Source organism: Photobacterium kagoshimensis, from assembly GCF_050337045.1.
GTDB lineage: Bacteria > Pseudomonadota > Gammaproteobacteria > Enterobacterales > Vibrionaceae > Photobacterium > Photobacterium kagoshimensis.
On the sequence record NZ_JAKJSO010000008.1, the window covers coordinates 173,015 to 288,357 of the forward strand.

Consider the following 115,343-nt stretch of genomic DNA (forward strand, 5'->3'; position numbering starts at 1 on the left):
AATCCAATAAGTGGTGGTATTCTTTCAGTACCTTACCCACTTCTGCTAAGCCTTCAGCAACATAATCAAATACATTGCCTTCTGCATTACGCGGTGGATCTTGCTCTAAACGCGAGATTTTAAGTTCAGTCTGACGCTGGATGCTACCGTCATCAAGCAGTACATCGCCGGTTACTACTTTCATAAAGGTCGATTTACCGGCGCCATTTCGGCCCACTAAACACACACGCTCATTTGGCTGAAGAACAAACTCCGCCTTATCCAATAACGCGTGATCACCATACGCCAGTTGCGCATTACTAATATTAATTAAAGCCATTATTTTTTAACCATACTGCAAGGTCGGCACGATCAAACGGCCAGCCAAGTTCAGAAATTGAAAGTGTAGAATCATCAGATGCCTCTGCCATCGCAGTGGATGCATCTGATGAGATTGATACAACAGGTATCGTGACGCCGTAACGTAAAAAGAGCACGTCATCAAAGGCAATATCAACTACCTTAACGTGCTCTTCTACTCCGGCCTCTACGAGCAAGCAATAAGCCTGCTCGCAAAGGTGGCATCCTTCCGTGCTATAAAGCGTGATTAGCACTTACGCTTCCTTGTGTTTAATAACCCAACAGTTGTGGATCTGTTTATTACGTGCGAAATCCATTGGCAACGTTTTATCCGAAATATTACTTGCTTCAAGGCCTAGTTTATCTAGGGCTTCGAAGTCCATCTTGAAGTGACGTTTGTTGTTAGAGAAAACAATCTGACCTTCAGGACGTAGCATACGCTTCAAGTTTTCAAGCAACATCATATGGTCGCGCTGAACATCAAAGCTCTGCTTCATACGCTTAGAGTTTGAGAACGTTGGCGGATCGATAAAGATCAGGTCAAACGTATCATCAACTTCTTGTAGCCACTGCAAACAATCCGCTTGAATAAACTCATGTTGTTCACCAACTTGGTTATTCAGCTCCATGTTTTCTTGTGCCCACGTTAGGTAAGTGTTCGACATATCAACCGTAGTTGTTGATTTCGCGCCACCTACAGCCGCATGGACACTTGCAGAACCGGTATAAGCAAATAAGTTAAGGAAATCTTTCCCTGCCGCCATTTCGCCTAACTTGCGACGAGTAATACGGTGATCCAGGAACAAGCCCGTATCAAGGTAATCGTAAAGGTTCACTTTAAGCTGAACACCATACTCAGAAACATTCATGTGACGCTCTGCACTTGATAGCTTCTGGTATTGGCTCTTACCTTTTTGGCGCTCACGCACTTTCAAGATAACTTTGCTGTTATCAACGCCTGTTACTTGAATCGTTGCACGCAAGATATCCATGATACGACGACGTGCAGTCTCTTCAGGTACCGTTTTAGGTGCTGCGTATTCTTGAATGATCAAGTAATCTTGATAGCGGTCAATCGCTGCGTTGTAGTTAGGCAAGTCAGCATCATAAATGCGGTAGCACTCAATGCCTTCTTTTTTCGCCCATTTACCGAGTTTTGCAATGTTCTTTTTAAGACGGTTCGCAAAATCTGGTGCAACATCTTTTTGTTCGATGTGTCCTTCTGCTTCCCCTTCTTCTTTTTTAACACCACCAGCCGTAATCAAATAAGTTTTAAGCACACAATCAAGTGCACCGTTCGCTAGTTTGAATTGCTTGTCAGCACGCATGCGAATACAGCTAAGTAGTTCATTAGAACCCGAGTAAAGTGCCGCCGTTGAGCCAGCAAAAGCTAACTTAAGACGATTACCTAACTCTGTATATAGGCTGATTAGCTCTGGCGTTGTACCTAGACGTTCACCGTATGGTGGGTTACAAATAACCGTACCCGCTTCAAACCCTTCAGGGGCTTTTAGCTCTGTTGCATCGCCCTGTTGGAAATTGATTAACGATTTAACACCAGCACGGCCCGCATTATCACGAGCAATCGCTAATACGCGATGTTCAAGTTCAAAACCAAAGAACTTAGTCTCAACTTTTGCTACACCGCGACGTGCTTTAACCGTCGCTTCTGCATGAATCTCAAGCCAAGCTTCTTTATCGAAATCTTTAATTGACTCAAAGCCCCAGCGTTTACGTTTAAGGCCAGGTGCTATGTCTGCCGCCATCATTGCAGCTTCAATTAGCAAAGTACCTGAACCACACATAGGATCGAGTAATGGTTGTTCTGGTGTCCAGCCACTCTTAATCACAAGCGCAGCAGCGTGCGTTTCACGTAATGGAGCACGACCAGCTTCGGTACGGTAACCACGCTGGTGAAGGCCGCTACCTGCCATATCAAGGCCTAACACGCCTTTCTCACCAGATAAACGCATGTGAATACGTAGGTCTGGCTGATCACGGTCGATATTTGGACGACGTAAGTCTGCTTTGGTGAAGCTATCTACGATGGCATCTTTAACTTTCATCGCACCGTATTGGCTATTACGGATTTCACGGTTAGTACCGTTAAAGTCAACAACAATACGTGTTGAGTTACTGAAATAATTTGTCCAATTGATCGCCGCAGCGCCAAGGTACAAGTCCATATCGTCGCGAACATTAAATTCGCTCAATACTTGGATGATACGCGATGAAATACGCGTCCATAGACAACAACGGTAAGCTGTTTCTTGATTTGCTTTAAAGCGTACGCCCGCATGGACGACTTGAACGCTTTGTGCGCCGAGTTCATTAAGTTCTTCGGCTAGGAGGTTCTCAAGACCTCGAGACGTGATTGCTAGATATTGATTCATGGAGTTCTTTTCGCACTTTAGTTGCTCGGAATTATAACCGAAAACCCCGAAAATACCTCGCGAATCAACGAATGCTTTTGATATTTACTTAAAAAATATCCAGTTAATGTGCAGATAGAACAAAACCATCATGAAAAATCGGTCAACTAGGTTACTTACCGTAGCAATCCCCTTAATTGCATTATCGCAATTAAGGGATTACGAAAGGCAAATGCGCGCAAAGCAGTTACACCGTAACCAGCGGTGTAAAACAAGTATCTGACCAGAAGAAAAACATCACCTTTCCTGCTGCCTTCAAGTAAAGCACCGCAACGACTCATAGACCTTTCCAACACCGCTTCCTATGACAACAGTTAACTAAACCCGCCTAATGCCTACCAACACACTGTTCACACCTGAAGACAATCATGCTTAATTCAAGTTCTTTCAGGTACAGTAAGCACTTACAACACCAACGCAGCCATTGTTCACCCTAAGAAACATCAACTACAAGTCATTGATTCACAAGTTACTTATCCTGCCGCCCACTTTAAGGTAACAAGAAGAAAGTTCATTCATTGGTGCAAGCACTTACTCTAGCGCTCTCTCTTTCCCAATCAGACACAGTCAACACTTTCCCACTGGGAATTAATTGAAATTGCGCATGTAGCTTACTTTCATAAAGAAGGAAAAAGAGGAACTTTACACTTCTGTGCACAGTCAACACATGATTATGAATGGTATTTTTTTGCGTTTAAATCACAAAAAGAGGCACAAAAAAATTATAATTAATCGTAATTTTTCTGCGTTATATCACTAATGACGAGCAATAGTTGACCACCCCGCCGATTAAAAAACACACTAGTAAGGTGTTCATTTACTGGTTTATGAGAGAAAACTGCTACTTATTAATGACGACCTCAATGAGCCTTACGACTTATTTAGTTAATAATGCGATTTTCATCAGAAGGGATGATTAGGTGGAAAATGCTGCTTTCGACTGAGCAACGTATATGTTGTACAAACGCATATAGAGAATTAGACAAACAAGAGGAACAAGCTAGACGCGTTTTTGCACCAACAAGCTTTTAAGGTGCAGTGGGTTATTGTTTATTGCCATGAACTGACATGAGGTAAGCGTATATGGCCTGTTGGCGAGAATGTAGTAAGACTAGAGCCCCTATCCTAGCTTTAGCTCCACAGTAAGCGCTTAAAAGCACAGATCAGATTTGATAAGACGGGCTAATTTTAAGCGGAGCGCTGAAATAGTTATAAATATTGGGATCTATAGCTAACCCATTAGTAGATAATGAATTACGCAACGATGTTGAGCAGTCATTGACTCAAGGTTAACCTACCAATGCAAGCCCCTGGTGCAACTCTTCGACAAACGGTGGGATACGGTCGTTCATTACTTTAATAGTGTCGCAGTAATGCATGTTCTTGGTACTAGTTAGCGCCAATGAATCTTGCTCTGCCATCATGCACAGGCTCGCACTACCACTGTTTTCTATGACGATGAACTTACTCTGCCCTGTTTCTGTCGCTAACGTGACAATTTCACCAAGCTCAGGTTCATAACCATGAGACTGCGTTTGGAAAAACCAGCTCTTAGGCATCATAGGTTTGTGAAAACGGCCAGCAGCAACGGCATTTAGTGCAAGTTCCGCTTTACGTGGCTTAGGAAGGTCCAGATGCTCGATACTACTTTTAAACGTTTCAAAAGCAGTCGCATCCTCAACGGTGAAGGTGTTTTCTTGCATAGCACAAGTGATTAAGAATTTAGCTGGAATTGCCGTACGAAAAACCATGTCCTTTCCCAAACTTAGCATTAGGGAATTATGTTGTTGGTCAAAATACCACTTCCATGAGTTATTTGGCTTTAGCACGTGAACACTCCAGTTTTAGTTCTTTATACTGTTTATCCAACGACTTACAGAAAACTTTAGAATAATTTTACTTTCATAAAGACAAAAAAAAAGGGGAAATAAATCCCCTTTTCATTGTTCGTCAGTATGTAATTTTGACAATCACAGCGCTAAATTCACTTCTAATCAAGCTATTTAGCTAGCGAATCGTTAAATGTTGGTCGCAATATCTTTGACTAACTTTGGACCGTGGTAAATGAAACCAGAATAGATTTGAACAAGCTGAGCGCCCGCTTCCATCTTCTCTCGTGCAGAAATTGCAGAATCAATACCACCCACACCAATGATAGGTAATTTGCCATCTAGCTCTTCAGCTAAACGACGAATTACTTCTGTGCTTTTGTTTTGTAGTGGACGACCACTCAAACCACCCATTTCATCGCAATGCGGTAAGTCTTTTACCAAAGTACGATCAAGTGTGGTGTTAGTACCAATAACGCCATCGATTTCATTTTTGATCAACGACGCGGCAATTTGTACAATTTCATGATCTTCAAGATCTGGCGCGATCTTTAATGCAAGCGGTACATACTTACCGTGTTTCTCCGCTAGTTCTTTCTGCTTCTCTTTTAATTGAGAAAGTAGATCGTCTAGCGCTTCACCGTACTGAAGGCTACGAAGCCCCGGCGTGTTAGGTGAAGAAATATTAACAGCAATGTATCCCGCGTACTGATATACCTTTTCCATACAGATAAGGTAATCTTCAGCACCCTTTTCTACTGGTGTATCTTTGTTCTTACCAATGTTGATACCAATAACGCCGTCATAAGTTGATTTTTTTACATTCTCAACTAGGTTATCAACACCCAAGTTATTAAAACCAAAACGGTTAATAATACCTTCAGCAGGGATAACGCGGAACAAACGAGGCTTATCATTACCTGACTGTGGTCGTGGTGTTACTGTACCCACTTCAACAAAGCCAAAACCCATTGCGCCAAATGCATCAATACATTCGCCGTTTTTGTCTAGGCCAGCCGCAAGACCAACAGGATTTTTAAAGGTAATTCCCATTACTTCAACAGGACGATCAGGAACGCGTTGACGATAGAATAGATCTAGAGGAGTGCCGGTGAAGCGAGAGAAGTTCTGAATAGCAAGATCATGTGCTTTTTCAGCGTCTAGCTTGAAAATAACAGATCGTGCGAGGCGGTATAACATAGTACCTCCGAATAAAAGCCCCGTATAAACGGGATGACATTATTCACACATTCTTCGCTAACATCAATCAGAATTTTAAGAAAATCATACCTAAAACAGTTAGTTATAATTAACCTTATTATTTACAATGAGTTAGTTAACATTGAAAAACACCTTTATTTTTCTTTATAAGCAATCGTTTACGTGCTTAGGCTATTTTTGTGTCTTTTTAGGCAAATAAAAACCGATAACAACAGCAATCTATCCCTCTCCTTTATTAAACAATTAACACTGTCTATCACTCAAACCATTCAAATAACGAATAAATGGATGAGTAGCTCTTTTAAAACATATGTTTTAAAGGTAAGTTAAACTATCAAAAAGTAAAACTATGCTTCATTAGAAGCTGGTTTGGCCAATCAATCATTTCAATAAGGCCGCTTATGACATTAAATAAACTCCGTTTTGAACATGGTGATGATGAGCTCTTGGATTTTTATCGTCGCCAACACATCCTCAAATTTGTTACTGCGGTAACCCTCTTCACTTTTATACCACTTGGTATTAAAAATTTACTGATTGGTGAAACCTTATTAGGTCTTTCTCTTCTTGCTTTCGAGATCAGCTTCGCCATTGAAATGTTTGGTCTACTCTATGCTGAGCGCAAAATTATAGGCAATGGTATCCCACTTTCTTTACTGGTCATTTCTATTACGCTAAGCCTTTACAAACTCGGAATGGTCGCTAGCTACTGGGTATATCCTATTGTTGTTACACTTGTTTTTATCATTCCTCGTCGTCAGGCACTCATCACAAATTCATGCCTAGTTGCAGGATGCGGCATCGTGTCTTTTCACCTAGTCGACTGGCAGCTTGCCGTAAGATTCATTTCTTCTCTGATTGCCTGTGCCAGCATTGCCCATGTGGCCGTTGAAGCCATCCATCGGCTCCAAATTGAATTACGATATTTATCAACCCGCGATGCTTTAACGGGGGCACTGAATCGTCATCAACTTGATGCCTTTTTAAATCGTTCCATTTCACAGAAAAAGCGAGGGTTCTCAGCCAGTGTTGCCTTAATCGACATCGATCATTTTAAGCAAGTGAATGATCTTTATGGCCATGATGTAGGTGATATTGTCATCAAAAAAATAGTCGAAGTCATCAATGAACATACGCGTGATTTAGATATTTTATTTCGACTTGGCGGCGATGAATTCTTACTCTTATTGGATAATACCAATATAAGCGAAGCGTATAAGCTGCTTGATAAGCTCTGTAAGCAGATTCGAACACAACACTATCCTTATCATGCAGAAATCACTATGAGTGTCGGTATTAGCCCAGCTTTTAATACTGATGATGCGGTGAGTTGGATTAAACGAGCAGATATCGCCCTGTATCAATCTAAAGAAAACGGCCGAGATCAAATTACAATCAACGTGAAAAGTGACGCTGTAACTGATGATCTCGAATTAGATCAAAAGGTTATTTAGTGTTATAGATATAGAAGATCTAAATGCTGATCCAGCACGATAACTATAAATAGATAGATGGATCCATTATCAAAACATACTCGACAGCATTCTCAATAAAAAAGCCAACCTACTCGGTTGGCTTTTTGTTTAGCTTAGTTACTGCTGTAACTAAATACTAGAACGACAATTCAAATTAAGTAGCATCAGCTCTCGTAATGCGACGGAGAACTTCGCAAATTCGTGAACATTACCCACTTTAAATTCAGCCAATACGCTTTCCCAACGCAAGATAGCTTTATCGTGTTCTTGCATCCAGGCCTCGATCCCCTGCTCTGCCGTTGCATCATCAGCCATGGTTGTAATAACAGCCGAGGTTAATTGACGCTGCTGCCAATCAAGATCTTCTCGGAACGATGCTCTTGCTAGTGCTTGCCAATGGTTATCGACAGATTGGTTGTTCACTTGTTGTAAGAACCAGTGCAATGACAACTCTGCCCCAACAACAAAGTACACACGAGAAATTTGATCAATTTCTTGTTTAAGTTCTTTGGCTATCTGCGCAATATCCATTGCTGAATATAAGCTGCTCAGACGAGCAATACTATCGGCCAGTGATTGTGGTACACCTTGCGCCACCATTACTGCAGCTTGATCATGATGCTCTTGAACCTCTTCTGTTACAAGGTAACTTTCTAAGTTCTCGTTCAAAGTGTTCACAACAGGCTGATAGAAGCTAATTTGCTGTTCGATGCCGAGTTTGCGATCACGGTTGCGCAAAATCCAGCGTGTTGCACGGCGCAACATACGGCGACAGCGGTAAAGCATGTCGTATTGCGTTTCTGCTGAAACCGTATTGTCTAGCGCACGAATTTGATCAAAGAACTTATCGAAATTAAATACGCTACGCCCTACTGCATACGCAGAAGAGACTTCAGCGACTGTCGCGCCAGTCTCTTCTTGTAAGCGAGTCACGAAGTTACAGCCCATCTCATTCGACATCTGATTCGCAAGCGATGTCGCAATCAGCTCTTTACGCAGTGGGTGATTGTCCATTTGCGCACGGTATTTTTCTTTAAGCTGCGCTGGGAAATACGCAGGTAATAAGCGAGCATGATATGGATCACTTGAGATCTCATCTGTCACAAGTTGCTCTTTTAACACCATTTTTCCGTAAGCAACCAATACCGCAAGCTCTGGACGTGTGAGGCCAATGCCTGATTTCTCACGTTCCGCTAATGTTTCATCATCCGGTAGGTTTTCAAGGGCACGATCCAGCTTACCTTCACGCTCCAAGTGGTGAATAAAGCGGATTTGCTCTTTAAGAAGCTGTACTTGCTGCTGTTGAGTCACTGAAATGGACTCACTTTGGCAGTAGGCATCATCAAGAACAATCTCTCCAACTTCATCTTCCATGCTTTCAAGCAGTTGATTACGTTGCTTGTATGTGAGATCGCCACCAGCCACTAAGCTATTAAGTAAGATCTTAATGTTCACTTCGTTATCTGAACAATCCACACCACCGACGTTATCGATAAAGTCGGTGTTAACTAAACCACCGCGCTTAGCAAACTCGACACGGCCCAGTTGGGTCATACCTAAGTTACCGCCCTCACCAACAACTTTGGCACGCAGTTCGTTACCGTTGATACGAAGTGCATCATTGGCACGGTCACCCACATCGGTATGGGTTTCAGACTCTGCTTTAACGTAAGTACCGATACCACCATTCCATAGTAGATCGACTTCCATCTGAAGAATCAGGCGGATCAACTCGTTAGGTGGCATGGTTTGTTTGCGTGTACCCAATAGTTTTTGGATCTGAGGTGTGAGTTTGATCGACTTACTGCGGCGCGAGAAGATACCACCACCTTCAGAGATCAAGCTTTGATCATAATCTTCCCAACTTGATCGTGGCAGATTAAATAAACGCTCACGTTCTGGCCATGTTTTCGCTGAATCTGGATTAGGATCAATGAAGATGTGCATGTGGTTAAAGGCTGCGACTAACCGAATGTGTTTCGATAGCAGCATACCATTACCAAATACATCCCCTGCCATGTCACCCACACCTGCACAGGTGAAATCTGTGGTTTGGCAATCTGTACCTAGCTCGCGGAAATGACGTTTAACCGATTCCCATGCACCTTTCGCAGTGATACCCATCTTTTTATGGTCGTAACCATTTGAGCCACCTGATGCGAATGCATCACCAAGCCAGAAGTTGTAATCATCCGATACCGAGTTAGCTAAATCAGAGAAGGTTGCGGTTCCTTTATCTGCAGCCACAACCAAATACGGATCATCTTCATCATGGCGTACTACATTCGCTGGTGGGATCAAATCGCCATCAATAATGTTATCTGTTACATCAAGCAAGGCGCGTATAAAACGCTTGTAACAACGTTGCCCTTCCGCCCAAATCTCTTCGCGGGTAGTCATTTGTGGTTGGCGTTTACAGACGAAGCCACCTTTTGCGCCAACAGGTACAATGACGGTGTTCTTTACTTGTTGCGCTTTCACTAAGCCCAAGATCTCAGTACGAAAATCTTCCTGACGATCCGACCAACGTAAACCACCACGTGCTACTTTACCGCCACGTAAATGCACACCTTCAATATCGGGTGCATACACAAAGATCTCGAAGAACGGCACAGGCTGCGGAATTTCAGGAATATCAGACGGGCGCAGTTTCAGCGATAGCCAAGGCTTATTCTTACCATTGTCATCAAGCTGATAATAGTTAGTACGTTGTGTCGCAAGGATCATTTCCATGTAACGACGAATGATACGGTCGTCATCTAAGCTTTCTACATGATCCAACTTCTCGTTCAACTTACTAATCAGTGTTTGTTCTGCCTTCTCCGAATGTTTCTTTTTCGGATCAAAACGCAGCTTAAACAAGGCCACAAGATCACGAGCAAGATCGTTATGGCTTGACAGTGTTTCTTCAATGTAATGTTGACTGAATGGGAAGCCAACTTGGCGCATGTAACGCGCATAACTACGTAAAATCGTAATTTCACGCCCAGTTAAGCCCGCACATAACACTAAACGGTTAAAACCATCGCTTTCTAACGTGCCGTGCCAAATAGCTGAAAAGGCTTCTTGGAAACGATCGCGTGCTTCGCGAAGATCAATGCCAGTACACGCATTGTGTAACATCGCAAAATCGAGGATCCAGAATACGGTCCCTTTGCTGGTGGTGATCTGATATGGTGATTCCCCGATCACACGCAAGCCAAGGTTTTCGAGCATTGGCATCACATCAGACAAGTGGATCGGCTCGTCACGGTGGAACAATTTAAGTTTCACGAAGTGCGAGTCTGCCGCTTCTTCTTGAGGACGGTAGAACAACATACCCAGCTTGTTTTCTTCGCTTAAACTTTCAAGTTGCTCTATATCAGCAACCGCAGAGCCAGGCAGCATCTCTTCTTTATAAGAACGTGGGAATGCGCGCGAATAGTTCTTCGCCAGTGAGGTACCACGACTTTCACCAAAGTTAGCCACTAATGCATTGCTAATACGATCTTCCCAAGATGCAGCTGCTTCAACTAAGTTATGTTCGATGGCTTTCACATCGATATTGAAGTTATTATTTTCTACCCTCACGATGTAATGCGTCCTCGCTAGTGGGCTTTCAGAGAAGAAGGTGGTGAACTCGACGTTCTGTTCCGATCCGAAATAGTCTTTTAGGATCGCCTGCGTTTTACTTCGAAGTTCCGTGTTATAACGCTCTTTGGTGACATAAACCATACAAGAGAAGAAACGCCCGAATGGGTCACGGCGAACAAACAAACGTAGTAGATCGCGGTCTTGCATTTGGACCACACCACAACCCACTTCCAACATATCTTTTTCAGTCGCTTGGAATAGCTCATCACGTGGATACGTTTCAAGTAAGTTGTTGAGGGCTTTCCAAGAATGTGATCCCTCGGAATAACCGGAGGACTCCAGAATACGCGCCATTTTATTACGAATAAGCGGGATATTCGTTGCTGTTTGATGATAAGCGGTAGAGGCATACAAACCGACAAAGCGATGTTCGCCGATCACACTACCATCTTCCGCAAAACGTTTGATCCCGATGTAATCAATATAAGCGGGGCGATGGATCTTCGACTGACCGTTACTTTTGGTCAGGATCATAATTTCAGGTTTACGAGCTTCAAAACGAGCCGATTCTGGTAAGTCGGAAAGCATCAAACAGCGCGCTTTATCTGGCTTGCTTAATAAACCAAGCCCTGCTTCTTCTGTCGGACAAAGCTGGTAGTCACCTTCTACAGCTTTTAAGTCGTAGTTGTGGTAACCCATGAAAGTAAAGTTATGGCGCGTGACCCAATCAAGTAACTCTAAGGCTTCTTCACGGCTTGATTCATCTACTGGCAACGGCGCTGTTTTCAGCTCTTTCGCGATAGACCGCATCTTATCTTGCATCGCTTGCCAGTCAGTAACGACCAGATCCACATCAACTAGCATTTGCTCTAGTTCACGCTTCAAGGTTTCCATCTCAGACTTATCTGTCAGGCGATCAACTTCTATGTGGAACAGCGTTTGAAAATCACCTTCTGTACCACATGCTTCGACTATTGCGCCGTTTTCATTTCGTTTGAAGTAATAAGGGCCATTCAACATGAGGTGACTTGTAATGCCTAAGCGGTTCAGTGTCATACGTACTGAATCGACTAAGAAGGGAGAATCAGGCACAACAATCTCAACCACGGTATGTGTTGACTGCCAGCCGTAGCGACTTAATGTTGGGTTATAAACACGAACAGAGGTAGTTGTAGGATCAGTTTTTAATAGGTGATGCCATAAGCTCAGTACAGCACCATATAAATCAGATTCGTTTCGTTGCAATAGATCGTCATCTGCTAGCTGTCCTAATAACCGCTGAGCAAATACTTCGACTAATGACTGCTGGGGAATTTCAATTTTGTCTTGGATTAAGCCATACACTTTTTCAAGCAATACCGGCACGATTGGGTCAGGTGCGGTCATCGTGATGCTCCATCGTTTATGTTTTTATAAATTTAGTATAAACGCATAATGCGTGGAGCTATTGTAGAGCTTTTTGTTGCGATTTAGTTACGTTAATTACTCTAAAAAACAGACAAAAAATCGAATATGTGACTAAGGTTAAGATTTAGTGGTTTATAAAAGCCACACTCCATTCCAATGCGGGCAGAATAAGGCTTCAAGCGGTCAATTGGTCTAACCAATTATTTATACTATCAATTTTTCTAATGGCTAGCGGCTGTTTTTCTCAGGATGAATAACAAGCATGTTGGCACAGAAATAATATTTCCGACTTTCTGCAATAACCTTACAAATAAAATTGTTAATTGTTAGTTACCTAATATCTACGTAATCGTCTTAGTTTATTTGGTAGATATTCTCGATTTTATTCTGGGCATTCACCTCAACTCGAAATCGCCCTTTTACACCAATTTGGCTTAAAAAAGGACGAAAACGTGATGCTGGCAGTTGCAGCCGTAAACCATTATCGGTAACCACTACGACCGTACTCGCTGCACCAGAATAATGGTTAAGGAAAGATTGGTAACTAATGCTGACTGAGAATGTAAATGAATTCATGGCCTTTCTTCATATTGTTCGACTTACATAAACAAATGCCAACCATTACTGGCTGGCATTATTTTCTACTTGTTGTTCAGTAGTATAGCCTTTGAGCTAAGCGCTGCTACTGCGCTAACGCCTTCTCTACTTTCTCAAACAAGTCTTTCGCTAGATTCTCAAGACCCGCTAATTTTTCAAGCTCTGCACGCATTAACGCTTGGCGTGCATCATCGTACTGACGGTATTTCAGGAATGGTTCGATCAAGCGAGAGGCAACTTGTGGGTTCGATGTATTCAGTGCTGTTAGAATTTCAGTTAAGAATACATAACCAGAGCCATCCTTCGCATGGAAACGTACTGGGTTATTGCCACAGAAATTGGCCACCAAGTTACGAGTACGGTTCGGGTTTTTCAGATCAAATGCTGGGTGGTTCATGGTTTCACGCACATTTGCCAATGCGTTGTCAGCAGGATTACTCCCTTGCAGCGCAAACCATTTGTCCATGACTAAACCATCATGTGTCCATTTATCACTAAAATCTTGCATCTGCTCTGCACGACAATCCAGTTCTGAATTGTTCGCTGCCGCCATCGCTGCCATCGTATCTGTCATGTTGTCTGATACTTGGTACTGTGCAGCAACAAGCTCGTTACCCTTTTCAGTACATGCAAGGTAAGACAAACAACGGTTACGTAGTGCACGTTTCGCCATTGCATCATGTTCGATAGTGTAACTTGCTTGTGCCAGCGAATGATAAATAGCCGTTAGCTCATCTTCCATTTCTGTTGCTAGGATTGCTTTGATTTCACCAACCACTTTATTAATGGCATCAACATCCACACACTTGTACCAACCTGCGATTTCGTTCTCGCTTGGTAGCGTCAGCATTTCTGCAATAAAGGCTGGATCAAGATCATCTGCCAATAATGCACCACGGAATGCATCGACCACACTTGCTGGGAATTCAACCGCTTTGCCATTCTGTACATTTGTGACATTGTCACGGATGTACTTCGCCAATAGCATTTGGCCTGCATCCCAACGTGCAAACTCATTACGCGCATGCACCATCAAGAACACAAGTTCGTCATCGCTGTAATCGTATTCCAGCACAACAGGTGCAGAGAACTCGCGCAACAGAGAAATAACAGGCAGCTCTGATACGTTATCAAACTCGAATACCTGCTCTTCTTGCTTCACATCAAGGATGTGATGAACCGCCTCACCGTTACGTTGTAACTCAATAACATTGCCCTTGCTATCGTATAGTTCGATATCAAGCGGAATGTGCAGCGCGACTTTTTCTTCTTGGCCTGGTGTTGGGGCCGTTGCTTGCTTAACCGTTACACGGTAACTCTTGCTTTCTGCATCATAATCCGTGGATACATTCACAACTGGTGTACCTGCTTGGCTATACCAACGACGGAATGCAACTAAATCAACACCTGATGCATCTTCCATTGCTTGAACGAAATCATCACATGTCGCAGCAGTACCGTCATGACGTTCAAAGTAAAGCTTAATGCCTGCTTGGAACTTCTCTTCACCCAGTAAGGTGTGCATCATGCGGATCACTTCGCTACCCTTTTCATAAACAGTCAGGGTGTAGAAGTTATTCATCTCGATCACTTGCTCAGGACGAATTGGGTGTGACATTGGGCCACGATCTTCAGCAAACTGTGGACCACGAACAATGCGTACATTATTAATACGGTTTACAGCACGAGAACCCAGATCAGAAGAGAACTCTTGATCACGGAAAACCGTTAAACCTTCTTTCAAACTTAGTTGGAACCAGTCACGACAAGTAACGCGGTTACCCGTCCAGTTATGGAAGTATTCATGGCCGATGACAGCCTCAATACCTTGGTAATCAACATCCGTTGCAGTTTGTGGGTTTGCTAATACGAATTTCGAGTTAAAAACATTTAAGCCTTTGTTTTCCATTGCGCCCATGTTGAAGAAATCAACCGCCACAATCATATAAATGTCTAAATCGTACTCAAGGCCAAAACGCTCTTCGTCCCACTTCATCGAGTTGATTAGCGAAGTCATCGCGTAATCAGCACGATCTAAGTTACCTTTGTCGACAAAAATTTCGAGTTCGACCTCACGACCACTCATGGTCGTGTACTTATCACGAAGCACATCGAAGTCACCCGCAACAAGCGCAAATAAGTAACTTGGTTTTGGGAATGGGTCTTCCCACTGCACCCAGTGACGGCCGTTTTCTAAATCACCTTGAGCAATGCGGTTACCGTTACTCAGTAGGAATGGGAAGCTTGCTTTGTCTGCTGTCACTTTAGTGGTGAAGCGAGCAAGTACATCTGGACGATCCAGGTAGTAAGTAATACGACGGAAACCTTCAGCTTCACACTGAGTACAGAAGCCACCACCCGACTTATATAAGCCTTCTAGCAGCGTATTCGCTTCTGGGTTCACTTCTGTTTCTATAGTTAACTCAAACGCTGCAGGTAAGCCTGTTAGGGTTAGGCCTGAAGATGTCTCTTCATACTGACTCCAGGCTTCGCCATTCACTTCTACGCGAATGAGCTTAAGTGCATCACCATCCAATTTTAGCGCGGCATCCTGCTCTGCTAGACGTTGAACTTGGCTTACAGCAACAATACGTGCGGCTGTATCGTGTAAGTCAAAGTCTAGGGCGATATCGGTAATGGTATATTCAGGCGCTTGATAGTCAGCACGGTATTTTGCTTGGGGTTGATCCGCCATTATGTCTTCCTTTTATTACGCAAACACTCATCGGGGCATTTAACGCGCCAATAAGATAACGAGAAGTTGTTTTATCTTGCTAGAATCGTTTTAACACAGGTATTTATATCGCTCTCAACCATAAAAACAAGAATTGTTTACAACTATACGTAAGGAAATCGATTATTTCTGTGTATCACCAGCCAATAGTCGAACATTTAATCAGCTGAAAGCGGTCTTCCTTGTTGTTTGATGGATTTAGGCGTATCGTACGCCCCCTAATTTTGTCGCATTTAGCCAAGAATGCGGGCAAAATCATATAAATTATCTAATGGCGTACAAACACAGCTTTTAATATGAATCATACTGGAACACATAGAGTTATCGACTCACTGCTGGATACAGATGCATATAAACTGCACATGCACCAAGCAATTTTCCATCAATACCCTGAAACAGAGGTGGTTGCTGAATTCCATTGCCGCAGCAAAGAGGACCTACGCCCTTACTTTGAGGCTATTCAAGCACAAATAGCTCAGTTTGATTCGCTGTCGTTTACACAAGACGAGCTAACTTACCTTTCTACTTTGGGCTTTTTCCAACAAGATTACCTGACATTCCTAGAATCCTTCTCACTGAATAGTCAACAAGTTGAGATTGACGCATCCGGTGAACAGCTTGCTATCAAAATTACCGGCAAATGGTTAGATGTTATTTTCTGGGAAGTCCCTCTGCTTGCGATCATCTGTGAGGTTCGCTGCGCTGCACGCTATCCTGAAGCGAGTGCTGACGACGCTATCGAGCAACTTAAAGAAAAAATTGCGCGTTTTTATGCTAGCGCCCAAGGTACAGATTTAACGGAATTTGCATTGGTTGATTTCGGAACCCGACGTCGCTTCTCTAAAGCAGTACAGCATCAAGTTGTCGATTACCTAGCTGAGCACTTTCCTTACTTCAAAGGAACCTCGAACTATCATCTTGCTCGCACGCGTGGGTTAACCCCGATGGGCACGCAAGCACATGAGTGGTTTCAAGCCCACCAGCAGCTCACAGGCGAACTGGCGGACTCTCAGCAACTCGCGCTTAACCGTTGGCTGCAAGAGTACCCTGACAGCCTAGGGATTGCCCTTACAGACTGCATCAACATGGATGCTTTCTTACGTGATTTCGATCTTCGTCTTTCCAATCGCTTTGTCGGATTACGTCATGACAGTGGTGACCCTATTGCTTGGGGTGAAAAAGCCATTGCGCATTATGAGTCACTGGGGATAGATCCAACCACAAAATCGCTGGTTTTCTCAGATAGCCTAACGCTCGATAAAGCATTAGCGATTTACAAACATTTCTACGGTCGCATCAATGTCAGTTTTGGTATTGGTACCCAACTAAGTTGTGACCTACCAAATGTTGATACGCTAAATATCGTCCTGAAGCTGACTCAGTGTGAAGGCCGTCCTGTTGCCAAAATTTCTGATGAGCCAGGAAAGAGTATGTGTCGTGATGAAGGTTATTTATCTCAGTTACGTCAAGCTTTTGATATTGCACAGTAGGTTCAATAATCAGTAATACAATAAAAAAGCCGAGCACTTTTACAAGGGCTCGGCTTTTTGTTGTCTGTATGTTTAATACTAAACGAAATCAGTAAAGAGCGCCCAATAAGCACCGCCCTTTACTCAAACATTAAAAATCAAACTGTAAGTAAACCGTATTGTAATTACTGCCGCCTTTAATACGACCAAACTGTGAAGCTTGCTCAAAAATAGCAGAACGGTGGTGCATGCTGTAGCCAAGCCATACATTGTCTAAAGCACGTTGATTAAATAAATCACCAATATTTACATCTAACGATAAGTCGATGTAGTTTAACAGCTTACTTGGCTCGTAGCCTTTATCTGCTAATTCAGTGCGCTCAATGTAAGTTACATTACTCACATACGATAAGCCTTCAGCTACACCCAAGCGCCACTTCACTGGCCAATTGACGGTATAGTATGCTTTTATTGCCATCACTAGCTCTGCAGATAAATCTTGCACCTCAGATTGCCAATGCGTCACGAAACCTGGGGTCAAATAAATATCCAGTGGTATACCAAATAAGTTATCCGTTAGCGGGTGGCCATAAAATACTGAGGTTAACTGGTTATTATATTCATCTTTAACCGTCTCTCCTGCTAAGATATCCCCCATATTAGAAGGCGTTGCCCAACCGTGTGCTACCCGTAAATACGGTTTAGTCGAGATGGACGATCTCTCAGTTTTCGAGGAATCATTAAAGAAACCAAAACCAGCATAGAATTCAGATTGCCAATTGTTATCAACGGTATCGGAATGGCGAACATTGCGATCAAAACGCGTTGCGTATGCCCCACCAAGCAAGTACAAATTCGATGTTACGTGGTAACGAAGCTTACCACCTACTTTAATATCTGAACCACCGCCAATATGTTCCTGATTAAAGCCGTAGTAATGCGTATTATAATCTGATGTTTTATTAATCAAGGTTGCTGAAGGATGAAAATACCAGTCCCCAACTTCATACTTGGCACCAACTTCTAAATTGGCTTGAAAATGTGCATCAGGATCTGTTACCACTTCAGCAAAGCTGTATACATTATCGTCCCATTGATACCTTAGCTGTATACCACCCATACCGGTATCGCCACCAATCGAATTTTGGTAGATCGCAGGAATGTCGATGAAGTGCATTCGTAAGACAGCATTAGCTGAAAACTCATCTTTTTTATAGAGCTGGTAACCTGTTTCAGTCCCATTAATATAAAACTTATCGCCTCGATAAAACATCATAGGCACAAAAGACATGACGGATGAATCGTCAACACCAGCGCCTTGCGAATAGGGAATACTCGCCTGACGAACAACGGCAGCGAGACCCCACCTCTTTTCTTGTTCGCGATGCTCTCGCAACGCCTCAACACTGGCCGTTTCGGATAGTTGTTCATTTGTATCGGCAAAAGATGCCACCGGTAACACTGCGGATAAAGCCAGTGTTAAGCCAAGCCAATGTTTCAAGTAGGATTCCTCAGGTAAACAGTTGTATTAATGACAGCATAGTGCTTTCAGTCATTAGTACCGCACATATATACATCGAAGTCCGATTTTATCAGATAAAACTGCGAGGTTTATCAAATTCTTGTCATTAAGACATAAAAAAACCTGATATTTCTATCAGGTCTTATTCATTCAGTTTATTAGCAATCGTTATTACTGTTTAGCGGCAATCTCGACACGCTTAAGTTCTTTAACTGCTTTGCTTACTTCGCGACGTTCTTTAGATAGTTCCGCACTTACAATGATATGATCATCAACGCGGTCTTCATAATCGCCTTTCATGTTTTCAACGATTTCAACGATTTCGTCGTGGCTCATACCAGGGCGGATGTATTCCATTAGGTTTTCTAACAGCTCAACACGCTTACGGTTGTCGCGGATTTTACGATCGTTGTCTAAGATTTCACGCTTAAGTTTATTCTTACGACGTGCTTGACGAACCAACTCTAGGATATTGTTCATTATTTGTCCTTATTTAAATCTACTAAACCCTTGCTGCAAAACGTTATATCAGAAAGTACTACCCAAGCTCAAGCAACCAAGTCGCTTCACCCCTTTTATTTCATCTGCCATGATTTTAAACATACAAATGCTTGGCTTAGTATAATTAGCAATTATGACAAAATGGTATAACTTCAAAGTTCATTGAATTTAACACTTATTGATGTGAATTAGCCCACAATTTAACCGCTCAAACATTTGCTTTTTTAGCCACAGTGCCTAGTCTTTTGGTGACCGATAGTTTTTTCGATGTCGGTAACTAGCTGCAACGCTTCAAAATACACCGCTAGGTATGTTGTCTGAAGGTATCCGGTTTTAGTTATCACTGTTGTTATAAGGACTATTGGCAATTTGTTGAAGTAAGGAATTCAGGAGACAACATGTCTAAAGCAACAGGTACCGTTAAGTGGTTTAACGAAGAGAAAGGTTTTGGTTTTATCACTCAAGATAATGGCGGTGCTGATGTATTCGTTCATTTCCGCGCAATCACTGGCGATGGCTTTAAAACACTAGCAGAAGGCCAAAAAGTTTCGTACGAAACTGAGCAAGGTCCAAAGGGCTTGCAAGCTGCTAACGTTGAAGCAATGTAATTGTTCTGAATACAAGATAATTCAGATAAAAGGGCTGTGTCATCACAGCCCTTTTTTTCGACATAAATGTAGCAATAATGGGTTAAACCTCCCCCACAAATACAGCTTTAACCCCTTCAAACCAAACACTTTTTTGCTTGATTAATGCGTCATCTATCACAGTTTGTTTTTCCACTGATGAATATTTAAAATATTATCTTGCCCAACCCTGAGCTCTGTGGCTTAATACTTCACGGCCTGTAATGCAGTCCTATTTATGCAAGTATTGAAAGACCCTTCGTTCTACCGCTTACAACTAAGCTATTGTCCTGAAGAGCTTCTCATTCTTTTGTCCATAAGTAATTCATTATGTTGGCTTAAGTACGCAATAGTGCGTGTTTTATATTTTTTTCAGGAGACATGTCATGTCTAAAGCAACTGGTATCGTTAAGTGGTTTAACGACGAGAAAGGTTTCGGTTTCATCACTCAAGACAACGGCGGCGCTGACGTATTCGTTCACTTCCGTGCTATCGCTGGCGAAGGTTTCAAATCTCTTGCTGAAGGTCAAAAAGTTTCTTTTGACATCGAGCAAGGTCAAAAAGGCCCTCAAGCTGCTAACGTTGAGCGTGCATAATTCTGATTTAGTCAGATTATAAAATTTCAAAAGGGTGTCTTCGGACGCCCTTTTTTACATCTAAAATTTATTCTGTTTTCTCTTTCTCTACTCATAACCTTCGCATCTCACCCAGATAGAGCGCTAAGCCAGCCCAAAAAGAACAAATACCCCGTTTGAACGGCATAATACCTTAGTTGATACTCTATTCTTTGCTACTATGAGGGCAGTAAAGTAATTCATCCCTGTAGGGAAAAATAATGAGTAATAACAATCATCAACCGACCATGCTTTGGTTAGATTATGAAACCTTTGGTGCTACACCATCGGTTGATCGCCCTTCTCAGTTTGCCGCTATTCGCACCGATATGGATCTCAATATCATTGGCGAGCCATTGGTTATCTACTGCAAACCGCCTAGTGATTACCTTCCATCACCTGAAGCATGCCTAATCACAGGCATCACGCCACAAGAAGCGATGGAGAAAGGTTTACCAGAACATGAGTTTATTGCCAAAATTCATGATGAGCTGTCCAAACCAAACACATGTGTCATTGGTTACAACAACGTGCGCTTTGATGATGAGGTGAGCCGTTATACTCTTTATCGTAACTTCTTTGACCCATACGCGTGGAGTTGGAAAAACGGTAACTCACGCTGGGATCTGCTCGATATCATGCGCACCTGCTACGCCCTTCGTCCAGAAGGCGTAAACTGGCCAACCAATGAAGAAGGCTTCCCTAGCTTTAAATTGGAGCACCTTTCTGTTGCGAACGGCATTGAACACGCCAATGCACACGATGCAATGGCCGATGTGTACGCCACGATTGAGTTGGCGAAGATCCTCAAGAAAAACCAGCCTAAACTGTTTAGCTACCTGTTTGATCTTCGTAACAAGCGTAAGCTACAAGAACTTATCGACATTATTAATTTAACGCCGTTAGTGCATGTGTCGGGGATGTTTGGCTCTGAGTGCGGTAATACCAGTTGGATTGTTCCAATGGAGTGGCACCCTGATAATAAAAACGCAGTGATCACGGTTAACTTAGCCAAAGATCCAACACCATTGATTGAGCTTGATGCCGACACGCTACGCGAACGTCTTTACACCAAACGCAGTGAGCTTGGCCCAGATGAGCTACCTGTACCAGTCAAACTTGTACATATCAATAAATGCCCAGTGCTTGCGCCAGCCAAAACACTGAAGGCTGACGATGCAGAACGCCTAGGCATTGATCGTGAACTTTGCCTTAAACATCTTCAAATGCTTAAAGCACACCCTGAAGTGCGTGAGAAATTAGTTGAAATATTCAGTGTCGACCGTGAATTTGAACCACATGATAACGTCGATGCCAAACTGTACGATGGCTTCTTCTCTCATGCTGACCGTACCGCGATGGATATTATCCGTGAAATGGATCCGCTAGAACTTGTCGACTTTGAACCGCAAGTTGCGGATGCCCGTATTAAGCCTTTGCTATTTCGCTATCGTGCGCGCAACTTCCCACTCACACTGACTCAGCAGGAACAGATCCGTTGGAAGCACCATTGCCAAGATTACTTTGAAAGCCACTTACCCGCTTACATTGAAAATCTTGATAACGTTGCGATGGAACACCAAAGTGACGAGAAGAAGATGGCTATTCTGAAAAAAGTGTATGACTACGTTATCCAGCTAGCCTAATTTAACGGCACATCAGAAAAACAGCTTAAACTCTTAAGTTATTTAAAAGAAAGGCTTTCTTATACACCCTGATAACCTTCGTTTTCAGGGTGTTTTTAATAAGACAGTTTCCACTCATCAAAAGTTGAAGGAACAGCCGTAGCCAGTCACACTTAATCTACTGAACATAAATAGCACAAGCTAGGTTCAACCCATGGATAGCATTAAGTGGTAGCTATGACGACAAAAGCCCTGACACGCTGTTATCGTTTCCCCAGCGTTGATTTTGAACCCGATCTACGGGTATTAGTTTGGCAAGATGGTTCTGAGACCATGTTAACTGTGCATGAATCACGCTTGCTTGAAGCGCTGTGCTACAGCGCAGGTGAGGTTATTAACCCTCAAGCACTGTACGATAAGACATTTATCCAACTCGAATCCTACGACGAAAATGGCCACACTAATTTCGACCTTAATGCACTTTTAGTATCGCTCAATCGCAAACTAAACCCCCAACAAGATCAGCCTGCAATTACGATAGAGATCGTTGCACATTATGGCTTTCGCGTTCCCCTTCCCTGTAAAACATGTCGACTTGTACATGCATTTAAAGAGTCGAAGTTTACCCAGTTTACTAACGACAAAACCGACAAGAGTAAGCCTTCAGAATCAGCCACTGAGCATATTGTAAAGCACAGTATGTTGCACAAGATTTCTGTCTTTTTGCTTGCCGCTGCGGGCATCGCATTGTTCTTTCTTGCCGACAACATCTTACTGTGATTTATCTAAAGACATCGCCAGATAGGCTAAAGATTCATCACAACGCCTGTGTTTACTACTTAACAATATGCACGAAATAAGTGTGGCGTAGGTCACACTTATTTTGTATGATGAATGCACCACACAAAAGCACCACCACTGGCATCACATAAAAGCATGAGTTATCTACGCTCCTTCAGCATTATTCTCGTCTGCCTTTTCTTGGGTAAAGGCATACAAGCATTACTCGGTCTCGCTATACCCGGTAGCATTCTAGGCATGCTTATTCTCTTTGGTTTACTTTCTGCTGGCCTTATACGTTCCCATTGGGTGCAATCAGGTTGCCATTTCTTAATTCGTTACATGGCATTGTTATTTGTTCCTGTGGGTGTTGGCCTTATGGATCACTTTGCTTTACTAAGCGCCAATAGTCTTCCTATTTTACTCAGCACCATCGGCAGTAGCTTAGTCGTCTTTCTTGTTATCGGTATTGCAGCGCACCATAAGGAAAAATAATGATCTGGTTAATCACAACCTTAGTCGTTTTCTATATCGCTCGTCTTATTTCAAAACGACTTCAGCATCCTATCGTCAACCCTTTGCTTATTTGTCTCATCATTATTATCCCTTTGCTTATGTGGCTAAACGTACCTTATGAGACTTATTTTGAACAAAACAAATGGTTAAATGCCTTATTAGAACCCGCCGTTGTTGCCCTTGCATTCCCGCTTTATGAGCAACTGTCACAAATCCGTGCAAAGTGGAAAACCATTTTTACTGTTTGCTTTATTGGCAGTGTTCTTTCTATGGTAACGGGGGCTGGTATTGCGTTTGCGCTTGGTGCAAATGTCGAGTTAGTAGCCAGCATCTTACCTAAATCTGTAACGACACCCATTGCGATGGCTGTGGCAGAGCAAATTGGGGGCGTACCCGCTATTGCAGCCATTATGGTGATCATTGCAGGGTTATTCGGTGCCGTACTGGGCTATCCACTCTTTAAGCTGGCTGGTATTCAAGCACCAATAGCAAAAGGGTTAACAATGGGGACAGTTTCACATGCACTTGGTACCGCAAAAGCGGCTGAAGAAAACTATCAGGAAGGTGCTTTTAGTTCACTGGCTTTAGTGATTTGTGGAGTGATGACCTCAATACTTGCCCCTGTACTTTTTCCATTGATTGCATCTTTGTTTGGTTACTAATTATGTGCAAGTAATCGAATATAAAACTAATTCATTGAAAAATAAGGATATCAATTTTCGACCTTTGTGTGACCTCACTCTCAGATATGTAATGGGTGAAACAAGATAAATGACAACGTGATCAGGATCACACTATTATTCTATTGACCTGTCTACAATATTTCTCCATACACAAGACGGAGAAATCCACCATGCACACTAAAGTAATGGATGCTTTAGGTTCTTTACCGGCTGATCTTGCAACTGCAATTAAGCCTATGCTGGAAGATGGCAATTTCGATGCTACCATCAGTGCGGAGCAATTCGACAACTTACTCAGCCAAACTCATATGACTGACAGCGAATTGCGCGTTGCGTTGCTTCCTCTTGCAGCCACGTATTCTGTGTCTCCCCTTTCTCATTTTTGTGTAGGTGCTGTGGTTAGAGGTAACTCCGGTCGCCTATACTTCGGCGGCAATATGGAATTTGTCGGCGCTGCACTTTCGCAAACGGTCCACGCAGAACAATCTGCGATTAGCCACGCTTGGGTTAAAGGCGAAACGGGTGTTAAAGATATCACCATTAACTACAGCCCTTGTGGTCACTGTCGCCAATTCATGAATGAACTGAGCACAGCAGACACCATTAAAGTTCAGTTACCTGAGCGTGAAGAAAAAACACTACAACAGTATTTACCAGAATCATTCGGCCCAAATGATTTAGGCATCACCGAAAGACTGTTAACCGAAATCAACCATGGCCTTGGTGTTGATGAAGAAAGCGAGCTTGTTCAGGCAGCTTGCCAAGCCGCTAACCGCGCTCATGCGCCTTATACCAAGAACTTCAGTGGTGTTGCTTTAAAAGCTGATGACGGTCGTATTTTCGTTGGTATGTACGCTGAAAATGCCGCATTCAACCCAAGCCTACCACCGCTGCAAGTGGCACTGATCAACATGAACATGGCCGGTTACGAGTTAAACCGTATTGCTGAAGCCGCACTTGTTGAGCAAAGTAGCAGTATTAGTCACCTTGCTGATACAAAAAATACACTCGAAGCACTCAACCCAGATATTCCATTAACTTATAGCGCTCTGTAAGTTATACGATATCTGTAAAAGACAGTTTTAGTACCTGTAGAAAAAGCGATGTTCATTTATTGGCATCGCTTTTTTCATTTATGCTTGGTGATATAAGTTCACAGGCGTATGATTCTGCAAATTATTAATACTATTCATCAGACAGTGCCTCTTACTCATGTCTCAACACCATAATCCAATCCAAGGCGCGAGCTGGATGCTCACCGCAGGCCTAGCGTTTGCCATTGTTAATAGCCTAGCTCAAGTACTGAGCGTGAAGCTTCACCTACCTTCCACTACCGTTGCGTTTATTCAATACTTTATTGCCTTAATTGCAATGCTGCCTTGGCTTAGATCGTTAGGACTACGCCAAGCACTGCGCACCCAGCACTTCGGCTTACATTGCTTTCGGGTGTTTCTTTCTGTTATTGGTATTCAGCTGTGGTTATGGGCGTTAGCTTATCCCGTTCCTATTTGGCAAGGTATTGCCCTTCTCATGACTTCACCGTTATTCGCGACCATAGGCTCCGGCTTATTCTTGCGTGAACGTGTAGGTGCCGCGCGCTGGTTTGCTACCTTGGCTGGCTTTGTCGGGGCAATGATCATTCTAGAACCTTGGAGTGACGATTTTAGCTGGGCAACGCTACTGCCCGTTGGTGCCGCTTTCTTCTGGGCCAGCTATTCATTAATGGTGAAGAAAATGTCAGCGCACGATTCACCAACCACCATGGTGGTGTATCTGTTACTGCTGATAACACCTTTCAATATTTTGCTGGCGTTACCTGATTTTACAATGCCAACGTCTGTCGAAACTTGGGGACTATTAGTAGGTGCGGGCCTATTAACAGGGTTAGCACAATGGGCCATTGCTAAAGCTTATGCGGTTGCCGATGCATCGTTTGTTCAGCCTTTCGACCATGCCAAATTACCACTCAATGTATTAGCAGGCTGGGTTGTGTTTGGCTGGGCACCTCCAGGTCGATTATGGCTGGGGGCGGCAATCATTATTGCTTCTGTTGCCTTCATTACCCATTGGGAAAGTAGAAAACGAGTTTAGCGCTAAATAAACCTGATGCAGGATCTCTTATCACCCTGCATCAGGTTATATTCCCATCTCGCTATGCACTTTAGTTGTTAAAAATAAAAAGTAATTATCCAATCTCACTTTCAATAACCGTCTCTTCTTAGATAACTCTGAAATAACAAACAAATACATTTCTATCAGTCCAGTTATTGTCAGTTTACTTTACACAACGCCCCCATGAACATATGCCAAGCTCTCATAACATTCTAATAATTAAGAATAATTTTTATTGGCATTATAGTTGCTTAGTTGAATATGAATCTATGAATGGAGGCGACTATCATGAAACGTTCGACCACAAAATCAGTACTATCTTCACTTGCCCTAAGCTCTACCCTGTTTTTTTCACAAGTAGCCAATGCTCAATATATTGACTTGTTCGCATTTAGCGGTTTTTTGTCATCAGATGAAACAGGTATCGTCCAAGACGACTCTTTTGATATAGCAAACGTTGGTTTTTCAACGTTCCCAAGTAATATACACACGTCATTTAGTGCATCTCTGGATGCAAACAATTTTGGAACATTGAACTGGAAAGTAATTAATAATACTGGGTCTACACTGTCAAACTCACAGTTCGTCACTATGCTTGATGCGGCTATATTTGATGATGAGTTCGATTGGGATGTTTCTGATGATATGGCATCACCTTATACAGGGACTACAGCAGATTCATGGGAGGTCGCTGAGGGCTTCGACCTAGCTTTAAATCTTCCTTTTGATTTAGCACTCCTAAATACAATTACTTTACCTAGCTTTTTTTCTACTGGTCTAGCTCTCGGTTTTGACTTGGGTAATTTATCACAAGGCGCTGTTGTTGACTTTAACCTATCAATATCACCTAACGGCCCAGGCCTTCGTTTATTTGATGATATGAATTCAGGCTTTTATTTCGATGGCACTGTATCTGTACCTGAACCACACACTGTACCTTTATTCTTATCTTTCCTTTCAGGGCTCATTTTATTCCGTCATAAATTCTCATTTCTAAAACATAAAGCTAAATAGCTATCGCTTACATTTAAACATCATCCAAATTTTGCACCTTGAGCTATCTATGCTCCCTCAGGAGGAAATAATGGAACCAAGCACCTCACCTACTATTTATAAGCGATTATTATACGGTTCGATTGCTTGTGCTTTTATTTCATTAAGTGGTATTGCTATCGCTGAAGTAGAAGATGACCAATTAGTTGAGCCGCCAGAAACACCAGAGAGCTTAATTCCGATTGCATTAACCAATTTAAAACCTCCACTACCCAATTTAGACAACATTATTCAAGACAAAAGTTGGGCGATTAAACTGGGAAAATCTTTATTTTGGGATCAACAAGCAGGGAGTGATGGACAAGCATGTGCCAGTTGTCACTTTAAAGCAGGGGCCGACAATCGAATAACCAATGTACTAAGTCCGGGCTTAAGACGGGTTGATGACAACGAAAATCCAGACCCAGATATGACCTTCGGTGGTTCGCCTCCCCTTTCTCCAAATGCGACCGCTGGCTTGACAGCAAGTGGAGCAATTGCGGAACCCAATATAACGTTGACGCCCGACGATTTTCCATTTCATCAATTACAAAACCCTTTGAAGCGGAAGTCCAACGTACTGTATTCAACAAATGATGTCGCTTCCTCACCAGGTACATTCGACGGTTCATTTGGTACGACAATTCCACGCGACCTAGATGAGTACTGTGGTGACCCAAGTGGCGATCTATTTCATACCTTATCCCACTACCCGACACGAAAAGTAGAACCGCGCAATACACCTACAGTGATTAATTCGGCTTACAACTTCCGCAACTTTTGGGATGGGCGAGCAAATAATGTTTTTAATGGTGTAGATCCATTTGGCCGCCGTAATCAGGATGCGCGTATAGTGGTTCTATCAGGGCGTACACCACAACTTGCAGAACTCGATTTACGTAATGCATCACTTGCGTCACAAGCCGTTGGCCCAACTCTAAGCGACTTTGAAATGTCATGTGCTGGACGTACGTTTGCTGATGTAGGGCGCCGTATGATGAGCTTACGCCCATTGGCAACTCAAGATGTTGCGCCAGATGATAGTCAACTAGGCAGTTTGGTTCACCCTAGTGGGCAAGGTTTGACGCTTAGCTATGCACGTATGATCCGCATGGCATTTAAGCCTCAATATTGGGCTGGACGCGGTACCTATAGCATTGATACAAGTTCAAGCTCCCCAACACTTGTCATGGACGCTAATGGGCATACCCAGGCAGAACTTAACTTTTCAATGTTCTGGGGAATCGCCATCATGCTATACGAGGCAGAACTCTTATCCGATCAATCGCCTTTCGACAAATTCCGAGGTTGTAAATCTCCTCACTGTACCCCTGAAATCCCAGAAGACGATAGTGCGTTAACTGACATTGAGAAAGATGGATTAATGGTCTTTGTTGATAAAGGGAAATGTGTCAATTGTCATAATGGGCCTGAATTCAGCTCAGCTGCAACACATTTACAAGCTGAAAATGAGGAAGAAGGCTTAGTTGAACGCATGCTAATGGCTGATAATCGAGTCGCGTTATATGACAATGGTTTCTATAACATAGGTGTAACCCCAACCAAAGAAGACTTGGGAGTCGGCGCAGAAGATCAATGGGGTAACCCGTTGTCGTTTACTCGTCAATTTATCCAAATACTACTTGGAAATAATGTACCTGACCCATTCGAAGTCGATCCATGTACCTTTGAAGTGCTAGCTATCAATAATCTTCCTTGTGATAAGGATAAGCAACTGAATAAGCTAACTAAACGAGTCCTCGCAGGTAAGGAAAATGATGCTGTCGACGGTGCATTTAAAACCTCAACGCTACGTAATATCGCACTAACGGCGCCATACTTCCATAGCGGAGGTTATGCCACCTTAGAGCAAGTCGTAGAGTTCTATAACCGTGGTGCGAACCACCGTGGAACAAAGAAAAATAACACTACGGGGTATGGAAAACATAAATCAAATCTCGACCCTGATATTCAAGAACTAGGGTTGACTGAATATGAACAAGAAGCACTTGTTGCTTTCCTAAAAACCCTCACCGATGATCGTGTTAGCTGTGAAAAAGCACCTTTTGATCACCCAAGCATAACGGTTTCTGTCGGGCACTTTGATGCCGATTCTGACGGTAATAATCGTGCTGATGATAAATGGGAAACTTTCGCTGCGGTTGGCGCAGGAGGCTTAACGCCGGATAAATGTTGGAAAAATTCAGGTAACCTCTTTGATCAAGGAGGCCCTATTTAAAACTGGCTTACTTCTCTTCCAACAACAAAGCACCACCCTCTGCCTCTGGGTGGTGCTTTACAATAAATAACTGCACCTTTCTAGAAACGAATACGAAAGCCCAATGCAGCTTCAAGATCCAAATCGACTTCTTCAACCACATACAAAGATGGCCCTAACTCGCCATAAAGCTCAAAGTTGTTCACTGGTAGCTCAAAACCCACCCCCGATCGTACACCGACTTTCTTATTATGATGATCGACATACTGCGCACCCACAAAGGTGTATAAGCTATCCAGCTTACGGTTATCCGCTAATGTACCAAGGTTGAAGGTTTTATCGAATGCCACACCAAATTTTTCGACACCTAACGAAAAACGTAAGTCATCGTGTTTATACTGAATGCCAGACATCGGGCTACCAAGAAATACACCGATCCCTTTAGATGCATGTGCCGAGAAAGGTACTGCAGCAATCAATGCTAAACCTACTAACAACTTTTTCATTGGTTATTTACCTATTTATGACGCTCAAAACAAAACAAGAGCACTGAGCTTTCCTGTTGAATCCCTATACTCTAGCGGTTCGTACCTTGTTTAACGAGCTTAGCGCCTAAACTCTGACAATCATTTTACAAAAGCAAAGGAACGTTTTCTGATAAACCAATATGTACCGTAATAAATCAGCAAATAGCTCTCACTCATTAACCTTATATCCTGTCGTCTGATTAACTCTTAATCAAGTACACCGCCACGCAAAGCAAACGTTTGCGCAAAAGTGTAAATCAGGTATGATCAGCATCAGTTTAAATACTCACTCGTAAGGATTATCAATGTTAGGTTCAGCTACTCGCCCTGATGCAACTCGTGTTCTTCTTCTTGGTTCTGGTGAATTAGGTAAAGAAGTCGCCATTGAATGCCAGCGTTTAGGCCTAGAAGTGATTGCTGTTGATCGCTATGCAGGTGCACCAGCCATGCACGTTGCTCACCGTAGCCACGTAATTGATATGTTGGATGGTGAAGCATTAAAGCGTGTTATTGCACTAGAGAAGCCCCATTACGTTGTTCCTGAAATTGAAGCTATCGCAACTGACACTCTGGTTGAGCTTGAAGCTGACGGGGTGAACGTTGTACCAACGGCAAATGCAACTAAGCTAACAATGAACCGCGAAGGTATTCGTCGCTTAGCTGCAGAGACGCTCTCTATTCCAACCTCTCCTTACGAATTCTCTGAGCAATACGATGATTTTGTCGCCTCAGTAGAGCGCATTGGTACACCTTGCGTTGTGAAACCTATTATGAGCTCATCGGGTAAAGGTCAGAGTGTGATTAAAACCCCTGCTGATATCGAATCAGCGTGGAAGTATGCACAAGAAGGTGGTCGTGCTGGTGCGGGTCGTGTCATTGTCGAGGGATTTGTTGAGTTCGATTATGAAATCACCCTACTTACAGTGCGTGCAGCTGATGGCGTACATTTCTGTGCGCCTATCGGTCACCGCCAAGAAGATGGTGATTACCGTGAATCATGGCAACCACAGCAGATGTCTGATAAAGCACTAGCAGCTGCGCAAGCCGTGTCAGAAAAAGTAGTAAATGCATTGGGTGGTTATGGCTTATTCGGTGTAGAGCTATTTATCAAAGGCGACGAAGTATTATTTAGTGAAGTATCACCTCGCCCACACGATACGGGTATGGTTACGCTTATCTCGCAAGAGCTATCAGAGTTCGCCCTACACGTACGCGCTTTCTTAGGTTTACCGATCCACAGCATTAACCAATTTGGTCCATCTGCATCAGCGGTTGTTCTTGCGGAAGGTACTTCGCAAAACATTCGCTTTGATAACCTAACCGCAGCGTTATCACGCCCTCAAACGCAAATTCGTTTATTTGGCAAACCAGAAATTGATGGTCGTCGCCGTTTGGGTGTTGCGTTAACACGCCGTGACAGCATCGACCAAGCTGTTGAAGATGCAGTAGCAACAGCCGCTGATGTAAAAGTTGTTTTCTAACGAACTGAGACTAGCGTCTTAAACAGGGTCAATTAAGTGACCCTGTCACCAGCAAACGATCGTCATCATAGTGATGTCATAAAAAAGGAGCACTTAAGCTCCTTTTTTCACATGTCTACCGCGACGAATTAATTATCAGATTTATAACGCTAAAACTGGCGTTTCAATCAACCATGCTTCTTCAGCAAATCGCGTAATACCCTGCTTGCGTCGAGGGTGAGACTCATCTTTTTCATCACGTTCAAGCAGCGTGATCTTACAACCTTCAAATAACGCATTCACTTCCGCTTCTGCGACAGAAAATGGAGGGCCATTTAGCTGCTCTTGCGGGTAATCCAGCGTAATAAGCAAAATGCGACCACCAGGCTTAGTTAACGACAATAAACGCTCAGCATATTGCTTGCGCAGTGTTTCAGGCATAGCTATCAGGGCCGCACGATCGTAAACAACATCCGTCGGCTCAACCGGTACAGTGAAGAAGTCGCCACAGTGAATTTTAATTTCATCAAATTCATAAATCGCTTCACCGTTGCCCTGCTCTATCACCATCGGCGTATACAGGTGCTCAGCAAAGAATGAGCGTACTGCTATCTGACTCAACTCGACACCAATAACACGACTGTGTTTCTGTGCAAGCCAGTCTAAATCGATAGATTTACCACACATAGGCACCAACACGCTGTCTTCTCGTGTCGCGCCTAATGCCGACCAATATTTTAATAGTAGTGGGTTTGCATCATCCAAATGAAATCCAATACGATTTTCAGCCCAACGGCTATGCCAAAATTCTGCATCCATTTTGATTTTCTCTTAACTGACTTTTTATTTTATCTAGAACGGATCTAGCTTGTATTGACCCTAGCATACCAATCCCGCTCAGTAGCACAAGATGTGGGTGCCAAAAACGCAAAAAGGATGCCGAGGCATCCTTTTGGTTCAATCATACTTCGTCTATGAAGCTGGATTGAAAAATTTGGTCTTCAATTTTTCTTCATGAAAGTCATTGAATTTCTATTATGCGGTCAGCTTAAGACACGCGGAATAGCTTAATTGAGTCACGGCGCACAGTCACACCACGGAAAGTTACAGGCTCTAACAACGTCATTAGTTGCTTAGAAACGAAGAACTTACCACCGTATGAACGATCGCCACCACGGTTAACCCAATCCGCAAATTCATCTGCCAAGCTAAACATAGAGTTACCGACCAATAATACCAATACTTTAGCTACTTCACTGTCATTCTGTTTGTTGAACTCAGCGTCGCGAACTTTCTTACGGTATTCGTCAACAATTCTTTCAAGGCACTCAAATCTGCTCATATACACCACCACAAAAAAAGAGGAGCGGATACTACTGCGCGAACCCCATGAAATCAACCCATCAAGGCCAGTTCTTGCAATAAAACACGTTATTTTTTCATGTTGCTTACCTGTTTCGCCAAATATGTCATATAAATCACATTTTATGATCAACTTTTGCTCAGATATACTTTTAGGTGTATTTTATATGTAACTTTAAATTTTGCATAAAATATCAGGCAAACACATGAAAACGGATGCAGAGCTCATTTTACTTGGCTCATTAAATACCGAGTTCAAAACCTTAACTGCCATGGTACATATTTATTGTCGCGATCATCATGGCTCTACAACACTTTGTGCTGACTGTGATGATTTTTTGCACTATGCACAGATGCGGCTTGATCGCTGTCCGTATGGTGAAGACAAACCCACGTGCAGACAGTGCCCTATTCACTGCTACAAAAAAGAGTACAAAAGCAAATCTCAAACAATAATGCGCTACAGTGGGCCAAGAATGCTTTATAAGCACCCTATTCTTGCTATACGCCATTTATTAGCGGAAAGGCGACCTGTTCCATCAAAACCTGCGGCAAATGTGTCAAATCGCCACAGGCGGAAGATATTAGGGAATGTTAAGTAGATAGAAGGCGTACTAATTACGGTAATAATCGATAACCTGTACTTTGGTTGGTTCATCATCACCGCTTAAAATAAGCGTAAATTGATTATTACCCTCAATTCTTACCGTTGCACCAGAAGGGCCAGTCACACTCACGCCTTCTATTTTTTCAAATGCACGTTTAGCGTCATAAAACATATTCACAGTAATTTCATCATGACTACTGGTTGATATCTCAAACTGGCAAATTCCCGTGTCGCATTGCACATCCAACGCTTGGTTATTAACAACGTCTATATTTTGAACATTTTTAATGGGCGTTGCGGCTAGTTGGTCGTTATCACTACATGCCGTCAACGAACCAAGCGCCGATACTAGTACAATCATTTTTACTATCAATTTCAAACTACATACCTCATTGGCGCCGCGCCTAGTTCAAATGCTTGTTAACTAGGCTCCGTCAATAAATCAACGAGGGCTAATCAAGCGTTGGGATGAAGCACTTTCGCTAAACACTTTGCCATTATCTGATTATTATGGTGATGAACAATGTTTTGAGAATTAAGCAATTGTGGCAGTTCAATCACCAATATGCCGATCAACATGCTGTACCCCAGCCAATGGTTGGGGTAGATCACCAGTAATAGTATCGACAACAAAAACAGACTTAAATTCACCCCTCCTCGTACAAACTTACCTAAATAAAAATGATGTAGCCCTACAACAAAGAACCAATTCAATACTGCGTAGGTATCTGGATCTTTCACTTGGTCAACTTCTAGCTGGTAGTATTGTTTGCGTTGAGCGTCCGTAAGCTGACGAATTTGACCTCGTAAGTCATCTTCTTGCTGCTTCAACGCCGCGTGACGTAACACCATATTCTGCCCTCAATATTTACTAGCACGTAGTCGTAGGAGTGCTATTTTGATTGTTTATTAGGTACAGGATCATGAATTTTATGAACGCAATCAGGATCACTACAACGACGAATGCGCTTCGCTCCAAGTTTAATCCCTTTATATGCGCCATAACGTTCAATTGCTTGCCGTGTGTACTCTGAGCAAGTCGGTTCAAAGTTGCATTCCAAATTAAAGTAATGCTTTGAACCACCACCTCGTTGATAGCGTGCAATCATCCCTAGCGCAATACGCTTAATTAGCATTAACCGTTACGCCCTAATGTCACAATGACAGCTTCACGACTCCAAAATAACCAGAAACGTTTACGCTCAATAACCTGAAAAACTAATTGCCAGCCATCGGCCGCTTCTTCATTCAAGGTCGCTTCCAGCTTTTTAAGTGGTAAGCCACTCGACCCTAGCAACAAAGTACCGCAGCCGCCTTCGACAATGTGTACCACTTTATATTCTTTAAAAGCTGTCATTCTTTCCCCTACTTTCACTGATTATTTTCATTACTTCTTTTTATAGCACTGTAATTAAACAAAAAAAAGCCGCGCTCTTACGAATAAGACCGCGGCTTATAATTAAAGTTATTTAAGACTGTGTAGAGGTTTGTGATGCATTCTCTAACCGCTCTAACTCTTCACCTTTATTAATCAGCTTCGCAATCACTTTCGATAAGCCTAACGTAACAACGGCCATTACGATGGCAAGAATCGCGAGATTATAGAAGTAACTGGCGTATACACCTTCAATAATTTCAGGTGTAAGTACTTGATCTTTTGGTAAGGCAATCTTCGTTGAAATAACGGCAGCTAAGATACCACTGAGAGACAGCGCAACTGAACGTAGACCAATAGCAAACGCAGAAAGGTAACGAGGCACCATTTCAAAAATGAAGCCAGCCCCTAGCGCACCCACAATCAACTCCGCCATTGACTGGAAGAAATGAACCCACAAGATCCAATCAGCAGAGATTTTGCCATTTTCACCCACAAAACTGGTTGATAGGCCCAACAAGCTAAATGCGATACCACTAAAGATAAACGCAACGGCAAATTTAGTTGGAATAGTTGGCGAGTAACCTTTGTTCTCTAACCAGCTATACGCATAAATCATTGGCCCACCTAAAACAAAACACCACAGTGGGTTAAAAGCAGCGTTAGATTCAGGTCGAATTGGGATAAAGCCAAGGATCTGATCGCCCATTAAGTTAATGGCATAGATGTTCATCGAGGTAAGCATCTGACCATAGTAGAAATAGAACACGATCATGATAAAAATAGTGATGAGTACACCACACATTTTGTATTTGTACGCCGCAGATGCTTTTGTGATTTCATAAATGAAATACAAAATAGCGCATGCACCTAGACCATATAATAAGAACTTACCTTCATCTAAGTTTGAGAAAATCCAAAACACTAAGCCCAGCATGAGCGCTGAGCCTGTCACAAAATATCCCCACGTTTTCATACTGACACTGCGGCGGTCAATGTCATTACCGACTTGGACAAGTTGTTTTCTAAAAGTAACAAAGAGCACCAAAGTAATCAGCATCAAAAATGATGAAATAAAGAAGTTACCTTGGTAAGCCAAGTACGCCACCAAGAATGGGAAAAGGTATTTAGATGCAAACGACCCCAAGTTATTAATGGAATAGTTAACCGTTAGACCCTGTTGAAAAGCTTCCCTGTTTGTTGCTGAGTATGAGTTACCCAATAGTACTGTCGGGCTGGTTGCCGATAGCCCGCGAGCGTAACCGATCAAAGCAATAGAGAAAATACTGAGTGGAATATTGAGCGTTGATGCCCCCATTCCCAATAAGAAAAAGCCGATAGTGTAAGTCGTGTAGCCAATATATACTGCGCGGAATGAACCAATATACCTATCAGCAACAAATCCACCAACAGCCGAAAATACAGGACCAACAGCACCAAAAGCACCCATCATCATGATGGTATCTGCTTCACTGTAATTTAACTCAAAAAGAAAATACTTTGTTAATAGAACATACGCCCCGTAAAAAGCAGCTCCCCAAAGGAACTGCCGCAAAATTAAAACCTTCGCAATACTGGGAAATCTAGTGTTTGCATCTTGCATGTTATACTCCTTCAACATTATGCACCGCAAAAACTAACATATGCAGAACTGTTAAATAATGATCTAACATGCAAATATGCAACAAGACCACATCAAGCATGTGGAATAATCGCTTTTTTTTGACATGGTTAAAATTAGAGTGGTCAAAAAACACCCACCACAGGCGCCACTATAAAAACACTCAGTAATTCAATACCCTATAGCAATGATGAAACATGTGGAAATGTGAAGTCGCGCTAATATTCGTCTTTAGCCGTCAAGCTTTCACACTTTATCGATGATCGATGGGAAGGTGTGGGGATTACAGGTGCTGATTCTGGTGCTAATTTTTTGTTAACAACCTCTTCGTTCATGCGCTCACCTCTTGGGGTTGCATGATGCTTAGGTAATGTCATCTCACAGTGCTGATTTTCGATTGCCCAGCGAACAAACGATAATACCCTTTCGACCAAATGTGCAACGTCGTCGTCACCTTGGGTATAAGGCGTTACATAAGGAATAAAACTGGATGAATGAAAAGAAAGAATAAAGTTGTTTTGCCCTATTTTCTGTTGCGCTTTAAATACCCGCTTCATTTGACGCAGACTCAAACCTTCAGGTGATAACCTATCCAAGCGTAAGCCTATAAGTTGACCCATAAATTTAAGTAGCTTGTTATTTTGCCACTGCGAAAAGGTCTTAGGTTGTCGGTTAAATACAGATTCAATAAAAGGAAGCCAGGATGTTACCGCAGCAGTATGAGGCAAAAACGTCATCCCTTTCTCAGTGAAATTAGAACAATTCCGCTGACTAAAATTCGGCCCATCGTTGACAGAAAAGTCATAATAAGGGCAAATACTTAAATCGATCTCATAACCTAAAGATACGATGTGTGCCAACGTATTAACTCCAACCCCATGCCTTCCTGCAAGGTAACTGACAGGCCGTACACCACACACTTCAGCGATCTTCTCTGTCAGATAGATTATTTTTTGCTTCTCTTCATGCGGCGCCAAGTTACCCGGATACGATGCAAAATTACTCACCGATGAAGTCTGTGAATAAAATGGAGGATTCACCCAAGGGTGTAAATGGCATGCAAACTCTATATATGAACCTTCAAGCCATTTAAAATGCTCAATGACCTTTTTACCTTCAACACTATTAACAAAAGCATAATCCATCGCTAATGTCACTTTAGCCCCTTGTGCAACTAAGGCATCAACCAAGTTTATTAAGATGTGCTGAGGCGAAACACGAGTATTTGAACGATCAAAGCCGCCTTTCCAATCGAATTCTTCTTCTGCATGAATTACGACAGATAACTCTGATGCCATCCTTGTCACCTTAAGTATCGAATTACTATTGAGAATGGCACAAGTACAGCGTTACCGCAAAAAAGTACCGCTATAGGTTGCCTATAGCGATACGATCAAACTCTGTATGCCAAATTTTGTCCCATTTTTCTCATAGGCGAATAGCAGCACTATCTTGTCACTAATGTGAGAAATTGATCACTCATAAAATAAAGGAATAGAAATCACATATTTATGAATCGTATCCCTTACTCTTCAACGATTATTAATAAACACGCTAGTCCCTATTAATAAGAAGTGACTCCCTTTCTGCTTTTTTTAGTTTAGCAACAACAAGTTGATAAGAATGATGAGCAAGATCCGTTAATAGAGTTGAATCAACTTCTCCGCAAAGTTTAATCGTTATCCAGTGCCTTTTATTCATGTAATAACCAGGAGAAATCGAATCAAATTGAGATACTAATACTTCACCATCCTCAGGTTTACATTTCACCGTAACACGCGCTATCTCTTCATTTTGAGAAACGAGTGCGTACATTTTACCTTTCACTTTATAAACTAAAGCATCAGGACCAAAGGGCGATGACACATCGGAACCAGTAAACGATGATAACAATGTTTCTATTTGATGTTTATTCATGGGCTACTCCGTGTATATCCAATAAACATGCATAGCTAAGACTAACTCAGCTGATGAGCTTTCTTAAATTTACGTATCTTTGTTCTTACGTTTTTCATCGGTGATGATGTATTAAATTGAATCATCCTCCCCAATGTCCATTTTTCATACCATGGCTGTTCATACAGTTCGGTATTATCCAAGTTCTCAATTAACCGACAGATTGATGCCATTGTTATTTCAAGTTCTTGTTGCAGCGCATGAAAAGACCAATCACGATATTCATGCTGAAAGTGCTGGGCTAACTGGCCTAATTGATTCCACTTATAACCATCAGCTGGAAATTCAACATCTCGCCCTGCTGTTTTTTCTTCATACCAAAACAACACAAGCCTGCCCCAGCCAAGCAAATAAGCCAAGGTATCGCAAACGCAGATCTTTGTTCCTTTCACATTGCCTTCAATCTCACAAAGGCGAGTCAACTCGGCTGGAATAGTGACAACGTCACAGTGCAGTTTGCTAAACGCCTCATTGATTGCGCTAAGTAACTCTACTTTATTTTGCGGAACAGAAGACACGACACACTCCTTTTTATTTGCGAATCATTATCAATACCTTGATTTACTAAATTAATTATCTAACATACATTCATTATCTGACGTCGTTAATACGTGCCACCAGCGGCTAAATCAACACATGTAAACACGAAGGCCATGAAATGAACCAAAATATACTGACAGCTTATCAAGGCGAGCTATATGGTATTGCTTTTTTTGAGTACTTTGCCAAGCACTACACAGAACAAAAGCAACAACTGCTTTGGGATACATTGATAGCAGTTGAAGTGCGTACAGCAAAACTAATCGAAGCTTATTTTGATCACATTCAACATCCTTATAATAGTCATGACACAAAAATGATTAGCAAAGGTGAAGCAGACGCACAAAAGTGGATAGCGTTGCCTTGGGATGAATTAGTGATCACACTTGAAGCTTGGGTTAAGCCCTATGAGCGCCAATACCGAGGTTGGTATAACCAAACAGACATGCATTCCGCGTTAGAATTGCCGATATACGAACTGATCGCGGCTCATGAAACAGCTATTTACGCCTGCTGGCAAAATGCGTGTCAGCAAAAATCAGGCATTGAGCCTCTTCAATCTTTTTTAAATCGCTACACGCTTTAACTAAGTGGCGAGAGTGAACTCGTAACTGTAACTCGTAACGCGATAACAAGGCTGAGATGGTAAAGCTATGAGTGAGTTGAATTACCCTATTCTGTATTCATTGCAGCGGTGCCCTTACGCAATGCGGGCAAGACTCGGCTTATTGTTCGCAGATCAGACCGTCTTATTACGTAATGTGAAGTTAAAAAACAAACCCCACGAGATGCTTGCCGTGTCGCCAAAAGGCACTGTTCCCGTGCTTTACTTTCCGCATACTGACACTGTTATCGACCAAAGTTTAGCCATTATGGATTGGGCACTATCAAGCAATGATCCCCACAACTTATTGCGCGTGAATAAGCCTGATGTATCGAATGAAATACGCCGACTGATACAACAACATGATGACGTCTTCATTCCTCTGTTAGAGCAATACAGAGCCGCTGCACGTTATCATGACGATAAAGAAACCAACGCTAGGCAGGCCTGTGAAAGCTTTATTGCGATACTGGAAGCTAAATTAGAGCATTCAACTTTCCTGATGGGCGATACGCCATCGCTTGCTGACTATGCAATGCTCCCTTTCATGCGCCAGTTTTCCAAAGTGGATAGAAAGTGGTTTCTACAAGCGCCTTATCCCAAATTTCAGCAGTGGTTGATAGCTCACTATAACAACCCTGTATATGCAAAAGTGATGAGACCCTATCCCGAATGGCTTGTTACGCGCGAGAATGTTATTTTTAACCGTGAAAGTTAATCAGCTCAAAGCAAAGCTCACTTTTGCTTAACGCAACAATAAGAAAAGACACCAATGAAAAAGATCACCTTGTACGTAAAAGACAAATGCCCACACTGTAAAGATGCTCAACGTTACCTTGATGCGAAGAAAATCCCCTACCGCTTAACGAATGCAGCGACGCCTCGTGCTCAGAAAGAGCTAAGTGCAATGAGAGCACGATCTATTCCAGTTTTGAAAGTCGGTGATCAAGTGGTTATTGGTTGGAATCAGAAGAATTTTGAGAAAGCATTTAACGCTTAGCCTCTCACTACGATTATCCCAAACTTTATATTTTCACAATGCTCAAAAAGTTTGGGATACATCGTCTGCCTAGCCCTGAACAAGGCCAAGTTACATATTCGCTATACGCTCATCAATACATTCATAAGAGCCCATTTCAAACTCACGGCAAATCCAAGGGCGATTTTCGTAAATGGTACACATTAAGGTGTCACGATCTAGTGCCGAGCACCAGCCATCGTCTAAGCGAGCCATCACCTCACCACCCCAATCATCTGTCGCTATATGCTCTTCTGGTACACCTGTATCTGTCAATATCATTACCTCTAAACGGCAACAACATGCTTGGCAATTAGCACATGTCACTTCAGAAGCAGGGACATTCTTGACTTCAATATTCATAAACAGCTTCAAAATACGTATTTGCCCGCATCATAGCTCATTATTTAGCTACGCAATAGTAATGTAATGCCCCGAACACTCGAACGGCTTTAAGTGTTGCTGTAATAAGCATTTCACAAATAGATACTTGACCTTATTACTCAGGAATAATAACATGCAATCAAAATACACCTTTAATCTTACAGAGTACTCAGGAGAGTCAACATGGCACTATCTTTCAAAAAGCTATTTAAAAAAGACGATTCCAAAGCAAATGCTGTTTTGACGCAACAAGCGAAAACTGAGGAAGCACAAGCGGCAATCGATGCTACTGCAGATAAAGCAGCAGAGAAGAAAAAAGGAAAACACGGTGAACCCGGTTTCTGTTGTGGCTCTTGCTCATAACCACTTGAAACACAAAGTTGTTTTCAGTGGTGTCGCATAAAGATTAAGTATTATCTCTCTTACGCTTCAATCTTGATATCACGCTAAATACCAACTTAAATAATAATTAGCTATCGGCTTATTTAGGTTGGTATTACTTTAAACTGCGTGGGTCAGCATTTAAATTTCGCATCTTGCCCTTCTTCATTCTCTTTAGAAAGGGAAAGCCACTTAACAATCATTTTAATCAAGCGTTCTTTACTGATCGGTTTACTCAAATGATCATCCATCCCAGCTGCAAAACTCTTCTCACGCTCTTCAGTCATAGCGTGAGCAGACAAAGCAGCAATTGGGCACCAAGGATACCCTTGTTCTTGTAATGCTCGAATGTCTGCTGTTGCTTCATAACCATCTTTATTTGGCATAGAGATGTCAGTAATAACCATATCTGGTACATGTTGGCAATAAAGTGCTACCGCTTGCTCACCGTCTTCTGCAAACACTAACTCAACAGGTGTTCCCATTAACATTTTCTCTATCAATAGCCGGTTAACATAGCTGTCTTCAGCGATGAGTATTGTCTTATTGGCTAGCGTTTGAGTGACGAGTTTGTCATCAGATACTGCGTAACTTTGATTAGCGGCAGCCAAGGCCTGTGTATGCTGATTCGCTAACGTGATACTGAATGAAAAACGAGAGCCTTTTCCTTCTTCAGATTCTACTTTTAGCTCTCCCTCGTACAGTTGTATTAAACGCTTACAAATAGCTAACCCTAACCCTGTCCCTTCATACATACGGGTTGCAGAATTATCCACTTGCTCGAACTTCTCCATAATAAAGGGCAGTCTTTCAGCAGGTATGCCGATCCCTGTATCTTCAACACAAATATGAAATTGTGTTGTTTCGTCATTCGATTCAGCATCAATAGTCACAGTCACACAACCAGACTCAGTAAATTTAAGCGCGTTCCCGATCAAATTTAATAAAATTTGATTAACTCGTCCTTTATCACCTATTACCTTGGTATTAATCTCAGGCATTATATTCATGACTAACGGCAATTTTTTCTCTTCCGCCTGATAACTACATAGCTCTAGCGTAGACCCTAATTCCTCTTGTAAATCAAAAGGTTCACAGGTGAGAGATAATTTTCCTGCTTCAATTTTACTGTAATCAAGAATGTCGTTAATAATGGCAACTAAATTACCCGCAGAACGATGAACTAGCTCAAGCTGTTCGCGTTGTTCTGGATGCATCGCTTTTTCAAGCAGTAGCTCTGTAAACCCCATAATTGCATTCATTGGCGTGCGAATTTCATGGCTCATATTGGCCAAAAATTCCGATTTGGCTCGGGTTGCCCTCTTCGCCTCTTTGAGTGCTATCTCTAATTGTTCTTCAACCTGCCTACGTTGCGTAATATCGCGTTCCACAGCGATAAACCGAACAATTTCCCCCGCACTATCTGTTACCGGTGAGATATCAAGCTCAACCCAATAAGATTCGCCACTTTTAGTGTAATTAAGGATCTCAACGCGTACAGCTTCCTTCTGAGCGACCTTCCGTGACATTTCGTGAACAGTATCAAGATCAGAGCTATCGCCTTGTAATAAACAGCCTGGTGACTGGCCAACAACTTCAGATAAGGTATAACCCGTCAGGTTTTCAAAGGCTGGGTTTACCCAGGTTATTTTACCATCCACATCTGTGATTATGATGACGTCCCTTGCATGCTCCGCAACCTGAGCAAGCTCCGTGACTTTTTCCGTTAATGCAATTTGCTGTTGGTGTTTTTCTGCCAGTTTTTTTTGTGCTTGAACTAAAGAGCGAGACATTTCATTAAAGGCGATACTCACTCGCGTTACCTCATCGTTACCCGTCACCTTTATTTGAGCCCCAGGTCCCATTTTAGCCACCTTGTCTGCGCCTTTTCTTAATACATCAAGACGACGCATTAAGTATGTTCCTAGCGCTAAAGAGAACAAAGCCACCAGCGACATTTCAGCAATGGCAATTAACAAGCTTGAGCGTGTGGCTTGGCTAAGCATGACATGAAGGTCGTTAACTGTTACCCCCATCTCAACATTGCCATAAAGCTGGCCATCTACTTGAATTGGGCTTATGACATCATAGACACCATCTGTTACATCAGCAGGAGAAACACTTGTATTAACACCGGTATAATCACCATGCATGGCTAACTCAACACCATTACTATCGGTAATTCGGATATAGGCTAGGTTTTGCTCACTAACCAGTGATTCAGAAAAACTATCTAAATAAGCTAAATCAGTCGCTAACACCGCATCCCTTGTTGCTTTTGCAAAAACGCTGGCGAGTTGATTGGTACCCACTTTTAATCGACTTTCATTCGATGATTTTAACCATTGCAAACCTGTAACAATAAGTAGTGCAAGAGCAAGAGCCTCAATCAGAGCGATACCAATTATTGTCTTCGTTCTTAACGTCATAACTAGTCCCTCCCTTGCTATTGCTATTGCTATTGCTATTGCTATTGCTATTGCTATTGCTAAAGATTGATACCTAACCCAACAATGTCATCCCAATCACTGTCTTTAGCTGTCTCAAAACCTTTAATACTCAGCATGTCAAACATCGCTTTTGCTTTAGGGTGCTGGTTAAGTAGTTCTATACTGCCACGTAGTTGATCAGCGGTTTCAGTGTCTAACGAACTCAGGTAAGCAATGGCATGAGGGGTGTAACTTTTGGTTTTATAAATAACCTTAAGTTGCTCTCTTAAAGAATCAGGAATGCTGTTAAATGTTCGCATAACACCACCACCAGCAGGATAAAGCCCTTTAGCAACAGCCATGTATACAGAGTCATGTGATCCAACATATTTAGGTGTAATCACCAACCCTTTTTGGTGTAGTTCTGACTGTGTGAGAATGGATGCAGCAAAAGCTCTAGGGGCAGGAAAAGCAAGCAGCTGATCACTCAAAGAATCAATAGAACCGCTCCAATCTTTTTGAGCAACGATTATGCCGGTAATGCGCTTATCTTTGGCATGAGCCAGCGCGCTATACCCAGGAGCATGGTTAACGACCGTAAAATGATAAGGATTCATATAAGCCATATCGTATTCACCAGCAGCTAAACGCTCTTCAAACGTAGGAATATCGCGAGCTGTAGCAAATCGAAATTTTATCCCCGTTACCTCACTCCATGCATCGAGCAAAGGCCCCCACTGCTTTGCTAATTTAGAGGCGGATTGCTGTGGAACCACACCGAAAACGATCTCTTTCTGTCCAGCAAAAGAGTGGAAAGACATAAAGACCAACAAGGCAATAAATAGCTGCTTTACGATTACGCATTTCATTTTGGTTTGCATTTTGACACTCCCTAGGCCGCTTTATGCAAATACCTCAGCTACAGACCTCTCAGTCGAGGTATCTGCCACTCTTCATTCATTGCAAACTGCATCACCCAAGTGAATTAGCAACCAATTGCATAGATAGGTAAAATAACAAACAAGTTTAGTGCCAGATTACTCACTTTTCTTTTCGGCAAAAAAAATCCCACTCGAATAAGTGGGATTCCTACCATCTTCATCCAACGCGGTATGGTCAGCTTACTTTCTCTATATGCCAAGTTCCGTGGCATAAAGCGTTAGTTACTTTCCACTCACCATCCATTTTATTATTAACTGCAGCCCCGCTAAACCGATACCCCCACCTAGGACTATCCGAGTACAGCTCTAACATGCCTTGTTCTGATACCCAGCCTTTTAAAAGCGTGTTGTTATACACCAGTGTTAAGGAAACCTGTCCATTATAAACGGTGCCAATAATTCGTGTTTCTAAACAAATTTTGTCACCACTAACGTCAACTCGTTTGCCTTCCCATTGCCCATCGAAAGCATCGGTAACAGTAAATGACGGGCTATCGGGTAATGCCACCATTATGGGTACTCGCTCGGTATTCGCAAACTGTCGAACTATGAGTAATATAGCCGCTACAATAGCCAAAATTACAAATGGTTTTTTCATACCTAACTTCCCTATCTTTTGGTTATCCCTATTTAATCTTATCGCAAGTAACGAAGCAGCTTAGCCCCTTTATTTTGGAAGTTAGCTCAAAGTTTCAAATAGTGATTTTTAATAGGTTTTTGACACGCTATAGTGGCTGCGTAATCTAACTAGCCATAATCAAGCGGGGATAAAGAAAGCAATGGAATTGTCACAATTTTTAGTGCAGCTAAAACACGACCCGAGCCATATCGAGTTTGATCAAACAATGGCTATCATCAGCCAGTATTACAACTTCACTCCAGTTGCATTTACTAATGGGGATGTGAGTAATCAAGCAGGTGAAAATAATGGTTCGTGTAAGATTTTGTCTTTTGCGAAGATCCACAAGCTACCTGAAGAACAGGCTTTAGCCTGCTTTGGCCGTTTTTATCGCGATGATGTGTTGAAACATCCGCATAATATTGACCATTTGAATATTAGAAACTTCATTCAATATGGTTGGAGTGGCGTGAAATTTGAATCACAAGCTCTTGAATGCAAGTAACTTAAACAAATAACCACAACATTATAATTCGGGATGCCCTTCCCGAGTAAAACCTAGAAATGGTGATAAGCCTAATGGCTGACGAAAAAGCAATCTTGCCCTGCTTTTATCCTCTTTAAACCAACCATTATGATGTGCCGTTAAATGATCTCACTGTTTCAGCAATTAAGAAGAAAATCAGAAAAAATGATAAGAAACTGAATACACTTACTGTTGCTATGGTGAGTTGATAATCAGTAATAGATTCAATCACCTTAGGCTTAATCAGATAAGCTTTTTCTATCGTAAAATCTTTCCTTAGTTGATTGGCACTTTCCGGTGTTAATAGTAAATCAGGGGCTATCTGTGTTTGCATTGCTTATAACTATTGATGGAGGCGCTTATCTCACGCGGTATATTGTTGAGAGTATAATATCGTCACCAACATAATATGAACAGCGTTTTTATAATTTTACCATCAGCCTTTGCCATACATTTAGGTGTATCCATTAGCCCTGATTATACCTATCTACATGCAAAGTCATTTTTTACAAACAGCATGATTCAACCACACCTTCCATTTTCACCAATAACCGCCTTCCTTTAATAACAATAAGATACAGGTGTAAATTTAACTTCCTCTGTATCTAACCGCTTATTTCTCTGTACTAAAAAACATCGAGTTGCTTCCAAATAACTCATATTGTTACTTTGCATTTTAACAAGCTTGTGAATGCCATATAAATTATTGAATCTAATTTAAAAAACACCTCTTCTTTTGGCCTAAATAAGCTAATGATTGAGCTTGTAAGAGTTTTAATTTACGTCTTCGTTGTGACCTCTTTTTTAGCAGAAAAAAACAACAATCTTCATCAGTAATTACATTCACTATTTGATAGGGATATTATGATGCAAAAATCGTTAATCGCTTGCGCCATCATTGGTAGTTTAAGCACTATTGGGCAAGCTAATGCCATGGACTGCTCCCAGATTGAGAACTGGGATAGTCGCACTGCCTACAGCACGAATGATCAAGTACAAAGCAGTAGTCTTGTGTACAAAGCCAACTGGTGGACGAAAGGAAATGAACCTTCAGCACACTCAGGACAATGGCAAGAGTGGTCTGCATTGGGCCAATGTAACGGCACACCGAGTAATCAACCACCCAGCATTACTGTTACTTCGCCACTAAGCAATGCGCACTTCACTACGGGTGATAACGTTGTACTTAGTGCCTCTGCAAGTGATCCCGACGGGACTGTCGAGAGCGTTGAATTCCTATTAAATGGCACATCTTTAGCGCTAATTACAACTGCCCCCTATACGCTTGATTGGCTCGCACAAACAGGTAACCATGCCATTGAAGCAAAAGTGACTGATAACCAAGGCGCGACCAGCAGCAAAACCGTCAATGTTTCCGTCACCAATGCGACCAACAACTTACCGCCAGAAATTAACCTGACGAACCCAACCAGCACATCTCAAATTAGAGTCAATGACAACCTCACTCTTGCCGCTTCTGCCACTGACAAAGATGGCACGATTTCACAGGTTGATTTCTATATTGATGACAGTTTAGTCGGCAGTGATAGCGCAGCGCCTTACGAACACACTTGGGTTGCCCAACAAGGTACGCGTAGTTTTAAAGCAAAAGCGATCGATAATGAAAATGCGGCAACATTTAGCGAAACAATCATAGTGGCAGTCTCTGGTGGTTCTGAGAGCGGTGGATGCCAAGGCATTCCAACCTACACCGCAGGACACAGCTACCAAGTTGGTGACACAGTACAAAACTTAAACCATAAGTATCGCTGTGATGTGGCTGGCTGGTGTTCATCCAACGCAGCGTGGGCTTATGAACCTGGTAATGGCCAACATTGGACAGATGCTTGGAGTGATTTAGGCATCTGCGCCATAGTGCCTGAAGTGGCGATTACCTCCCCAGCAAATAACAGCATTATCCTTGCTGGCTCGAATGTCACGGTAGCCGCTTCTGCCTCCGATGCCGACGGCAGTGTCACTCAGGTTCAGTTCTTTGCTGGCAATGACAATCTAGGTACAGACACAACTGCGCCGTATACGGCAGATTGGCTTGCAACAGGGTTAGGTGATGTCAGCTTGAAGGCTATCGCAACGGATAACGAAGGCAATAATGCAGAATCATCGGTGCTCGTCAGTGTAAGCGATCAAGCATTAGTCACCAGTTTGACCTCACCAGTAAGCGGGTCAACCGTTACCTTAGGAAAAGCATTTAATCTTTCAGCAACGGCTTCTGCCATTAATGGCGCAATCCAAAAAGTGGACTTCTTAGTTAACGGTAACATTGTTGCATCTGACACCACGGCACCTTACCAAGCCAATTGGACAGCAGGCTCCGCTGGTAGTTACACCGTCACTGCCATGGCGACAGATACACTTGGTGCAACGGCACTATCAGCTGCGGCTTCTGTTAAAGTTGTCGAGCAATCAGCAGTAAAACATAACCTCATCGGTTACTGGCACAACTTTGTAAACGGTGCTGGTTGCCCTATCCGCTTACGTGAAATTTCACCTGCTTGGGATATTATTGATATTGCCTTTGCAGACAATGATCGTAACAGTGACGGTACAGTGCACTTCAACTTGTACGCTGGCGACATGCACAGCAGCTGCCCTGCATTAAGTCCTGAACTCTTTAAACAAGACGTTCGCGAGCTACAAGCACAAGGCAAAGTGATCGTGCTGTCACTGGGTGGCGCGGAAGGCACCATCACCTTAAATACTGATACTGATGAAGCGAACTTTGTAAGTAGCTTAACCAGCATTATTCAAGAATGGGGCTTTGATGGATTAGACGTTGACCTAGAAAGTGGTTCTAACTTACTTCATGGCACGCAAATCCAAGCACGTTTACCGCGAGCACTCAAACAAATCGAAGCCAATATGGGTGGCGATATGTACCTAACGATGGCACCAGAACACCCATATGTTCAAGGTGGTATGGTGGCTTATAGCGGTATTTGGGGGGCTTACATTCCATTGATTAACGAACTACGCGATACCCTCGACCTACTCCATGTTCAACTATACAACAACGGTGGTTTACCTAACCCATACATGAACGGAAGCTCTGCACCTGAAGGTTCTGTGGACATGATGGTTGCATCAGCACGTATGCTGGTAGAAGGCTTTACACTGGCAGATGGGACACAATTTGCGCCACTGCGTGATGACCAAGTCGCTTACGGTTTACCATCAGGCCCTAGCTCTGCGAACTCAGGCCAAGCGCCAACGCAAAATATCTTGGATGCACTTGATTGTGCGACCAAAGGTACCAAGTGTGGCAACGTGGTTCCAACTAAGCTTTACCCTAACTTCGGTGGCGTGATGACATGGTCTATCAATTGGGATGAGCACGACGGCTACAACTTCTCTGGCCCTGTCGGTGATAAATTAAAAGCGATGAATGCACAGTAGTATTCACCAAACTTAATGTCATTGTATTTATGACGTTAAAACGCAATAAACGCTCAGTCTTTACTGAGCGTTTTCTTTTATAACTTTACGCTTAACAAGGTAATTCCGTATACTGCGCCGCTAAATACCTATCAACACGGTTAAACCAAATGATTATTTTAAGCACCAACATGGGCGACATCGAAATTGAGCTAAACATGGAGCGCGCACCTGTTACTTGTAAGAACTTTCTTAAATATTGTCAGGAAGGTTTCTACGAAGGCACTATTTTCCACCGTGTGATTAAAGGCTTTATGGTCCAAGGTGGCGGTCACACCGCTGATATGACTGAAAAGCCAACCCATGATCCTATTGCTAATGAAGCAAACCGTGGTCTGAAAAACGTGATTGGCTCTATCGCAATGGCGCGTACTGATGCCCCGCATTCAGCGACAGCACAGTTTTTTATCAACCTAGATGATAACGACTTCTTGGATCACACTGCGACAACCAACATGGGTTGGGGTTACTGTGTGTTTGGTAAAGTAACAGCGGGTATGGATGTCGTGAAGAAAATGGCTGTTGTACGCACAACCTGTAAGCGTGGTCACGATGATGTACCTAGCGAAGCCATTGTGATTGAAAAAGTAACCATTAAAGAATAAAACACGATTAAGAGTGCCATAAGAAGATGGCACTCTCATTCTGCGACAATGCGTTTATAATCCTTTTTAATCATATATAAGTTACTTTTAAGTTCAGCACATATCGCAACGACCTAAACCTACGTCATGCTGATCGTCAGCAGTCACTTTAATGTGCTAGCTGTTGTTCTAATTGAATCTTCATCCAAAACGCTTCTTGGCATATGTTATAAAACACTTTCTTAGTCGGCCTGATCGCGTAAATACCAGATTCAACGACTTGATAGCTAATCCAACACTCTTCACACACCTGATTATCCACCGTGCCATTCTCGCCAATGGCGATATCGAGTACGCTGTCTTTCTCTGCGTGGTACTGAATAACAACACCATTATCGAAAGTATAAGATGTCAGCTCTTCATCCACAGCAATATCACCATCTATATAATGATGAGCGTTCACTGTTCGATGAATAATCGAAACAACTGTTCGGTGCCCTTTAATCGCAGCGATATAAGTAAACAAATTATCCATTTGCCACTACTCCGCTCGCGCTTTCAGGGTCTTCTTAACTTTTTTTAATGCCATTGTTCGCTTTAATGGTGAGAGGTAATCAATGAACAAATTCCCTTTTAAATGATCAATTTCATGCTGCATGACCACAGCAAGAAATTCACTATTTTCGATTGTAATTTGCTCACCGTTACGGTCTAGAGCAGAGACCACAACAGAGGTGTAACGTTCTACGTCGGCGTAATAACCAGGTACTGACAAGCACCCCTCTTGCCCCATCGCTTTATCGCTACCGCTCACGACTTCAGGGTTAATTAGCACCAAAGGTTCATCGCGATTTTCTGAAATATCGATAACAACAATGGCATTGGTGCTACCAACCTGTGTTGCAGCTAATCCAATACCATCACTTGTCGAATACATGGTTGCTAGCAAATCATCAATGAAAGGTTGAACAGCGGCAATATCCGTTACCGGCTTTGCTGGAATTTTGAGTCTTGGGTCTGGAATTGTCAGAATATCTAAAATAGCCATAGCACTTCTTCAACCTTGTGTTTTTTATTCATCTTCATGATATTACAGGCTTTCTATGTTTGCGTACAAACGCACTCATTTTGTGATCTCATATAGGGATATATAAAACTCATAAGCACACTCATTGATGATAGCTCGCAATTTGCCAGTAAGTATGTAAACTATTCTCATTATCAAAAAGAGAGTTAACTATGAATACGATTGTTGTTTGGGGAGCGGCAAGTGGCTTAGGCGCAGCCATGGTCGATTTCTTCCACAGCCAAGGAACGAACGTCATTGCCGTTGCGCGTACCCCATCGAAAAATCCTCGCCTTCAAGAATTAGGGATCCCATCTATTAGCTGTGATGCAACCGATGCCCAGCAAATTGAAAGAGCGGTAGCAGCATTGCCAGCCGATGCTTGGGTTGTTTCTACTATGGGTAGTTTTCATGCCGAGGTGCCTGTTGATTACATTGGGCATCGACATTTAATCAACGCATTGGAACAACACGATATCAAACGTTTCTTGCTTGTGACCTCTCTCGGTTGTGGCGATTCTTGGCAGTACCTTTCTGACGCTGCCAAAAAAGGCTTTGGGGCTGCGGTTCGTGAAAAATCATTAGCCGAAGCTTGGCTTCAGTCGAGCGCACTGGATTACACTATTTTGCGCCCTGGTGGCTTAAAAGATGGAGACGTCACCAATCATGGTGAGCTTTCTCAACACACTGAAGTTCACGGTTTGATCCACCGTAGTGAAGTTGCAAGGCTCGCTTTACAATTACTCACTGATAAAGCCAGCATCGGTGAGATCTATCAATGTATCGACCCGACATTAACTTGGTAACGCGAGATTTGTAACGCGATAGATACAGAGATCCAGTAAAGCCCAGCCTTTCGCTGGGTTTTACTTCTTAATACGCCATCACTTTTATGCCAAACAGAGTAAACGATACCTATTTTTATCACCAATAATAAAACTTAAAGAAAACGAGAAATGATAAGGCTGTTAGCAGCCCAAACCATCCTCCAAGAACAAAACACCATTTTTGTTCATGACTGTTTTCATCCGTATCAGCAAAAACTAATGCCCCAAATGACAGAACTGGAAGACATATATATAAGCCTCCCATTTTTGAACCGCTGTACTGCAAACCTGATGGTGAAGCGATATAAAACAATAATAAATACATAGCCATAACAACGACGGCAGAGATGACATGAAAATTAAGACCTTCAATACCATAAAAGTAAAAATATAAAACTAAAATCGCTATCGTGGGTACAAGTAACATCATTCTAGCCCTTATAACGCGCCCTTGTAACCAGCTTGTTGATGGTACGAATAACAAGTTCGGGTTGTTCCAGTTGAATGTAATGGCCACTTTTCGATGTAGAGACAAAGTAACTCTCCGACGACAATTTACTCTGGGCTATTTGCATCTTGTTCCAATCTTTCGCCATCTGCTTATTCTGCTCTTCCGATAAAGAAGGCTGATTACGGTGCGTTGCTGTCAGTACCGCGACAGGAATATTATCTAAGTGCTTCAGATCAAGACTACGCGCATAAGTCAGGCTGTTTTCGATGGCACTTAATTCAGCAATCATAGTCTCCAATTGGCTCCCTGTGGCTAATATTGCACGGTACTGCGCCATGGCTTCACTAGGCAACCCCTGCTCTGGGATCTCTTCTGGTGATAGTGCTAAAAGTCCTATCGACTGTAAGACGGAAACAACGCGAAGTTCTTCGACTAAAGCCACTTGGGCCTCTGAATTAATACGCTGCATTTCAGGCGAAACATCTTCATGCAATGCATCCACCAACACAACACCTGCGACTCTATCGAGGTGACGATCCGCAAATAAGCGAACATTAAGGCCGCCGAATGAGTGTCCCACCAAGACTAACTGGTCGTCGATGTTGGCATTAGCAAGCAAGGTTTCGAGCTCTTGAACCATCGTCTGACTTGTTCGTGCTTGCTCAACATTTGGCTCACTCCAACCAAAGCCTGCACGATCGTAAGAACACACTCGGGTTGTTTGGCTTACTGTCGGTTGAACAGCCGCCCAAGACACAGAAAAGTCACCAGCCCCTGCTTCCATTATCACTGTCGGAGACCCTTCTCCCATACAGTTAATGTGCATCTTGTAGCCACCAACATCAACGAGACGCCCTGGCGCAGGGTTTCCTTCTATTAGCTTTGATTTAGCCGATGAACCAACAAATAAAAGATAAGAAAAAGCAACGAGCATAATAACAAGTACAGAAATCAATACTCTTATCAGCCACCATCTAAAACCATAAGATTTTTGCAAATACTGCGATTTTGTTGTCATTGCTACGTCCTTCTAATTTAACAATTCTATATTGGCAGGGACTTCATAAAATATGCCCTGCACTCAAACAGCAAGCTATATAAATAAGAATATTAATCCACCACTCCACCCCATAAGCCATCTAATACTGATAACGGTAGGGTTAATGCCTGAGATAATTCAACATAACTTTGCGCTAGTTTTATCTGATGTTCATTTGTATAGCCCACACCCCATACCGTTGGATCCGATAGATCTAACCGCTTTGGCTTAACGCGAGTAATACCCGACTCAGGCCTTAAATCATTCAGTTCAAGCTGCATTAAAAGCATGGGCATCGCTTGCTTTGCTAACTCGGTATAACCCAGCGAATGCAGCAAATAAATAGCATGGGCATGTGTAATTCCATGGATTTTCTCACCAGTAAAAAAATGCGCATCGGTATCAAAATAGACATGATTAACACTGCGCTTAATTGCGAGTTCACATAATGCATTAATATCAACTGGCGTCTTCTCCAAGTGCTGCAGTGTATGGCGCGCTTGAGAATGGAATAAGCGATAATCAGCAACGCCAAAATACCGCCCCCAATTATCAGCAGAACAATTTGAAATGAGTTGAGCGACATTCAGTACAATATTTTCACTCACTCTAAGATTATTATCTGAGACAGCCCTTAGAAACAAAGCACCATAAATAACACCATGCCCTGAACGGCTTAGTTGTTGTGTGTTTTTCGCTATCGCATCAATAACAGGCGTGTAATCTTTTGTTAGTTGGCTAAGTGCAAGTGGTTTTAATAAATAAGCCGCTTCTTCAGATTGCAAATGCAACCTTAGCAGTAAACTCTCATAAGCTGCATCTGAAAGATAACCACTCTTCAACAAAGCCGCTCCAGCCAATAGAGACGCACCAACATGACCATTTATCCAACCTGTACTTTCCTGCTCAACTACATTCGCTAACGCTAAAATTCCATTTTGAACGAAAGTGTCCATTATTTCCTCAATGATAACTAGTGAATACTAATACCCAACCTAAATAACTGAACGATCTCTATCTAGGTCGGTATTAACCTTGTTATTGCTTCTGATAATTTGATACCCAATCACCTTGGTGTACGGTGAATTTGGTGTAATTAACACCTCCGTCGACTGTTTTTGCAAACTTGCACAAAATACCAGCGGGTTTGTATTCAAATTCATGTAAGCTAAAAGGCTCTACAACTAAAGCCTCCTGCCCCGTCGCTTGCACCATCAATGCATTACCTTGAACAAAAACCTTAATATCCACATTGGAATTAGGCGATGAAAAATTACCTTGGTATTTTTTTAGCTGACTCACGTCTAAAGTAATAGGCTTTCGGTCAAAATCCGGCAACTCAAAAGGTCGATTATAATAGATATTCAAAATAGCGATGGTGATATCGTTGAAGTTATAATTCAGTGCATCGGTATTAATCGCAAAAGCAAAATCATCACTTTCAAAATAGCTCATATCAGACTGAAAGCCCTCTATTAACCCTCTGTGCCCATAACTGTATTTATTATAAAACGGTAACTTAAAAAGCCCTTTACTCGTGGTATTTGTTATCCCTTTCATTAAAGCCAGGGACTGTCTAGAGACCAATTCACCTTTGAATAGAGCGCGCATAAACCGTGTTAAATCATAAGGCGTCGACAATACTGCACCAGCACTATTGGCCACACTCATTGACCACTGAGTAGCTAAATGCCATTCGTTATTATCGAAATAAAAAGACTGTTGTTTACGCCCACAATCCTTCCTTTCTGCACAATATACAGTATGTGCTAAACCCAGTTTATTGATAATACGATCTTGCACTAATTGGGTATAAGATTTTCCTGTTACATCCTCTAATATATAACCCAGTAGTGCATAATTTGAATTGGAATACTCATAGCTAGAATCAGGTTCAAATGTCGGCGAGAACGCTGCTATTTTTTCCAGCATCTCTTTTTTATCTTGATACTGGGTAAAGTAAGCGTTAAACGCAGGATCATTGGTGTAGTTAAAAATACCACTTCGATGCGAGAGCATCTGCCCTATGGTTATTTTAGAAGCATTCTTAATCTGAGGATAAAAATCAGAAAGAGGTGTTGCTAACGTCAGCTTACCTCGCTCGATCAGCTGGAACACTAAAACCGAGGTGAAGGTTTTAGTAATAGAACCCGCCTTATATAACTTTTCATCACTCGTGAACTTTGCAGCCTCTTTGGAGAGCAGGGTTTGCTTACTATAAATGACCTCTCCTTTTTCAGTTAAGACAACACTCAAGGTTGCCTTATTATGCTCAGCAAGCGACTTCAAATACCGATCCATTTTATCTTTATCGAACGTAGTTGCAGAAAAGGCCAGACTCGGCATTAAGAGGATGGGTAAAACTAAACCAAGGTTTTTGCTGTTATTCTTCGACATACGACGCAATCTATCAGCCCACATAAACACTCCATTGATAAGGCTTTGCTACGAATCGTGGCTATCTCTTTGACGATTGATTTATCTTTTAGATAATTGAAAAGTAATGAATTATCTAAATTTTAATCGTCGCAACGCCCACCACAATTTACTCAATAATTGTGTCATAAATGCGAAACAAAAACTGACTTCATCAGGATAACAATATTGATATGGGTCGAAATATTGACTGCAACTATTGATGACAGCAATCCATTGATCCCCCTAAATCGTATTGATTCAAGGACAAGTTTACATACAAGCGCTCGCAGCAGATCGCCGCGTTATCTAGCTACAACTGCATAGAGCATTATTCCTTATCGAAGCTATCCACGACGATCGCCCCCATCGAAGCTGGCATAGTGATCACGATAATGCGCTTTAGTGCCACCAGAGGGTCACTCATTAACGGTAATTTGTCTAAACAGAACAACACCAAAGCCACGACGAAAGCTGCCATCAAATAGGCAACAACAATACGGAAAATAAAAACAAGCTTTCTCTGGCTAACATTGCGCTGAAACACGCTTTCATAGGTATATAAGGTCAGGAAAGTAACAGATAACATGTTCATACGCCCTCACCATCTATTGTCTCGTGCTATTCCTAAGCAGATACAATAGTAAACGTGAGGCTCAATATTTCGATCACAATTATCAATCTGAAGTCATAACAAAATAGGCTAGAGAACTGATTTATACACGCAAACCTCACGAGCCTGTCCGTGCATATGTCGCATCATATTTTCTACATAGCCAACGCCCAGCTTTCGAATCACGGATTTAGACCGTTCATTTTCAGCTAAATGCATAACATGAAGCTCTGTAAGGCCATGATGTGATTTATAAAACTCAACCAACGCCTCCGCTGCTTCAAAAGCGATTCCCTGCCCCCAAAACGGCACACCAAGCCAATAACCTAAAACACCTAAACCCCTGTCCAATAAAGGAAAACCGACAGCTCCAATAATATCGTCACAGTCTTTCAACGTGATGGCGTAAACCACGCTTTCACCTTCAATAAACTGTGCTTGGTGTGTTTGAATCCAGTCGTATGCCATAGCAGGCTCATAAGGATGAGGAATATTGGCCGTCATATCAGCAATGACCTTTTCACCGGCTAACCTAGCCACTCGTTCACTATCACTGAGCTTAAAGGCTCGTAATACAAGCCTATGCGTTTCAATATCCTTCTGCATTTCCCATCCTTAGTACTCAAAGACTATTCGTTAACACTAGCTTCAGCAACCCATGCCTTCGCCACTAGCCAATCCATCGCGACTTTAGTTGCAAGTGAACAAATAGCGAAATCATCACCATCCACAAATTTCAGCTCTTCAATTTCGGCATCAGGGCTTAATTCTCCTGAATATTCCGCGACATAACACGTCAATTGAACGAACACACCATCATCTTTACCATCGGCTTGCGCCGTAAAGGTGTCAACATACTTAATGGTATCTGAGACTAAATCGACAGAAATCTCTTCTTTGATTTCGCGTATTAGTGCTTGCTCATCAGTTTCGCCCAGTTCACGCTTTCCACCCGGTAAATAGAATAGCGTTTTACCTTTTGACCTTACAGTAAGTAACTTACCATCACGAATATATAACCAAGCCAGCTTATCAATTACTTTATCCATTTTGATTCTTTATATTCTCTCATTACTTTTGAGTATGATTAAAGCACTGCCTAGTAACTAAACCCCACTTATCATCAAGGTATTTGTCTTCTTCATAATTCCCCGATGTATAGTCATTTACGACATCACGCCAAAACTTCACCGCATGATCAGCACCCGCGACTTGCTTGATTTCCCAAGAACCTTCAAGTCGCTCAAAAAGCGTCGAAATGAACTGCTTTCCCACCTTATTCTTACGAAAATATGGCACTACATAAAAATCACAAATCTCAAACTCTTGGGATGACTTGTCTTCGATTGCAGTAAGAGCCGCAGGTACACCGTCTATATACAATAGGTAACCCGTGACCTTGTTTCCGATTTTGGGATATATTTCAAACAAACCATTTTCATCAGGCTTGTCCCCAATAATCTTTGAAAACTCTGCCGCATAGCCTTGGTATAAATTCGCATATACCTGCTCATTACTGTTATCAACTTTCACTATATTCATCATAAATTCTCTATACAACCGAGGTGCTAAAATTACTAAAGCGTTTTACTTTCATTATTATACGTTGTTTCGTAGCTCTACAAATTTCTTGTTTTTAATCTCTGATGCGGAAAGTAAAAGCTTTGATTCAGGGAAAAACACACGTTTAGCCCCTGCACCTAGCACTGCCTCTCGAAAAGCGCGTATTTCAACATTGGTATAGTCACCTTCAGAAGCATCCAAAAGCTGAACAATTGCAATTGGGGCTGATGAAAGTAATGATTTTGGAACAACTTGTTTTACAAGCTCTTTTAAGCAGCTTTCGATTTCATAAAAATCACCCATTAACGTTCGAGGGTGCGCCAAGGCATCGCACGCCCTCGTTTCCGACTGACCACTTTCTACATGCGTGATCTGAGCTTCGCCTTTTCTGATTCGAAAGTATATATGGCTATCTTTAAACACAAGGTCTCCCTTTAAAATAACGTTCTATAATGATGAAAACAACGTAGCCACCAAATGTAAACCCTTATGATAAAAACAAAAATGGGTCCAAATCACGAATACCTCGCGGTTTGAACCCTATTAAATACCTGGTTAGTATTGTATTGCCAATACTTTTAATCATCTAATTTAAGCGACTTCTGCCGTCGTAGGGTCAATAACTGACTTAACCTCATTAACTTGGCTAATTGGAAACTCGCCCATTTCAGCATGTTTTCGAACTAGATCTTCATCATCAGCAATAAAAACACAATAAATCTTATTCGTAGTAACGAAAGTTTCTAACCACTGAATTTTCGGTCCTAATGCCTCTAGAACACTACATGATTTTTGAGAGATGCCCTGTAGCTCCTCAGAAGTAAGATCTCCTGCGCCTTCGACCTCTCTTTCTATGACATATTTAGGCATAAATACCTCCTTTCGATCCACATAAAGTCTAGTCTAAAGGAGAGATTCTCATCTAAAAAATACGAGTGCCAGAAAACCAGTCCGCGCATCAAACACGACTTCCCGTTGTTACCCCCCAAGAATACATATGGGAGTATGGTCACGTTACCCATTTCATCGTCACGATAAAATGTTTGATTACTTTTTGCTGGTATACATTTCATGCCATCGGCTTATTGCATCGATTCCAGCCTAAATTGCTGGGAATTCTTCCATAAACACCATTGGGTCTCACCTGAATTTTCACAAACGCAATGTTTTGCTTCATGGCAACGCTGCGTTAAACAGTGCAGCGCTACACATTGGTCTCCACCGCATGTGGCGTCTGGTTCTACCCTCAACTCCCTAATAAAGCGTAATGAGAACCTTATCCAATGTGCGACCACAGTTGTTGAAGATACCTTTGATCTGCTAGTTCATGAACCTATTGTATTACTCATTACTGACGACAATGGCTGTGTGTTAAAGCGAATCGGACACCCTGATTTAGTCGATGAGTTAGAAACCTTAGGTATAGTACAAGGCTGTTTTTTTTCAGAAGGTAAAATTGGCACCAATGCTATTAGCTTATGTATAGACACTCACCTTCCTTCTGAAGTCTTTGCAGCTAACCATTTCAATCGTTCACTGCACCCCTACGGTGCCTGTGCCGCACCAATTTTTGATTCGTTCGGGAAACTTCGTGGCACCATGGCACTGATAAAAACCGCCAACCAATATCGCCGCGAAAACAGTGTGATTGTTACCTCGTGCGCAAAAGAGATCTCGCTACAACTGCAACTGCTGTATGAACAAGAGAATATGAATCGGCTAGTCAGCATGCACAATGCGACGGTCGCATGCATGGATGATGGCCTATTAGCCTGGGATGCCAACCAGCGCATCACTATGGTAAGTCAGCAAGCAGAGACGCTTTTTCAGATCAGCGCCCTAAATGTAATAGACAAAAACATCTTTGATATTATTCGCTTTGCGCCCAATATTTTGACCTACTTCGAACAACATGAAAACGCCTATCGCAAGCTGACCACCGTTGAAGTCAACAACGCCTTCATTGAAGCAATTTTATCAGTCAGCCAGTTACAAGATGGCTCAACCCTATTATTTATTCACCCTGTTCACAAAATTCGCGAGTTAGCCCAACAGCAAATTGGCGGCAGCGCTAAATACACCTTTGCCACCTTGCCTGCACGTTCAAAACAAATGAAACACTTAATTACCGTGGCGAAACGCGCGGTGAAATCCAAGTCCCCTATTTTACTTTGTGGTGAGGAAGGCGTTGGGAAATCATCACTGGCAATGGCCATTCACAATGAGTGTGAGTTCAAATCTGGCCCCTTTATTACCGTTAACTGCCGTACCCTTAGCAGCGATACGATGAGTAGAGAAATACTGGGGGTTGATGCTGATAACGGTTTGCCGTCTAAATTTGAGTTAGCACACGGCGGCACTTTGTTACTTGAAAAGGTGGAATACTTAAACCAAGAACTTCAATCTGTGCTCCTGAAATTATTGAAAACAGGATTAGTCAGCCGCAGCGATAGCCAACGCTTAATCCCTGTAAATTTCCAGCTTATTACCAGCACCTCTTCTGATCTTAGTGCGTACGTCGCACAAGGCTCTTTTGGCCGTCAGCTCTACTACGCAATTTCTAACAATGAACTCACGCTATCACCATTACGCCAGCGTAAAGAGGATATCGCCTTACATATTGAACACCTTTTGGCTGATTACGAAAAACGCCACCAAGTGCACATTCAGATTGATCCTGTGGCGTTAGATGTATTGCTCGCATTTGCGTGGCCGGGGAACGATCCTGAGCTAAAGAGCCGTATGGAACGGTTACTGCTCAACCGCAGTAGCAATCGGATCCAACTCAAAGATATTCCCGATCATATTAAGCACAACCCAGATGGACATCCTCAACACAACTCACCCATGTTGACCCTTGAAGCCTTAGAGAAGAAAGCCATTATTCAAGCGTGGGATACTTATGACGGTAAGATGTCTGAGATGGCCAAAGCGCTCGCTATTGGTCGCACTACGCTGTGGCGCAAAATCGATAAATACGGTTTGAGTGAAAAACTCCGTTAATTCATCAGCTGTTAATTTATAAGCCCCTAATTCATAACTAGTTAAGGGCCAAACACAAAAAAGCCGCCAGACTAGTGGCGGCCATTTCTTAAGACTAGAAATAAGACTAAAACTTACACTTAAACTAAAACTAAAACTTAACTATGACGTATCGTCTCTTTTAACGCTGGCAGCAATGCTGCACTTGCACTGAATTTACTCAAGCCAAGTGATAATAGCGTTTCTGTCGCCTTGGTATCCCCAGCCATTTCACCGCACATACTCACACTGATCCCCGCTTTGTTAGCAACATCACATGTGTGAGCAATCGCGCTGATCACGGCTGGTTGGAAGTAATCGACTAACTCAGCAATCGCACTATTACCCCGATCCGCTGCCATCACATATTGAGTCAAATCGTTGGTACCGATAGAGAAAAAATCCACTTCTTTGGCTAAAGCTTCGGCATTGAATACCGCCGCAGGCACTTCGATCATGATCCCAACAGCCAAACCTGTATCGCTAAGCCCCAGTTGCGCGCATTGTTGTACTAACAGTGCTTTCACTTGCTGCACTTCATCCACAGTCGCAATCATTGGGATCATTAGCTGAATATTTGGCTGCTCAGCATGCGCTCGTAATATTGCCCGCAGTTGAGTAGCAAACAACTCAGGGTGTGCCAAGCATAAACGTACGCCACGTTGCCCTAAGAACGGATTCTCTTCCGCAGGCATCGGATACGCTACTAACGGTTTATCGCCACCCACATCTAAGCTACGAATTGTGACAGGTTTAGCACCAAAAGCCGCGGCGATATCACGATAGACTTGATACTGCTCTTCTTCACTCGGCAACGCATCACTTTGCTGGAATAAGAACTCGGTACGAAATAGTCCTACACCTTCTGCGCCACACGCCAAGGCTTGCGCGACATCGTCAGGCCCACCGATATTGGCTAACACGCTAATCGTGTTGCCCGTTTTAGTGACTGCTGCCGCTTGCGCCTTAGCCGCATTAGTTTCAATGTCATCACGCCACTGCTGACGTTTTAACTCTAGCGCCTGTGCAATATCAGCAGTAGGAGCAAACCAGAGGTGCCCTGCGAATCCATCCAGTATCACTGTGTCTCCTGCATGAACTTGCTCTAAACACCCTTTGGTTTTCACCAAGGCGGGGATCCCCATCGCGCGCGCCAAAATAGCACTGTGTGAGGTTTTGCCACCTTCACTTAAACAGATAGCCAACACCTTAGATTTATCTAAACTCGCCACATCTGATGGCATCAGATCACGGGCAAATAAAACGACAGGTTCAGTCAATGTTAACGCTGAGCCTTTGTCACCCGTTAGCGCAACCATGACACGACGAGTAATATCCCGAATATCCGCTTCACGTTCACGCATGTACTGGCTTTCAGCGGCCGCATATTGCGCTGCTAGCGCCTCCATCACCGCAAGCCATGCCTGTTCAGATGTGACATGGTCAGCGACCATTTGCTCTAACGCACTGATGATCTCTGGATCCGCCAACATTAACCCATGCGCTTCAAAAATAGCACCGTGTGGCCCAGCGGCTTCGGTTGCGAGCTCTTGTTGAACCTGCGCAATAGCATTATTCAACGCGGTCATTTCAGCGGAGGCCCCCGCGAATTCACGCTTCGGCACTGCAGGCATCGCGACACTTAAAATCGCAGCTGGTGCAATTGCGACACCGTCACTCACACGGATCCCCGCTAACGCGCCTTCAGGTGCCGCATTTTCTTGGCTCTGTACCAACGTTTCTTCAAGGTTTTCACCACCCTGTTCGCCGAAGCAGCCCTCACCAACAAGCATGCTGCCCACTTGCGCAGTTTCACCAAAATGATCATTCGCAAGCTGGGTAAAGGCGTCAATCGCTTGCTGTGCCATTTGACCATTGGCTTGTAAACGGATCAACTCACCACAACGTACACCTAATTTAGCGATACTGTTTAGGCTCTTGGCGTTTGCTTGTTGCTCGCCCTTAAATAGTGCTAAATCCGCATCAAAACTGGCGAGTGCACCGACAATCGCAGCGGCAGGACGTGCATGAAGTCCATGTGGGTTTTGTACCTGCCATTCAAAACTGAGGGTTAAGCCACCAGAGTTCTGTGGTGCAGTTAATGATGTTAAGTTTGAGTCATCCTTGTCTAGGCCATCTTGTGGGCCATCCATCGTTTCACCAAGGTGCGCTTTTTTTACATTAAGCGCACTGCTGGCTTCAGCGATAACAGCTTCGCGCGGCAGACCTGCTGCTGCCGCGACTGATGCAGCCATAGTGCCTTCAACGATTGGCGCTGAAATCAGCGAGACTTTGTCGACTAACTCAGGGTCAAGCAACTCAAGCGCCATTTCTGTACTAAGTAAGGCGCTTCCTAAGTCCATTAGCACAACAACCCCATCGTCATCACAGACTTCCTCAATCGCAGCCATCACCGCAATCGCGTCAGTACCGATAGGATTTTCAGGGTCATCAACGCCTGCGGCAATCGCAATATTAGCCTTGCCTTGAGTCATTTGCGTGGCCAGTTCGACCACGCCCTGCGCCAGTAATGTACTGTGCGATACTACAACAATACCCACCATGGTTTAGCACCCTGTAATGGCTTGTTTCAATGCTTTGATCATTAACAAAGATGACGTCGCCCCCGGATCTTGATGACCAATGCTCCGCTCACCTAAGTAACTCGCTCGCCCTTTTTTAGCCCGCATTTCAATGGTTGCTACTGTGCTTTTCTCAGCAGTTTCGATCATCTCATTCAACAAGTGATCACCACTGGCACCTTGCTCTAGCGCTGCTTTAAGGTGCTGTAACACTGGTAACCAAACGTCGCACATTGTCTTATCGCCTAGCTCCGCTTTACCACGAGAAACGACACCATCAACACCACTTTTAAGATCGTCTACCAGCTCTTCAAAGCTCAAGACTTCACGGGCGCCCACAGAAGCAGACATGCGAATAAATAACGTGCCATATAGCGGGCCACTCGCACCGCCAATACTTGATAGCAGCGTCATACCGGTATTTTTCAAAATGGCCGCGATATTCTGTTCTGCCACTTTCGGTAACGTTTCACGTACTTTAGTAAAACCACGGTTCATGTTCAGACCATGGTCGGCGTCGCCGATGTCTCGGTCTAAATCCGTTAAAAAGTCTTGGTTCTCGGCGTAGGTATCTGCGCACAGATTCAGCCAAGTAATGATATGTTGTTTCTCAATTTGCATAGCCATAATCACTTACCCCAGGTCATCGCCGCTGTGTTCACTGGTGCATCATAAAGCGATAGCATCTCTTCATCTGCTTGCAACAAGGTGATTGAAATACCTTCCATATTTAGCGAAGTACAGTAGTTACCAACAAGGTTACGCGCAATACGTAAACCCGCCTGCTCACAGTTTTGCGCTAGACGGCGGTACACACCGTAAAGCTCAGATTCTGGTGTCGCGCCTAAACCGTTAACCAATACGATATAGTCTTGGTCGGTATTGAAATCATTGATCTTAGTTTCAACTTCATCCCAGTCACCGCTTTCGCGATTCCAAATACGCTGCGTGCGGCTATAGGCCGCGTTATCCATAATTTCTGCAAACATTTGATCGACCAGCGTATTCGCATCTTCATAAGCACGACGCTCAATACCCGGTTCGCCGTGGATGCCAACCCCAAACTCAATTTCATTTTCTTCCAGCACAAATGATGGCTTACCCGCAGCAGGCACAACGCACGCACTCAGAGCAACACCAAATGAACGACAGTTGTTATTAATACGACGCGCCAATACTTCACATTTATCTAAATCGTAACCTTGTGCAGCTGCCGCACCCACCATTTTCTCTACCAGTACAGTACCCGCAACACCACGACGACCAGCGGTATACAAGCTGTCTTTTACCGCCACATCATCATCTGTTAGAACAGCGCCAACACGCACGCCATCGGCATGTAACAACTCAACGGCAGTTTCAAAGTTCAGTACGTCGCCAGTGTAGTTTTTAATCACAAACAGCACGCCTTCACCGCTGTCGACTTTCTGGCCACACTCGTACATTTGATCTGGCGTTGGCGAAGTAAACACTTCACCAGGACAAGCGCCCGTTAACATACCTTCACCAATGAAACCCGCATGAAGAGGCTCGTGACCGCTACCTCCACCAGAGACCAAAGCAACCTGTTGCTTTTTAGGTTCATGCCACATATAGCGTGGCTCATAACTGACTTTCAGCTCTGGACGAGAAAGCACTAGACCTTCCATTTGCTCTTTCACGACATCTTCAACACGGTTAATTAACTTTTTCATGGCTCAGCACTCTTGTTAAATGGGATTGTTGATTGATTCCTTTCGCAGCGAGTTTCAAACTATTTGTCGCTGGGATGTGGTTCCATCCTAGATCTCATGAACCATATGACAACGCAAAAATATCCGTTTCATTATGAAATGAACTACCCAACCAAAACGTTTCATAACGGAACAAGATTGATAAAAATCTAACGCTTCGTGATCAATCACACGCTATTTTCATTCACTGCCCCAATAGCATTTATATTTATGTTCATATACAAAACTATTCGGTAAAACCCGATCATTCCAGTGCGCTCCCCACTCAAAGCAAACACAATATAATAACTTGAATATAAAGGGATAATTTCTTAACCATCACTAATATCGAGCGATTGCCACAGACGCTGATACCGAGCAAACAATGAATTTTTGTGACGCATTTTGCAAAATCATCAGGATCAACCTCGCATAAAGTTTAGCCCTCCAACTTAAAGAGTCATTCAAAAACAGCTCAAAAAAACGGAACAAGAGCCAATGGCGAAGGCCTAGTGAAAATCGACAGAAGTAAGACAGATAGCGCGCGTAGTGGTAGTCAAATAGCGCCACAGTGTTTCATTACGGAACGGAATAAAGTGGTTATTGCTCGTTGCCTCATGCCCTCGCTATTTTCCTAGTCACAAGGCACTTGAAAGCATTTCTTTTGATCTAAAGCAGATTATTGCAGGTAAACATCAACAATCATTCGATGAAAGTCACATAAAGAGTTGAAATCATGAGTTAACATAAAAACACATTCTATATAAAACTATAATTTTCAGATGGTTAGGAGTTAACATGGGATTTTTTGATTCAGTAGTGAAAGCAGCTAAAAGTGCGGGCGATGCAGCTAACAATGTAGCGATAAGTAAAACAGAAGAAGCATGGAAAAAAATGTCGCCGCTCAGCACTGCAAGATTAGAAGATTTAGTCAAAGAGCGAACGGTTGAAAACCAAGTTGGTTTTATTGCTCTAATGATGTTTTATAAAAAAGATTCTTCGTCTGCTCAACGTATAATCCAGAAGAACAGAGAATTAGTGTTAAGCAAGGCTAAATCAACCAGAAAAAGAATTGAATTAACCGAGAGCCGAGAAATTAATGATTTAAGAACGGTACTAACAGATGTACTAAATCGCTTTAACTAAAAAGGATTTAATGGTGGGTTAGTCAAGTGGCTCGCCATCTTTCGTTTTACTAATTTGGCTAGGTTATTTCATCGATAATCATCGTTGAACCCACGATTGCCTACCCACTCACGATTAGAGCCACATATGTCGCTAAATGTTCGCGTGACATAAACCCCAAATGCCACACGTTCCGAATTTTCCTTAATCGCTTTGCTAAGCCTCAGTTTTTACGGCTGAATTTACAAAATCAATAAAGTGCTGTTTACCAGTGCGGTTCCCATAAGCTTTAGAAACTCGGTTCCACCATGGCATTCCAGGATGAGGCGTTCGGGTATATTTTATGGATTGCGCATCAAATTCGGTTAACAAACCACTTCGTTTAGCATGGCGATATGCCAGTGAACTTGTAAATATGATGATTTCAGGTGCAATAACTTTAGCTACTTGGCCCACAACACCTTTGCTAACATCAGCATCAAGTTGAGATACCTTAATTGATTTACCCGTCTGTTCCGCTGGTCGCTGAAAGTAGTTCAGAAATGCGATACGACTAAATGCGGTTGAACTCGGATGAAAATCAGCCTCACTTTCAAAGAGCGCTTTCTCTATGTTTCTGTATATCGTTTTGGACTTAGATTTCCATTTGCTCTTTATACCGTTGGAAATAATATTTCGCGTCTTAATCCAGCCATTATCTTCTTTATCTGATACGGTGACACCCGCGTACCATTCTTCAGGGTTATGGTGATAAGTACTTCCAACATCTAAATAGTGGCTTTCACCAATCACTAAAATCTTGACTCTCGATGCGGCATATTCACAACCAACCCAAGGTTTCAGATCGGGGTAGATCTGATAATGACCAAGGCTGTCTAATGCTCCATCAAACTCATTTGAACAATAATTCACTGTTATAATTTCCTCCTGAAACTCGCCTTTTCTACTCGGACTACTCTATCCGAGCTTAGCTAGCTGATCTTTACTCGATAAAGCGTATTCACTTTTTTCTCTACAAAGTATGACCATACATGTTTAAACACAGCATGCTGATTTGGAAACGGCGCGAGTTCTAATGCTTCTTCTAAAGAGCACCATTTATAGTCAGTGTGCTCTTCATTTAAAATAACCGCCTGTTTCGGTGGACACATAACCACAAAAACAGGAATTAACTCAATGACATTCGCGCTAGGCTCATAAAACTGCTCTAAAAATTGAGCGTTGTACAAGTTTACTACTTCTATTTGAGTTTCCTCTTGAAACTCTCGAACAATAGCATTAATACCGGTCTCACCGTCTTCTATCGAACCTGCAACATGGCACCAGAAGCCACCTTTCACTCGTTTCATTAACAGCATTTTTGTTTCACCGTTAAATTCCGATAGCGCGACACCCGAAACGATAGATGTATTTACTGGGATCATTGTTACCTCTGATGTAATATTTTGAGATTAGTGGGCCTCTCCACAAAAATATACACATTACCCAATTGGAACTAAAACCCCAACCTTAGGACGCTATCTTGACCGCTTAATTTATATTATTTTCAATGTAGCTTGGGATATCAGGGTCTCGAATAATAAAGCCGACATCGAATCTGCATATTCTAATGATGGCGGAGTGCGTTTTATGCGCATACTTTCCATATAACAGACCGCTCCTACAAAACATAAATACTGGCTGGACACTTTTCTCACCAAAGAAAATCGCCAAGTACAACATCACCTTGCATGTATGGCATATTGTTTACGATAAATAGGCAATTATTTGCTCTTTATTTCGCTTTAAATATTCAATATCAGCGATATAAGCCAAATGATGTCCATCCTTGATATTTGCTATAAATGCTTTGTTGCCCTTGGCTGCTTCATTATGGATAAAATCAACTAAGGCTTGTACCCTCAACACCATGGTGTCTACTAATTGAATACGATCTTTATATGATAGGCCATAAGAATCACAGAATTGCTTTGCACGAATGGATTGATCTGTTACATCACCTAACGAATCATATGGATTCGTTTTAAAAGGCGCCCAACAATAAATAGCATAAGCCACGTCCCAAATCCTAGGTGCAGGATGAGCCGTATCGAAATCAAAAATACCAACAACTGTATCTTCCTTTAATGCCACGTTGTATGGGGCATAATCACCATGACAGATGACTTCTTGCGGCTCTCTTATAGGTAAACGCCACCTTAAATCTTTGCATTGTTCACTTTGAACAAAGGATACTGTTGCATCATGATACTGACTTAAAAGTACAGCAGCAGAACACAATGCTTCAGTCGTCGAGATAGCACCAACTAGAGGGTAATTGTAAGCATCACCCCACACATAAGATAAAACCTCATTCCCATTATCATCAAAACCAAATGATTTTGGCGCACCATTAAAGCCCTCACTTTCGAGATGAGACAGCAATTTATGGATTGAAACAGACCAAAAACCACTTGGTCGATACACTTTATCTTCCGAGCGAAAAATGAGCCCTTCACGCCCGCCTTGAAGTTCTTCCATCATAGTCCCTTATTGTGAAATCGTTCCAAATGCTCACTACCATCACTTTTTTGCTGCCAACTGCACCGCAATCAAACAGACCATAGTAACCACATAAGCCAAAACCAAAAGTGCCATAGGTTGGCAATGGTGTTCACCCAATTAATTAGCCCTACTCAAACCCTAGGGCTAACATTTGTACGCACAACACCAAAAAGCATTATCGCATGACTCATGGTTAACAGAACAAGTGAACCTTCCATTTGAGAAAATACTACACGACTCGCTGGAAAATCAATGTTCTAGCATTCACAAAAAGAGACTCCAAACACTCATGGACTCAGTGCACTTGAAGGCCATTCTGACTAACGAAGAGGACGCGCTTGTTAGTCTACTTTTAGTCGACCGCTAACGCGTTTGCCGCTTGACGCCCGAAGGCTCATATGTGTTATTAGCTGTTGCCGCTAATCTTTATATCCACATTTTGGCGCACCAATTAAACCTTCATCAAATGAGATAACGCAATCAATATAATTGCTTCCCCCTTCTAAATAGAAATATTCTAAAGAAAAAAAGATATCATTATTTTTTGATGAAAATGATTCAACAAAAACACCTGAGGACTCGTTAAAGATTAACTCTTCATTACCAACAATTACTGATTTTATTTTAAGACTATCAATAACTATAAACTCTGGAGTACTTATTTTATCAATTTCGAGTATAGGGTTTACTTCCATGTTATGCTTCACGACTCTTACAATAAAGTCATTAACTCTATATGTTTGAACTTTATCTATCGATGCAGGTAGAACACTCGAACTTGCAGAAAAAGAAAATAGTAACATGCAACAACATGATATCACCTTAGACATCATAAATTTTACACCGTAAGCATATAAATTACTGAACATATTTAACCCTCTTATTAAGCTCAATAAATAGACATGCACCTTACCTTCTGATCTAATGAATTAACCATAAACACAAAAGATTGAAAGCAGTATGCGTGATATTCAAATACGACACAAGTCGCTGGAAAATCAATGTCCTAACATTCACAAAAAGAGACTTAAATCACTCATGAACTCGGGCACTTGAAGGCCATTCTGACTAACGAAGAGGACGCGCTTGTTAATCGACTTTTAGTCGACCGCTAATGCGGTCGATAGAATCCACTTTGCCGCTTGACGCCTGAAGGCTCATATGTGTTAAATGGTTTGGATACTTAATGTTCTGAGATCAGTGACCAACGTTGCTGATTATCAACGCTTAAAAGCAGTAAGCGCATATTAAAGTAACTACCATTTGATACATGATCACGAATTACAACAATCAAATCCTCAATTTCATCATTATTGAGGTCTCCTCTACCAATAATACCAACCTCTTGATATCCGCCAATGTGATAATACGTAAAGCTTGACTCGGAGTTTTTTTTGAAACTCGTAATAGGTGTAACATCAGACCAATACTTTAGCTCTGGGTTTTGATTACTTCGTTTCGACTCTGCTGATGAAGTTATAAAAGATAATGCCTTCGGCCAAAAGTCAGGAGAACTTTCTTTTAGTATAGGAATAGGTAAATAGCTTAACTTCGATGGTTTTGCACTTAACATTAACCTTGATGCTTCACACATAACCTTTAGCTCAAGATAAGCATTCATCTCATATGGTTTTACTGTTTGTGCTTCAGGAGATGAGCCTATAAAATAATCATCACAAGAAGATAAACTTAACTCATGCCCGCCATTTTTCTTAACTATTATTTCAGAATACCAAGGTTCTTTTATTAACGTTGATAATTCTTCTACATTACTTAACTCCACATTGGAAGATAAAAGCTCAGGTAAAGTTAAGCCATCGGCCAATGATACAGGTATTTTTTCAATTGCATTACACGCATTAATTGAAAGCATGGCTATGAAAGAAATTGGAAAAATAAAAAAACGATATAATTTATTGCTCATTTTTAACCTTCTTTTTTTTAGCTTCTTCTCTTTTTTTCTTGTCTGCTGCCGCCTTCAAAATTAAATTTTTTACATATTTATTTCTTTCAGCTGAAACAGGCGGCTTTCTATTGGATTCATTAGCCGCCGCTTCCCAATCTTGAGATTTTATTACTTTTTTAAAGTTAGGCCACTTAGTATTCAAGTCAGTCATACCAACATTAAAAATGATATCAAAAAGAGCTAGTCTAACTTCAGTTGGATATGTTGCAAAACTAGGAAAAAGAATTTTCAACTCACTCTCAAAACTATCTATATGCTTGTTAGTTAAAGTATCAATTTCCGTATTTAGAAGTTTTAAACTAAAAAACCTCTTATAGTAGCTAGAAACTCTATTTTTTAACTGTTTTTTTACAGATTCAAAATCACTTTTTATCTCGTCTTCAGTCGCTGATAATCCATTTGTTTTTTTGAAATTGATTTTTTGTGCACTAGCAAGATCTTTAATTAAATGTCCAACACCTACTGTTACATAACCTTTCGAATCAAGGTACATATGATTAACCTTGCCCTCATAATTTTCCAGTTTTGCCTTTAGTGTTGCCTTTTCAGTTGCAGTAACCATATAACTTTATAACCATCCACTATGTCTGATTATAGTTAGTCTCGATATATCATCATGTTATGGTCAATATTCTTCCGACACAGATCGGATTTTTTACCATTTAACGCCTTGCTAAGGTGCGGCTAAGCTATGAAACTCAACCAAACCAAAAATGCCAATGGATAGCCGTCACTCTTTAGCAATTTGTTATGGTGAGGAGTTCAAAGGTCTCAACCAGTTCATGAGACTCCGCCACGGCGCTTACCACGACTCGCTGGAAAATCAATGTTCTAGCATTCACAAAAAGAGACTCCAATCACTCATGGACTCAGTGTACTTGAAGGCCATTCTGACTAACGAAGAGGACGCGCTTGTTAATCGACTTTTAGTCGACCGCTAACGCGTTTGCCTCTTGACGCCCGAAGGCTCATATGTGTTAGCTGCTAAGAGTGAGTGAAATAATTTAGTATAGCGTTCTAATCAACTTCAAGACCAAACAAGATATAAAAATTACAATTGACATTAACAAACTAATAAGGGAAAAAGAATAAGGGCCATAGCCAGATCCACCAAAACGATACTGTATACTAACGAGCCCATCATCTAAAAGAACACCAATATTGAAAAGTAGCAATACAACAGTAACCAGAAGTATAAGACAAAAAGCAATCTTAGTCTTCAAGCTCATAACATGTTCTTTTTTAATTGGTTCTTTATAAATAGCCATACTAATTTTAAAAACAAACCAACTCAACACAAGCAAAAAAACTGACAATGTAAAGTTAATCATCATTGAACTTGATAACACTCAGTTAAAAGTGACCACTGCTCATTTGATAACGAAACAGTTACAGAACTATCATGTTTGAAAACTTCTTCAGCAATGGCTGAGGCCGTAAATCCATTATTTGATTTCAAAAGAACCTTAAATGAAGATATACTTTCATTTCCATCTATATTTACAACTGCATGAGGCTTAATACCAACTGCAACCTCATCAAATTTATATAACTGTTTTAATTTATCAGATGTTTCCAATAATATTTCTTTTTTAATTACTTCTGTTTGACTTGACTCATGAATCATAATGCAATTTACATGCACCGTTGCACTTAACGATGCGGATGCTAATATTGATATTAAGAAAATTAAAGTCCTCATTTTAATAATAGACTCCTTTACCCACAGCTTGGCTATTTGCAATTTGCCACTTCAATCTATCCTCAACCTCCCAAGCTGTTTTCTTAACTTGTTTCATCGTCTTATCCTCAAGTAACTTAGCAAGTCTTTCTGTAATCTTATATTCTTTATCTAACCTATCAAGCGCATAGCTAACGGCTAAGCCAACAACTATTGCTAATACTACTGGCGCAGCCGCAATTGTTGTAATTGCAGTTGTTCCTGTTGCAAACACTGCCCCAACGATACTTGATATACCGATTTTTATTAGAGAAACAGACAAGTCTGCGACTAACTCATTTAATAAAAATCTATCTTTAAGGACATGCTGAAGTACGATTAAAGGAACAGTTAGAAAAATGGTAAGACGTGCCCCCTGTATTGCTGACGTTTTTATTCCTTTTTGCCCTACGAACATATCCACAACTTTTGCATTATTGCTTAAATATTTTATTCCAGTAAATATTTTACGCTGCCCTGGCCTACCTTTGAAAATGACATATTTTTTGCCGTTAACCTTTTTCTCATATGCTCGCCCAGTAAAGCCTAAATCTTTTACAAGCTTGCGCAAAATATTGGAATCTAATGAAGCTGCGACATAACCACTTGCTGTTCTTAACCCATCAACATAATCAATATTCTTTGTTTTAGCTAATTCGACCATGTCATTTTCGCTTACCACATACAAATAATGATTACTTGACATTGAATTTCATTTGAGATGACGGTTTTATTCCATTGTAATTATAAGCACTCATATTAACCCCTCACATAAAAAGTTTATTGTAATTACTCTTTACCCTTAGAGGTGTTTTAATATTTTGATTTACGACTCATATCAAATTACCTAAACAGCCATAGCAGCTAACGAGGCTGTAGAATTTCTCCTCGTCCGTCTCAATTCTGATCCTATCGCCATTTCAGCACTATATGAACTTGAACGCATTAACTCATTGTGATCTAAATTATTCGCAATGAGACACGGTTATGCCCAACTTCAAAACCGATTACTCGAACCAAAACATGTTCGTCCCTGTCATCATCGATGAACAACTCATCCCCGGCACTATCGAGTATGCGATTTCCCACATTGTCGATAATCACCTCGACCTCTCGCCCTTTTAATACGCACTACCACGACAAGAACGGGGCTTCAGCCTACCACCGTAAACACAAACCCAACGACGGAATGAAGAGTGCCAAGCGTTGGGAATCACTCTGAAATGCTTTGTTATGAGTATGATTTAAATGGTGTGAGATCTATACCTTCGATGTCACAAACAGCGTTAACTGTTGGGTTTGCACAAAGCCGTCTCAAATACGCTGCTAGATGGTTAAAAGTAAGTGGAGACTTCTCTATTGGTAATGACCACTCCGCGAGCATAAACAGGAAGTAATCGCATGCAGTTAGCGTATCACCAAGCAAGTATTCACTGTGCTCAAGTTGGTCGTTGATAATGGATAGCGCATCCGCAATTCTGTCGTCTTGTGCCGCTACAACATTTGGAATAGTAGCTTCATCATTTGTATGACGATGAGGATAATAGCGAACCATCAGTTCTGCTTGCAGTGTGTTATTCAGAAACGCTAGCCATTGATAAAATAAAGGACGCTTAGGGTCTCCTAAAGATGGCATTAAATCTGATTCAGGGTGCAATTCGCAGATATGCATGCAGATGGCTGGACTTTCGAATATTGGCTGTTCGTTGACAACTAACGTTGGGATTCGACCTGCAGGATTAAGCTTAAGATAATCCGCAGATTTTTGAGAGTTTGATTTTTTATCAACTAATAATAATTCATAGTCCGCATTCAAGTGATGAAGCAAAAAATGAGGAGCTAGGCTCGCGTTGTTAGGATAATAGTAAAGTTTGAACAAATTTAACTCCTTTTCTCTAAAACTACGGATACTCATATGTGTTATGTGGATCTAATTGGTGTTTGTCTGTAAAGATTTGCCTAGCATTTGATCTACAACTGGTATCATCTTAGTCTCTACACTATCAAATTTTGTCAATGCTAAACCACCCTTTCCATTAAGGTGAAATTCCCCATAACCAATTTGTTTATATCCCTTATACAGCCTCAATTCTGCGTGTGATAGATATGGAGTAAAATCCCAAGATCTTAATGCTGTATACGTAAGTCTATATTCACACGACTGTGGTACGGCATCACTTACTTGAGTGGTGATTCCATGATATTGCAACCTGTCCTCAACTACAGGAAGAAACTCTTTTACTTGAACTTTTGAATTTCTTTCTATACAAACATGAGACAATTTATATTCAGTTGAAACTGGGTCTACTTTAATGGAAGTACAACCAGACAAAGCAATCGCTGCAACAACAAAACAGATTTTTGTTTTCATATTAACTCTCAACATATAATTAAAACTAAACCGTAAATAATATAACCATTTCAACTTTCAATTATTACTCAACTTCAATTATGCAATTACCCCTCGCAAATACATATAATCAATCAATATGACCACAGAACCAATAGAAATGAGAAGTCAGAACATACCGTAAGAACTAACTCAACTGAACCAAAAAAGCCACAGGTTAGCTGTCAGCTTGAACAGTTTGTTAGGGTTGCATTAGTCTCGGACTCTCACAGTTAACCCTAAGACTGCATCCATAGTTGCGATTAGGTTATAAGCTATATAGCTCAGAATAACGATCGGCATACTGATAAATGGATTCGTTTCATTGTCAGCCATTTTTAATGCAAGCAAAATAATTCCAATTAAGCATATAGCAATCAAAACGAGTAACCCCGCACCTTTGGCCTTTAGAGACAGCTCATCTTTCTTTGCGGTAACAGAAACATCCAATTCAGTATTGCCACTTTCTTCATTCATATTGAACCTCTTAACTTTCTAGTAACCCTCACATTCACATCTACGCCACTGCTGCACCTATCTACCGCAGCGAGTATCATTCCCGTGTGGCATAAACGATTCGCATGCGTAAACCCCTCACTCAGCTTATCCATTCTTATTCGTGCTAAGCACCAACCGTATGAAAGCAGCATTATATCAAAACGTTCATTATTAAACCTGTTTTTTGTATGGGTATTTGGACAAATCAAGAAAGCAAAAAGAATAGCTAGGCACAGGAGTGATAGCCTTTCTTTTTTTGATTGAGGTAGGGAATAAGTTCGGGAGGTTGAGCTTCAAGATTTCAAGATTTCGAGGTTTCGAGCGTATTACAACGTGGCCTGAACCTTAATCGTCATGGTGATCTGCATGCTCTGCTTTGGTGCCAATATTGTTAGGCTTTCATGGTTTTTAGTCGTATCAAATGGTGTTGTAGCCAGCGACGCTAATTCTGAGTGGGCATTTACCGCTTGGCTTTGTGGTTCTAAACACAGAAAACCCGCTTGCCCTTCGGGTTTATACACTTGCAAGTAATGGCATGGGCTGGTGAGCGTGACTCGTAAGCCGTTATTGTGGTTCAAGGTGGCTGTTACTCCCGATTTATCCATCCGATAACCATTGTTTATCCATGCGTTGGGGATAGGTTTGGCTTGTTCAAAATCGAATACTGTGGAAATAGCCGTTGTATAATCGCTTGGCAGATACGTTGCATCTTCCCGCCATACGCCAAGCGCCGAGAACTGCACCTGTGTATCGGGTAAGCAATAAAAGAAGGGATGAAAACCCGCTCCGAACGGGAAGGCTTCCTCGCTAAGGTTGGTCACTGTCATGGTGACAATCAGGCTGTCTTGTTCTAGCTGAAAACGCTGCTTGGCTTGGTAGTGACACACACTTTTAATGTCTGACGTCATCACTAATTCTAGCCATAACTCTTGCGGGTTCTGCCGACACAGTTGCCATTGGGTTAACCAGCCATCACCGTGTAAAAAGAAATCGGGATCCACTTGTGAATTAATCGGCAATGTTACTTGGCGTCCCTGCCATTCAAAGCTGTTACCTCGAATGCGGTTCACCATGGGCACCATAGGGAACATGCTGGCTTCCGCCGCGCTGTGCTCACTCAGTTTTGTTCGTGGCCGCAGAATATCGAAGGCATGTTCTTCACCTTGATTGCAGACATATTCGCATCCATTGTTATACGTGTATTGGAAGGCATCAATAACTCCACCCCGCTCATTAATTACCAGTTTTAATGTGTGATTTTCGAGTGTGTGAGTTGCCATAAATTAACCCTTCTACCGTTGTGATACCGTGCTACTTGTTAATTAACTCAATAAGTAATTAGCCCGAAATCTGCTTATAAAAGCTACTGTAAATGGATGATGGTTCGCGGAGTGATAGCGAGGTCACAGGGATTACTAAACACTTATTACTAAGCTCTAATAACTAAGTACTTAGGACTAAACATTTATTACTAAACACGGCTCCTAAAAAGTGGTTAGTAATAGGGTTAATGACGCGGCCAGTAAAGCGACTTTGATTAGGTGGTAACAAACAATGATGACCAATACCTTAAGGTTCAATGGCCATAAGGGCCTTAACAACCAACAGGTACGACAGTATAACTGCCGTATCATCATGGCGTTGTTGTATAAAAACAAAGGGATGACCAAATCACAACTGGCGCAGGCTACACAATTAAGCATTCCAGCGATCACCAAGATCATTGCTGCACTAATCGAACAAGGCCGCGTTGAAAATACCGTGTCGCCACACGTTAGCAAGGGCAACTTTAAAGGCTTGTACAATGTATCGCGCCATCGCCCCGATACCATTTGTCTTAACGTGTCCCCAACCCGTATTCAGGCCATTATGGTCGATAATGAGATTACCCCCTGCTCTGCATTCATCAATCAAGCCATTGCACCCGCTACGCCAGAGGCACTCATCGACGATATTGTTACTGTGATTGTTGCCTGTCGCCAAGTGAACCGCACTACACCGTATCGGTTGTCGATTGCGGTACATGGACAAGTGGATACTCATGTTGGATCGTCAATGCGGATGCCACAAGCCCCGTGGACACAAGCCATAGAGCTAAAATACATTCTCGAACAACGTTTACATGTTGATGTGCTGGTTGATAATGATTGTGTGATGATGGCACTGGCAGAAAAGTGGTTAGGTGGCCACAGTGGGCAAGATTTCTGTGTACTGAATATCGATTACGGGATCGGCTCTTCGTTCCTGATCAACAATAATATCTACCGTGGCAAAATGTTTGGCAGTGGGCAAATCGGTCACACTAAAGTGGCAAATAACGGCATTATTTGTGGTTGTGGCCGCGAAGGATGTTTAGAAACCGAAGCCAGTTCAAAAGCCTTGTGCGAGCGCTATTCTCAACAATCTGCGTTACGCCGTCACAGCAAGGCAGTTAATACGGGTGAGAGTACGCACTATCCGCAAACACTCACGTTTGATGATTTTGTTCTGCACTATCAACAACACGATCCTATCGCCTTGGATGTCGCCCACCGCGCAGCAACTGTGCTTGGCCAAGCTTTGTATAACTTTCTGATCACCCTCAACATCAATAAAATCATTCTGTACGGCAACACCTGCGCCTTGGGTCAACCTTGGTTAGACACGATCACAGATCAAACACTCACGAATCCGTTTGAAGATAAGAATGCCCGCCGCCAAGATCAAACACTGGTGTCGTTTGGTCAGCTAAGCCAGATAGAACGAGTGATGGGCATGAGCTATTTGTGGGTTGAGCAGGAACTAGATAGTTTGTTTCTCGCATAAAAAAGATCACCGCTGGGGTGATCTTTTTCCGTTATGCTGGTTGTTATTACTGTAGCTGTCACTGTTACTGTTACTGTGATTATCCAGTTGCTACTTGTATCGCTTTTTACGCTTGCGCGTTCACTTCTTTGCCTAGATTAGCCGATTGTGCCACCAGCTCTTTCTCTAACTCTTCTAATGAACGGCCTTTGGTTTCTGGCACACGGCGATAAATGAAAACAAAGCCACAAGCACAAATAACGCCGTACAGTAAGAAAGAACCCGATGCGCCTAGCCCAGCGTTAAGCAATGGGAAGGTGTATGTAAGTGCGAAACACGCCACCCAGAGTGCAAGCGTACTAACTGACATGGCGGTACCACGTACTTTGTTCGGGAAGATTTCAGACAGTAAGACCCAAGTCACTGGTGCTAATGTCAGCGCGTAGATAGAAATCGCCACCAGCACCAATAACAGCACAGGCAGTCCTAGCATGCCGAATGCATAAGCCGCAGACATTAAGCCGTAAATAATGGTTAGGCCAAATGAGCCAACAATCATTAATTTACGACGGCCGATTTTATCAACAAACGGAATCGCTAAAATCGTAAAGACCAGGTTGATTAAGCCCGTGGCTACAATCGATTTCAAGGTGTCGTTAATGTCAAACCCAGCGGAAGCAAAAATCTCTTGAGCGTAATTGAAGATCACGTTGATCCCACACCACTGTTGGAACGCTGCCAACACCACACCAATGATCAAAATGGGTTTTACATCTGGCTTTAACAGCGCACTAAAAGGTAGCGAACGGGTTTCGGCTGACAGCGTACTTTCAATTTCTGCCACGGTGCGGCTAGCATAGCTTTCACTACCAATACGACGTAACGTGCCTTTGGCTTTTTCTGCCATGCCCATTTTCACTAACCAACGTGGCGATTCCGGCACCACAAACATCAAAAGTAAAAACGCGAGTGCTGGCACCAATTCGGCACCAAACATGTAGCGCCAACCCATTTGGCCGTTCCATGATTGTAAAATGTCGGCTTGTGCCGCGCCCGATGCCACAGGCTCTGCAATCATCAAGTTAATGATTTGCGCTGCTAATACCCCAATCACTATGGTTAGCTGGTTAATCGCCACAAACTTACCGCGTTTTTCCGCAGGTGCGATTTCGGCGATATACATAGGTGATAACGCAGAGGCTAAACCTATCCCTATCCCGCCAATAATGCGGAATATAACAAAAGCATTAAAACTGCCTGCCGCGGCGGTGCCCCATGCTGAAATCACAAACAAGAGTGCCGCTAAGATCAAAGGACGTTTACGCCCGTATTTATCAGAGACAGTACCTGCGATGAACGCCCCTGCCATACAACCCAGCAACGCCGAACTCATTGCCCAACCCGACAACGACGCACTAGTAATATTAAAGTAGGCTTCATAGAAGGGTTTTGCCCCACCAATAACCACCCAGTCGTAACCAAATAACAACCCACCGCAGGCAGCAACCAGGCTGATGAGCCAGATATTTCTCATGTTGAGTTGATCGCTTGTCTTACTCATAATCAATCCTTGTAGAGGTACACGTCTATTCAAGTTATTGTTTTATGGTCACCTCAGGCGATAGATCACCCGAAGTGACCTATCCATTACATTTGACCGTAGCGGCCAAAGGCGTAGCGATGTTGCGCGACTTCTTTAAATAAGTTCGCTTTTGTATGTGCTGGCGATTGGGTTAACAATGCCTGCAAGGTGTGTTCAAACGTTAGTTGCTTATCTGTTTCGGCTTCTTCTGTGCTGCGAGCAATGTGGTTACCTTGCGCCGTTATCAAGGCCAACCCCAGCAGCCCCATGGCTTTCACGAACAAGCAATGCTGTTGATGCTCGGCCTGTAAATCGCCATCAAACACAATCAAGGCTGGCAGCGATACCGCGAAGAAGTCCGTCTTAACGGGTGTATCCGCTTCTGCGTCAGCCCACGCCACCATATTTTCATACAGTGAAACCGCTTTTTCAGTCTCACCCAACTGATACAATGCCGCAGCTTGGTAGAACAAGTAATCCGCAGGTTGATCGTTATAATAACGGCTTTGCCCTATTTCTTGTTTACCCTGTGTAGCACATTTGAAATGTTGAGCAGCCAATTGATGTTGATCTAGCTGTTGGTAGCAATAACCTAGGTAGTAATACAGATCGTTATCGGTTTGCCCAACTAAACGCCCTTCACCCAAGTTATGCGGGTAATGCAGCGCAGCTTGTAAACATGTAATCGCATCGGTATAGGCATGCTGGTTTATCAAGCTCAGTGCGGTGCGCAATTTGTTCACCACAAACTGGCCAGTAATGCGTCCTTCGCCTCCTTCCCATGGATGAAATTGCCTTGTTGCCAAACACTCAGCAGCCTGTTCTAACTGCCCTGTGATATTGCACAAGTTGAGCAACTCTGCGGTTAAATCATCCCGTTTTTCAACCACCTCTAAGTGCGATTGTAACAGCGCTAATCGCGTTGCAGGCTCAGTCGCTACTGCTTGATGAAGAAAATCTAACTCGTACAAAATACGGGCATCATTAGGCGAAAGTGCAAACGCTCGCGACATCAACTCAATGGCTTTCTCTGGATCTTGGCATTTGTTGTATGCATGAACCGACAAGTTACGTAATACCGGCGCATAGTCAGGGTTGAGGTGTAAAACCTGTTCCCAGTGACGTACAGCGCGAGAATAATTACGTTTGGCGTAGAAGAAGCAACCCAATAAGTACTGAGTAAAGTAATGATCGGGGAAGGCATCCAGCACCCCAATTTCTGTCAAGGTATTAGGGAACAACACATTATCAGCGAAGGTCTCTGCCGCCGTGTCTAGCCAGGTTGTCACGTTTGTTGCAACACTCGTTTTAACCCCAGTTTTAACGTCAGTTTTTAGATCAACGTCAGCACTAGCGTAATCATCAGATAAATAAGCTTGGTAGATACAAGTCATCGCGCCTTGGCTATCACACTGCGCCAATACGGTTTTTGCACTGTCCGTTGCTCCAATCGACAAATAGAAATTCACCAGATGGATCGCATTGGCTTCACGCCCGTTCATTAAGTGCTTAAAGGCTGCTAAATCCGTTATCGATTGGCTGAGTTGATATTGCTCAAAAGCCAGCCCATAGCCCAGCGGCTGAATCACTTTTTGCGCTTTAATAAAGGCAGCCGCTTCGGTGGTGCGGTTCAGCGTGATCAGCAAGTGCGCTTTCAGAATCGCAGCTTGATAATGCATACCGTTAAGTTGTAAAGCACGGTTCGCATAATCCAGCGCTTCCCCCCAACGAGATTGCTTAGTCGCAATGCGAGCGGCGGCATAAAACCCTGTATCACGGCAGTTAGCACTCCACGTTGCCTTAAAGACATCGCTAAAGGCATGGTCCAAGTGGCCTAACTTCTCATTGGCACAACCACGCAAGTAACTCGCTTTGCCGCATAACGGGTTCTTATTGAGTTGATGAGCTCGCGCCAGTGCGGCATTGGCGTAGCCAAGTGTTGCGGTGTAATCGGCCCCTTCATACGCTAGCGATGCCATTGCCACATTGGTTTGGTAATGGTTCGGATCGCGCGTTAACGCTTCTTGGTAATAATCAACTGGGCTTCGCGTTGCATGATGGTATTGCTGAAGGTGCTGGCCGATGAAATACAAGGCTTCAACACTGTCGACGTCAGCAGGTAATGCAGGCGGCGTGGCAGGCTCTGGTGTTGGTTCGTCCGTTGCGGCGATATGTTCGCTATAAGATAACGAGCTGAAACCATCCGCAGATGTGACTGTCATGGTTAAACGGTTTGCTGTCGTGAGTTCACTCTGATCTATAAGACCGACACATTGACCAAAACATTGACCATCAAGCAAGCATTCCCCTTGGCGAGTTTCACCCGGCATCATGGTTAATGACGTTTCACACAGGGTATGCTTACCGTCTGAAATCACCAGGGTGTAATCAGTTATTTCTGCAATGGCGTACACTGCCCACGCTAGTTTGCCATTTGAGCGTTCAAGTTTTATCGCCACATCGGTATTGGCATTATGTACATTGCCAAGATTACTGTATGGCAAGAAATGCTGAACAAACACCTTCTCTTCATGGCTATCGATCCATGTAAAGTCGGGTTGGTTGTCGGTAAAGACACCTGTCATTAATTCAATGTAGGGGCCATTGGTATCGGTGAGTTGACGATCCCATGCAATACCAAAATCGCAGTTACCCCAGGTCCATTGTTTTTTACCCGGTGAGACATGGTGATTGGCAACATGAAGCAAACCGCCCTGCTCGTCGTGGCTGTATGCGCCCACAAAGTCGTAAGCCGATTTATCCGCCATATAAGACGTTGGTACAGGCAGGTTTTTATAGCGCGAGATATCGGTACCTGGCGAGTAATCCACTTTGTAATATTCGCCCGTTGCGATTGGGAAATTAGAAACATCGCGCTTGCCGTGATCGTATACCGCAGTGACATCAGGCGGGAAGATACTTTGATGATCGTCACCCCCTTTAACGGCCGGGTTCGACCACCACAAGAATTGACGGGGTGTTTCGTTACCGTTATAGACTTTACCCGTGATCTCAATCAGCGCTTTGTTTGGGTAAACCTTAAAACCCGCCATGATTTGTAAACCGTACATGTGCTCGACTTCGCCCATCCACACAGTCACAGCGCCATCATCATGATGCTCTATGGTGAAATCAGTCGACATGAAAGTCGTCGGGCGGTGATGTTGCGGCCAGTTAAATTCGATACCACCAGAAATCCACGGGCCCAATAAGCCAACCAAAGCGGGTTTAACCACTTCGTTGTAGTACACAAAGTCACGTCCTTTTACCTTGTCATACGCGCGATGAATACGGCCACCAAGCTCAGGAAGTAGCATGATTTTGATGTAATCATTTTCGATATACACCGCTTGATAGCTTTGATCGACTTTTTGATCCGTAATGCTGTCGATGACACCGTAAGGATAAACAGAACCCGATGAGCCTTGATAAACTCGGTTCTCTAAAAACAGTGGATTGGGATCAACCTTGCCCGTTGGGTAAGTAGGAAGAACAACCTGTTCAACCCAAGCTTTTGCATTCGTACTCATGACTTATAACCACCTGTAAGCCGTTATGATTAAGTTATGAGCAGTGTAAGGAATATTTTGTTAGCAGAATGTATGAAGCAATCACGCGCTTTACTAAACAGTGTTTAGTAATAAATGCGATCTTTCGACAGGGTGTTGAGTAAGGTTTAGACTATAAGCGGTCTTTGTATTTATGCTCGTTCCAGTACCAATTCAGTAAGTTAAAGCCTATAACACCAATACAAAACACGGCTGAATACGCCGCAAATTCAGCAATAGAATGGAACGAAGTGGTGAGTCTTTCCTGATTAAAAGAAGCCACAATAACATTACCAACCAATGCATAACATATTGTTGCAACAGTGGTTTTTATAACGTGCTGGGATAGCCCTTCTTTTCTTATCATTCTCCATCGCTGAAAATCAATATCAGGGTCTCTCATCGCAGCCGCCATTTAACTTTATGCATTAAAAAATAAGTGCATGACGCTGTGCCTTAAATATAAAGACTACACCGTCTTTGTCATCAACACTAAATCCCACGGCTTACGATTAAAAGAACGTCACCCTTTTTCCAACGACGTGATCTCAAAACCTAACGATAAATAACACGCTTTCGCAGCGTGATTGTGATCAAATACGAAAATCATCACCTGCTTCTAACGTTAATTTTGAGTTAATCTCAAATTCGCCTCCCTAAATGCATTCGACCTCAGCTAAAGGACAGGCTTTATTCAGCATGGCCTTGATAACGTTAAGCTGATGTTCGGGTACCAAAAAATTTAAAGCCTTATCACTTTTATTAAACAGCGTCACGCAAACGCCTTGTGGTAATTGGATTGCGTACTCAATACGCACAATATCCGATGCAGGAATAGATTTACCACGTAACCTCAGCACTCTTTGGGCTGCAAACTGACGAATACAAACATGATCGTCTGTTACTTCAAGAATACGGTGACTGTCGTTGACGGCATCGTTGAATCGAGAACTCACATAAGGAAAAACAAAAAACATCAAAAGTACAATAACGCTAATTAATAATACATCCATCAATGCTTACTCATTAAAATAACAACATTCTTTCATGCTTGTTAGCCTCCTAATACACTCACGTTTACTCGGGAACCCCACGCAAACTCAGCCTATTGGTTAATACTGGCTAACTTATTGCCGTCGCTAACAACTGATGTAGCTCTGCCAACACAGCATGGCTAATAACACTTCCTTTAGGGGTTTGAGTCCAAACGAAAGCGACACAATTTAAAACAACTGTTACCCATAGTATCAACTTAAACGGTTGTTTTTTGGTCTTATGTCGCAATTTTCTTTGTGCAATCAATGCACCCGGCCAACCACCTATTAAGGATAATAAGTGAAGGGTACTTTCTTTCGTTCGCCACTCACCTTTCACTGCCGCCCTTTTATCTTTCGCGTACACAGCAAAAGTCAAAAGGCTTAGAACAATATAACTCGATAAAAATTCAACTGGGGCGTGAGAAAATAATACAGTGCAGGTAACAAACACAAGATAAACCGCACTGATACCGAAATTTAATGACTTCATAAAGGGAAAAATCTTAATTGCATTTGAAATACATTATTGGGTTCCAAGTATCATGCCATAGCAAAGTGTAAACAAGATAATTTAATCATTTGTTGCTAATTTTTACACGCTATAGTTTACCAAAACACGACAACTAGGTTTCTATATAGATAGCTTTAACTCCAGCTCTCGATCTTCAATATAATTACCCGTTAGTTTAAAACCCACGCTTTCGTAAAACTGCTGAGGCCCACCGTTATCAGGAACAACACTGGTCGTGAGTTCTTTAGCATTAAAAGTTGCTTTTAATTCGTTAACAATAAGCTGAATAGCAGAACGACCTAACCCTGCTCCCTGATAATCCCCATCTATCATAAAGCGCCACAGATAGAAGGTGTTTTCTTCAGGGCGAGCATCAATCATCACAAACCCGACTGGAGCTTCGTTAAGATAGATACCTCTCATCCATACGTAATCAGAGAAGTTAGCTTCAGCCATTGATATGGCATTAGTATCTACGTAACCCTCCTGTTCCTGCTTAACCGATAATTGGCAGATAGCATAGAAATTGGCGGCGTTTAACTCTTGTAACCTTAATTCGTCATGGCTAATCACTGGCATTGTCCTTGTGGCTCAAACGGAAAGATTGTTTCATCAAACTGCATTATCAGAAAACCAAAATACATGAGCGACATAGAAACAAAAATAATGTTCGTTAACTTTACTTGTCGGTTTGGTTAATCTTATGTTCCACATTTAACGGGTGTGTAACTGCAGTAAAGCGATTAATGTTAGTAGCACGTTAATAGCAATAATAAGCGAGACAAGTCAGTGAAAATACTCATTCAATACACGCAAACAGGTAAGTACAAAGATCATGCGTGGGAATCACTAACCCTAAAAGCAAAAGGTGAAGTACAAGCGGTAACACCATCTTACGCCGCTCAACTTATCGACCAAAATAGAGCGAACTTATTCACGACAGATAAAGAAAGTATCGTGATTCAACACTAGCTTTCGCTTTCATGAGCTCTCGCCCTCAGAGCTCATGCCCTTCTTAACTAGCTCACTACTGGGTATCACACAGCTTTGTCGCTCTGTGGGAAATGCTTTTAATATACTGATGTTACATTTTAATTAGCGCTTCTTTTAACACTTCACCCAAGGCTTTATGCTTGAACTTAGTATGCTTACTGGCAACGTCAGTAACATCAAGGTTAGTAATAGCGGTATGGGTTTTATGCTCTAACGCATGTAAACCAATCGGTGACTCACGAAATAACGTCCCCGCTTTGTAGGCGTATTTTAGTACCGAATCTGTCTTACTCATGCAGTTGATAAAAACTGTGGTCGCGTGTTTATCAAAAACCGTATTCCACAATTTAGAATGTGATGACACCGCACCCGCTAACAAATAGCATTTGCTGACTTTGTTGGTTGTTACTTTTTCCATCGTGTGGCGAATAATACGCGCGCCCAGTGAGTGTCCCATCAAAACACAACCCTTTAATTCAGGTTCTTGCTCTATCAAATCAGCCAGTGCAGTCCCAACCACTTCGGTTTCAGTAAACGCTTTTCGCCAATGGCCCGATACTTTATTGATCGCAGAAAAGCCTGCCACTCCTAATTTTTTGATTAATGAGTCTTGCGTAGTCACACTTGGCATTAACTGAATTAGGCCATCATCCAGCAGCAAGTCGCTCAAGTTACCCGCCTTCCATTTCACATGGATCACTTTGTGTTCAGGGTATAAGGTATCGACAATTTCTAGCCAGTCAGAAACATCACAACCTTTGCCCGACATAAAACCGTTAATCACAAGTATTGTTGGCGCAGGCTCTTGCTTACCTTCTCGAATAACGCACAACTCAACGGCAGCGCTTGGATCGGAGGTTGGTTGATTGTGATTAACACGGGGTAATGCCGCTTTAATGGCTTTGAGTTTACTGAGCACGGTTATTTGGGTTCCTTTGTTTAGTTAAACTAGCTAAGAATTCGCTGAAAGATGAACGTAATGACAGCCATGGCCGCAATACCCATGTTAAGCAATAACATCTTCTTTTGATGGCTTCGCTCAATTGTAAATTGCGCTTCCATTTCTTGCCTGTGTTTAGCATGTGCTTGGTCAATGGTTTCTAACACTTCTTTCTTTACATTTTCTGCCGCTTTTTGAATACGCTCATCAACAAGATCCAGCATAGGTGCTAATGCTTTGGTGTCTAGCGACTTCGTTTCTAAATCTACCGTTTTCGCATTATCGACAATCGCTTGGGCTTGCTCGGCTGAAGTGTTGAACTTATCCAAAGCGGATTCAATCTTATCTAGCATTTATATCCTTGTTTTACAATGACTTATGCGTTATATCGCTGATCAATTCATCATATCGACTGGCTATTCTATCGGGTAAGCTTTCACATATTTCTAAGTTAATTGCGATAAACTCATCCCATGAAAACTGCGCTGAATAGTTCTCTCTATACTGCAACTCAACCTGACAAATATCGGGTCTTTGTTCATAGATCCGACAGCGCCTTGTCGCGGTATCAAGGTGACGACATATGCCGTCACCTCGGCTCAGTGGTAATGTTATTTCTGACAAATGAACATTTGCGCAGCACTTACCGCAGCCATTGCATGGAAAAGGTTTGAGATTTTCGGTTAGCATAAGCTCTTCAACCAACTCCGCGTGCTATCTAAGTTACCCGCTTCAAATGGTAATTCAATATCGCGCTTTTTTATTTCTTGCGTAAGGATCAAACCTTTCTCGTATTCGCTATTAACCGCCACCAAGCTGTCAGTAAATTGTGCTAACTCTTGTGGGGCTAAATTAAATTCAAGGGCAGCCAACTCCACCAAATAGCGATCTAATTCTGCATTCACTTTTTGGAAGTATTCTAAAGTGCGACGCGCTTCGCTTTTAAATTGATTAAGGAAGTTCCAGATCTTTTGCATCATCTCACTGTGATCCAAAAAGTAAGTCAACCCTAATGTCATTAGGCCTGTGGCAATAGCGCTAATGAATGATGCAAGCTCAGAGCCAAAAGGGAATGTCATGACAGTTGCTAGGTGTTGGTTCAAAATAACCCCCATAGCGACTGCGACACCCGTTGATAAAATACGGGTCACTTCACGCGCTAAATCGCCAGCAGATAGCTTACTTGGGTTAAAGAACACCATTTTGGCCGCTGACACTAAGCTGGTCCACATTTCTCGGATCAACTTACCAATCAACTTTTGAGTCGTGAAAAAGATATTCATGACTGTGGTGGTCAAGCTAGAAAGTACACCACCGATGGCGCCGTCTTTGAACTCGGTAAGAATGTCTTTAAAGCGTGCTTTAATTCGCGTCCAAATATCGACCGCCATTTTCTTTAAGCGGTCAAGAAAACGCTCCAAGGTAAAGTTACCCTGTGCATCTTTGTACAGTGATGGAATGTGTTCTTTTAGCTCAAACCAAACTTCAGCCATGATCATGCCGAGTGCTTGGCGCATCCCCATTTTAAAGCCTGATTTTGCAGACTCGACTGCAGTACTTTTGAAAAACTTGCTGCTAGTGTAATACGTGGCATTGATCTGACCATCGTATTGCTGGCGGGCTTGGTGATCAGCTTCGCGCATTTTGTCATGATCAAGGCTTTCTAATGCCTCGATATGTGCTTTGTCTTTGGTAATCGAATCTTCAACTTTACGTTTTTCATGACGTTGCTGAGGCGTTGATGTTGGCATTGCTGCCAGTTTCTCGCAATTTTGTGCAACTTTGGCTTTTTTATTCTCTATAGTACGTGGCAGTACATCCCCTAAAAAAGCATCCATTGAGTACGCTGACTTTAGGTTATTAACGTATGAATGGGTTGATTGAAAATTCGAACTTTGGTTAGCAAGTTCAACGCCATCTAACCCTGCCAGCACGCGACCCGCATCGTTATGAACTTCATGCGATGAGATGATGTGGTCAAGCTGGCGATTCTCATTTTGCGCCATATTTTGATCACGATAAGCATCGTATAATTTCCCTTCTTGATGTAACTGCTTATCCGCTGCGCCTCGGTTTTTATATCTACTGTCAGCGTGGTAACGATCAACTTTTACCGCTTTGCCTTTACTGTTGAACACTTGATTACCATCTGCATCAAGCTTCGCTGGCTTGTAAGCACCTTGGTTTACATATTCCTGTTTTACTTGTTCAGAAAGGTGAATATCGGTTTCACCACTGTGGTGTTTACGCACATTATGAATGGTGGCAACTTCGCCGCCTTTCTTATCTTCAAACAATAAAAAATCAAGGCCAAACGAGGTCACTAAACTTTGAACGACGGTTTTGTGTAGTTCTTCGGTTAAGTGAAAATCAGTACGTAAAGAGACAGATGTTGCAGACATGAATAACATACTCCAGAGCGAGAAAGGTGGTCTAAACACCACCTTTAATTACACCAACCTAAATAATCATCATTAATTAGCAAGGCTGGTATTAGCCATTAATCGAATTGTTTAGAATCAAATTTCGCTTTCGCAAGCATTTCATCAATAGCTGCACTGTTAATTACCTGCATGCCTTCTTTATCTGTTTCAATTTGGACAACGTTATCTTTAATAATAACTTTACCTGTGCTATCTAACTTAGGTTTAAATAATGGCGTAGTAATAATATCTGTCAAAATTGCAGCCACTTGGTAACCGTTCTGGATAATTTGAATAATATCATTACCAAAGGCATCAATATTAGCACCTGTTTTAATCAAGTGATCCATCGCTTTTAAGCTGTCGAAGTACTGAAGGAACACTTCATAAATACGCTGGGTTTCAGTATTAATTTGAACAACATAATCACGGGTTTTATTGAGCTGATTACGGCCTTGGGACATTTTTTCAATAGCGCTATCTACTTCATCACGTGTTTTGCGGGCATCACTTAATGCTTCTTCCGCATGCGCTGCAAACGCCCACCCTGCAATCGCCATAATAGGAGCAGCAACAACGCCACCCAATACCATCGCGCCACCAGCCATGCCAAAACCGCCCGCCGCAAGAGAGCCACCACCAATCGCGGCCATCGTCGCGTTATAGGCCGCCGCACCAGAAAGTGCGGCAATGGGTGTACCTGTTGAGGCTGCAGCCAATGCCATTACACCACCATATACCGCGTAAGCCGCTGCTGCGCCACCAATGCCTGCACCTGCAACTTTGCCTAGATAAGCTGTTGTCGATAGTGCTAACCCATCAATTTTATCTAATTTGTGCTGAGGGAAATCAAGCGTGACTTCTTTTGAGCCTGCTTGGTTAAGTTTTTCAAGTAACTTATCTGCAATCGTGCGGAATTCTTTAAAATCTTCGCCAACCTTAAGTTGCAATTCACCCAGCTGGGTAAGACTCGCCGTCGTACGTTCATTCACTTTATCGAACAATTTTTTATCGTTCTCGTAATCGTTTTTCGCTGATTCTAAAATATCATTAGCTAACGATTTATCTTGGTAACCATCGTACCCTTTCTTTGCACCAAAACCTGCGGCTGCAACTGCAGCTCCCGCTAAAATGAATGGTAATGCCATACTGCGTCCTTACTAATTAATTATTAATATTTTTGTTAAATCACTCTGATATATACAGAGTAAAAAATCTGTACAATGACTTGATATTACTCGACGCCAATGACTCACTAACAGGTGAATAAAACTCACTATGAAAGTCATTTTTATTCATTGTGTTTGTAATAGACCTAACGCGAGCTTTATTTTCTATAACTTACATTCCAAATATCATCACCAAAGCCTCTCACCCACATTTTCAACCTGAGTGAATCAATGACTGTCGCGGTAATGGAATAATGCTGTTCGTTTTCTTCTGTTATTTGATCATGTGACAATGGTGTCTCTAATAAATGAAAGCCTGCCTGCTTGGTTATATCGAAGGTTACTTTGCATTTATCCCCTTCGCCAAAACCAAACCGGCCATCTGCGTCGTATTGACTTAATTGAAAATCTTTTGGCCGTTCAAAACCAAATGAAGAAACGACTGCCTTATTTATTCTGTGCAAAGCTAAAGCTCGTTCATTGTCGTAGCCATCAAATCGGCACACTAAATACATTCGACACCCTTGCTGTGCCAGCCCCAGTGGCATCACAAGCGCCGTGCGTGTTTGCTGACGAGCATTGTGATATTCCAGGTTCAATAACCTATCTTTGTACAAGGCTTCGCTAACGGCTTTAAAAACAGCATCATCCAATTTTGGTGGCAATAACGGCTGGGTTTCACTCACCACCCTGACTTTTTTTAGCCAATTTCTGTCTTTGCTGTTGTCACAACTTGGGTTGAGCTTATGCCTTGCTTCGGCAAAAAAGCCGTCTAATGATGACATCACATTCGCAGGTAATAAATTCGTTAAATACTCTTCAGCCATGCTCAACAGTAGTGCTTCATGCGAGCTAAGATTCGGCATGGCGAGCCCTTCACCACTCTTATTCCAAGAATAGCCATAAGGCTTACTGCGTTCATCGCGCGTGATATTAAAATGCTCGCACAAGGTTTCTAAGTTACGTTGTATCGACCGAATATCTCTTGTGATCCCTATACTTTCTAATTGTTCACGAAGTTCACTGGCCGTCACCTTACGCGATCTGGGTATACGTTTTAGTAATTCAAATGCCAACGCGACCGACTCTTGAGTGCTTGCTCTCTTCGCCATACTGCTCAATTACCCTGTTGATACCATGCAAAAAGACGCTATGTCGTTGTTGTTATGATTATTATCATTATGAGTGCGACATAATGTGACGCATATTATACATATTTAAAAAACAAACAAAACACCATACTGTAAATTGTACTTTTATTGCGAGCAAAAAAAAGAGCCTCTGAATAAATACTCAGGGGCTCTTTCTCGATTTTTTACTGCATTTTATTAGGTAAATCTACAACTTTAGTCACTTTGTAAGTGCAGCATCAACATCTAACACATCATTAATACGTTATCCGCTAGCGATAATACGTCAATACCAACCTTACACCGACAACATCTAGATCACATTAAACACCAAATCAACTAACACCATAGTGGTAAACATTTACAATATTGATCTAAATCATTTTCATAACGAGTAATCTTGAGGCATGTTAATAATGCGTTAACAATCAACAGAGGGTTAAAATATGCCATTAAAACAAGACTCGCGATGCTACACGGACGTTTGTGTTAACGGTAAATGGTTCCACCACGATCACTGCACAACCAAAGCTTACATGCTCAAAGGCGGCGCATCTTCTGTTATTGAGCTTGCCAAAATGCCAACAACTGAAAATGAATTAATCGATTTACTCGCCGATACATTTTAATGACTGCGAAACCCTATTCGGTAACTCAGTATTCTCTTTTCAACGGCGAATGTTAATAATCAGAAAATGCCAACCGTAAACATTCATACTCAATATGGTACGTCCCTATCATATTGAGCAGCTTCTTGTTATCGCTACTTATCTTTATTATCGTTTTTATGATTTTCGATCTGCCCTAGCCCTAAAAATTTCAAGCCAATGCTGAGTAACAAGATCGATGTTGGTAGTACTAAAATATCCCAACTAATGCTATCGAAGTTGATTAACACCAACTCCAAAAACTTTACAAATAAGATTACGATGATCACTTCAGCCAATATGTTTTTTAGATGGCCGATGTTAGGTGTTTTGATCCAACGAAGAACTTTAATTTGTTTGTTTTCGTCTTCTTTGTTGGCAATAAACAGGGTGTAAACACCATGGGCAAAAATGAATAACACTAAGGCTACAAGAAAGGTATCTAGTGATTTTATCAAGTATGAAATGGCAATATCAGCGGTGTCTAAGTGCGCTAAGCTTGCTGGTGGTATTTTGTTAAGGGCGAAAACAGCAAAAGCCGAATAGGTTTTCGCAGCTCCCATCACAAACAGCAAAAATGAAGCCAGCATAGAACAAATGATAGCGATCCAGCTGACATGTCGGAATAAGTTGAATGTTTGTTTCATAAGTACGCGCTCACAGGCTTAATTGATGCCGTCAAGTGTATGCGTAAATATGGCGTGTGATAATCCCATCCATATGACAAACATTATTACCACACAGTAACAATTAGCTATTGTTTAGTGCTTGTTGTAGGCACTCAACAAACATAGATATCTTGGTTGCTAAATGTTTTCTGCCTGCATGGAAAGCATATAGCACCAAGTCTTCTGGCTGCGCTTCTAGCTCGACTTTTTTGAGTAAACCGGCGTTAATTTCAGCAGCACATGACCATTGCGGTAAGATTGAAAAACCTATGCCAGCTAAGGCTGCCGATCTCGCCATGGTGCCACTGTTAACTTTAAATGATGACTTCACATGCTGATGAACATGCTGTCCTGTACTGTCTTTAAACACCCAGGGCACGCCATTTAATGCTGTTAGGCTAGTGATACAAGGTAACTGGCTGAGTTCAGCAAGCTTATGGGGCCGCCCGTAGCGCTCAATAACACTCGGGGCTGCAACAACCACACTTGGGTAACGCTTGATCTCTTTCGCTATCCAGCCACTATCAGCTAACTTTCCTCGGTTGAACGTCACAACCAAATCATAACCATCAAGCAAATCTTCTTTGGGGCTCAAACTTGTTTCACACAAGAAAGAGATTTCTGGATATTGAAGGCAAAATGAGACTGCGGCATCAGCAAGCATCGGGATATCCGGCATTAACACTTTAAGCTGTCCAGATACTGCTTGAGAGTGATAGCTGATTTCCTTAAATGCATCATTCAAGGCACCGACTAAGTTAATCGTTGAGCCATACAGCTGTTCACCAAACTCTGTTGGTGTGACACGACGTGTGGTTCGATTCAACAAGCGTACATTTAGTTGTTCTTCAAGTAAGGCGACATGACGGCTGACATTAGAAGTCGGCATGCCAAGGTACTCTGCCGCTTGTTTAAAACTGTTGTTTTCATACACGCAGTGAAAGCTTCTCAGCCACTGCTGATCGATTTGGTCAATCATAACTATCCCATTTTTTAGGATTATAAAACCTATTTAGACGACTTTATCCTACGACACTAACGCTTACAATTGTTGCTTTCTCTTGATAAGAAGCAACCATGAAAATACTACTTAACCGACTGAAAGTTAGTGACATAAGCCTCATTTTCTGCTGTTTTTCGCTACACTTTTTAATTGCTATCGATATGCTGATCATTGTTCCGTTTAGTGCATCAATCGCATTAGACACAGGAACATCCAGTGCTCAAGCGGGGTATCTCACCGCCGCTTATGCTTTATCTGCTGCAGTGATCAGCTTAATAATGAAGTGCCGTAAAAATGTAAACCATGAGCAAAAACGCATCCTGCTTTTACTTGCTGGGGTAACCATCACTACGCTGCTGGTGTCGGTATTCAATGACTTTTATCTCGTCCTATTCACACGGCTCTTAACAGGCATATTTGGTGGGGCTTTGGCTGTTGTTAATTTGAATTACCTTCTTTTAGCTTCAAACGACAGTAATAAAAAGAAAAACACGGCGATTTTACTCAGTGCCTTCCCTTTGGCGCTCGCACTCGGTGTGCCTTTGCTTTTATTTTCAACATCAGCGACAAACTGGCAGCTAGGTTTTCAGCTGCTTGGTGGTGGGTTTACCTGCCTTTTAATCTTATTTGCGCTTTACCACCATTACCAGGATTCAGCAGGAGCAGAATCCACAGCCTCACTAGCTCCTGCACTTTCAACGTCCGAGCCACCAGCGACTCACAAGGCTTTGCGCTTTGCTCTGCTTATTATCACTAGCGCTGTGGTGAGCACTTTCATTGTTTCGACGCAATACCCTGTGATGTTAATTACCACACTCAATATTCCAGACTCACTGCTTAGCTGGTGCTATACCGTTAGCGGAATTGGCTCTTTTCTAGCGATTCAGGCTTATGCCAGAATCTCTTTGCAAAACCGTTCCATTAGCTATGTGATTACCTTACTGTCTATCGCTATGTTGGTTGCCATTCATCTTGGTTTTAGCACTTTAGAGGTTGTTTATGCTGCGATAACCTTCATCGTATTTGTTATTGCAAGCTCGGCCAGAACCTTGATCATTACCACTGAACTCATCAGCTCTCTGACTGTGAATGACCGAGTAAAAATGATTGGTCTTCAAGGCGCAGTTCAACACTTTTCTGTTGGGCTTGGTAGTACCATAAGTAGTACTCTGATAACCTTAGGTTCAGATTTATCCCCTGATTTTACTCAAGTTATCACTGTTGCTACCGCTTTAATCATGCTAACTCCCATTCTGTGGTGGAGGAATAGCGGCAAAGAGACACACTCTAGCGATAAACCTCAATCAGCTAACTCTAAATAGTAGAAGGACGTTATGATAGTTACAGCATTAGTCGACAATTCCCGCTTAGAAGATAGACCTGACTTAGGCGTTGAGCGTGGGTTAGCAATCCACCTTAATACTATGGGTAAACAGATCTTATTTGATGCGGGCAGCGGTCAGACTTTTTGCGATAATGCAGCGCAACTAGGTATTCGCATGCAAGACGTAGATGCAGTAGCTATCTCTCATCGTCATCACGATCACTGTAACGGTGTCAGCCATTTCATTGATCGTAATACATCCGCACCAATTTATTTTAGAGATTGTGAAAGCCAAGGTTATCGGTTCAAAGCCTTTGGCTTTAGCAGTAACGTCGGCATCGACAAAAGCTTATTCGACAAGCTCTTCTTCGGAAAAAACAATACCCAGCTTAACTTGATACAAGACACCACCGAGATACTGCCGAATGTATTTTTGATCACGAATATCAATCAAAAATACCCTCAGCCAAAGGGCAATCAATACCTGTACACCGAATCAAAGCATGGCTGCCAACACGATAGTTTTGATCATGAACTCATGATGGTAGTGAAAGAAAAGGATGGGCTTATTGTGTTTACAGGGTGTGCGCACAGCGGTGTACTCAACATGATCGATACAGCGGTCACGCACTTTCCTGATAGCCGCATCAAAGCCGTTGTCGGTGGTTTTCACTTAGTGGGTTTACCCGTGTTCAATAGCATTGGCGGCAGCAAAGAGGACATTCGAGACATTGGACGTCAGCTTCTCACCTACCCTATAGACAAGCTCTACACTGGGCATTGCACCGGCATGAAAGCGTTCGGGCTACTCAAAGAAATATTGGGCGATAAGCTTGAGCACTTACCAACAGGAAGAAGTGTCGTTGTGTAGCTGAACGACTTACCTTATACCTCTCCGTATAATTAGGCAGGTTTAATACTGCCTTTATTCCTTTGATTTCATTTGATTACTTCGTGATCAAATCGACGTTATTACATTTGGTAACACATTACCGTATATGGATGGATTGACTACCTTTCCTGTCTAATAATACGGCTTAGAGGAAATTCTTATGCTGCTTACCAAAGAAAAAGGCAAAACGTTTCAGTTCCCAACCGCCTTTACCATTTTATTTATCATTACTCTATTTGCGATCGGTTTAACTTGGCTTGTCCCTGCGGGCTCTTATTCCAAGCTGTCTTACGATTCAGGTCAAAATGCACTCCATGTCTCTAGCCCGATGGGCGAAGTGACCACAGTGCCAGCGACACAAGCCGAGCTAGAAAAGCTCAACATCAACATAGGTATCGACCAGTTTGTTAACGGTACCATCCGCAAACCAATTGCGATTCCCGATACCTATGAGCAACTGGTTCAATCACCCAAAGGTTTCAGTGATATCGCCATCGCGATGGTGGAAGGGACAGTTGAAGGCGCTGACATTATTGTCTTCATCTTGATCTTAGGTGGCATGATTGGCGTGATAAACAAAACCGGGGCTTTTAATGCAGGATTAGTTAGGCTGTCGGAGAAAACAAAGGGGCGAGAGTTCCTATTTGTTGCCATTGTTTGTGTTGTGATGGCACTGGGTGGCACCTCTTGCGGACTCGAAGAAGAAGCCGTCGCTTTCTACCCTATCCTTGTGCCTATTTTCTTAACGCTTGGCTTTGATTCAATCGTTTGTGTTGGCGCGATTTTCTTAGCCGCTTCCATTGGTACCGCCTTCTCAACCATTAACCCATTCAGTGTGGTCATCGCCTCTAACGCGGCGGGTATTTCCTTTACCGAAGGGATTGGCGTGCGTACCTTTGGCTTAGTTGTCGGTATTATCACAGTGATCGGCTACCTGTACTGGTACTGCAAAAAGATCAAAGCTGATCCTTCATTCTCTTATACCTATGAAGACCGAGAAGCTTTCAGCGAGCGTTTCCTGAAAGGCAAAGACCTGAATGAAAAAGTGCCATTCACGCTACGTCGTAAGGTTATCCTAGGCTTATTTGCCATTGCATTTCCGATGATGATTTGGGGCGTGTCGACGCAAGGTTGGTGGTTTGGCCAAATGGCGGCATCTTTCCTTACTATTGCCATTATTATTATCTTTATCTCAGGCCTTAAAGAAAAAGAAGCGGTTGAAGCCTTCACACAAGGAGCGTCTGAATTGGTGGCAGTGTCACTGATCATTGGGATGGCACGTGGGGTTAACATCATTCTTGAACAAGGTATGGTGTCTGACACCATTTTGGCATGGGCGTCTGAATTAGTATCAGGTATGCACGGTAGCGTGTTTGCTGTCTCGCAAATGTTTATTTTCTTCTTGTTAGGCTTGGTTGTTCCGTCATCATCAGGCTTGGCTGTGTTATCTATGCCTATCATGGCACCGTTGGCAGACACGGTAATGATCCCACGCGACATTGTGGTTTCGGCTTACAACTGGGGACAATACGCGATGCTGTTCCTTGCCCCTACAGGCTTGGTACTGGTGACCTTGCAGATGCTCGATATTCCATTTAACAAATGGGTCAAGTTCGTACTGCCTATCGTTATCTTCTTATTGGGCTTTGGCTCGTTATTGCTGGTGGCGCAAGTAATGATGCTTTAACTCATTTAAACAATAAAAGAAGCACGTCTGGAAGATAAAATAAAACGAAAGGCTGTTGAGAAATGATGCACACTCAGTGGATTTCCTCATCAGCCTTTACTGTATTATGTATACAAAAGCAGACACAAGCTAAAGCTCACTAGAACTAACATTGTCGTCCAAGAAAATACGCATGAGCCGAAGGTGAGGCGTCACAACCTAAATATTCACGGTTCAGGTTGCTCGCCGCGACTAAGGTTGAACCAGAGCCAAAGAATGGGTCAATAACCAATTCACCTTCATGAGAGCTTTGGCTGATCAGAGCTTCAAGAAGCGGCACTGGCTTTTCTGTCGGATAACCACGATACACTCGCTTATGCGCCAAAATATCCGGCATGCCTAAGTCATTCAGTTTCCGTTTACCCTTTTCAAAGAATAGGATGTATTCATGCCTAGCTCGATAATGGTAACCCATTCCAATACTGACTTTATCCCATATTATCGGCTTCCAAAATTTAAAACCGACACTCTCAGCTATGGGTTTGGCGATAAACATCGTTTCTTGATCGCAAAAAAGATAAAAATGAGAACCGTTTTTTAAGACACGATATATCTCCTGAAACAAGTGTTCAAATCTTGTATTTGGAAATATATCAAACCATTGATTGCTTGATGACTTACTCACTTTCAAACGAGTAGTCGTACCAATTTTTCGATGCTTCTCTAAAGATTCATACGGCGGATCTGTTATCACTAAATCAACACTCGCATCTGCAAGTGTTGACAGCCAGCTAACAGCATCATCATTAAATAAACGCATTAAGTTCTTACTAATCTATTGAGTGGCAAATTCGCCATGAAGATAACGAGCGACAAGCCACATCCTCTAATTGCTGACAATCATAACAGCCTTGTTGTTTGCCGTCAGATTGTTAACGCAGCCATCTTCATATTTGGCTTGGCTGTTAGCGAAAAAGTCGCATTACTCTGGCTATTTGATAGAACGACTATCAGTTTACTTTTTGCAACTTCGACGGTTTAGGCTTTACACCACCAAAAACATTAATTAGCGCACCAAGAATAATTAATGACCCACCCGCTAATGTCCATTCTGATGGCGTTTCATTAAACACCAAAACACCCAAAATTATCGAGAATACTACTTGCACATACGAGTATGCAGTGGCTTTACTTGCAGCGACCGTTTGCATTGATTTAGTCAGGCCAACTTGCCCTATCTGAGTGAAAATACCCACAAATAACAGTAAGAATAAAGCTTCTGTATTCGGCATCACAAAGTCATTACCCAACAAAACGATAGAAAATGGCAAGGCGATTAGTGGAAAATAGAAAATGATAACTGAACTGTCTTCTGTCTTACTCAGCCGCTTTACAATCACATAGGCAACCGCACTACCCAGCGCACCCAGTAATGCAACAGCCACGCTAAACATAGGTAGTTCAGCTGCACTTTCAACAGACAAGCTAGGGCTCACAATTAACCCTAAGCCTAAAATACAACATGCGATACAGATAGCTGTCGATGCTTGTACTCTTTCACGAAGAAATACCAAGGCTAAAATGGCCGTAAAAACAGGGTGCATGTACTGCAGAATTGTCGCTTCTGCTAAAGGTAATGTCGCCACAGCGTAATACACACAGATCAAGGCAAGTGACCCCGCAACACCTCGCGCCACCAGCAATTTCTTATTATTACCCCAAACGGAAATTCTCTTTCTTTTTACATCTGCGTAGCTAATAAACAGTGAAACAATCGCCCTAGCCGCCACAATTTCAAACACAGGAATGCCATGTGTACTAACCAGTTTTACGCAACTAGACATAAGTGCAAAAGCCAATGCAGATACCAGCATATATCTGACACCAACGGGAATAAAATTCATAAACTGAGTAGGCATAAATCCGTAACTATGTGATGTGTATAGAAGATGTGATCTTATGGAACTGAGCGACGGAATGGAAGGGAAAAACAAGAATAACTCTTCTCACTTTAGCTACGTTTGCGATAAGCCACAGACATAATGTTGTCCCTATTCCGTCAAATAGCGTATACCTTAGTTGCTTATTTAAACTTTTATTTAGCTTGATATTTTACTATTTCCGCATAAAAAACAATAAAGCGACCTGAATTTTATTTTCTTAATACTAAAGTGGCTTTGTTGCGTAATCAAATTTGAGTTATTCAGACATTATTGATGGCCTTGATATGTTGAGATTGCCTAAGTTAGCCGGCCTCCATTATCTAACATCTTTACAGGCAACATGTTATCCACTAAGAATTGATAAAAACGCAGGTCTTCAATTAAATCCGAATCTGATAATTCAAAATCTTGATATATTGCATTCGAATAACGGAATCTAACTGTATGTTCGAATCTTTTTGTTTGATGATAGAGAATTTCTTTAACTTGGGGCAAATCAATAACAACCCCCATCAATTTAAACTGATTATCCTTAATTTGAATTTCTGCTGATTGCTTAGTATTAGCGGATAAATAATCCATCGCCCCTGATAAAATAACGAATAAAGAAATATAAGCGATTTGATATTTAAACGGTTCATGAACCAGAGATACAATATAATAAGCAAACATTGCACCATATGCAATTCGCATGGCAATAGTATGGGCTAACTTAAAATTTACAATTTTCCTCTGTCTGATTAGTTCTTTCATAAATTCCTTTATCAACATAACGCTTGATACTTATGAAGCCCCACAAAAGAGGCTCCAATCACTCATGGACTCGATATTTATCAGTGGCACTGCCATCAATTTTGTTCGGTCAATGCACACCTATTATCTTAGTCGATTGGGCTGATATTCACGAATACGAACGACTCATGGTACTAAGAGCACCTATTGCTGTAGCAGGCCGTTCTGTTACGCTTTTCGAGCAAGCTTTTACAAAAACTACAACCTACTGCTCAGACTCCAACGGAATAGAACCAGCTATTTCGCCGTTTTCAATTACAAAGAGCATATTGGCTATTGGAGCATTACCATAGCTATCATCATTCCACGCGTGATTATGCAAATAAATAAACTCACTTAACAACTCTTCAGGTGCATCTTTAGAAATCACCATTAAACCTGTTCTTCTAGCAATTGACACCAACAATTGTTTTGCGCTTAGAATTTCATGAGCTTTTAGCATTTGTTTTTTAGATAAAATAGCCTCGCTACTGAAAGGCAGTCCACTAGCAGTTAATACTTTATTATCTAACGAATTGGATGGTGTAAAGATGACATCCATAGCATCAATATTTTCAAAGGCTTCATTTACCGTGGCATTTACATCAATTTTTTCACTATCTTGATGAGTTAAAAAAATGAAGTTATCTGGCGTATCGTATCCAAAACCGATAACAACCTGTGGTGATTCTCTCGGCCCAACCAAAATCGAATAAACAGCACCATGTTTGATACCGACCCAGTCACCTGATTTAATTATTGGATAGAATGTTCTTTCTTTTAAGTCTATTAAAACTTCCTTTTCTAATTCTTTTGGCAACGTCTCTATTTGCTTTTCTGCCATAACAACTCCTGAAAACACCGTAATTAATAGTAGTATTATAATCTTTATTGTAAACTCCTTGCCATATCTAAGATATATAAGGCCCTGTTTTATCACTTCCTCGTATGAATTTACCTCTAGGTATAGGACCTAAACTATTCACGTGCTAAATTTTAGGTTTATACTATCTCTTACCAGAATAACCCTTAGTGACAAACTCATCATTTGAATACAGTTCACCTGTTGCTTGAACATGCTGCAAGCTTATAACTATAAAGCTTATCGCATTGTCACATAAACATATGAGATCTTACAAAATATGAAAGTATAAATTGCGTATCACTTCAAACATTAAAAGGAACGCATAAATAGTTTCATCGGCATAACCCCCCTCATAATACACCACAACATATTCGAATAATGTTTATAGACCACCGAAAACAGGCTTTCCATTAAAACGAGTTTGTGTAAACCAAGCTCTAGCCTTACTGACTCTTTACCAAAGTCATTAAAAATTGCTTTAAATTAACAGGAATAATAACGAAAAGTGCCACACCGCTATTAAAGTGCGGGTTCAGCTTACAATAATACTGAATTTCTGGTTTATCACTGGTCAGTAACATGTCCAATTCCGCTTGGTTATAATTACTCACCCTATCGACCGAAACCAAACACCGTATCGCATTCTCTGCGCTAGGATCACCGTCTGGGTTAAAATGGTCAAATAGTGCTTTTGGCGCCTGATGAGTAAAGTGTGGCCAGATTATCCCAGTATTCTTGGCGATAGCACGGTACATAGCAGGGCTGAGCATAGTGTCTGCATAATAGTGTTTACGCCAAGGTCGAGTTAACCAACTTTTGAAGCTCTCTTGAAGTGAAAAGATGAAAGTATTGCTGCCCTTTCGATAATCAGGCAAAAATGCAGCAGATGCCTTAATCACGACACTGTTAGAGATATGACTGAACGTGAGTAGGCAGTAACCAACAATTTGACCATGATCGAGATAAAGCCGCAATTTTCGCTGATAGGGTTCAGCACTATCGAAGTATTTAAACAAATAGGCTTCAGGATCAACATTAGAAAAACTCGCATTGATGATATCACCCAGCGCTTGCCTTTGCTCTGGCTGTAACCATCGTTTGGACTGCGCTAAATCGATATATTTAAGCTGTTTGATAAGTCCCCCTCTCCATCGCTACTACACAACTCCAAGAGTAACAAGCTCTACACTGAATACAAAAATCATAGAGTAAAAACGTTAGCTTGATGCTTTTTACGTTGCTGCAATGAGTGATAGTAGTCGCTCAGAAGCTTATTGTTTTGAAACATCAGGATGAGTTCATAAACCACTGTATAAACCACTGTATAAACCACTGTATAAACCACTGTATAAACCACTGTATAAACCACTGTATAAACCACTGTATACAGTGTGAGCCATGTCAGAAAAACACAACACCATTTCTTGCTGCATTTTTTACCTCACCGAGCCCACCTCTCTATAAAGTCAATAAATAGCAATAAAAACAACAAGATAAACCAAAGAAAAGTTTACTAAGTTAAACGTATGCCATATTAGTCATCAGGTAAAAGCAAAATTATCAGTTGCCAAATGTCTAATTTCACAATACTGTATATACATACAGCATGTATAGATAACCACTAGTAAGGATGATGACAATGGCTGAACTATTTGAATCACAACACTCTGTTTCTGCTTCACAGGCTTACAAATCAACGTACTCATCTTTACAAGGTTCATCTATTTCTATTGCACAGTCTGTGCGCTGCCCGATTGAAGTCAGCTTCACCGATGAGCAGCAAACTCAACTTGCTTATTTCCTACGCTTACTTAAACAAGCCAATCAAGAAAACCGTTGGATCATGTTTATAGGGCATGACGCTTTACTCGATAAAAAGCTATTAACTAGCGCAGGTATTGATTTAAACAAGATATTAGTGCTGCATAAAACCAAAGGTAAATCGCTACCAAGCCTAATGGAAAAAGCTTTAAATAGTGGTAATTGCAGTGCTGTGATAACCACTGGCAATATTGAAGCGTTTCAAACAACCTCGATCCGTCAAGCTGCGCATGGTGGCAAATCTTTGGCGTTTGTCATTAATAAGGAGCAGGCTAAAAAGCGCATCACGTTTCATTAATTACAAATATGTCATATCGACACCATTATCAATTTAACTGATGACTTAGTTGATAATTGATCCAAGGCAATGAACAGTCTAATTTACTTAGATATGAACACCCTAGGTCACAAAATTTGTGTAAACACACGAATTAGCAAAATAAGATGCTTTATTATCTCCCCCACGAAGAATTTATAGTGGGTGCAATTTTGGATAACAAACTCGGACTAGGCTCAATGACCGCGCTCGTGATCGGTTCAATGATCGGCGCAGGTGTCTTTAGTCTTCCACAAAATATGGCTGCTGTTGCCAGCCCTGCCGCAGTTATCATTGGTTGGACGATAACTGGTATCGGAATGATCTTCCTTGCCCTTTCTTTCCAATTCCTTTCTCAAATGAAGCCACATATTGAAAGCGGTGTCTTCGGCTATGCCCAAGCAGGATTTGGTGATTTCATAGGATTCTGTTCTGCTTGGGGCTACTGGCTAAGCGCGATGTTAGCCAACGTCTCCTATTTAGTGATCGTTTTTAGTACCTTAGGTATGTTTTTCGATACACCAGAATTGGTTTTATTTGGTGAAGGTAATACTTGGTTCGCTGTGGCAGGGGCATCCGTTTTACTTTGGGCTGTACATAACCTTGTCTTACGTGGCGTTCAAACAGCCGCTATCATCAATCTAATTACGACGATTGCTAAATTAGTGCCGCTCTTTGTTTTTATTGCCGCTGCATTTATTGCTTTCAAGTGGGATACATTCGTATTCGACTTCACAGGCTTACACTTCGGTGAACAGCATGATCTGCTATCTCAAGTAAAAGGCACTATGTTAATCACAGTTTGGGTCTTTATTGGGATTGAAGGGGCTGTGGTTGTTTCAAGCCGTGCTCGCCATCGGAAAGATATTGGTCGCGCAACGATTCTAGGTCTGCTGACTGCTCTCTCCATCTATGTTTTCGTAACATTGCTTTCAATGGGTGTGATCAGTACCGAAGCCCTAGCTCAACTACAAAATCCATCCATGGCGAAGGTGCTAACCCACATTCTTGGCCCTTGGGGTGGTGTCATTATTGGTGTTGGCTTGTTGGTTTCAGTTTGTGGTGCTTTCCTTAGTTGGACGGTATTAGCGTCTGAAGCCCCCTACCTTGCCGCAAAATCAAATATGTTCCCACGTGCCTACACTGAGCAAAATGCCGCTGGTAGCCCTGTGAAATCACTGAAACTCACTAATATCTGTGTGCAGCTTTCGCTTTTCTTTGTGGTTTTTGCAGGTGGCACATACGATACCTTACTGGCGATTGCTTCTGAAATGATCTTAGTACCATACTTCCTTGTTGGTGCTTATACACTGCGTGTGGCAATCGAACAGAAAAACAGAGGTAAGCTACTCATTGTCGGCATCTGTGCCACGGTATATGGCTTATGGTTACTCTATGCGTCTGGCCTTAACTATTTGTTATTGTCTGCTTTACTTTACCTACCAGGACTCTACTTCTATGTAAAAGCGAAGCGAGAGCAAGGTGTATCTGCATTCTTAGGGAAAGAAAAAGCGGCGGCAGGTCTACTAACTGTGGCAGCGACTCTCGCTGTTGGTATGCTATGGCACGGCATGCTATAGCGTTATAGAGCGACATAATGGCGTGCAATAAAAAAGCCAGCGGTTTGAAATCGCTGGCTTTTTAATGTCTATCTCTAATCACTTCAGTATTCAACAGTATCTATCAAGGCTATACCTGCCAATCTGGGTCAGGTTCGTGCCCTAAAGATTGCGTAAAGATCAGTCATTAAGATGGGTTGGGTGAATGCAAATATTCAGCACTTCCCCATTGTCATCTTCAAACGTGATGGCGCAGTCTGTTTTGTCGGTGATCATTTCAAGTTGATCGTAATCAAGCGCGTACGGCATCGTAATTCGCAGGCACATTATTCCCTCTATGCGTGCTAATCGAAGTAACCGTATCATGTTGTTTGCATCACTAACGCTTGTAGACAACACTTTTAACGCTTGTAATTGCAGTTTCTCAGAATCTGATAATCCACTTGGGGCTGATGATTTCCAAGATACCTCAAAGGCGGGGATCATTGATTTTAGCGCATCCATAAACGTTAAATGGTGTTGCTGGCAAGACGCTGAAAGAAAAGATGTGTAATCAAATACCACCTTCTCGCTATCTACGATTTCGCTATATGCTTTCATATCTATCCTTAATACGAAACATGGTGCATCTTGCTCCTTCAAAAAATGGAGTGTATGCCCAATGAAATCTTTATGCCTTGGTATTTAATATACGTTTAACTTGCCTCTAGAGTATTTTAAAATCATGAAAATTTGCGTTCGATCTTACTTTTAGATTATTTAAATCATTAATTAAATACATGGCAAACAATTATTTAACAAGTAAAGAACGAGATAAACACAATACAGCTTAAAAAATAATTTATCTTAAAAGTCATTCACCAATATTAAATGTAAAATACTGATTATATTTCCAAGCAAAAGCTACAAACTGCAACTAATTAATACTTAGGACTCATTTAATATTATTTTAGCATCGATAAATAGCTTTTACTTCCAGCGAAGCGACCTCAACAAAAAGGCGCATAACCACAACACAAACAAATAACACATCAAAAACAATGAGTTACATAAGCAGCAATATAAGAATAGTCGCAGCCATTCTCTGCTATTAATGAATAGTACCGATTAAAGTGTGTAATGAAATACGCAAAAAGATATTGATAGACCTCGCTAAATAAAAGCAAAAAAGCAACCTATTACATAAGCCTAAATAACACTAACCAGTGCTTTACACTGGCATTCACAATCCACTAATCACAATCTTCCTCTTTTACTTTAATTTCTATCTCATCAATACAAGCTCTATAGAATTATTAACTGTCCACCTTAAATTTAACCACCATATTCTCATTTAAGAAGAATAAAGTGCTAAATGTAACTGGTCGCGACTGCTTTCTCAAATTTGTCCTTTAGAATCATTTAGTTTGGTTGTTTTTCTCATTTAATGAGAAAATACCCTCTCAATTTATTTCAAATTCGCACTAGATAAGAATTACATTTGAGGTGTGCGATAAATAGGGATAAAAGTAAGCATGAAAGAGAGAAAAAACGCAGTAAATCAAGTTAATGAGAAGGCGCTACAACTTCTTATGCAAGTAGCGGTAAATGAAGAGCCAGTCACAGCGAAAGCATTAAGTGAGCAACTTCACGTACCTATTAGTAGTCTGTATCGCCACCTAAAAGTGTTGAAAGAGTGGAATTTAATTGAAGAAAGTCCATACGATAAAACGCTGATTATAGGCTCAGCAGCATTGTTATTAATGCGCAGTTACGAAACGAGCCAACACAATTTAGATGCAGTCGATGCTGTGTTAAGTCGGTTGCAAAAGCAGACTGGGGAAATGGCTGCATACATGGTCCCTGTGGGATATAGGGCTTTGTGTGTTAGTCAGAAAGAAAGTATGCAAGCACTTCGTTGTAGCTTTGTACAAGGACAGAGCCAACCCTTACTTCGAGGGGCTTCATCAAAAGTCATGTTGGCGTACTTACCCACTCAGCGCTGTGAAAAGATTTTGCGCTATTTTGGTGAAGAACACCGAATGGATGCATGGCAAACAGAGTTAGAAACAATACGTCGCAATGGTTTTGCTATCAGTACATCGGAAATTGACCCCGGTGTTTCAGGCATTAGCGCCCCTGTGATGAAAAGGAGTAAGTTGATCGGCGCCATTTCTGTTATGGCCCCAGCGCACCGCGTTGAAGCGAATAAAGAGCGGATCATCTTACATGTATTACAGGCAGCACGTGTGTTGCCACCAGAAAGGTAATTCACCATGTTAAGCATATTCAAACGCTACCGTATGCGTCACAACCACAATCAACCTATACACCCATTTACACTCATGACGGTATGTGAACGCGTAAAGCCAATGTCTCAGGCTACGTTTGAATTTGCTCAACAAAGCCTTGAACTGGCTTCTTACTGGTTATACCCGCAACAGTCTAACCCTAGCTATTCAGATGCAGGACACTTTGTGCTGGAAGGCAATAATGACATCGCTTTTCAGCACAGCTTAAGCAAGCATTTAGGATTACACTCTATCCCTGTAGTGCTATCAAACTGCCATGAGACTTTACTGCATGCTCTACCCATAGTTGCACTGAAAGATAAAGAAATTGGTTTAATTAACATCGGGCATCGTTTCGATCTTAAGCAAACGTTAGATGTACAAGTGGGCTCTGCATTTCATTTTGCATTGAACCGCTACGACAACACACGGTTACTTTGTTTAGGCATTGATGAAGAAATCCAAACGGGTCAGCTTTATGAGTATGCCGAGGATCTGGGAGTAAATTGGTTATCGTCTGATGAATACAGTTTCCGTAATCGCACCTCGCACAAGTCTCAGCTATTAAGCTATACCAACCACTGCGATCATCTCGTTATTACGATTGATTTAGCAGCATTAATGCCAAGTGCTGGGTTTGACGATAATAATCGGCTTAATAACAAAATGATCCTGCGTACACTTCGCCAATGTGTTTCTTCAGGAAAAGTAAAAATGATCCAGTTGATCGGTGCAAAAGATAATTTAATTTGTTCTAGACAAACCAAAGAGATTTTAGATGCTTTATGTGAACTTCCCCCTATTCTGACTCACGCGGCCTGAAAGTAACCAATATAACCCGTTCAAGTACAGACGGTTCAAGTATAAGTAACACGAATACAAGCAACTAAAATACAGGCAATTCAAATAGCAAACACAACCTAAAAGTCACTAAAAGTGATAAGCAAAAGCTAAGCAGCCTCTAGTTATAGAGGCTGCTGTGTTTATTGCTTGCGATAAAGATCAGCTCATGTGTCGATATACTCTATGGCTGTTCGCCTTGTGCTAAACGACGATTAATATCGGTAATAACCTCTGGCAATTGCGCCACAGTGTCTATCTGATAATGTGCGCCCGACAGTGCAAATGCATCTTTTGCTTTATTACGCGCTTGTGCAAGCTTCTCGTCGTCCGCGGTTTCAAACTCTTGCTGCGTTAGACCTGCTTCATTACCCGATAACAACAATGCCACAGTCCACATACCTGCATTCAGCCCTTCTGTAATCCCCGGCACTGAGTCATCCACCTTCACGCATGTTTTTACATCATCAACCGCGAGTTCAATCATGTTCTTAAGCAGCATGTAAGGTGCAGGACGTCCACCAGCGGCAAGATCATCGGTTGCAACAGCGCAATCAGGGCTAAAACCGTTCGCTTTGGCTGCAGGCAAGAGTTCATCTAGGACAACGCGCGGATAGCCCGTACATGATCCGATCTTAATGCCTTGCTCGCGGAATCCATCAACCACACTTTTTGTTCCAGGGATCAAGTCAGCATGCTGAGCAACTTTGGCAATTTGTAGTGGCATGAAGGTTTGGTAAATTTTATCGATGTCATTGGTATCCATCGGTTTACCGAATTTAGCCAACCAGCGTTGAGCCACCTCAGGTAATTCACCGACACATTTGATGTGATCCCACTTACCAAGCCCCATAGGCACGCGTGCTTCTTCTAACGAGATATCAAAACCATATTCACGTTTAAATGCTTCGACGAAAATAGACGTTGGTGCAAACGAGCCAAAATCAACCACAGTGCCAGCCCAATCAAACATTACCGCTTGTACTTGTTTCATGTTTACAATCCTAAATTTGTTATGGAATCATATTACGATGTTAAATCAGTCGCATGAGCAACTTCTGCAATAGCTTGCTCGACAATATCGAGGGCCTTCGCTAAGTCTTTCCGCTCAATAATTAAAGGCGGGCTCAGCTGTAACACATTGCCTTGCGATACTTTGAAACTCACACCAAGCGCTAAGCTGCGATATAACACCTGCTCGGCAGCATCAAACGCCCGTTCTTTGGTTAGCCTATCGGTAACGAGCTCGATCCCCCACAGTAAGCCAATGCCACGAACATCCCCAATAATAGGAAAACGTTGTTTCATGCGCTCTAAACGATCAGCAACATAATTGGCATCGTCTCGCACTTTCTCTAATAGATTTTGCTGCTCGATCACTTCCATTGTTGCAAGCGCAGCAGCACAACCAATCGGACTTTTCTCATGGGTGTAATGCCCTAAAGAAACGTGTGCTGCCGTGTTATATTCATCTTTGGTGATCAAGGCCGCCATAGGCACAACGCCGCCACCTAGCCCTTTACCAATGCAAAGCATATCGGGTTCGATCCCCATGGCTTGGTGCGTAAACCATTCACCCGTCCGCCCCATGCCATTAGGAATATCATCGATAATAAGCATCACATTATGACGGTCACAAATTTCTCGAATGCGTTGCCAATAGGCTTTACTCGGCACTTGCACATCGGTATTACGAACCGCTTCAGCAATGAAAGCACCAATGCCACCTTCTTTCTCAATCACGTATTCAAGGTAGTCGGCATAATGCACATCGCTACCCTCTGGTGAAGGGAAAGCACCGCGATAGCTCACCGCTGGCGGAATACGTTCCACGCCCGCCATTAATGGTCCCATCCCTTCACGGAAACAAGCTTCACCACCAACCGAAATTGCGTCCAATGAGGCGCCATGGAAGGAATCCCACAGTGAAACCACCTTGTAATTGCCCGTGATATAACGGGCTAATTTCAACGCCATTCCCACCACAGATGTACCGCCCGGCGCAAACAGCACACGGTTAAGATCGCCTCCCGCTATGTCAGTGAGTTTCTTCGCGCAATCTATCGCAGTTTGGTTGGTAAAACGGCGCGGTGAAAATGGAAGGCTCGCCAATTGTTGTTGAATCCGGCCTAATACATGAGGATGACCATAGCCTAATTGATGGACATTATTGCCATGAAAGTCCATGTAGCGCTTACCCGCAGCATCTTCAAGATAAATACCATTCGCCCCAACTAGTGCGTCTAAACAGGGTGTCGACATGGCTTGATGCAAAAAGTATTGGCTATCTTGCGCAAGCATGGTTTGCGTTTGTGGATCGGCAATCGATTCAATCCAGCGCTCACGAGCAGGCGTTATATTTGTATCACCTTCACTGCGTAACGCACGCATATCCATGTGAGTTGATATTTGATTGGGGAGCTGGTTCGCTATAGTGTGACCCTGTAACTCCGCCATTATTGGTTACCTGCCAGCCAGTACATAGACTCACTCACTGCTGTGATTAAGTTTTCAATATCATGGTTATGCACATCACCGATGTTACCGATGCGGAAACAATCAGCATGAGAGACTTTGCCAGGGTAAATAACGAAGCCTTTCTCTTTCAGCAAAGAGTAGAACTGCTTAAAGTCATAATCTGGATGTTCTGGCGAATAGAAAGACGTGATGATTAGCGAATGCAGTTCATTAGGTAATAAACATTGAAAGCCGAGTCTTTCCATCCCTTCAACCAGAATTTTTTGGTTCGTCGAATAACGATGAAAACGCGCTGTTACGCCCCCTTCTTCTGCAAGCTCGATCAGTGCTTGATGAAACGCACGTACCGTGTGCGTTGGCGAGGTAAAGCGCCACTTCCCTTGATTGATCTCCATGCAGTGCCATTGATCATAAAGATCTAGCGATAGCGAACGCGCTAAGCCTTTGCAGCGATCAAGCTCGGTTTGCTTCGCAATCACAAAGCCAAAGCCTGGCACACCTTGGATACATTTGTTTGCAGAGCTGATCATAAAATCAATGCCAAGCTCGCCAATATCCATAGGGATACCACCAAAGCTCGACATTGCATCGAGGATCATGATTTTGTTACGTGACTTCACCACATCACACACAGTCTCAATCGGATTCAACATGCCAGTGGTGGTTTCACAGTGCACCATAGCAACATGAGTGATTGCAGGATCGGTTTCTAACACATCAATTAACTGTTCAACACTTGGCTGAGTCACTTCGTCTAACTCAATGACATGATGAGCAATATTGAGGTATTGCGCGATTTGCCCAATACGCTCGCCATAAGCGCCATTGTTCACCACTAATAACTTGCCATCAGCAGGAATAACGCTGCCAATGGTTGCCTCAACAGAAGCTGTACCACTCCCCTGCATTAGCACACTTGTGTAGCCATGATGCTGCGTTGCCATTTGCACCAACTGCTGACGGATCACCTGAACAATGCCTTTGTTATAGTCATCGTCCCATGTGCACCAATCTTTTAGCATGGCCTCACGTACACCAGGTGACGTCGTTAGTGGGCCTGGTGTTAACAGTAAATATTGATTATCAACGTTTTCCATTGCGCTCTTCCATTTGGACTATACCAGATAGAAAAACTATAACGACTCAGATGATTAACTGTAAATCCCTCAACCATAGAGTTAATAAAACTTTCACATTCCAGCATGCACCCTTTATTTAGTCTGTTTTTACGCTGTCATCGCAGCCACATAAAACTGTTAACAAAGTGAAACCCTGTAATCATTGAACTGTCATATTGCCGCTCTAGCATCATTCCTGTCGCAACAATCTGGTACATACCAAATTCAATTCATGGAGAAAGAATGATGAAAAACCGTTGGATCATTGCACCTTTGACTGCAATCGCTGCTCTTACTGCTACCCCTGCTTTTGCTGCCGAAGAGCTAACGGTATACACCGCTTTTGAAACGGATATGCTGGCGAAATTTAAATTAGGCTTTGAACAAGCAAACCCAGATATCAAGATTAAATGGGTGCGCGATTCAACAGGGATCATGACAGCTAAATTGCTCGCTGAAAAAAATAACCCTCATGCAGACGTTGTCTGGGGACTGGCGGGCTCATCAATGGCGCTGCTGAAAGATAACGGCGTGTTGAAGCCTTACTCTCCGAAAGGATTGGATCAGATCCGTACCACCATGGTTGATCCTGAAGATAACAAAGCTTGGTTTGGTAACGATGCTTTCTTCAATGCGGTATGTTTCAACGAAGCGGTCGCAAAGGCGCAGAACCTACCTAAGCCTGAAACATGGGATGACCTGCTAAAGCCTGAGTATAAAGGTCACATTGCAATGCCAAACCCAGCCTCATCAGGCACCGGTTATATGCAGGTCTCTGCGTGGATGGAATTAATGGGCGATGATGGTGCATGGGAGTACATGACTAAGCTGGACAGCAACATTGCCCACTACACTCACTCGGGATCTAAGCCTTGTGTTCAAGCTGGTATGGGAGAGGTCGCGATTGGTATTTCCATGGCTATTCGAGGAGCTAAGCTAAAATCGCAAGGTGCGCCAATAGACATTATTCTGCCGAAAGGTGGTGTCGGTTGGGAATCTGAAGCGGTTGGCCTTGTGAACACTCAATCAGATGCAGCCAAACGCTTAGTGGATTGGTCTATCTCTAGAGAAGCCAATAAACTCTACAACGAATTCTACCCTGTTGTTGGTCATAGTAATGTCAGCACACCAGTAAAAAACTACCCGAATGTTGAAGACGCCATGGTGAAAATGAACTTTTCTAAAATGGCCGCAAACCGTAGTGAAGTACTAAAATCCTGGTCTAACCGATTCGATGCAAAGTCAGAGCCTCGTGGTTAAGTTTTACTAATAGATCACTTTGATAATAAATCCCCTTTCCTATTAATGTTAAAACGGTGCCTAGTGCACCGTTTGTTTCGTCTTATCGATCAAAAGCATAAGACAAGTGATGTTCCTTCGACATCATTAATCAACAACACTGAGTTCAGTCATCGCGAGTGGATCAGGTTGAAAAACTGGGTTCAATTTCTTAATCTGGAATTCACGCTCTTCTAAAACCGCTAATTCTCTTTTCATCTCTGAAAGCTCACGCTCCATATAAGAAATATTTCGACGAAGCATTTTCATTTCCATAACTATTCCTTATCTACTTATTCCGCACAAAAGTAACAAACTTTAGTCGACTAAAAAATGACCACCCATTCAATTACTTTTTTTAGAACAACAAATAATCCGTGATTCAGCAAACATTAAGTATTAACTCAGTTGCTTATTTTCACCACTCAAATGTTGTCTTTTTTTCGTCAACCTAATGTCATTTTTCTGTAACTCCTCCTCGGTAGATTTGGTATATACCAAAACAAGTGAGTTTAAACATGGAAACGTATCTACAGATCAAGAATGTTAGTAAACAATTTGGACAATTCACTGCACTTGATGACATTTCCCTAGCGATCAACAAAGGTGAATTTATCTGCTTTCTTGGGCCTTCAGGGTGCGGTAAAACCACCCTATTACGTGCGATCGCAGGGCTCGATCTCGCCACTACGGGTACTATCTTTCAAGATGGAAAAGACACCACTTTTTTGTCCCCAGAAAAACGTGACTTTGGCATTGTTTTTCAATCTTATGCGCTGTTTCCTAACTTAAGCGTTTTCGACAACATAGCGCTGGGCCTTCGCAACCAAGGTAAAAGCATTAAAGAAACCGATGACATTGTTAACCATTGGTTGTCCGTAATAGGTTTACCTAAATCGGGCGTTAAATTTCCTAACCAATTATCAGGTGGCCAGCAACAGCGCATAGCACTTGCCCGCGCTTTATCATTATCACCAGGTTTGTTACTGCTTGATGAACCCTTATCGGCTTTAGACGCCAAAGTTCGCACACACCTACGTGAAGAGATCCGCCGATTACAGCGCCAACTCGGCATTACCACCATCATGGTGACCCATGATCAAGAAGAAGCACTTGCGATGGCAGATCGTATTGTTGTGATGAATCATGGCGTTATTGAGCAAGTCGGTACGCCTCAAGAAATATATCAACAACCCGCTTCACGCTTTGTCGCTGAATTTGTGGGTAATATGAATTTCATTCCAAGTTCAGTGGTTAGTGAGCATGAAATTCGTATTGGTGAATCTTTACTAGAAAAACCCTGTGAATCACTCAACCGTGGTGATCGTTTTGAGCTGGCACTTCGTCCAGAAGATCTGCGGTTCAGTGCTGATAAGCAACAATCTGATACCTCCTTTCCCGTCCAAATTGAAGATCTTGAATTCCAAGGCACCTTTATTCGCGCGGAATGTCGAGTACAAGGTGACCATCATGCCAGCTCGATTAAAGTGGATGTCCCTATTCGTGAAACACGTCAATTAGGCTTAGAGCGTGGCCATTTCATGCACCTCAATATTTCGAAAAAACACACGCATATTTTCCAGCTGAAGCGATAAGGCATACACCTATTATGGATATCATCATCCCTCCTCCACAGTCTGTGGCTCGCCAATACCTGACACAGCTCAAATCAAGATTAAGCCGTGACAACGTCACTCTAGCGATCATGCTGATCTTACTCGCCTTAGCCATGGCTTTGTTTATTCTTGGCCCACTTGCCAGCATGCTGCAAAAAAGTGTGCAAGATACCCAAGGCAATTATGTGGGTATGGCTAACTTTGCTGAGTACTTAACATCGCCAGCCTTGTGGCAGTCATTACAAAACACGGTCACCATAGGGTTAATTGTCACTATAAGCGTTGGTATATTGGCGTTTGGTTATGCCTATGCGCTAACCCGTAGTTGCATGCCATTTAAGGGACTATTTACCATATTAGGTTCGGCGCCTATTCTCGCCCCATCCCTGTTACCCGCAATCAGCTTAATTTACCTATTTGGTAACCAAGGCATCGCCAAAGAATGGTTATTTGGCCAGTCTATTTATGGCCCAATCGGGATTGCGATAGGGTTGATCTTTTGGACCTTTCCGCACGCGCTGATGATCTTGTCGACATCATTGAAAACCTCGGATGCCCGCTTGTATGAAGCCGCTCGGGCACTTGATACCTCCCCTTTTAAAACCTTTTTTGTCGTGACCTTACCTGCCGCAAAATTCGGACTCATCAGTGCATTAATCGTGGTATTCACCTTAGTGGTATGCGACTTCGGTGTACCTAAAGTGATTGGTGGCCACTACAACGTATTAGCAACAGACATTTTTAAGCAAGTGGTTGGGCAGCAAAATTTCTCGATGGGGGCTGTGGCTAGCGTCGTATTATTGCTACCTGCGGTTTTAGCGTTTTTTGGCGACCGTTGGGTGCAGAACAAACAAAAAGGGATGTTTGATTCACGTTCTGTCGCGTATGTGCCAACGCCAAATGCACTACGTGATGGCATTTGCTTTAT

113 protein-coding genes and 3 pseudogenes (2 of these 116 running past the window's edge) are annotated in these 115,343 nt (G+C 42.3%); 39 read left to right on the forward strand and 77 right to left on the reverse strand.

The window, feature by feature from the left end; translation table 11 throughout:
• The 5 genes from L4C35_RS01310 to pyrD all read right to left on the reverse strand — a co-directional run.
• On the reverse strand, window positions 1–319 hold the 5' portion of the coding sequence (locus L4C35_RS01310; RefSeq protein WP_428461181.1) for an ABC transporter ATP-binding protein. 1,610 nt of this gene lie to the left of the window's left edge; only the first 319 of its 1,929 coding nucleotides appear in the window; the start codon lies at window positions 317–319; its stop codon lies off the left edge, out of view.
• On the reverse strand, window positions 306–593 hold the full coding sequence (locus tag L4C35_RS01315) for a glutaredoxin family protein (RefSeq protein ID WP_428461182.1): 288 nt from the start codon (window positions 591–593) through the stop codon (window positions 306–308). The genes L4C35_RS01310 and L4C35_RS01315 overlap by 14 nt, the downstream gene beginning before the upstream one ends.
• Window positions 594–2,732, reverse strand: a complete 2,139-nt coding sequence (rlmKL, locus tag L4C35_RS01320) for a bifunctional 23S rRNA (guanine(2069)-N(7))-methyltransferase RlmK/23S rRNA (guanine(2445)-N(2))-methyltransferase RlmL (RefSeq protein ID WP_428461183.1) — start codon at window positions 2,730–2,732, stop codon at window positions 594–596.
• 1,328 nt (window positions 2,733–4,060) lie between these two features.
• A complete protein-coding gene (locus L4C35_RS01325; protein WP_428461184.1) occupies window positions 4,061–4,600 on the reverse strand; it encodes a cell division protein ZapC in 540 nt (179 codons plus the stop codon).
• A gap of 189 nt (window positions 4,601–4,789) precedes the next feature.
• Entirely contained in the window at window positions 4,790–5,800 is a 1,011-nt protein-coding gene (gene pyrD / locus L4C35_RS01330; protein ID WP_428461185.1) for a quinone-dependent dihydroorotate dehydrogenase, read from the reverse strand.
• 422 nt (window positions 5,801–6,222) lie between these two features.
• On the opposite strand from pyrD, the gene L4C35_RS01335 reads away from it, so the two are divergent.
• A complete protein-coding gene (locus tag L4C35_RS01335) occupies window positions 6,223–7,275 on the forward strand; it encodes a GGDEF domain-containing protein (RefSeq protein ID WP_428461186.1) in 1,053 nt (350 codons plus the stop codon).
• A gap of 150 nt (window positions 7,276–7,425) precedes the next feature.
• On the opposite strand, the gene L4C35_RS01340 is transcribed toward L4C35_RS01335, so the two are convergent.
• The 3 genes from L4C35_RS01340 to pepN form a co-directional block, all read right to left on the reverse strand.
• Window positions 7,426–12,255: an NAD-glutamate dehydrogenase gene (locus tag L4C35_RS01340; RefSeq protein ID WP_428461187.1), complete on the reverse strand. Its 4,830-nt coding sequence runs from the start codon at window positions 12,253–12,255 to the stop codon at window positions 7,426–7,428.
• A gap of 375 nt (window positions 12,256–12,630) precedes the next feature.
• Entirely contained in the window at window positions 12,631–12,852 is a 222-nt protein-coding gene (locus L4C35_RS01345) for a DUF2835 domain-containing protein (protein ID WP_428461188.1), read from the reverse strand.
• Between the two features lie 106 nt (window positions 12,853–12,958).
• A complete protein-coding gene (gene pepN, locus L4C35_RS01350; protein ID WP_428461189.1) occupies window positions 12,959–15,568 on the reverse strand; it encodes an aminopeptidase N in 2,610 nt (869 codons plus the stop codon).
• A 335-nt stretch (window positions 15,569–15,903) separates the two neighbouring features.
• On the opposite strand from pepN, the gene pncB reads away from it, so the two are divergent.
• Window positions 15,904–17,097 carry a nicotinate phosphoribosyltransferase gene (gene pncB / locus L4C35_RS01355; protein WP_428461190.1) on the forward strand — a complete coding sequence of 398 codons (1,194 nt, stop codon included), beginning with the start codon at window positions 15,904–15,906 and terminating at the stop codon, window positions 17,095–17,097.
• 130 nt (window positions 17,098–17,227) lie between these two features.
• Here the strand turns inward: pncB and L4C35_RS01360 are convergent, their stop codons facing one another.
• The gene (locus L4C35_RS01360) at window positions 17,228–18,577 is read right to left on the reverse strand and encodes a MipA/OmpV family protein (protein WP_428461191.1); all 1,350 of its coding nucleotides are present in this window, start codon (window positions 18,575–18,577) and stop codon (window positions 17,228–17,230) included.
• Between the two features lie 192 nt (window positions 18,578–18,769).
• A complete protein-coding gene (locus tag L4C35_RS01365) occupies window positions 18,770–19,078 on the reverse strand; it encodes a DUF496 family protein (protein WP_048898345.1) in 309 nt (102 codons plus the stop codon).
• Between the two features lie 419 nt (window positions 19,079–19,497).
• Between L4C35_RS01365 and cspE (L4C35_RS01370) the strand changes: the two genes are divergently transcribed.
• The 10 genes from cspE (L4C35_RS01370) to L4C35_RS01415 all read left to right on the forward strand — a co-directional run bounded on the left by cspE (L4C35_RS01370) (window position 19,498) and on the right by L4C35_RS01415 (window position 29,326).
• Window positions 19,498–19,707 carry a transcription antiterminator/RNA stability regulator CspE gene (gene cspE / locus L4C35_RS01370; RefSeq protein WP_062689041.1) on the forward strand — a complete coding sequence of 70 codons (210 nt, stop codon included), beginning with the start codon at window positions 19,498–19,500 and terminating at the stop codon, window positions 19,705–19,707.
• A 404-nt stretch (window positions 19,708–20,111) separates the two neighbouring features.
• Window positions 20,112–20,321: a transcription antiterminator/RNA stability regulator CspE gene (cspE, locus tag L4C35_RS01375; protein ID WP_428461192.1), complete on the forward strand. Its 210-nt coding sequence runs from the start codon at window positions 20,112–20,114 to the stop codon at window positions 20,319–20,321.
• 239 nt (window positions 20,322–20,560) lie between these two features.
• Complete coding sequence (sbcB, locus tag L4C35_RS01380; RefSeq protein WP_428461193.1) at window positions 20,561–21,985, forward strand: exodeoxyribonuclease I; 1,425 nt, start codon at window positions 20,561–20,563, stop codon at window positions 21,983–21,985.
• Window positions 21,986–22,201: 216 nt separating this feature from the next.
• Window positions 22,202–22,744 (forward strand): hypothetical protein, encoded by a 543-nt coding sequence (locus L4C35_RS01385; RefSeq protein WP_428461194.1) that lies wholly within the window; start codon window positions 22,202–22,204, stop codon window positions 22,742–22,744.
• A 114-nt stretch (window positions 22,745–22,858) separates the two neighbouring features.
• Window positions 22,859–23,239, forward strand: coding sequence for a CidA/LrgA family protein (locus L4C35_RS01390; protein WP_428461195.1), 381 nt, complete (start codon window positions 22,859–22,861; stop codon window positions 23,237–23,239).
• A 2-nt stretch (window positions 23,240–23,241) separates the two neighbouring features.
• Window positions 23,242–23,922: a CidB/LrgB family autolysis modulator gene (locus L4C35_RS01395; RefSeq protein WP_428461547.1), complete on the forward strand. Its 681-nt coding sequence runs from the start codon at window positions 23,242–23,244 to the stop codon at window positions 23,920–23,922.
• Window positions 23,923–24,113: 191 nt separating this feature from the next.
• Complete coding sequence (cdd, locus tag L4C35_RS01400) at window positions 24,114–24,998, forward strand: cytidine deaminase (RefSeq protein WP_428461196.1); 885 nt, start codon at window positions 24,114–24,116, stop codon at window positions 24,996–24,998.
• 157 nt (window positions 24,999–25,155) lie between these two features.
• Window positions 25,156–26,034: a DMT family transporter gene (locus L4C35_RS01405; protein WP_428461197.1), complete on the forward strand. Its 879-nt coding sequence runs from the start codon at window positions 25,156–25,158 to the stop codon at window positions 26,032–26,034.
• Window positions 26,035–26,343: 309 nt separating this feature from the next.
• The gene (locus L4C35_RS01410; protein WP_372021618.1) at window positions 26,344–27,069 is read left to right on the forward strand and encodes a hypothetical protein; all 726 of its coding nucleotides are present in this window, start codon (window positions 26,344–26,346) and stop codon (window positions 27,067–27,069) included.
• Between the two features lie 70 nt (window positions 27,070–27,139).
• The gene (locus L4C35_RS01415) at window positions 27,140–29,326 is read left to right on the forward strand and encodes a cytochrome-c peroxidase (protein WP_428461198.1); all 2,187 of its coding nucleotides are present in this window, start codon (window positions 27,140–27,142) and stop codon (window positions 29,324–29,326) included.
• A gap of 80 nt (window positions 29,327–29,406) precedes the next feature.
• Here L4C35_RS01415 and L4C35_RS01420 read toward each other — a convergent pair whose 3' ends face one another.
• Window positions 29,407–29,811, reverse strand: a complete 405-nt coding sequence (locus tag L4C35_RS01420; protein ID WP_428461199.1) for a hypothetical protein — start codon at window positions 29,809–29,811, stop codon at window positions 29,407–29,409.
• A gap of 326 nt (window positions 29,812–30,137) precedes the next feature.
• Between L4C35_RS01420 and purT the strand changes: the two genes are divergently transcribed.
• Window positions 30,138–31,313: a formate-dependent phosphoribosylglycinamide formyltransferase gene (gene purT / locus L4C35_RS01425; protein WP_428461200.1), complete on the forward strand. Its 1,176-nt coding sequence runs from the start codon at window positions 30,138–30,140 to the stop codon at window positions 31,311–31,313.
• A 141-nt stretch (window positions 31,314–31,454) separates the two neighbouring features.
• On the opposite strand, the gene L4C35_RS01430 is transcribed toward purT, so the two are convergent.
• On the reverse strand, window positions 31,455–32,111 hold the full coding sequence (locus L4C35_RS01430; RefSeq protein ID WP_428461201.1) for a thiopurine S-methyltransferase: 657 nt from the start codon (window positions 32,109–32,111) through the stop codon (window positions 31,455–31,457).
• A gap of 229 nt (window positions 32,112–32,340) precedes the next feature.
• A complete protein-coding gene (locus L4C35_RS01435) occupies window positions 32,341–32,634 on the reverse strand; it encodes a hypothetical protein (protein WP_048898335.1) in 294 nt (97 codons plus the stop codon).
• Between the two features lie 226 nt (window positions 32,635–32,860).
• On the opposite strand from L4C35_RS01435, the gene L4C35_RS01440 reads away from it, so the two are divergent.
• The gene (locus L4C35_RS01440) at window positions 32,861–33,256 is read left to right on the forward strand and encodes a nitrous oxide-stimulated promoter family protein (protein WP_428461202.1); all 396 of its coding nucleotides are present in this window, start codon (window positions 32,861–32,863) and stop codon (window positions 33,254–33,256) included.
• 12 nt (window positions 33,257–33,268) lie between these two features.
• On the opposite strand, the gene L4C35_RS01445 is transcribed toward L4C35_RS01440, so the two are convergent.
• The 8 genes from L4C35_RS01445 to L4C35_RS01480 all read right to left on the reverse strand — a co-directional run bounded on the left by L4C35_RS01445 (window position 33,269) and on the right by L4C35_RS01480 (window position 38,731).
• On the reverse strand, window positions 33,269–33,640 hold the full coding sequence (locus L4C35_RS01445; protein ID WP_428461203.1) for a spore gernimation protein: 372 nt from the start codon (window positions 33,638–33,640) through the stop codon (window positions 33,269–33,271).
• 77 nt (window positions 33,641–33,717) lie between these two features.
• On the reverse strand, window positions 33,718–34,113 hold the full coding sequence (locus L4C35_RS01450) for a TM2 domain-containing protein (protein WP_428461204.1): 396 nt from the start codon (window positions 34,111–34,113) through the stop codon (window positions 33,718–33,720).
• Between the two features lie 41 nt (window positions 34,114–34,154).
• On the reverse strand, window positions 34,155–34,397 hold the full coding sequence (gene yidD, locus L4C35_RS01455) for a membrane protein insertion efficiency factor YidD (RefSeq protein WP_428461205.1): 243 nt from the start codon (window positions 34,395–34,397) through the stop codon (window positions 34,155–34,157).
• On the reverse strand, window positions 34,397–34,618 hold the full coding sequence (locus L4C35_RS01460; RefSeq protein ID WP_048898330.1) for a DUF4177 domain-containing protein: 222 nt from the start codon (window positions 34,616–34,618) through the stop codon (window positions 34,397–34,399). The genes yidD and L4C35_RS01460 overlap by 1 nt, the downstream gene beginning before the upstream one ends.
• A gap of 112 nt (window positions 34,619–34,730) precedes the next feature.
• Window positions 34,731–36,239 carry a peptide MFS transporter gene (locus tag L4C35_RS01465; RefSeq protein ID WP_428461206.1) on the reverse strand — a complete coding sequence of 503 codons (1,509 nt, stop codon included), beginning with the start codon at window positions 36,237–36,239 and terminating at the stop codon, window positions 34,731–34,733.
• Window positions 36,240–36,475: 236 nt separating this feature from the next.
• A complete protein-coding gene (locus L4C35_RS01470) occupies window positions 36,476–37,555 on the reverse strand; it encodes a polysaccharide deacetylase family protein (RefSeq protein ID WP_428461207.1) in 1,080 nt (359 codons plus the stop codon).
• Window positions 37,556–37,811: 256 nt separating this feature from the next.
• Window positions 37,812–38,174 carry an MmcQ/YjbR family DNA-binding protein gene (locus L4C35_RS01475; protein ID WP_428461208.1) on the reverse strand — a complete coding sequence of 121 codons (363 nt, stop codon included), beginning with the start codon at window positions 38,172–38,174 and terminating at the stop codon, window positions 37,812–37,814.
• A 41-nt stretch (window positions 38,175–38,215) separates the two neighbouring features.
• The gene (locus L4C35_RS01480; RefSeq protein WP_428461209.1) at window positions 38,216–38,731 is read right to left on the reverse strand and encodes a ClbS/DfsB family four-helix bundle protein; all 516 of its coding nucleotides are present in this window, start codon (window positions 38,729–38,731) and stop codon (window positions 38,216–38,218) included.
• Window positions 38,732–38,871: 140 nt separating this feature from the next.
• Here L4C35_RS01480 and L4C35_RS01485 point away from each other — a divergent pair, with 140 nt between their 5' ends.
• From L4C35_RS01485 to L4C35_RS01495, 3 genes are all read left to right on the forward strand, one after another.
• Window positions 38,872–39,339, forward strand: a complete 468-nt coding sequence (locus tag L4C35_RS01485; RefSeq protein WP_428461210.1) for a hypothetical protein — start codon at window positions 38,872–38,874, stop codon at window positions 39,337–39,339.
• Between the two features lie 67 nt (window positions 39,340–39,406).
• Entirely contained in the window at window positions 39,407–40,075 is a 669-nt protein-coding gene (locus L4C35_RS01490; protein ID WP_428461211.1) for a glutathione S-transferase, read from the forward strand.
• Window positions 40,076–40,129: 54 nt separating this feature from the next.
• A complete protein-coding gene (locus L4C35_RS01495) occupies window positions 40,130–40,357 on the forward strand; it encodes a glutaredoxin family protein (RefSeq protein WP_428461212.1) in 228 nt (75 codons plus the stop codon).
• Between the two features lie 90 nt (window positions 40,358–40,447).
• Here L4C35_RS01495 and L4C35_RS01500 read toward each other — a convergent pair whose 3' ends face one another.
• Window positions 40,448–40,738, reverse strand: a complete 291-nt coding sequence (locus tag L4C35_RS01500) for a YkgJ family cysteine cluster protein (protein ID WP_428461213.1) — start codon at window positions 40,736–40,738, stop codon at window positions 40,448–40,450.
• A 204-nt stretch (window positions 40,739–40,942) separates the two neighbouring features.
• On the opposite strand from L4C35_RS01500, the gene L4C35_RS01505 reads away from it, so the two are divergent.
• Window positions 40,943–41,122, forward strand: coding sequence for a CCGSCS motif protein (locus L4C35_RS01505; RefSeq protein ID WP_428461214.1), 180 nt, complete (start codon window positions 40,943–40,945; stop codon window positions 41,120–41,122).
• A gap of 152 nt (window positions 41,123–41,274) precedes the next feature.
• Here the strand turns inward: L4C35_RS01505 and L4C35_RS01510 are convergent, their stop codons facing one another.
• The 3 genes from L4C35_RS01510 to L4C35_RS01520 form a co-directional block, all read right to left on the reverse strand.
• Window positions 41,275–43,569, reverse strand: coding sequence for an ATP-binding protein (locus L4C35_RS01510; RefSeq protein WP_428461215.1), 2,295 nt, complete (start codon window positions 43,567–43,569; stop codon window positions 41,275–41,277).
• Between the two features lie 59 nt (window positions 43,570–43,628).
• Window positions 43,629–44,450, reverse strand: a complete 822-nt coding sequence (locus L4C35_RS01515) for a phosphate/phosphite/phosphonate ABC transporter substrate-binding protein (RefSeq protein ID WP_428461216.1) — start codon at window positions 44,448–44,450, stop codon at window positions 43,629–43,631.
• Window positions 44,451–44,685: 235 nt separating this feature from the next.
• Entirely contained in the window at window positions 44,686–45,108 is a 423-nt protein-coding gene (locus tag L4C35_RS01520) for a hypothetical protein (protein ID WP_428461217.1), read from the reverse strand.
• 181 nt (window positions 45,109–45,289) lie between these two features.
• Here L4C35_RS01520 and L4C35_RS01525 point away from each other — a divergent pair, with 181 nt between their 5' ends.
• On the forward strand, window positions 45,290–45,634 hold the full coding sequence (locus L4C35_RS01525; RefSeq protein ID WP_428461218.1) for a HopJ type III effector protein: 345 nt from the start codon (window positions 45,290–45,292) through the stop codon (window positions 45,632–45,634).
• A 127-nt stretch (window positions 45,635–45,761) separates the two neighbouring features.
• On the opposite strand, the gene L4C35_RS01530 is transcribed toward L4C35_RS01525, so the two are convergent.
• Window positions 45,762–45,989 carry a hypothetical protein gene (locus L4C35_RS01530; RefSeq protein WP_428461219.1) on the reverse strand — a complete coding sequence of 76 codons (228 nt, stop codon included), beginning with the start codon at window positions 45,987–45,989 and terminating at the stop codon, window positions 45,762–45,764.
• Window positions 45,990–46,522: 533 nt separating this feature from the next.
• Between L4C35_RS01530 and L4C35_RS01535 the strand changes: the two genes are divergently transcribed.
• Both L4C35_RS01535 and L4C35_RS01540 read left to right on the forward strand, forming a co-directional pair.
• Window positions 46,523–49,069 (forward strand): Ig-like domain-containing protein, encoded by a 2,547-nt coding sequence (locus L4C35_RS01535; RefSeq protein ID WP_428461220.1) that lies wholly within the window; start codon window positions 46,523–46,525, stop codon window positions 49,067–49,069.
• Between the two features lie 149 nt (window positions 49,070–49,218).
• The gene (locus L4C35_RS01540; protein WP_428461221.1) at window positions 49,219–49,713 is read left to right on the forward strand and encodes a peptidylprolyl isomerase; all 495 of its coding nucleotides are present in this window, start codon (window positions 49,219–49,221) and stop codon (window positions 49,711–49,713) included.
• Between the two features lie 148 nt (window positions 49,714–49,861).
• Here the strand turns inward: L4C35_RS01540 and L4C35_RS01545 are convergent, their stop codons facing one another.
• Both L4C35_RS01545 and def read right to left on the reverse strand, forming a co-directional pair.
• On the reverse strand, window positions 49,862–50,227 hold the full coding sequence (locus L4C35_RS01545) for a hypothetical protein (RefSeq protein WP_428461222.1): 366 nt from the start codon (window positions 50,225–50,227) through the stop codon (window positions 49,862–49,864).
• Window positions 50,228–50,233: 6 nt separating this feature from the next.
• Entirely contained in the window at window positions 50,234–50,740 is a 507-nt protein-coding gene (def, locus tag L4C35_RS01550; RefSeq protein ID WP_428461223.1) for a peptide deformylase, read from the reverse strand.
• Between the two features lie 191 nt (window positions 50,741–50,931).
• On the opposite strand from def, the gene L4C35_RS01555 reads away from it, so the two are divergent.
• Entirely contained in the window at window positions 50,932–51,564 is a 633-nt protein-coding gene (locus L4C35_RS01555) for an SDR family NAD(P)-dependent oxidoreductase (RefSeq protein ID WP_428461224.1), read from the forward strand.
• 118 nt (window positions 51,565–51,682) lie between these two features.
• Here L4C35_RS01555 and L4C35_RS01560 read toward each other — a convergent pair whose 3' ends face one another.
• The 10 genes and pseudogenes from L4C35_RS01560 to L4C35_RS01605 form a co-directional block, all read right to left on the reverse strand.
• On the reverse strand, window positions 51,683–52,015 hold the full coding sequence (locus tag L4C35_RS01560) for a hypothetical protein (protein WP_428461225.1): 333 nt from the start codon (window positions 52,013–52,015) through the stop codon (window positions 51,683–51,685).
• Between the two features lies 1 nt (window position 52,016).
• Window positions 52,017–53,054, reverse strand: coding sequence for an alpha/beta fold hydrolase (locus L4C35_RS01565; protein WP_428461226.1), 1,038 nt, complete (start codon window positions 53,052–53,054; stop codon window positions 52,017–52,019).
• Between the two features lie 92 nt (window positions 53,055–53,146).
• Complete coding sequence (locus tag L4C35_RS01570) at window positions 53,147–54,031, reverse strand: hypothetical protein (RefSeq protein WP_428461227.1); 885 nt, start codon at window positions 54,029–54,031, stop codon at window positions 53,147–53,149.
• 82 nt (window positions 54,032–54,113) lie between these two features.
• A complete protein-coding gene (locus L4C35_RS01575; RefSeq protein ID WP_428461228.1) occupies window positions 54,114–55,496 on the reverse strand; it encodes a serine hydrolase domain-containing protein in 1,383 nt (460 codons plus the stop codon).
• Between the two features lie 325 nt (window positions 55,497–55,821).
• Window positions 55,822–56,079: pseudogene (locus L4C35_RS01580) on the reverse strand (DUF2391 family protein); the annotation flags it as partial.
• Window positions 56,080–56,193: 114 nt separating this feature from the next.
• Window positions 56,194–56,709 carry a GNAT family N-acetyltransferase gene (locus tag L4C35_RS01585; protein WP_428461229.1) on the reverse strand — a complete coding sequence of 172 codons (516 nt, stop codon included), beginning with the start codon at window positions 56,707–56,709 and terminating at the stop codon, window positions 56,194–56,196.
• Between the two features lie 23 nt (window positions 56,710–56,732).
• Window positions 56,733–57,152 carry an NUDIX hydrolase gene (locus L4C35_RS01590; protein ID WP_428461230.1) on the reverse strand — a complete coding sequence of 140 codons (420 nt, stop codon included), beginning with the start codon at window positions 57,150–57,152 and terminating at the stop codon, window positions 56,733–56,735.
• A 22-nt stretch (window positions 57,153–57,174) separates the two neighbouring features.
• Window positions 57,175–57,645, reverse strand: coding sequence for a GNAT family N-acetyltransferase (locus L4C35_RS01595; protein ID WP_428461548.1), 471 nt, complete (start codon window positions 57,643–57,645; stop codon window positions 57,175–57,177).
• A 57-nt stretch (window positions 57,646–57,702) separates the two neighbouring features.
• A complete protein-coding gene (locus L4C35_RS01600) occupies window positions 57,703–58,089 on the reverse strand; it encodes a hypothetical protein (RefSeq protein WP_428461231.1) in 387 nt (128 codons plus the stop codon).
• A gap of 168 nt (window positions 58,090–58,257) precedes the next feature.
• Window positions 58,258–58,536 carry a DUF4242 domain-containing protein gene (locus L4C35_RS01605; RefSeq protein ID WP_428461232.1) on the reverse strand — a complete coding sequence of 93 codons (279 nt, stop codon included), beginning with the start codon at window positions 58,534–58,536 and terminating at the stop codon, window positions 58,258–58,260.
• A gap of 201 nt (window positions 58,537–58,737) precedes the next feature.
• Here L4C35_RS01605 and dhaR point away from each other — a divergent pair, with 201 nt between their 5' ends.
• Window positions 58,738–60,669: a dihydroxyacetone kinase operon transcriptional regulator DhaR gene (gene dhaR / locus L4C35_RS01610; RefSeq protein WP_428461233.1), complete on the forward strand. Its 1,932-nt coding sequence runs from the start codon at window positions 58,738–58,740 to the stop codon at window positions 60,667–60,669.
• Between the two features lie 137 nt (window positions 60,670–60,806).
• Here dhaR and ptsP read toward each other — a convergent pair whose 3' ends face one another.
• The 3 genes from ptsP to dhaK are packed head-to-tail and all read right to left on the reverse strand — an operon-like array spanning window position 60,807 to window position 64,963.
• Window positions 60,807–63,251 carry a phosphoenolpyruvate--protein phosphotransferase gene (ptsP, locus tag L4C35_RS01615; protein WP_428461234.1) on the reverse strand — a complete coding sequence of 815 codons (2,445 nt, stop codon included), beginning with the start codon at window positions 63,249–63,251 and terminating at the stop codon, window positions 60,807–60,809.
• A 3-nt stretch (window positions 63,252–63,254) separates the two neighbouring features.
• Window positions 63,255–63,896 carry a dihydroxyacetone kinase subunit DhaL gene (gene dhaL / locus L4C35_RS01620; protein ID WP_428461235.1) on the reverse strand — a complete coding sequence of 214 codons (642 nt, stop codon included), beginning with the start codon at window positions 63,894–63,896 and terminating at the stop codon, window positions 63,255–63,257.
• Window positions 63,897–63,898: 2 nt separating this feature from the next.
• Window positions 63,899–64,963: a dihydroxyacetone kinase subunit DhaK gene (dhaK, locus tag L4C35_RS01625; RefSeq protein WP_428461236.1), complete on the reverse strand. Its 1,065-nt coding sequence runs from the start codon at window positions 64,961–64,963 to the stop codon at window positions 63,899–63,901.
• An 816-nt stretch (window positions 64,964–65,779) separates the two neighbouring features.
• Here dhaK and L4C35_RS01630 point away from each other — a divergent pair.
• Complete coding sequence (locus tag L4C35_RS01630; RefSeq protein WP_428461237.1) at window positions 65,780–66,127, forward strand: hypothetical protein; 348 nt, start codon at window positions 65,780–65,782, stop codon at window positions 66,125–66,127.
• Between the two features lie 195 nt (window positions 66,128–66,322).
• Here the strand turns inward: L4C35_RS01630 and L4C35_RS01635 are convergent, their stop codons facing one another.
• The 8 genes from L4C35_RS01635 to L4C35_RS01670 form a co-directional block, all read right to left on the reverse strand.
• Window positions 66,323–67,018, reverse strand: a complete 696-nt coding sequence (locus L4C35_RS01635) for a hypothetical protein (RefSeq protein WP_428461238.1) — start codon at window positions 67,016–67,018, stop codon at window positions 66,323–66,325.
• A 59-nt stretch (window positions 67,019–67,077) separates the two neighbouring features.
• Window positions 67,078–67,530, reverse strand: a complete 453-nt coding sequence (locus tag L4C35_RS01640; RefSeq protein ID WP_428461239.1) for an NUDIX hydrolase — start codon at window positions 67,528–67,530, stop codon at window positions 67,078–67,080.
• A gap of 322 nt (window positions 67,531–67,852) precedes the next feature.
• A complete protein-coding gene (locus L4C35_RS01645; RefSeq protein ID WP_428461240.1) occupies window positions 67,853–68,626 on the reverse strand; it encodes a phosphotransferase in 774 nt (257 codons plus the stop codon).
• Between the two features lie 443 nt (window positions 68,627–69,069).
• The gene (locus L4C35_RS01650; RefSeq protein ID WP_428461241.1) at window positions 69,070–69,345 is read right to left on the reverse strand and encodes a hypothetical protein; all 276 of its coding nucleotides are present in this window, start codon (window positions 69,343–69,345) and stop codon (window positions 69,070–69,072) included.
• A gap of 488 nt (window positions 69,346–69,833) precedes the next feature.
• Window positions 69,834–70,574, reverse strand: a complete 741-nt coding sequence (locus tag L4C35_RS01655) for a hypothetical protein (protein ID WP_428461242.1) — start codon at window positions 70,572–70,574, stop codon at window positions 69,834–69,836.
• Window positions 70,564–71,178 (reverse strand): lysozyme family protein, encoded by a 615-nt coding sequence (locus tag L4C35_RS01660; protein WP_428461243.1) that lies wholly within the window; start codon window positions 71,176–71,178, stop codon window positions 70,564–70,566. The genes L4C35_RS01655 and L4C35_RS01660 overlap by 11 nt, the downstream gene beginning before the upstream one ends.
• Window positions 71,179–71,946: 768 nt before the next feature.
• A complete protein-coding gene (locus tag L4C35_RS01665; protein ID WP_428461244.1) occupies window positions 71,947–72,318 on the reverse strand; it encodes a hypothetical protein in 372 nt (123 codons plus the stop codon).
• A 1-nt stretch (window position 72,319) separates the two neighbouring features.
• On the reverse strand, window positions 72,320–73,042 hold the full coding sequence (locus tag L4C35_RS01670) for a hypothetical protein (RefSeq protein WP_428461245.1): 723 nt from the start codon (window positions 73,040–73,042) through the stop codon (window positions 72,320–72,322).
• Window positions 73,043–73,323: 281 nt separating this feature from the next.
• Between L4C35_RS01670 and L4C35_RS01675 the strand changes: the two are divergent.
• A pseudogene (locus L4C35_RS01675) lies at window positions 73,324–73,498 on the forward strand (transposase); the annotation flags it as partial.
• A 69-nt stretch (window positions 73,499–73,567) separates the two neighbouring features.
• On the opposite strand, the gene L4C35_RS01680 reads toward L4C35_RS01675, so the two are convergent.
• The 4 genes from L4C35_RS01680 to L4C35_RS01695 all read right to left on the reverse strand — a co-directional run bounded on the left by L4C35_RS01680 (window position 73,568) and on the right by L4C35_RS01695 (window position 76,503).
• Window positions 73,568–74,215, reverse strand: coding sequence for a glutathione S-transferase family protein (locus L4C35_RS01680; protein WP_428461246.1), 648 nt, complete (start codon window positions 74,213–74,215; stop codon window positions 73,568–73,570).
• Window positions 74,216–74,266: 51 nt separating this feature from the next.
• Window positions 74,267–74,707, reverse strand: a complete 441-nt coding sequence (locus L4C35_RS01685; protein WP_428461247.1) for an Sbal_3080 family lipoprotein — start codon at window positions 74,705–74,707, stop codon at window positions 74,267–74,269.
• 231 nt (window positions 74,708–74,938) lie between these two features.
• Complete coding sequence (locus L4C35_RS01690) at window positions 74,939–75,202, reverse strand: hypothetical protein (RefSeq protein WP_428461248.1); 264 nt, start codon at window positions 75,200–75,202, stop codon at window positions 74,939–74,941.
• Window positions 75,203–75,549: 347 nt separating this feature from the next.
• Window positions 75,550–76,503, reverse strand: coding sequence for an aldose 1-epimerase (locus L4C35_RS01695; protein ID WP_428461249.1), 954 nt, complete (start codon window positions 76,501–76,503; stop codon window positions 75,550–75,552).
• A gap of 274 nt (window positions 76,504–76,777) precedes the next feature.
• On the opposite strand from L4C35_RS01695, the gene L4C35_RS01700 reads away from it, so the two are divergent.
• The gene (locus L4C35_RS01700) at window positions 76,778–78,028 is read left to right on the forward strand and encodes an ROK family transcriptional regulator (RefSeq protein WP_428461250.1); all 1,251 of its coding nucleotides are present in this window, start codon (window positions 76,778–76,780) and stop codon (window positions 78,026–78,028) included.
• 106 nt (window positions 78,029–78,134) lie between these two features.
• Here the strand turns inward: L4C35_RS01700 and L4C35_RS01705 are convergent, their stop codons facing one another.
• The 6 genes from L4C35_RS01705 to L4C35_RS01730 form a co-directional block, all read right to left on the reverse strand.
• Complete coding sequence (locus L4C35_RS01705; protein WP_428461251.1) at window positions 78,135–79,568, reverse strand: sugar porter family MFS transporter; 1,434 nt, start codon at window positions 79,566–79,568, stop codon at window positions 78,135–78,137.
• Between the two features lie 86 nt (window positions 79,569–79,654).
• Complete coding sequence (locus L4C35_RS01710) at window positions 79,655–83,119, reverse strand: DUF5107 domain-containing protein (protein ID WP_428461252.1); 3,465 nt, start codon at window positions 83,117–83,119, stop codon at window positions 79,655–79,657.
• Between the two features lie 151 nt (window positions 83,120–83,270).
• Window positions 83,271–83,552, reverse strand: a complete 282-nt coding sequence (locus L4C35_RS01715; protein ID WP_428461253.1) for a hypothetical protein — start codon at window positions 83,550–83,552, stop codon at window positions 83,271–83,273.
• A gap of 241 nt (window positions 83,553–83,793) precedes the next feature.
• Entirely contained in the window at window positions 83,794–84,150 is a 357-nt protein-coding gene (locus tag L4C35_RS01720) for a hypothetical protein (RefSeq protein WP_428461254.1), read from the reverse strand.
• Window positions 84,151–84,259: 109 nt separating this feature from the next.
• Window positions 84,260–84,664, reverse strand: coding sequence for a DUF1294 domain-containing protein (locus L4C35_RS01725; protein ID WP_428461255.1), 405 nt, complete (start codon window positions 84,662–84,664; stop codon window positions 84,260–84,262).
• Between the two features lie 141 nt (window positions 84,665–84,805).
• Window positions 84,806–85,258 (reverse strand): GNAT family N-acetyltransferase, encoded by a 453-nt coding sequence (locus tag L4C35_RS01730; protein WP_428461256.1) that lies wholly within the window; start codon window positions 85,256–85,258, stop codon window positions 84,806–84,808.
• Window positions 85,259–85,474: 216 nt separating this feature from the next.
• Between L4C35_RS01730 and L4C35_RS01735 the strand changes: the two genes are divergently transcribed.
• On the forward strand, window positions 85,475–85,657 hold the full coding sequence (locus L4C35_RS01735) for a hypothetical protein (protein ID WP_062692886.1): 183 nt from the start codon (window positions 85,475–85,477) through the stop codon (window positions 85,655–85,657).
• 112 nt (window positions 85,658–85,769) lie between these two features.
• Here L4C35_RS01735 and L4C35_RS01740 read toward each other — a convergent pair whose 3' ends face one another.
• The 6 genes from L4C35_RS01740 to L4C35_RS01765 form a co-directional block, all read right to left on the reverse strand.
• Window positions 85,770–86,597, reverse strand: coding sequence for a DUF726 domain-containing protein (locus tag L4C35_RS01740; RefSeq protein WP_428461257.1), 828 nt, complete (start codon window positions 86,595–86,597; stop codon window positions 85,770–85,772).
• Window positions 86,598–86,626: 29 nt separating this feature from the next.
• Window positions 86,627–86,971 carry a hypothetical protein gene (locus L4C35_RS01745; RefSeq protein WP_428461258.1) on the reverse strand — a complete coding sequence of 115 codons (345 nt, stop codon included), beginning with the start codon at window positions 86,969–86,971 and terminating at the stop codon, window positions 86,627–86,629.
• 13 nt (window positions 86,972–86,984) lie between these two features.
• On the reverse strand, window positions 86,985–87,308 hold the full coding sequence (locus tag L4C35_RS01750; protein WP_428461259.1) for a YkgJ family cysteine cluster protein: 324 nt from the start codon (window positions 87,306–87,308) through the stop codon (window positions 86,985–86,987).
• Window positions 87,302–89,020, reverse strand: coding sequence for an ATPase (locus L4C35_RS01755; RefSeq protein WP_428461260.1), 1,719 nt, complete (start codon window positions 89,018–89,020; stop codon window positions 87,302–87,304). The genes L4C35_RS01750 and L4C35_RS01755 overlap by 7 nt, the downstream gene beginning before the upstream one ends.
• 98 nt (window positions 89,021–89,118) lie before the next feature.
• Window positions 89,119–90,189 (reverse strand): chemotaxis protein, encoded by a 1,071-nt coding sequence (locus tag L4C35_RS01760; protein WP_428461261.1) that lies wholly within the window; start codon window positions 90,187–90,189, stop codon window positions 89,119–89,121.
• A 179-nt stretch (window positions 90,190–90,368) separates the two neighbouring features.
• On the reverse strand, window positions 90,369–91,322 hold the full coding sequence (locus tag L4C35_RS01765; RefSeq protein WP_428461262.1) for a helix-turn-helix transcriptional regulator: 954 nt from the start codon (window positions 91,320–91,322) through the stop codon (window positions 90,369–90,371).
• Window positions 91,323–91,786: 464 nt separating this feature from the next.
• On the opposite strand from L4C35_RS01765, the gene L4C35_RS01770 reads away from it, so the two are divergent.
• Window positions 91,787–91,969 carry a hypothetical protein gene (locus L4C35_RS01770; RefSeq protein ID WP_428461263.1) on the forward strand — a complete coding sequence of 61 codons (183 nt, stop codon included), beginning with the start codon at window positions 91,787–91,789 and terminating at the stop codon, window positions 91,967–91,969.
• Between the two features lie 134 nt (window positions 91,970–92,103).
• Here the strand turns inward: L4C35_RS01770 and L4C35_RS01775 are convergent, their stop codons facing one another.
• The gene (locus L4C35_RS01775; protein ID WP_428461264.1) at window positions 92,104–92,634 is read right to left on the reverse strand and encodes a YqhA family protein; all 531 of its coding nucleotides are present in this window, start codon (window positions 92,632–92,634) and stop codon (window positions 92,104–92,106) included.
• A gap of 103 nt (window positions 92,635–92,737) precedes the next feature.
• Entirely contained in the window at window positions 92,738–93,634 is an 897-nt protein-coding gene (locus tag L4C35_RS01780; RefSeq protein ID WP_428461265.1) for a LysR family transcriptional regulator, read from the reverse strand.
• A gap of 98 nt (window positions 93,635–93,732) precedes the next feature.
• Here L4C35_RS01780 and L4C35_RS01785 point away from each other — a divergent pair, with 98 nt between their 5' ends.
• From L4C35_RS01785 to L4C35_RS01795, 3 genes are all read left to right on the forward strand, one after another.
• Window positions 93,733–94,980, forward strand: coding sequence for an MFS transporter (locus tag L4C35_RS01785; RefSeq protein ID WP_428461266.1), 1,248 nt, complete (start codon window positions 93,733–93,735; stop codon window positions 94,978–94,980).
• Between the two features lie 12 nt (window positions 94,981–94,992).
• The gene (locus tag L4C35_RS01790; RefSeq protein WP_428461267.1) at window positions 94,993–95,853 is read left to right on the forward strand and encodes an MBL fold metallo-hydrolase; all 861 of its coding nucleotides are present in this window, start codon (window positions 94,993–94,995) and stop codon (window positions 95,851–95,853) included.
• 181 nt (window positions 95,854–96,034) lie between these two features.
• Window positions 96,035–97,561, forward strand: coding sequence for a YfcC family protein (locus tag L4C35_RS01795; RefSeq protein WP_428461268.1), 1,527 nt, complete (start codon window positions 96,035–96,037; stop codon window positions 97,559–97,561).
• 145 nt (window positions 97,562–97,706) lie between these two features.
• Here L4C35_RS01795 and L4C35_RS01800 read toward each other — a convergent pair whose 3' ends face one another.
• From L4C35_RS01800 to L4C35_RS01810, 3 genes are all read right to left on the reverse strand, one after another.
• On the reverse strand, window positions 97,707–98,360 hold the full coding sequence (locus tag L4C35_RS01800) for a DNA-methyltransferase (protein ID WP_428461269.1): 654 nt from the start codon (window positions 98,358–98,360) through the stop codon (window positions 97,707–97,709).
• Window positions 98,361–98,550: 190 nt separating this feature from the next.
• Entirely contained in the window at window positions 98,551–99,459 is a 909-nt protein-coding gene (locus tag L4C35_RS01805; protein ID WP_428461270.1) for a DMT family transporter, read from the reverse strand.
• Window positions 99,460–99,780: 321 nt separating this feature from the next.
• Window positions 99,781–100,236, reverse strand: coding sequence for a hypothetical protein (locus L4C35_RS01810; RefSeq protein ID WP_428461271.1), 456 nt, complete (start codon window positions 100,234–100,236; stop codon window positions 99,781–99,783).
• A gap of 69 nt (window positions 100,237–100,305) precedes the next feature.
• Here L4C35_RS01810 and L4C35_RS01815 point away from each other — a divergent pair.
• Window positions 100,306–100,469: pseudogene (locus tag L4C35_RS01815) on the forward strand (IS4 family transposase); the annotation flags it as partial.
• A gap of 11 nt (window positions 100,470–100,480) precedes the next feature.
• Here L4C35_RS01815 and L4C35_RS01820 read toward each other — a convergent pair.
• Together L4C35_RS01820 and L4C35_RS01825 are read right to left on the reverse strand one after the other, a co-directional pair.
• Window positions 100,481–101,098: a hypothetical protein gene (locus L4C35_RS01820; protein ID WP_428461272.1), complete on the reverse strand. Its 618-nt coding sequence runs from the start codon at window positions 101,096–101,098 to the stop codon at window positions 100,481–100,483.
• Between the two features lie 464 nt (window positions 101,099–101,562).
• The gene (locus L4C35_RS01825) at window positions 101,563–102,135 is read right to left on the reverse strand and encodes a hypothetical protein (RefSeq protein ID WP_428461273.1); all 573 of its coding nucleotides are present in this window, start codon (window positions 102,133–102,135) and stop codon (window positions 101,563–101,565) included.
• Between the two features lie 623 nt (window positions 102,136–102,758).
• Between L4C35_RS01825 and L4C35_RS01830 the strand changes: the two genes are divergently transcribed.
• Both L4C35_RS01830 and L4C35_RS01835 read left to right on the forward strand, forming a co-directional pair.
• Entirely contained in the window at window positions 102,759–103,238 is a 480-nt protein-coding gene (locus tag L4C35_RS01830; RefSeq protein ID WP_428461274.1) for a cell division inhibitor SulA, read from the forward strand.
• A 191-nt stretch (window positions 103,239–103,429) separates the two neighbouring features.
• Window positions 103,430–104,836 (forward strand): basic amino acid/polyamine antiporter, encoded by a 1,407-nt coding sequence (locus tag L4C35_RS01835; protein WP_428461275.1) that lies wholly within the window; start codon window positions 103,430–103,432, stop codon window positions 104,834–104,836.
• 159 nt (window positions 104,837–104,995) lie between these two features.
• On the opposite strand, the gene L4C35_RS01840 is transcribed toward L4C35_RS01835, so the two are convergent.
• Window positions 104,996–105,415, reverse strand: coding sequence for a hypothetical protein (locus L4C35_RS01840; protein WP_428461276.1), 420 nt, complete (start codon window positions 105,413–105,415; stop codon window positions 104,996–104,998).
• Window positions 105,416–106,329: 914 nt separating this feature from the next.
• Between L4C35_RS01840 and L4C35_RS01845 the strand changes: the two genes are divergently transcribed.
• Window positions 106,330–107,064 carry an IclR family transcriptional regulator gene (locus L4C35_RS01845; RefSeq protein ID WP_428461277.1) on the forward strand — a complete coding sequence of 245 codons (735 nt, stop codon included), beginning with the start codon at window positions 106,330–106,332 and terminating at the stop codon, window positions 107,062–107,064.
• A 6-nt stretch (window positions 107,065–107,070) separates the two neighbouring features.
• Window positions 107,071–107,907, forward strand: a complete 837-nt coding sequence (locus tag L4C35_RS01850) for an arginase family protein (RefSeq protein ID WP_428461278.1) — start codon at window positions 107,071–107,073, stop codon at window positions 107,905–107,907.
• 202 nt (window positions 107,908–108,109) lie between these two features.
• Here the strand turns inward: L4C35_RS01850 and phnX are convergent, their stop codons facing one another.
• From phnX to phnW, 3 genes are read right to left on the reverse strand one after another with little or no spacing between them, the layout of a single operon-like run.
• Window positions 108,110–108,919 carry a phosphonoacetaldehyde hydrolase gene (gene phnX, locus L4C35_RS01855; RefSeq protein WP_428461279.1) on the reverse strand — a complete coding sequence of 270 codons (810 nt, stop codon included), beginning with the start codon at window positions 108,917–108,919 and terminating at the stop codon, window positions 108,110–108,112.
• A gap of 32 nt (window positions 108,920–108,951) precedes the next feature.
• Entirely contained in the window at window positions 108,952–110,382 is a 1,431-nt protein-coding gene (locus L4C35_RS01860; protein ID WP_428461280.1) for an aspartate aminotransferase family protein, read from the reverse strand.
• Window positions 110,382–111,500: a 2-aminoethylphosphonate--pyruvate transaminase gene (gene phnW / locus L4C35_RS01865; protein ID WP_428461281.1), complete on the reverse strand. Its 1,119-nt coding sequence runs from the start codon at window positions 111,498–111,500 to the stop codon at window positions 110,382–110,384. Before phnW ends, L4C35_RS01860 begins: the two co-directional genes overlap by 1 nt.
• 264 nt (window positions 111,501–111,764) lie before the next feature.
• On the opposite strand from phnW, the gene L4C35_RS01870 reads away from it, so the two are divergent.
• Window positions 111,765–112,781: a putative 2-aminoethylphosphonate ABC transporter substrate-binding protein gene (locus L4C35_RS01870; protein WP_428461282.1), complete on the forward strand. Its 1,017-nt coding sequence runs from the start codon at window positions 111,765–111,767 to the stop codon at window positions 112,779–112,781.
• Between the two features lie 126 nt (window positions 112,782–112,907).
• On the opposite strand, the gene L4C35_RS01875 is transcribed toward L4C35_RS01870, so the two are convergent.
• Window positions 112,908–113,075, reverse strand: coding sequence for a hypothetical protein (locus L4C35_RS01875; RefSeq protein ID WP_428461283.1), 168 nt, complete (start codon window positions 113,073–113,075; stop codon window positions 112,908–112,910).
• Between the two features lie 242 nt (window positions 113,076–113,317).
• Here L4C35_RS01875 and L4C35_RS01880 point away from each other — a divergent pair, with 242 nt between their 5' ends.
• Both L4C35_RS01880 and L4C35_RS01885 read left to right on the forward strand, forming a co-directional pair.
• Window positions 113,318–114,394 carry a putative 2-aminoethylphosphonate ABC transporter ATP-binding protein gene (locus tag L4C35_RS01880; RefSeq protein WP_428461284.1) on the forward strand — a complete coding sequence of 359 codons (1,077 nt, stop codon included), beginning with the start codon at window positions 113,318–113,320 and terminating at the stop codon, window positions 114,392–114,394.
• A gap of 14 nt (window positions 114,395–114,408) precedes the next feature.
• Window positions 114,409–115,343 carry the 5' portion of a putative 2-aminoethylphosphonate ABC transporter permease subunit gene (locus tag L4C35_RS01885; RefSeq protein ID WP_428461285.1) on the forward strand. Its footprint extends 787 nt past the window's final position, so 935 of the gene's 1,722 nt are visible here — the first part of the coding sequence; it begins with the start codon at window positions 114,409–114,411; its stop codon lies beyond the right edge, outside the window.

Bases quoted from the DNA above. Each gene is read 5' to 3' on its own strand.
- rlmKL (WP_428461183.1), bottom strand. From the start codon at position 2,732: ATGAATCAATATCTAGCAATCACGTCTCGAGGTCTTGAGAACCTCCTA.
- pyrD (WP_428461185.1), bottom strand. From the start codon at position 5,800: ATGTTATACCGCCTCGCACGATCTGTTATTTTCAAGCTAGACGCTGAA.
- L4C35_RS01335 (WP_428461186.1), top strand. From the start codon at position 6,223: ATGACATTAAATAAACTCCGTTTTGAACATGGTGATGATGAGCTCTTG.
- L4C35_RS01340 (WP_428461187.1), bottom strand. From the start codon at position 12,255: ATGACCGCACCTGACCCAATCGTGCCGGTATTGCTTGAAAAAGTGTAT.
- L4C35_RS01345 (WP_428461188.1), bottom strand. From the start codon at position 12,852: ATGAATTCATTTACATTCTCAGTCAGCATTAGTTACCAATCTTTCCTT.
- pepN (WP_428461189.1), bottom strand. From the start codon at position 15,568: ATGGCGGATCAACCCCAAGCAAAATACCGTGCTGACTATCAAGCGCCT.
- pncB (WP_428461190.1), top strand. From the start codon at position 15,904: ATGAATCATACTGGAACACATAGAGTTATCGACTCACTGCTGGATACA.
- L4C35_RS01365 (WP_048898345.1), bottom strand. From the start codon at position 19,078: ATGAACAATATCCTAGAGTTGGTTCGTCAAGCACGTCGTAAGAATAAA.
- cspE (WP_062689041.1), top strand. From the start codon at position 19,498: ATGTCTAAAGCAACAGGTACCGTTAAGTGGTTTAACGAAGAGAAAGGT.
- cspE (WP_428461192.1), top strand. From the start codon at position 20,112: ATGTCTAAAGCAACTGGTATCGTTAAGTGGTTTAACGACGAGAAAGGT.
- sbcB (WP_428461193.1), top strand. From the start codon at position 20,561: ATGAGTAATAACAATCATCAACCGACCATGCTTTGGTTAGATTATGAA.
- L4C35_RS01385 (WP_428461194.1), top strand. From the start codon at position 22,202: ATGACGACAAAAGCCCTGACACGCTGTTATCGTTTCCCCAGCGTTGAT.
- L4C35_RS01390 (WP_428461195.1), top strand. From the start codon at position 22,859: ATGCACCACACAAAAGCACCACCACTGGCATCACATAAAAGCATGAGT.
- cdd (WP_428461196.1), top strand. From the start codon at position 24,114: ATGCACACTAAAGTAATGGATGCTTTAGGTTCTTTACCGGCTGATCTT.
- L4C35_RS01405 (WP_428461197.1), top strand. From the start codon at position 25,156: ATGTCTCAACACCATAATCCAATCCAAGGCGCGAGCTGGATGCTCACC.
- L4C35_RS01410 (WP_372021618.1), top strand. From the start codon at position 26,344: ATGAAACGTTCGACCACAAAATCAGTACTATCTTCACTTGCCCTAAGC.
- L4C35_RS01415 (WP_428461198.1), top strand. From the start codon at position 27,140: ATGGAACCAAGCACCTCACCTACTATTTATAAGCGATTATTATACGGT.
- L4C35_RS01420 (WP_428461199.1), bottom strand. From the start codon at position 29,811: ATGAAAAAGTTGTTAGTAGGTTTAGCATTGATTGCTGCAGTACCTTTC.
- purT (WP_428461200.1), top strand. From the start codon at position 30,138: ATGTTAGGTTCAGCTACTCGCCCTGATGCAACTCGTGTTCTTCTTCTT.
- L4C35_RS01430 (WP_428461201.1), bottom strand. From the start codon at position 32,111: ATGGATGCAGAATTTTGGCATAGCCGTTGGGCTGAAAATCGTATTGGA.
- L4C35_RS01435 (WP_048898335.1), bottom strand. From the start codon at position 32,634: ATGAGCAGATTTGAGTGCCTTGAAAGAATTGTTGACGAATACCGTAAG.
- L4C35_RS01440 (WP_428461202.1), top strand. From the start codon at position 32,861: ATGAAAACGGATGCAGAGCTCATTTTACTTGGCTCATTAAATACCGAG.
- L4C35_RS01450 (WP_428461204.1), bottom strand. From the start codon at position 34,113: ATGGTGTTACGTCACGCGGCGTTGAAGCAGCAAGAAGATGACTTACGA.
- yidD (WP_428461205.1), bottom strand. From the start codon at position 34,397: ATGCTAATTAAGCGTATTGCGCTAGGGATGATTGCACGCTATCAACGA.
- L4C35_RS01460 (WP_048898330.1), bottom strand. From the start codon at position 34,618: ATGACAGCTTTTAAAGAATATAAAGTGGTACACATTGTCGAAGGCGGC.
- L4C35_RS01465 (WP_428461206.1), bottom strand. From the start codon at position 36,239: ATGCAAGATGCAAACACTAGATTTCCCAGTATTGCGAAGGTTTTAATT.
- L4C35_RS01470 (WP_428461207.1), bottom strand. From the start codon at position 37,555: ATGGCATCAGAGTTATCTGTCGTAATTCATGCAGAAGAAGAATTCGAT.
- L4C35_RS01475 (WP_428461208.1), bottom strand. From the start codon at position 38,174: ATGAATAAACATCAAATAGAAACATTGTTATCATCGTTTACTGGTTCC.
- L4C35_RS01485 (WP_428461210.1), top strand. From the start codon at position 38,872: ATGAACCAAAATATACTGACAGCTTATCAAGGCGAGCTATATGGTATT.
- L4C35_RS01490 (WP_428461211.1), top strand. From the start codon at position 39,407: ATGAGTGAGTTGAATTACCCTATTCTGTATTCATTGCAGCGGTGCCCT.
- L4C35_RS01495 (WP_428461212.1), top strand. From the start codon at position 40,130: ATGAAAAAGATCACCTTGTACGTAAAAGACAAATGCCCACACTGTAAA.
- L4C35_RS01500 (WP_428461213.1), bottom strand. From the start codon at position 40,738: ATGAATATTGAAGTCAAGAATGTCCCTGCTTCTGAAGTGACATGTGCT.
- L4C35_RS01505 (WP_428461214.1), top strand. From the start codon at position 40,943: ATGGCACTATCTTTCAAAAAGCTATTTAAAAAAGACGATTCCAAAGCA.
- L4C35_RS01510 (WP_428461215.1), bottom strand. From the start codon at position 43,569: ATGACGTTAAGAACGAAGACAATAATTGGTATCGCTCTGATTGAGGCT.
- L4C35_RS01515 (WP_428461216.1), bottom strand. From the start codon at position 44,450: ATGCAAACCAAAATGAAATGCGTAATCGTAAAGCAGCTATTTATTGCC.
- L4C35_RS01520 (WP_428461217.1), bottom strand. From the start codon at position 45,108: ATGAAAAAACCATTTGTAATTTTGGCTATTGTAGCGGCTATATTACTC.
- L4C35_RS01525 (WP_428461218.1), top strand. From the start codon at position 45,290: ATGGAATTGTCACAATTTTTAGTGCAGCTAAAACACGACCCGAGCCAT.
- L4C35_RS01530 (WP_428461219.1), bottom strand. From the start codon at position 45,989: ATGCAAACACAGATAGCCCCTGATTTACTATTAACACCGGAAAGTGCC.
- L4C35_RS01535 (WP_428461220.1), top strand. From the start codon at position 46,523: ATGCAAAAATCGTTAATCGCTTGCGCCATCATTGGTAGTTTAAGCACT.
- L4C35_RS01540 (WP_428461221.1), top strand. From the start codon at position 49,219: ATGATTATTTTAAGCACCAACATGGGCGACATCGAAATTGAGCTAAAC.
- L4C35_RS01545 (WP_428461222.1), bottom strand. From the start codon at position 50,227: ATGGATAATTTGTTTACTTATATCGCTGCGATTAAAGGGCACCGAACA.
- def (WP_428461223.1), bottom strand. From the start codon at position 50,740: ATGGCTATTTTAGATATTCTGACAATTCCAGACCCAAGACTCAAAATT.
- L4C35_RS01555 (WP_428461224.1), top strand. From the start codon at position 50,932: ATGAATACGATTGTTGTTTGGGGAGCGGCAAGTGGCTTAGGCGCAGCC.
- L4C35_RS01560 (WP_428461225.1), bottom strand. From the start codon at position 52,015: ATGATGTTACTTGTACCCACGATAGCGATTTTAGTTTTATATTTTTAC.
- L4C35_RS01565 (WP_428461226.1), bottom strand. From the start codon at position 53,054: ATGACAACAAAATCGCAGTATTTGCAAAAATCTTATGGTTTTAGATGG.
- L4C35_RS01570 (WP_428461227.1), bottom strand. From the start codon at position 54,031: ATGGACACTTTCGTTCAAAATGGAATTTTAGCGTTAGCGAATGTAGTT.
- L4C35_RS01575 (WP_428461228.1), bottom strand. From the start codon at position 55,496: ATGTGGGCTGATAGATTGCGTCGTATGTCGAAGAATAACAGCAAAAAC.
- L4C35_RS01585 (WP_428461229.1), bottom strand. From the start codon at position 56,709: ATGCAGAAGGATATTGAAACGCATAGGCTTGTATTACGAGCCTTTAAG.
- L4C35_RS01590 (WP_428461230.1), bottom strand. From the start codon at position 57,152: ATGGATAAAGTAATTGATAAGCTGGCTTGGTTATATATTCGTGATGGT.
- L4C35_RS01595 (WP_428461548.1), bottom strand. From the start codon at position 57,645: ATGAATATAGTGAAAGTTGATAACAGTAATGAGCAGGTATATGCGAAT.
- L4C35_RS01605 (WP_428461232.1), bottom strand. From the start codon at position 58,536: ATGCCTAAATATGTCATAGAAAGAGAGGTCGAAGGCGCAGGAGATCTT.
- dhaR (WP_428461233.1), top strand. From the start codon at position 58,738: ATGCCATCGGCTTATTGCATCGATTCCAGCCTAAATTGCTGGGAATTC.
- ptsP (WP_428461234.1), bottom strand. From the start codon at position 63,251: ATGGTGGGTATTGTTGTAGTATCGCACAGTACATTACTGGCGCAGGGC.
- dhaL (WP_428461235.1), bottom strand. From the start codon at position 63,896: ATGGCTATGCAAATTGAGAAACAACATATCATTACTTGGCTGAATCTG.
- dhaK (WP_428461236.1), bottom strand. From the start codon at position 64,963: ATGAAAAAGTTAATTAACCGTGTTGAAGATGTCGTGAAAGAGCAAATG.
- L4C35_RS01630 (WP_428461237.1), top strand. From the start codon at position 65,780: ATGGGATTTTTTGATTCAGTAGTGAAAGCAGCTAAAAGTGCGGGCGAT.
- L4C35_RS01640 (WP_428461239.1), bottom strand. From the start codon at position 67,530: ATGATCCCAGTAAATACATCTATCGTTTCGGGTGTCGCGCTATCGGAA.
- L4C35_RS01645 (WP_428461240.1), bottom strand. From the start codon at position 68,626: ATGGAAGAACTTCAAGGCGGGCGTGAAGGGCTCATTTTTCGCTCGGAA.
- L4C35_RS01650 (WP_428461241.1), bottom strand. From the start codon at position 69,345: ATGGAAGTAAACCCTATACTCGAAATTGATAAAATAAGTACTCCAGAG.
- L4C35_RS01655 (WP_428461242.1), bottom strand. From the start codon at position 70,574: ATGAGCAATAAATTATATCGTTTTTTTATTTTTCCAATTTCTTTCATA.
- L4C35_RS01660 (WP_428461243.1), bottom strand. From the start codon at position 71,178: ATGGTTACTGCAACTGAAAAGGCAACACTAAAGGCAAAACTGGAAAAT.
- L4C35_RS01665 (WP_428461244.1), bottom strand. From the start codon at position 72,318: ATGAGGACTTTAATTTTCTTAATATCAATATTAGCATCCGCATCGTTA.
- L4C35_RS01670 (WP_428461245.1), bottom strand. From the start codon at position 73,042: ATGTCAAGTAATCATTATTTGTATGTGGTAAGCGAAAATGACATGGTC.
- L4C35_RS01685 (WP_428461247.1), bottom strand. From the start codon at position 74,707: ATGAAAACAAAAATCTGTTTTGTTGTTGCAGCGATTGCTTTGTCTGGT.
- L4C35_RS01690 (WP_428461248.1), bottom strand. From the start codon at position 75,202: ATGAATGAAGAAAGTGGCAATACTGAATTGGATGTTTCTGTTACCGCA.
- L4C35_RS01695 (WP_428461249.1), bottom strand. From the start codon at position 76,503: ATGGCAACTCACACACTCGAAAATCACACATTAAAACTGGTAATTAAT.
- L4C35_RS01700 (WP_428461250.1), top strand. From the start codon at position 76,778: ATGATGACCAATACCTTAAGGTTCAATGGCCATAAGGGCCTTAACAAC.
- L4C35_RS01705 (WP_428461251.1), bottom strand. From the start codon at position 79,568: ATGAGTAAGACAAGCGATCAACTCAACATGAGAAATATCTGGCTCATC.
- L4C35_RS01710 (WP_428461252.1), bottom strand. From the start codon at position 83,119: ATGAGTACGAATGCAAAAGCTTGGGTTGAACAGGTTGTTCTTCCTACT.
- L4C35_RS01715 (WP_428461253.1), bottom strand. From the start codon at position 83,552: ATGGCGGCTGCGATGAGAGACCCTGATATTGATTTTCAGCGATGGAGA.
- L4C35_RS01720 (WP_428461254.1), bottom strand. From the start codon at position 84,150: ATGGATGTATTATTAATTAGCGTTATTGTACTTTTGATGTTTTTTGTT.
- L4C35_RS01725 (WP_428461255.1), bottom strand. From the start codon at position 84,664: ATGAAGTCATTAAATTTCGGTATCAGTGCGGTTTATCTTGTGTTTGTT.
- L4C35_RS01745 (WP_428461258.1), bottom strand. From the start codon at position 86,971: ATGCTAGATAAGATTGAATCCGCTTTGGATAAGTTCAACACTTCAGCC.
- L4C35_RS01750 (WP_428461259.1), bottom strand. From the start codon at position 87,308: ATGCTAACCGAAAATCTCAAACCTTTTCCATGCAATGGCTGCGGTAAG.
- L4C35_RS01755 (WP_428461260.1), bottom strand. From the start codon at position 89,020: ATGTCTGCAACATCTGTCTCTTTACGTACTGATTTTCACTTAACCGAA.
- L4C35_RS01760 (WP_428461261.1), bottom strand. From the start codon at position 90,189: ATGGCATTACCATTCATTTTAGCGGGAGCTGCAGTTGCAGCCGCAGGT.
- L4C35_RS01765 (WP_428461262.1), bottom strand. From the start codon at position 91,322: ATGGCGAAGAGAGCAAGCACTCAAGAGTCGGTCGCGTTGGCATTTGAA.
- L4C35_RS01770 (WP_428461263.1), top strand. From the start codon at position 91,787: ATGCCATTAAAACAAGACTCGCGATGCTACACGGACGTTTGTGTTAAC.
- L4C35_RS01775 (WP_428461264.1), bottom strand. From the start codon at position 92,634: ATGAAACAAACATTCAACTTATTCCGACATGTCAGCTGGATCGCTATC.
- L4C35_RS01780 (WP_428461265.1), bottom strand. From the start codon at position 93,634: ATGATTGACCAAATCGATCAGCAGTGGCTGAGAAGCTTTCACTGCGTG.
- L4C35_RS01785 (WP_428461266.1), top strand. From the start codon at position 93,733: ATGAAAATACTACTTAACCGACTGAAAGTTAGTGACATAAGCCTCATT.
- L4C35_RS01790 (WP_428461267.1), top strand. From the start codon at position 94,993: ATGATAGTTACAGCATTAGTCGACAATTCCCGCTTAGAAGATAGACCT.
- L4C35_RS01795 (WP_428461268.1), top strand. From the start codon at position 96,035: ATGCTGCTTACCAAAGAAAAAGGCAAAACGTTTCAGTTCCCAACCGCC.
- L4C35_RS01800 (WP_428461269.1), bottom strand. From the start codon at position 98,360: ATGCGTTTATTTAATGATGATGCTGTTAGCTGGCTGTCAACACTTGCA.
- L4C35_RS01805 (WP_428461270.1), bottom strand. From the start codon at position 99,459: ATGCCTACTCAGTTTATGAATTTTATTCCCGTTGGTGTCAGATATATG.
- L4C35_RS01810 (WP_428461271.1), bottom strand. From the start codon at position 100,236: ATGAAAGAACTAATCAGACAGAGGAAAATTGTAAATTTTAAGTTAGCC.
- L4C35_RS01820 (WP_428461272.1), bottom strand. From the start codon at position 101,098: ATGGCAGAAAAGCAAATAGAGACGTTGCCAAAAGAATTAGAAAAGGAA.
- L4C35_RS01830 (WP_428461274.1), top strand. From the start codon at position 102,759: ATGGCTGAACTATTTGAATCACAACACTCTGTTTCTGCTTCACAGGCT.
- L4C35_RS01840 (WP_428461276.1), bottom strand. From the start codon at position 105,415: ATGAAAGCATATAGCGAAATCGTAGATAGCGAGAAGGTGGTATTTGAT.
- L4C35_RS01845 (WP_428461277.1), top strand. From the start codon at position 106,330: ATGAAAGAGAGAAAAAACGCAGTAAATCAAGTTAATGAGAAGGCGCTA.
- L4C35_RS01850 (WP_428461278.1), top strand. From the start codon at position 107,071: ATGTTAAGCATATTCAAACGCTACCGTATGCGTCACAACCACAATCAA.
- phnX (WP_428461279.1), bottom strand. From the start codon at position 108,919: ATGAAACAAGTACAAGCGGTAATGTTTGATTGGGCTGGCACTGTGGTT.
- L4C35_RS01860 (WP_428461280.1), bottom strand. From the start codon at position 110,382: ATGGCGGAGTTACAGGGTCACACTATAGCGAACCAGCTCCCCAATCAA.
- phnW (WP_428461281.1), bottom strand. From the start codon at position 111,500: ATGGAAAACGTTGATAATCAATATTTACTGTTAACACCAGGCCCACTA.
- L4C35_RS01870 (WP_428461282.1), top strand. From the start codon at position 111,765: ATGATGAAAAACCGTTGGATCATTGCACCTTTGACTGCAATCGCTGCT.
- L4C35_RS01875 (WP_428461283.1), bottom strand. From the start codon at position 113,075: ATGGAAATGAAAATGCTTCGTCGAAATATTTCTTATATGGAGCGTGAG.
- L4C35_RS01880 (WP_428461284.1), top strand. From the start codon at position 113,318: ATGGAAACGTATCTACAGATCAAGAATGTTAGTAAACAATTTGGACAA.